The organism is Streptomyces sp. NPDC027672, assembly GCF_055566335.1.
In genome coordinates this window covers 57,672-158,166 of record NZ_JBVHSO010000017.1, presented here as the reverse complement: position 1 = coordinate 158,166, position 100,495 = coordinate 57,672, and the positions used below count along the sequence as shown (strand labels likewise).

Here is a 100,495-nt window from a genome sequence, read left to right as displayed (position 1 = left end):
ACGCCAACACCAGGCCCGCACCAGCCACTACAAACGACGCGGACACAGCCCCTGACCTGGCCATCAGTCACGGCAAGCACCGTTGCAGTACTAGGCGTGGATGCCGTCCGGGTCGTCGGCCAGGGCGATGCGGGCGATGATCCGCTTGCCCACCGGTTCCTTGCGCACCTCGAAGCCCTGGACGACGGCCAGCACGATCTCCAGCCCGTGCTGCCCGACGCGGCCCGGATCGGCGGCCCGGGCCACCGGCAGCACCGGTTCGCCGTCCCACACGGCCACCTCGATCAGACCGCCCACGATCCGCAGCTCCAGCAGCACCGGGCCGGGCGCGTACTTGCGGGCGTTGGTGACCAGTTCGCTGACCACCAGCCGCGTCACGTCCAGCGCGCGTGCCGACACCGGCAGCCCGTACTCCCGCTGCACCCGCGCGAGGAAGTCGGCCGCACGCCGACGCGCCTCCGCGATGCACGGACCGTCGCCGTCCAGCACGACGGTCTCCTGGACCGGCCCGGAGCCGGCCACACCTTCGCCGCCGGGTCCCGACATCACCGGCTCCATGCGTGTTCCCCCGTTCATGTGCCCTCGCCTACCCGCCAACGACCGGGACATGCCCGCTCCGGCCGACCGCCTACACCTCCGGCCCCCGCGACGGGGCCGGTCCGCCCGCCGGACCACCGGCGGCCCCTGGGCGGACGGCCCGCCCGCGCCGCCGGCGGACGCCCCCCCCCGCCTGGTCACCGCGCGCCGGGGCCGGGTGCCGCCGGGTCTTCGTCGAGCGCCGCCAGGAAGGCCCGCAGGCCCTCGCGGAGCGCTGCCCTGTCCTGCGGTCCCATCCCGTCCAGCACCGCCGCCAGCGTCCGCGCCCTGCGCCGGGCGACGTCGCCGAGGACCCCCCGGGCATGCCGGGTGAGGTTCAGCCGTACCTCCCGCCGCCGGTGCGGGTGCAGAGCGCGCTCCAGCAGACCGGCCGCCTCCAGCCGGTCGCACAACCGGCTCGCCGTGGGCAGCCCGATGTCCAGCCGTTCCGCCAGGGCGGTCAGGTTCAGTCCCGGCGCCGCCTCCAGCGTGCGCAGTGCCCGTAGCTGGTGCGGCGACAGCCGTGACGCCACCTGCCGGGCGGCCGACGACCACGGGGCCGTCAGGCGCTCCACGGCGTCGGAGATGTCCAGCGCGGCGGCCGTCATGCCGTCCGGTGATTCCCGGGCCACAAGGATGCCCCTCTTCCTTTCGGCTGCTCCCCGGCAGGTCCGGCCGGGCCTCCGGCCTGGCACCGCGCCGGCCGGAGGGCGTCCGGTGCCCGGGCGGCGGGCCGGTGTGCGGCGCGATCGGCCGCGCTCGCCGGGTGCCCCGGCCGGGCGCCGTCATGGGGGGCGGAGTGCCGCGGGAGAGGAGACGCGGTCGGCGGTGGCGTGCGGTCACGGCCGGCCGCTTGCCGCTCGCGGCGGGTGCGGGCGTCAGTCCCGGTCGATGTGCTCCCGGAGGATCTTGCGGCTGGCCGCGTCGATGTCGAGGGTCGTCTTGTTCCAGTCGTCGGTCGTCACGACGTCGACGGACCACTTCGGCCCGGCTCCGCCGGAGTCCTCCAGCTCGACGGCGGTGACGGTGCCCCTGGTCCTGTTCGTGGCGGTCTTCGCCGCGTCCCGCGCGGTCACGGTCGCCCGCTTCAGCCGGTCCGCCAGTTCGCGCCTGTCGTCGGCGTCCTCGTCCTCCTCGGCCCGTGCCGGGCCGGCCTTTCCGGTCACGGCGTCGACGCGGACGGTGTGGACGGTGCCGTCGCCGGTCGCCACCTCGGCCTCCCACCGGGGGCTGCGGGCCGGACCCTTGAGTTCGATGGAGACCGGTGCCGAGTGGGGGACGGCCGCCACAGCGGCGCTGAGTGCCTGTTCGTAGCCGGTCTTGGCCTTGGGGACGAGCGCCTCGCGCTCCTTCTGGTCCTTGGTCAGGCTGCCCGTGCCCGCCGACGCCGAGGACGAGGCCGTCGACGGCGAGGACGAGGCCGCGGCTATCCGGGCGGCCTCCGCGGCACCGGTGTCCGCGGCCTCACCACCGGTCTCGGTGCCGCAGCCGCCGAGCAGCGCCCCGGCCGCGGCGCAGACGAGCGCGGCAGCCCGGAAGAACGGCGGACGTTCACGGACAGGAGTCATTATGTCACTTTGAGTAGTCATATGGTCAGTTTAGGTGAGATGTCCCTCTGGTGCCTGGCTTGAAGACTCCCGTCCGCGGGTCTCCCACGGGTCCGGGCGGCGTAGCACGCTGGAGGGTGTGCCCGTCGGGGGCGGGGGAACCTGTTCCGCCCGGCGGCCCCGAGGAGAGGAGTCCCCGTGACAGCGTCGTCGTCGGCCGCGGACGGCCGGGGCGCGGACGCCCCGGCGGACGGGTACGAGCCCGATCCGCAGCGCTGGCGCGCCCTGTGGGTCACTCTGGTGGCCGGGTTCATGAGCCTGCTCGACGTCACGATCGTCGCGGTCGCCCTGCCCACCGTCCAGCGTGACCTGCACGCCTCCCCGGCGCAGGTGCAGTGGGTGGTGTCCGGGTACGCCCTGACCTTCGCCCTCGCCCTCGTCACCGCGGGCCGGCTCGGCGACGCCCTGGACCGGCGCCGCATCTTCCTGCTGGCCCTCGGCGGCTTCGTGGTCTGCAGCGCGGCCTGCGGGGCGGCCCCGGACATCACGCTGCTGGTGGCGGCCCGGCTCGCCCAGGGCCTGGCGGCCGGCTTCATGGCGCCGCAGAACTCCGCGCTCATCCAGCAGATGTTCCGCGGCGCCGAACGCGGACGCGCCTTCGGCTTCTTCGGCGCCACCGTCGGCATCTCCTCCGCCGCCGGCCCGATCACCGGCGGCGCGATCCTCGCCCTCGCCTCCGGTGCCCAGGGCTGGCGGTGGATCTTCTACGTCAACGTCCCCATCGGCATCCTCGCCGTCCTGCTCGGCCGCCGTCTGCTGCCCCGCGTGCCGCGCTCCGGGCGGGGCCGGGTGGATCTGGCCGGCGTGCTGCTGCTGGGTGCCGGAGTGCTCGCGCTGATGTATCCGCTGGTGCTGGCGGACTCCGGTGGCATCAGCCGTCTGTGGTGGTTGTTCCCCGTGGGCGCCGCGGTCCTCGTCGTCTTCACCCGGTGGCAGCACCGGCTCGTCGCCCGGGACGCGCAACCGCTGCTGGACCCACGCCTGTTCACCACCGTGCGCGGCTACGCCGTCGGCGCCGGCATCGGCACGCTGTACTTCGTCGGCTTCAGCGGCGTCTGGCTGGTCTTCGCCCTGTTCTACCAGCGCGGGCTCGACTTCTCGCCGCTCCGGTCCGGTCTCGCCGTCACCCCGTTCGCCCTGGGCTCGGCCAGCGCGGCCGTGGTCTCGGGCCGGCTGGTGGAGCGGTACGGCCGTTCGCTCACCGTCTGCGGCCTCGCGGCGGTGATCGCCGGCCTCGGCGGCACCGCGCTGCTGCTCGCCCTCGCGCCCCTCCACCTCGCTCCCTGGATCGCCGCCCCGGTCCTCTTCCTCGGCGGCGTCGGCAGCGGCTTCGTGGTCTCGCCCAACATCACCATGACCCTGCGGGACGTGCCCGTGCGCATGGCGGGCGCGGCGGGCGGCGCGCTGCAGACCGGGCAGCGGCTCGGCGCCGCGCTGGGGACCGCCGCGCTGCCCGGTCTGTTCTACCTGGTGCTGGGCAGGCACGGCGACTACCGCGGCGCGCTCGTCACCGCGCTCGGCGCCGCGCTCGTCGGCATGGCGGCGTCCCTGGCTCTCGCGGCCTACGACTGGTGGCGCGACCGGCGGCCGCGCCACCACCGCCGGGACGAAACCGCCGACGATCCCGTGCACGCCCGGCAGACCTGACCGCCCGCGGACCCCGGGCGCGCGGGCCTCGGGTGTGCGGGCCCCGGGTGCGGGGGCGTACGCGCCCTCCGGCCGCCGTCGGTCCGGCCCCGGGCCCGGCCGAGCGCTCCCGGGCCGGTGCCGGGTGACAGGGCCATCAGGGTGGCCCCGGCCCGTGTCGGGCGGCCGGGGCGCGCACGGTTGGCCATGCTGGGCCGGGAGCGGCACCCTCGCGCGGACAAGGAGCACTGCATGCCGACGGACCCGGTCGAACGATTCCTCGCGGCACTGGACCCCGGTCACCGGGAGGCCGTCGGCGCCCGGTCGCACGAGGAACAGCGACAGCTCGCGGCGGCCTGGGAACGGGAGCTGGAGTCGGACGACGAGCTGGACACCCTCGACGAGCTGTCCCCGCCGGCGGCCGAGGCGGAGGCGGCCCGCCGCGTCCTGGAGCGGGAAGCCGGGTAAGGCACCCGCCGCCCCCTGGGGTGGGGCGCCGGACAACGCACCCGCCACGCCGGCCCCGGCCTCCATGACCCCGGCCGCCGGAAAGCCCGGCATGGTCCCGGCGAGAGGCCCTAAAGGGTCTTTCGTTGGGATCAGGCCGGATCAGGGAGCGGGGTCTGGTGCCGTGCATCGCAAGGCGGAGGAGGGCGCCATGGCGGAGCCATGGCAACCGACGACAACGCCGCTGGGGGCACCCCCTGCTCGAAGAGCTTGGGGGAGCGGCACCAGGGCCCGCGAGCCCGGCATGATCCCAACGGGAGGCCCTAAGGTCGGGCGCATGACCCTGTCCCGTGATGAACGAGAACAGTTCCTGGCGGAGCCGCACATCGGCGCTCTGTCGGTCGTCGAACGGCCGGACCGCGCACCGCTGACGGTTCCCATCTGGTACCAGTACACGCCGGGCGGTGAACTCTGGGTGCGCACCGGACCCGACTCGCGCAAGGCCCGGGCGATCCGCTCGGCCGGCCGCTTCAGTCTGATGGTGCAGCGCGCGGCGCCCTCGGTGCGCTACGTCTGGGTCGAGGGGCCCGTCACCAGGACCGCCCCGGACAGCCGGGACCGGTCCTGGGAGCTGGCCGCGCGGTACCTGCCGGAGGAGAAGGTCGCCGGGTTCGTGGAGTACGACGCGGCCCACCTGGGCGAGCACTTCCTGATCTACATGCGGCCGGAGCGCTGGGTCGCGACGGACCTCGGAGCCTTCTGACGGCGGCGCCCGCGCGGTGACGCCGGGCGCCTGGGACGGGGCCCGTCGCCGTTCGGACGGGCCCCTGGGGCGGCGGCCGGTGCGCGCACCGGGTCGTCCGCCCGGCCGGCGGGTCCGGGCTCAGCCGGTGTACGTGTGCAGCGTCAGGCCGTAGCGGTTGAGGATCTCGTTGACCGGCTGGAACCAGGTCTCGCCGCCGGAGCTGCAGTTGCCCCAGCCTCCGGAGGTGACGCCCTGGGCCTGGTCACCGGAGATGAAGGAGCCGCCGGAGTCGCCGGGTTCGGCGCACACACTCGTCTTGGTCAGCTCGTGCACCGCGCCCTGGCTGTAGTTGACGGTCTCGTTGAGGGCCAGCACCGTGCCGCAGTGCCAGTGCGACGTGGAGCCCGAGCGGCAGATGGAGGAACCGACCGGTGCCACGGCCGAGCCGCGCACGAGCTGGTCGGACACCGTGCCCCAGCCCAGGACGACGGGCACCGTCCACCAGCCGCTGCCCACGCTGACCCAGGCGTAGTCGTTGTCCGGGAACGAGGACCCCTGGAAGGTGCCGATGTAGGAGCCGTCCCAGCCGTTGACCCCGGCGCCGGGCGAGCCGCAGTGGCCGGCGGTGACGAAGCCGCCGTAGACCGAGAAGCCTATGGAGCAGCGGACGTTGCCCGTGTAGTACGGGTCGCCGCCGACCGTTCCGGCGGCGAAGGTGCGGGGCGCGGCGGCGACCGTCCGCACCGTGACGGGACCCGCCTGGCGGGCCCGGGACAGGAACGCGCGGACATCGTTGTCGGCACGGTCCTGCCGTACGACGTCGACGACGACGGTGCTCGCCTTCGGGTCGACGTGCCAGCCGCTCACGCCCGCCGGGGCGGTCAGCCGGTCGATGCGTGTCTTGGTGGCGTCGAGCTGGCGGGCGGAGTGCGCGGCGGTGCGGACCCGGGCGCCGGACGCCTCGATCGCGCGGCGGGTGCTCGCCGGGGCGGCTTTGGTGAGCGCCACGGTCAGCCGGCCCTGGCCGGCGTCGAACCAGGAACCGGCGTAGGCGTTTCCGGCCGTCTTGCGGACCTTGGGGTCGAGTGTCGCGGCGGCCCGCTCGGCCGCGATCCGCGCCTTCGCCTGCGTCCGGGTCAGCCGCAGGTCGCGCTGCATCGCGGTCACCAGGCCGTCGGCCGCGGGCTTGGAGGAGGCGGTCCGGGCGGTGCCGGCCGGCGTGGACACGGCGGAGCCGGTGGCCGCCGCGGGTGCGGTGCCCGCCGCGCTCCAGCCGCCGAGGATCAGGAGCGCGGACAGCGCGGTGTACGTCAGCTTGCTGCGTCTCATGGGATCGTCCTTCGTCGTTCCAGGGGTGGGGATGGAACAGCCGAATTCTGAGAGCGCTCTCGTGCGTGGCCGAGGAGAGCCTAGACTCTCCCGGGCGTCAGGTCCATGCCAATGCTGGAATCGGCACCGTCCCCCTCGCGTGTTCAGGGCGTGAGCAGACGCTCCTGTTCCACCGGGGGCGTGCCGTCGTACCAGGACAGGGCCCTGCCGAAGCGGACCAACTCCCCGTAGTGGGCCGGGTCCACGTGCTCGGCGGTGATCAGGTCGAGCACGGCCTCGGCCGCCTGTGCCGGTGACTGGGCGCCGGTGTGGCCGCCGAACCAGGGGCGCGAGGTGGCGGTGTCGACCATGCCGGGGCAGACGGCCGCGAGGAGCGTGCCGGCGGCGAGGTCCCGGGCCCGGCGTTCGGCGGCGACCGCGCGGACGGCGGCGACCTGGGCCACCTTGGAGGGCACGTTCAGCCAGCGGGGCCAGCCCGCCTCCTGCGCGGTGCCGGCGTGGACGGCGGCCCGCCAGGACTCGACGGCGTGCTCGACCCGGTCGAGGTCGGCGCCGTCGAACAGGTGGTGCAGGCGCGGATCGAGGTGGCCGAGGGTGCCGAGGCTGCTGGCCACGACGAGCAGCCGGCCGCCGGGGCGCAGGACGGGGCCGAAGGAGCGCAGGACGGCGTGGGTGGCGGTGTTGGAGACGTCGATGACCTCGTCGGCGCGCGCCGCCTGCGACTCCTCGGGCAGCACCCGGGTGACCGCGTTGGAGACGACGACGTCCACGCCCCCGTACCGCGCCCGGAGGTCCGCGGCGAGGCGGGCGATGGCGCCGGTGTCGGTGACGTCCAGCACCCGGCCCTCGACCCGCGCCCGCGTTCCGGGCAGCCGGCCGACCTCGCGGGCGGCGTCGGCCACGCGGCGCGGGTCGCGGCCGGTGAGCAGGACCAGACCGGCGGGTGTCATGCGGGCCGCGAGTCCTTCGGCCAGGGCGCGCCCGAGCCCTTGGTTGGCGCCGGTGACGAGGGCGATCCGGGACAGGTGTGAGGTGTTCATGGCTGCCACGCTAGAAAGACCGGCTCCATGAGTCCAACGAGTGTCACGCATCTCTGCTATGCGTATTCGTCATGGACTTCACGGATGTGTCGCTGACCGCGCTGCGGGTGTTCCGGGCCGTCGCCGAGCAGGGGACTTTCACGGCGGCCGCCGCCTCCCTGGGCTACACCCAGTCGGCGGTGTCCCGGCAGATCGCCGCGCTCGAACGGGCCGCGGGCGCGGAGCTGCTGGAGCGGCGGCGCGACGGGGTGCGGCTCACGGCGGCCGGCCGGATCGTCATGCGCCGCGCGACGGCCGTGCTCGCCGAGATCGAGGCGACCGCGAGGGAACTGTCCGGTCTGCCCGGGCAGTCCGGCACGGTCCGGCTCGGCTGGTTCCCGAGCGCCGGTGCCGTGCTGCTCCCCCGCGCCCTCGCGGCGCTGCGCCGCACCCATCCCGGGCTGCGGGTCGTCGGCCGGGAGGGCAGCACCCCGGCGCTGGTGCGGGCGCTGCGGGCCGGCACTCTGGACCTCGCGGTGCTCGCGTCGGCACCGCCGTTCGATCCGCCGGACGCCAAGTCGCCGCCGCTCGTGCTGCGGACGCTCACCGAGCGCGCCCTCTGCCTGGCCGTGCCCGCCTCGCATCCGCTGGCCCGCGGCGACTACGTCGACGTCGCCGACCTGCGCGGGCAGCGCTGGATCGGCGGGTCCTCCACGGGTGAGGACCGGCTGCTGGGCGTATGGCCGGGTCTGGACGAGCGGCCCGAGATCGCGTACACGGCCCGGGACTGGCTCGCCAAGCTGCACCTGGTGGCCGCGGGCTGCGGGCTGACCACGGTGCCCGCCGCTCTCGCAGCCGCCGCGCCGCCGGGTGTCCGGGTCCTGCCGGTCCGGGGCGGGCCGCAGGCGCAGCGGCGCCTGCTGCTGGCCCGTCTCCCCCACCCGCCGTCCGAACCCGTCGGTCGGGTGGCCGCCGCCCTGCGCACCGCGGCCCTCGAACTGGACGCACCCGCCCCGCCCCCGGCGCCGTCGTGACGGCGGGGGCGGGGCGGGAGGGGTCGCCGGTGCCGACCCGTGGCCGACCATCTGGGGACGGACGGGCGGGGCCGGGCGAGGTGGCCGGTACCGGCCCGTGGCCGGCCGCCCCGAGACGGACGGCCGGAGCCGGGCGAGGTGGCCCGTGCCGACCCGTGGCCGGCCGTCCGGAGACAGACCGGCGGGGCCGGGCGAGGTGACCGGTGCCGGCCCGTGGCCGGCCGTCCGGAGACAGACCGCCGGAGCCGGGCGAGGTGGCCGGTACCGGCCCGTGGCCGGCCGCCGTCCCGAGACGGACGGGCGGGGCCGGAGATGGGGTGGCCGGTACCGGCCCGTGGCCGTGGCCGTGGCCGGCCGTCCGGAGACGGACCGGCGGGGCCGTGGCTACAGTGCGCGTTCCAGCCGGTCCGCCATCAGCTTGACGAACCGGGCCGGTTCCTTGGGCTGGCCGCCCTCGGCGAGCACCGCGAGCCCGTGCAGCAGCTCGGCGGTCTCGACCAGCCCGGTGCGGTCCTCGCGCTCCTGGTAGGCCTGGTTGAGGCCCTTCACCAGCCGGTGGTCCGGGTTGAGTTCCAGGATCCGCTTGGCGCGGGGCACCTCCTGGCCCATCGCGCGGTACATGTTCTCCAGCGCCGGGGTGAGGTCGTGGGCGTCGGACACGACGCAGGCCGGGGAGACGGTGAGGCGGGAGGACAGGCGCACCTCCTTGATGTCCTCGTCCAGCTGCTCCTTCATCCAGCCGAGCAGCCCGGCGTACTCCTCGGTCTGCTTCTCCCGGTCGCCCTCGGCGGTGTCCTCGTCCTTGGCGTCGAGGTCGATCTGCCCCTTGGCGACGGACCGCAGCTTCTTGCCCTCGTACTCGCCGACGGTGTCGGCCCACACCTCGTCGACCGGGTCGGTGAGCAGCAGCACCTCGATGCCGCGCTCCCGGAACGCCTCCATGTGCGGGGAGTTCTCGATGCTCTGCCGGGACTCGCCGGTCAGGTAGTAGATGTCCTCCTGGCCTTCCTTCGTCCGCTCCACGTACTGCTTGAGCGTGGTCGGCTCGGTGTCGTCGTGCGTGCTGGCGAAGGAGGCGACGGCGAGGAGGGCGTCCCGGTTCTCCGCGTCGGTGACCAGCCCCTCCTTCAGGACCGTGCCGAACTCCCGCCAGAACGTGCCGTACCGCTCCGTGTCCTTGGTCATCATCTCCTTGACCGTGGACAGGACCTTCTTCGTCAGCCGGCGCCGCATCATCTCGATGTGGCGGTCCTGCTGGAGGATCTCGCGGGACACGTTCAGCGAGAGGTCGGCGGCGTCCACGACGCCCTTGACGAAGCGGAGGTACGGCGGGAGCAGCGCCTCGCAGTCGTCCATGATGAACACCCGCTTGACGTACAGCTGCACGCCGCGCTTGGCGTCGCGGGTGAACAGGTCGTGGGGTGCGTGCGCGGGGAGGAACAGCAGCGCCTGGTACTCGAAGGTGCCCTCGGCCTGGAGCCGGATCGTCTCCAGCGGGTCGCGCCAGTCGTGGCCGATGTGCTTGTACAGCTCGTGGTACTCGTCGTCGGACACCTCGTCGCGGGGCCGCGCCCACAGCGCCTTCATCGAGTTGAGCGTCTCGGGCTCGGGCGCCTCGCCGCCCTCGGCGGTGTCCGCGCCCTCGGGGTTCGCGGGCTTCTCGGGCACCATGCGGATCGGCCAGGTGATGAAGTCCGAGTACCGCTTGACGATTTCCTTGATCTTCCACGGCGAGGTGTAGTCGTGGAGCTGGTTCTCCGGGTCGGCGGGCTTGAGATGGAGCGTGACCGAGGTGCCCTGCGGCGCGTCGTCCACCTTCTCCAGCGTGTACGTGCCCTCGCCGCGCGAGGACCAGCGGGTGCCCTGGCTCTCGCCGGCGCGCCGGGTCAGCAGCGTGACCTCGTCGGCCACCATGAAACCGGAGTAGAAGCCGACGCCGAACTGGCCGATCAGCCCGTCCTCACCGGCCTTGTCCTTGGCCTCCCGCAGTTCCTGGAGGAACTGCGCGGTGCCCGAGTTGGCGATCGTGCCGATGAGCTGCCCGACCTCGTCGTACGACATCCCGATGCCGTTGTCCCGCACGGTGAGCGTACGGGCTTCCTTGTCGATGTCGATCTCGATGTGCGGGTCGGACACATCGGCGTCCAGCGAGTCGTCCCAGAGTTTCTCCAGACGGAGTTTGTCCAGCGCGTCGGAGGCGTTGGAGACGAGTTCCCGCAGGAAGACATCCTTGTTCGAGTACACCGAGTGGATCATCAGCTGGAGCAGCTGACGGGCCTCTACCTGAAACTCAAACGTCTCGGTCGGCATGTTCGCGAATACCTCACAGGTCCTGTTGCCCTGAACTGGTGGCAAACACTGTAAAACACCACGTCAGGGCCGTGCGCGCAAGTTGCGTGAACGGGCCGGATTCCTCACGGGACGGCCGGCGCGGTCCGCCGGCCGGCGGCGGCGGTCATGACCGTCCGCTCCTCGGGTACCCGGTCGGTCCCGGCCCGGGTCCGCCCCGCGGGCCCGCCGGGCGAAGCACAGTCGAGCAGTGAGAACGGAGACGCAGATGAGCACGGTCAAGGAAGCGGTGGAAGTCGACGTCCCCCTGCACACCGCCTACAACCAGTGGACGCAGTTCGAGGACTTCCCGCACTTCATGGAAGGTGTCGAGCAGGTCACCCAGGTGGACGACCGGCACAACCACTGGACCACGAAGATCGGCGGGGTCCGGCGCGAGTTCGACACCGAGATCGTCGACCAGCTGCCCGACGAGCGGATCACCTGGCGGACGGTCACCGGCGACACCAGCCAGCGCGGCAGTGTCCGCTTCGAGCGCCTGGACGACTCGCACACCAAGGTCGAGCTGGTGATGGAGGTCGAGCCCAGCGGGGCCGTGGAGAAGGCGGCGGACCTGCTCGGCACGATCGACCGCCGCGTCAAGGGCGACATGAAGCGGTTCAAGGAGTACATCGAGGAGCACGGCGCCGAGTCCGGCGCGTGGCGCGGCCGGATCGCGCCCGGTGACGCGGGGTCGGCCCTGTGACCACCGGCACCCCGGGACGCAGAGGCCGGCCCGCCCGGCGCCGGCCGTGACCGGGCCGGCGGGTCTCCTCCGGGAGGGCTGTCGGCGGCGGTCACCGTCCGGCGCGTACCGGGCGGCGGAGCGAAGGGGCGGTGCCTTTTACGCGACGCGGTCTCCCCGTACCCGCCCGCCCGCGACCCCGTCTTCCCTTACCCGCCCGCCTGCGGCCCGGCCGCAGGCGGGCGCGGGCTTCCCGGCGGCAGGCCCGGGCGGAAGCGGCCGCGCGGGCCGCGGTGATCGCCGCGCCGGGTCGAAAACGCGCGCCGGCGGGCGCAGGATGGACGTAGGGTCTTTTGCACGCTGCCAGGGCCCGCGAGCCCGGCACGATCCGAACGACAGGCCCTAGGGGGAACCCGGCACCGCGGGCCGTATCCCGGGCCGCGGGGCGGCACGAGGAGGGCGCCATGACCCGCGCCGGCACTGCACCCACGGCCCCGATGCCCGACACCCTCACCCTGGGCGGCACCGAGTCGGAGAACCATCCCTGGCGGATCCGGCTGGTCGAACATCCCAAGCGCTTCGAGTCGCCGTTCTTCCGGGCGGCGAAGCGGACCGCCCACAAGATCCTCGACCAGATCGACGACGCGGACCTGCCGTACGGGCCCCGGCCCAGCGGGTCCGAGCGCTGGGAGATGCACCACGGAGGCAGTCTGTGGGTGATGACGGGTGACGGCTGGCGGATGTACCGGGCCCGGGTCGGCATCGAGTGGAGCATGCAGTTCTGCGCCGAGCCGGCGAAGACCGACCGGCTGCGCCGGGACGCCGCCACACTCGTGGCCGCCTTCCCGGAGACGCTGGGCGCGCTGCGGGACCTCGGTTACGAGGAGGCCGAGGAGTTGCTGGCCACACCGATCGAGGACGCGGACGGCGTCGAGGCGTGGACGGACTCCCTGTTCAACGCCTGCGTGCCGATGAGCCACGGCAACCACCAGGGCGTCCTGCCGAAGGTGCCCGGCGAGCACCACTACCCGTGGCCGGTGAAGGGCGCGGACTTCTTCCGCTACGACGACTTCCAGTTGTGGGTGACCCTGCCCGACGGCACGCACGGGGCCGTGACACCGGTGGACCGGCGCGGATCCGGTGACGGGCACGTGCGCCTGGTGCTCGCGCCCGAGAGCAGTCAGGCCGCGGACACGCTGGGCAAGGCGGAGGACCTCGGGCTGATGGCCGTCCTGCCGCCGAACAGTTCGGCCGCGCTCCAGGCCTTCGCCGGGCAGATCGCGCCGGGGCGGCGCACCGCGTCCACGCCGCCGGACACCGGCGGCGCCCAGGACTCCCCGGCCGGCTGACCGTGGCGCCCCGCCCAGCCGAGGGAGGCCGCCGTGCCCCGGAACATCGTCGTGTGCCTGGACGGGACCGGTAACCAGGTCGGTGCCCGGTATCCGACCAACGTCGTCCGGCTGTTCGAGATGCTGGAGGCGGACGATCCGGCACGCCAGCTCCTGTACTACGACCCCGGGGTCGGCACGATGGCGTCGGCCGGGGTCCACGGTCCGGTGGGCCGCGGGCTGTCCCGGCTCTGCGGTCTCGCCCTGGGTACCGGGCTGCGCACCAATCTGGCCGAGGCGTACACGTATCTGATGCGGCACTGGGAACCCGGCGACCGGGTGTACGTCTTCGGGTTCAGCCGGGGCGCCTACACCGCCCGCGCGCTGGTCGGGATGCTCAACAAGCCGGGACTGATGCGGCCGGGCACGGAGAACCTCGTCCCCTACGCGGTGGGCAAGTACGCCTTCAACCACGACATCGACCGCGCCGAACACGAAGTCGCGCGCTTCTCCCACGCCTTCTGCCGGCGGACCGAGCGGGAGCCGCTGTGGGCGGAGATCAAGCGCAACGCCCCGCGGCAGGTGTCGCACCACGCGCTGCCCGTCGCCTACCTCGGCCTCTGGGACACGGTGAAGGCGGCGGGGCTCCTGCGCCCGGGCACGCTGCACTGGCCGTACACGCACCAGCTGCCCAACGCGGCCCGCGTCCGGCACGCCGTCTCGCTCGACGAACGGCGGCGTCCCTTCCGGGAGTTCCTGGTGTCCCGGCGTCCGGAGCCGCTGCGCGAGACCGCGGCGGAGGTGTGGTTCGCCGGGGTGCACTGCGATGTCGGCGGCACCTTCGCGCACGCCCGGGGCGCTCCGCTGCTCTCCACCATCCCGCTGAAGTGGGTCACGGACGGCGCCGCCCGGGACCTGCTCTTCCGTCCCGGCGCGTACGCGGAGGCCTGCGCGGTGACCGAGGACTTCGCCGGCGCCGCCCTGCACCCCAACGGCCCGTTGTGGGTCCTGGCCGGCCGCCGTTCGCGCCGGCCGCCCGGGGACGCGGTCCTGCACACGAGTGTCCGGCTGCGCGCGGAACGCGACCCCGGCTACCGCCCGGACCTCCCCGCCCCCGGTGACGCGGCCCGCTGGGCGGACCCGGACTGGACCAAGCCGGTCCAGACCAGGGAGAGTTGACGGGCCGGTCCGCCGTCCCCGGTGCCGGCTCGCTCAGTTCGGGTTGTCGCCGTGCGTCAGGGTCTCCCAGGCGACGAAGAGGTTGTCGCTGCCCGCCGGGCGGTTCCGCGCGGTCAGGGTGCCGGTGTTGGTCATGGCGATGCCCAGGCGGTTGTGCAGGGCGTTGTAGCCGACCTCGGTGACCGGGCCCAGGCCCCGGTTGACGCTGCCGCCGCACAGCCAGCTCGGGACGGCGGCGCCCAGCTCGTACTTCGCCTGGAAGCCGAGCGCCTGCCGCAGCCGCTCGCCGACGTCGGTGCCGTACAGGTCCTGTCCCTGGATGCGGCTGGTCTCGGCGATGTGCGAGATCGCGGAGATGCCGTAGCCGGTGTGGGTGAAGTCGCGGCAGGTCTCCTGGGTGAGTCCGGTGACGAAGGTGGACTGGCCCTGCCAGTAGGAGACGATCTTGTCGCGGGTGTTCAGGTTCTGGCTCGGCACGGTCTTCGGCAGGTCGCCGTCCGAGGCGAGGTACACATAGGCGGCGGTGCGGGTGCGGAACTTCGCCAGGGCGGTGTCGTACGACGCCTTGTCCTCCAGGAAGACGGAGATGCCGACGGCCGCCTCCATCATCGACAGCTCCCAGTTGCCGTTGGAGTTGGAGCCCTTGATGACCTCGGGCAGGTAGACGTCGCGGAGCATGTTCGCGAAGCGGCCGGAGTTGGACCAGGTGCCGGTGTACGTGTACTTGATGATCTCGGCGGCCTTCGGCCAGGAGGAGCCGGCCCAGCCGGTCTGGAGCGGCGCGTTGCTGTTGGTGTGATCCGTGAGCACGGCGGACCAGGCGTCCATCAGCTCGATGGCCTTCTTGGCGTAGCGCTCGTCCCGGGTGATGTACCAGACGAGGGCGTCGGTGTACGCCGCGATCGCGTCCTCGCGCTCGTCGGTGCAGCCGTAGTTGGGGTTGGAGTACGAACCGCACTCGACGACGGCGCGGGGCTTGGGCGTGCGGCTGAGGCTCGCGTACTTGCTCGCCGTCATCTGGTCGTACGCGCCCTTCCAGGGCTGGGCGCCGGCCAGCACCTTGTCGCGGGCGAAGTCGAGTTGGGCCCGGGAGACGGTGACGCCCGGGTGGGCGAACGTGACGGGGGCGGCCTCGGCCCGCCGGGCACCGGGCCAGGCGAGCAGTCCGGCGGCGAGGGTGGCGACCGCCGCCGTGAGGGCGAGAGCGGAACGCGGGGACCTACGGCGGCGCCGGGCGGGCATGTCCTTGTCCTGCATCTGATCCGTCCTCATATGTGAACGCCATGCGGCTTCTTGAACGGTCGGGTTGACGAGACCATAGGTACGGACCAGACACCCGTCAAGAGGCCGGGAGCCGGTACGGTGGCCCGCGTTCCGCTTCCGTCACCACGGCGGGCTCTCCGGATGCGCGGCGATCCGGTGCCCGCCCGGACTCCGGCCGCGTGCCGCTCAGGCGGACGCGGGACCCGCCCTCAGGAGCGCACCAGGCGGGCGATCGCGTCGGACGCCTCCTTCAGCTTGCGCTGCCGCTCCTCGCCGCCTTCCGCGACCGCGGTGCTGACGCAGGTGGCCATGTGCTCGTCCAGCATCCGCAGGGCGAACGACTGCAGGGCGCGGGTCACCGCGGACACCTGCGTGAGGACGTCGATGCAGTAGGTGTCCTCCGCCACGAGCCGCTGGAGGCCGCGGACCTGGCCCTCGATGCGGCGGAGCCGCGCCATCACGTCGTCCTTGTGCGTCTTCTGCCCCGCCATGGCTCCGCTTCCCTTCCCTCTCCCGAGGGAGGCCCCGCCGGGCGGCGCGCTCCCCACGGGACGATACCCACGGCCCGCACGAAGCACCCGCGACCGGCCGGCACCGCCCGGCGCGGCATGCGAACGCACGGACGGGCCGCACGAGTTGCCGCGAGGATCGCCTCCGGGCCGGTCCGGTCACTCTCCGCCGGCCGGGTCATCCGGCCGCCGCGACGGGCCGTACGGCCAGTCGTCCGGCCCGGTGCAGCCGTGCGACCACGGTGGCGCAGCCGAGTCCCGTGGCGGTCAGCGCGGCCCACGGCAGCCAGCGCAGTCCCGTGTCGAACAGCGCTCCCACGGCCAGGTTGCCCAGCGAGACCGCGATGCCGGAGGCGGTGTTGTAGGCGCCGTAGTAGGTGGCGACGAGCCGGTCGCCGGAGAGCCGTACGACGGTGTCCATCTCGAACGGGTAGAGCAGGGCCCCGCCCCAGGCCAGCAGCACCGCGCAGCCGGTCAGGGCGGCCAGCCCGGCGAGGGCGCCGTGGGTCCGCGGCAGCAGCGGCAGGAAGGCGGTGCCCATCAGCGCCAGCCCGTAGGCGACGGCCCGCGGCCCGGGCAGGGTGCGCTCGGCCCAGGCGGTCAGTTTTAGCTGCCCCGCCAGCGCGGCCAGCGCCGAGGCGGCGAAGACGGCGCCGGTGACCGTGCCGGTCCGGCTGCCGAACAGCGCGCGGGCGTGCAGCGGCAGGGCCAGGTACACCTGGAAGGCCAGCACGTACGAGCCGCTCATGGCCGCCGCGAACAGCACGAAGGGCCGGTTGGCGGCTACGGCGCGCCAGTCGGCGGCGACCGCGCGCCAGGCGGGTTCCGCGCCCCGGCCGGCCGGGGGCCGGGCGGGCAGGGCACGGGACTGCAGTACGGCCAGGGCGCCGAAGATGAGCGCGGCGACCGTGCACACGGCGGTGAAGTCCCAGGCCAGCAGGGCCAGTCCGGCGAGCGGGCCGACCAGGATGCCCGCCTGGTAGAAGACGTTGAAGGCGGCGAACGCCGCCACCCGCCGCTCCTCGCCGGCGTCCGCCGCGAGATAGGCGCGCACGGCCGGGTTGAACAGCGCGCCCGCCAGCCCGGTCAGGGCCGAGGCCGCGATCAGGGCGGGCAGGGAACTCGCCACCGCCAGCAGGACGAAGGCGACCGAGCGCAGGGCGCATCCGGTGAGGATCATCGGCTTGCAGCCGTAGCGGTCGGCGAGGGTGCCGCCGACGAGGAACATGCCCTGCTGCGAGAAGGTCCGCACCCCCAGCACCAGTCCGGTGGCCCAGGCGGCGAGGCCCAGGCCGTGGGACAAGTGGTCGGCCAGGTACGGCATCAGCATGTAGAACCCGAGGTTGATGGCGAACTGGTTGACCATCAGCAGCCGGGCCGGCCGGTCGAAGGAGGCCGCCTGGGCCCACAGCCGCTTCACCGGGCACCCGCCTTCGCCAGGTCGCGCGCGAGCGGGTCGCGGACCCGGGCACACCGGGTCCACCGGGTCACCGCGCGGGCGTCGGGCGTGGCGATGTCGTCGGGCTCCGCCGGCGGCGTCCGTCCGAGGAGTCCGTGGTCACGGCACCAGGTGTCGTCGTAGACGGTCTGGAGGTAGCGGTGCGGGCCGTCGGGGAAGACGGCGGCGATCGTGGTCCCGGCGGGATACGTCCGCGCCGCCCACCCGGCCACCAGCGCCACCGCGCCGACGCTCCAGCCGCCGCAGACGTAGTGCCGGCGGGCGAGGCGGCGGCAGGCCCAGACGGCCTCGGCCGGGCCCACCCAGTGGACCTCGGTGAAGGCCGCGTAGTCGACGTTGTCCGGATGGATGCCGGAACCCAGGCCGCGCATCAGCCGCGGCCCCGGGGGCTGCCCGAAGATCACCGACCCGACCGCGTCCACCCCGATGAGCGTGAGCCGGGGGAAGGTCTCGCGCAGCACGGCGGAGACGCCGGCGGAGTGCCCGCCCGTGCCGACCGCCGTCACCAGCACGTCGATCCGGCCGAGTTGGGCGATCAGCTCGGCCGCGAGGGGCCGGTAGGCGGCGGCGTTGTCGGGATTGCGGTACTGGTCGGGGCAGTACGCGTCCGGGGTGCGGGCCAACAGGGCGGCGACCCGCACGCGGCGCGCCTCCTGCCAGCCGCCCCGCGGGTGCGGCGTGGTGACCGTGAGGACCCGTGCGCCGAGCGCGGCGAGCAGACGGGCCACGGGAGGTTCCAGACCGGGATCGGTGACGACGGTGACGGGGTGGCCGTAGGTGAGTCCGGCCAGGGCGAGGCCGAGGCCGAGCGTGCCGCTGGAAGACTCGACGATCGGCGCGCCGGGCACGAGGTCGCCGCGGCGCCGGGCCTCGCGGACCATGTGCAACGCGGGCCGGTCCTTGAGGCCGCCCGGGTTGGCGCCCTCCAGCTTGGCGTGGAAGCCGCGGCCGGGCGGGGCGAAGGGTTCGTCCACCCACAGGACCGGGGTGTCGCCGACGAGTTGGGCGGGGTGCCGGGCGGCCGGCGGACGCGGCGCGCGGCCACGCGACGGCACGGGCGGGATCGGGGGCGGGGGCGGGGTCGGATGCATGAGGTACGGCTCCTTCGCGCCCGGCGGTGGTACGGCGGGCGCTGTCCGGGTGGGAACACGACGCGTGGACGCGCCGCGACCGACGAGCGGGGGCATGACGCGCGGGCACGCTCCGGTCCGGGTGACCCCGCGAGGAGCGGGCCACGGCGGGGGCGGGTCCGCAGGGCACGGGCGCGCCACGGCCGGGGCGGGGTCCGGGTAGGGCGGGCCCGGGTAAGGCCGGCGCGTTCGGCTTTGGGCCGGTTCGAGGCGCGGGCGCGTTCGGCCTGGGGGTGTGCGCGCGGGCGGATTCGGGCCTGCGGCCGGGTTCGCGGAGCGCGGGCGCGCTCCGGTTGCGGGACGGGTCCGGGGCACGCGGGCGCATTCCGGTCCGTGGACGGAGCCGGGGCGCGCGGGCGCACTCCGGCCCGTGGACGGAACCAGGGCGCGCGGGTGCGTTCCGATGCGTGAACGGGACCACGGTGCGCGGCGCACTCCGACCCGTGGACGGAGCCGTCGCGCGCGGGCGCGCTCCGTGCGCGGGTGGGTTCGGGCGCGCGGACGCAGGTCTACTGCCGCAGTACGCGGACGGGCGGGAGCGCGGGGCGGTACGCGCGGGAGTGGGCGCCACCCGAGGAGCCGCGCCACCCGGTATGCGCCGGGTGACCGCGCGTCCCGGCGGGAGACAGCGGCTGGTGCGCCCCGTCGCCGAGCCCGGTGGCGTCCAGGGCCGCGCGCGGCCGGTCCGCCGTGTGGTCGGAATGACCGTCCGCCGCGTGCCGGTGCCGGGGCGGCGCGGTCGGACCGGTGCCGTCGGTGGCGTCCGCCGCGTACGCAACCACCTGTGCCAGCACGGGAGTCGGGTCGGATCCGGCGAAGGAGCAGGCGTGCACCGCGCCGGTGAGATGGGCGGCGATCACCAGGACCAGCCCGAGCAGCAGGGCGGCGCGCCGAGAACGTCCCGCGCGCCCGCCGTCGCTGCCCCATGACCGGATCACATGCGCAGCGTAATCAGAAAGTGACCCGCTGTCATATCGCGGACGGTGCGGCGCGTCCGCCGGTCACCCGGGGACGCGAGGACGCGGGGGCGCCGCGACGCCGGGCCCCCGGCCGGGCGGCCGTTTGGCGGCGGTTTCGCGGGATGCCGGGTGCCGGACACCGCGCGGGCGCGAGGGTCAGCCTCCGGCAGAGCGTGCGAGGCGGAAGCCCACGTCGTCCACCTGGAACGTCGGGTGGCTGCGGCGGCGTACGGAGGCCCGGCAGCTCCAGTGCTCGTCGAACCAGCCACCGCCGCGCAGCACCCGGTAGGTGCCGTAGACCTCGGCGTCGTAGACGTCCCAGCACCACTCCCAGACGTTGCCGAGCATGTCGTGCAGGCCCCACGGGTTCGGCCGCTTGCCGCCCACGTCGTGCGGGCGTTCCTCCGAGTTGCCGCGGTACCAGGCGACCTCGTCGAGCGGCCCGTGGCGCGGTCCGGTCGTCCCGGCCCGGCAGGCGTGTTCCCACTCGGCCTCGGTCGGCAGCCGGTACCCCTCGGCGGACGCATCCCACTCGACACCCTCGCCCTCGGCGGGGAAGCGGTAGGCGGGCGTGAACCCGTCCCGCTGCGACAGGGCGTTGCAGAACCGGACCGCGTCCCACCAGGAGACACCCTCCACGGGCAGCCGGTCCCCCGGCGAGGTTCCCGGCCGCCTTCCGGTGATCTCCGCGTACAGCGCCTGAGTGACCGGGAACGCCGCCAACCGGTAGGGCGCGAGCCGCACCGGCCAACTGCGTTCCGTCCGCCGGTCCGACAGCGTCACCTGTCCCGGCGGGACGGCGATCATCTCACTTCCCACGCCCGTGTCCATGAGCAGGTGATCCTAATATGCACCCGCCCTGCCCCGCGTGGTCAGCGCGCCCGGGCCGCCGTCACGCTGTTCCATGGAGCCATGCACGCCGTGTCCCGTCATGGGCCTCGCCCCGGACCGGGCCCTCGGCGCGCTGCGCCTGTCCCTTGGCCGCCGGAGTACGGCCCAGGACATCGAAACGGCGGCGCGGGCCCTCGTCCGGGCGGTCCTGCGGCACTGACCGGGAGGACGGCACCGCCCGGTCCCGTACCGGAAGACGGCACCACCCGGTCCCGTACTGGAGGACGGCCCGGTGCGTCCGGCGGTGCGCTGCCGAGTGGGCAGCACACCGCTCCCCCGCCACAGCGGACCCACGCGGGCCCCGGCACGGGCGCCGCCACGCCCGGGCCGGCCGGTGCGTCGTAGGATCGGCTGGTTCGCGACCCGTAAGGAGTACCCGTCCGGTGACCGCCGTCGTTCCGCCCGCCCGCCCCGCCACCGGGCTGCTCAGGGTGCGGCAGTACGCCCGCGCCGAGGACGGGGAACGGCTGCACAGCCTGCTGTGGCGGGCGGGCGAGGGCTGGCGGATGATCAGCAGCGCCGTGCTCGGCGGAGGGATCGGGGAACGCTCCTGGGTGCTCAACGCCCAGGTGTCGCACGGTTACCGGCGCACCGATCCGGACCGGCACCTCGCCGAGCTGGCCGCGGACGCCGGTGCCTGCGGGCCGGGGGTCGGGCTGATGACGGCCGCCGACGTCCAGGCGTACGGCCACGCGTACGACGGCGGTGTGGAGGCGGTCGCCACCGCGGGGCTCGGGGTGCGCGGCTGGGCCGCTTCCCCGGCGGAGGGCACGCCCGTGGCGGCGCGGCCCGGCACGGTCAACATCCTGGTCGCGCTGCCGGTGGCGCTGACCGACGCGGCCCTGGTCAACGCCGTGGCCACCGCCACCGAAGCGAAGGTGCAGGCGCTGCTCGGCGCCGGCTACGACTGCTCAGGCACCCCCACGGACGCCGTGTGCGTGGCCGCCCGCGCCCCGGGCGCCGGCGACGAGACCCACGCCTTCGCCGGTCCCCGCTCCCTGTGGGGCGCACGCGTGGCCCGCGCCGTCCACCAGGCCGTGAGCGCCGCCGCCCGACCGCCGGCCTGAGCGCATCACGGTCCGCCGGGCACCGGTACTTCAGTCCGACGCCCGGTGCCTGTCCAGCAGAGCGGCCAGGGTGCCGGTGAAGGCGGGGCTTCTCGGCGGCGCCGCGCAGCCCCTCATTTCAGAAGCTGACGGACCGTGAGGGAAAGAAGACGTTTGCATCGGCGCCGACGGTATACACGGAGAACTAACACATCCTTTATTACGACGAGAGGGAGACGCACACCATGGGCATCCTCGCTTGGATCATCATCGGTCTGCTCGCCGGCGCCATCGCCAAGGCCATCATGCCGGGCAAGGACCCGGGCGGCATCATCATCACCATGCTCATCGGCGTGGTCGGCGGTCTGCTCGGCGGCTGGCTCGGCAAGGTGATCTTCGGCGTCGACTCCATCGACGGGTTCTTCGACCTCTCCACCTGGATCGCCGCCATCGTCGGCTCTCTCATCCTGCTCGCCATCTACCGCGCCGTCACCGGCAACCGACACTCGCACCGTCACGCATAACCCGCTGACGTCGAACGGTTCCGACACCCGACGCGGACCACTGACCGCGATGAACCTCCGCGACGAGCCCCTGTGCTTCGTCCCGGAGGTTCATCGCGGTCAGCGCGTTGTGCGCGGCCCGACTCGCCCGCATCACCGGCGGCTGCCATAGGAAACCCCTATAGCACCTGCTCACTTTTCGTCTTTGCCCCTCTCTCCGCCCCGGACCTACGGTGAAACAGCTCGGCCAGGCGGGACGTGCTCCCCGGTCCTTCCGGACCAAGAGCCTTCTGAGTGCCGCCCTTTGTCAGGCCGAGCGGACCCGTAGACGAGGGAAAAGGACAGTGGCATGACGACAGCCGGGAATGACGCGGGAACGCGGGAACTGGCGGGGAAGCGAGCCGTGGTCACGGGCGGTTCGCGCGGTATCGGCGCGGCCGTCGTGCGCCGGCTCCTGGACGCGGGCGCCGAGGTGCTCACGACCGCCAGGTCGAAGACGAGCACGGTGCCGGAGGGCGCCGCCTTCGTGGAGGCCGATGTGCGGACACGGGCCGGAGCGGAGGCGATCGCCGAGGCCGCGCAGGCAGCGCTCGGCGGGGTGGACATCCTGGTCGACAACGCGGGCGGAGCGCGGCCGTTCCCGCACGCCTGGGCCATCCCCGACGAGGAGTGGCAGGACCAGCTGGACCTGAACTACCTGGCCGCGGTGCGGCTGGACTCGCTGCTGACACCGGGGATGCGCGAACGGCGCTCGGGTGTGGTCGTACACGTCTCCTCGGCCGCCGTTCCGACCTCGGCACCGCCGTTCCTCCACTACACGGCGGCGAAGGCGGCGCTGGAGAACTACAGCCGGGGACTTGCCCTGGAACTGGCCCCGTTCGGAGTGCGGGTCAACACCGTGTCCCCGGGCAGGACCGCCACCCCGGGCGGCGAGGCGACGCGCGAGGAGTGGGCGAGTTTGAGCGAGGGGCCCGGCCAGGACATCACCGCGCCTCCGCTGGGGCGTGAGGGCCGGCCCGACGACATCGCCGACGCGGTGCTGTTCCTCGTGTCGGACCGGGCGAGCTGGCTGACCGGCAGGAACCTGACCGTGGACGGCGGGGAGTTCCCGGTGGGCTGACGCCGGCGCAGCGGACGGCGGCTCCGGGCGAAGGGGCGGGGAGCCTGGAGACGGACGCCGGGTACGGCGCGAGAACGCGCCGTGCGGAACCCGCTCACACCACGGGCACCGAGTTCGCGGCGGGCGGGGACATCACCCAATTGCGGTCAGGCGCCGGTCCGTTGCCGGAGAAGCCGGTCGCATACCAGGTCTCCTGGCGCAGGAAGGCGAGCAGAGCCATCTCCGCCGGGCCCGCGCCGGGCCGGATCGCGGCGACGGTGGGCATGGAGACGGCGGGCAGGACGGGCCGCGTGAGGTGCTCGAATCCGGGAGGCACCGCGGAGGCCGGCACGAGCGTCACGCCCAGCCCGTGGGCGGCCCAGCGCACCGCCGTCACCGTCTGGGAGACGCGGGCGAACGTGGCCGGGGCCAGCTCGTTGTCCCGCAGCACGTCCCGCAGCACCTCGTCGAGCGCGCTGGCCTGGTCGAACCTGATCCACGGCTCCCGCGCCAGCTCGCGCAGCTCGACCCGGTCCGCGGCGAGCTGCGCGTGCGCGGGGCTGAGCACCACGACGAACTCCTCGTCGCCGAGGTGGTGGCCCTCGTAGAGCTCTTCCTCGCACGGCCCGCCGACCAGGCCGAGGTCCACCACGCCCCGGCGGGCCAGCCGCTCCAGCTCGGCGGGGTCCGCCTCCTCGAAGACGGTGATCTCCAGGCGCGGGAACCGGCGGCGCAACGCCTTGAGGGCGCCCGGGAGTTGGCGCGTGCCCAGTCCCATCTGGGCCGCGACCACCAGCTCGCCCTCCAGCTCGTCGGCACCGGCCCGCGCTGTCGCCCGGGCCCGCCGCGCCGCCCGCACCGCGACCTCCGCGTCGCGCAGGAACGCGCGGCCGACCGCGGTGGGCACCAGCCCGGCCGGTGTGCGGACGAACAGCGTCACGCCGAGGTCCCGCTCCAGGCTGCGGATCTGCTGGGACACCGACGGCTGGGCGACACGCAGCAGTTCCGCCGCCGCCGTCACCGAGCCCGCCTCGGCCACCGCCAGGGCGTACTCGAACTGACGAAGCGTCATCGCCTCGCGTCTCCCTCCTGTGACGGCCCACGGCCCGCGGTGTGCTGCGCCGGCTCCTGGACACGGCGCCGGACGAGACCGGCGCGCACCGTGCGCGCCGGCCACGAGCCGCGGCGCGGCTCGGTCAGCGTCCCGCACGAGGCGTTCGCGACGACGCGCGCCGACGACTGTCCGTCCATGAAGCAGACGAACGCGGCGGCGGCCGGGCCGTATTCCCGTTCCCGCGCCCGCGGCCACCCGCGACGGGACCGGGGCCGCGGGTTCGGCCTCGCGCGGTGCCGCCGGGACCGGGGCCGCAGGTTCGGCCCTCGCGCGTGGTGCCGCCGGGACCAGCGGGTCGGGCGGGAGGCGCTGCGCGGGCACGGGGGCGCCGAGCGGGGACGACGTGCGCGGCGCGGGTCAGCGTGCGGGGCCGCGGACGCCCTCCAGGACGAGGGCGACGTACCTGCGCCAGTCGTCGGCGCCGGTCATGTTCGCCATGGCGCCCCGCGCGATGAGCACGAAGTCCCCGGCGCCGAAGTCCGCGCGCAGGCACCCGGCGTCGACGGCGCGCCGCACGATGCGTTCGATGATCGCCGCGAAGTCCGTCTTCTCGGCGGCGATGTGGTTCCAGCTCGGCTCCCCCGGCCCGAGCACGGCGAAGCGGAAACCGGCGTCGGCCGCCGCGGACGCCAGATAGCCGTACAGCAGCGTCTCGAACGCCGTCCAGGGGTCCTCGGACTCGTCGGCGGCGCGGGCCAGGGCGGTCACCGCCTCGAACCGGCGGCCGATGATCGCGGCGAGCAGCGCCTGCTTGTCGGCGAAGTGCCGGTAGAGGGTGCCCACGCCCAGGCCGGCGCGCTCGGCGATCTCGTCCATCTGCACGGCGTCGCCCCGCCGGGCGAACAGTTCACCGGCGGCGTCGAGGACGGCCTCGCGGTTGCGCCGGGCGTCGGCGCGCAGCGGGCGTTCGGGAGCGGTCATGGTCGTTTCAGTCTAGTTGACGGCGTACAGGGGTCGCCTCTACATTCGGAACCGGAGTTCAGGTTCAGGTTATGGAGGGGCAATGATCGTCGTCACCACACCCACAGGACAGATCGGCGGCCGGCTGGTCCGCCGGCTGCTCGACCGGGACGAGCAGGTCCGGGTCGTCGTCCGTGACGCCGCACGGCTGGACGACGCGGTCCGCGAGCGGGTCGAGACCGTCGAGGGCTCGCACGACGACCCGGCCGTGCTCGACAAGGCACTGCCCGGGGCCCGCGCACTGTTCTGGCTCGTCCCGCCCGACCCGCGGGCGGCCGGCGCCGAGGAGCACTACCTCCGCTTCGCCCGGGCGGGCGCCGCCGCCGTCGCCCGCCACGGTGTCGGCCACGTCGTCGGGGTCTCCAGCGCCGGACACGGCTGGCCGGCCCCGGCCGGCCTGCTCTCCGCGGCCTTCGCGATGGACGCCGTACTCGGCGACGCTCCCGCGGCCTACCGGGCGCTGTCCATGCCCTTCTACATGGAGAACCTCCTGCGGCAGCTCGACGACATCCGCGGCCAGGGCACGTTCACCCTCACCTGCGCCGGCGACCTGCCCCTGGCTACGGTCTCGACGCGGGACATCGCCGACACCGCCGCCGGGCTGCTCACCGACCTGTCCTGGGCCGGACGGGAGAACCTCCCCGTGTTCGGCCCGGACCGGCTGACCCCGGACGGAATGGCCCGGGTGATGACCGAGGAACTCGGGCGCCCGGTCGCCTACCGCCGGGTGGGCATCGAGGACTACGCCGCGCTGCTCCGCTCCCGGGGCGCCGGCGACCGGGCGGTCAGGGACCTGACCGAGATGCTGGCCGCGCAGGACCACGGCATCTACGACGCGGACTGGGCGGCCGCCGAACCGACCCCGACGGACTTCCGCACCTGGTGCAGGGACGTGCTCAGGCCTGCCGCGGACGCCTGGGCGTCCTGACCCGGACGCGCCGGCGGCCCGGTGGCGTCCTGGTTCAGCCGTCCCACGTCCAGTCGGCGACCTCGGGCAGGTCCACGCCGTGCTCCCTGATCCAGACGTGGTGGCGCTGCCGGGCGTCCTCCATCCGCTGGCGTACGGCCGCCGCGCGGACCGCGAGACCGGGGACACGGTCGATGACGTCCATGACGAGGCGGTAGCGGTCGAGGTCGTTGCGGACCACCATGTCGAACGGGGTGGTCGTGGTGCCGATCTCCTTGTACCCGCGCACGTGCAGGTGCGGGTGTCCGGCGCGGCGGTAGGCCAGGCGGTGGATGAGCCACGGGTAGCCGTGGTAGGCGAAGATCACCGGCTTGTCGGCGGTGAACAGACCGTCGTACTCGAAGTCGCTCATGCCGTGCGGGTGTTCCCCGTGCGGCAGCAGCCGGGCGATGTCGACGACGTTGACGACGCGCACGGCCAGACCGGGCAGGTGGCGGCGGAGCAACTGGGCCGCGGCCAGGCTCTCCTGGGTGGGTACGTCGCCCGCGCAGGCGAGCACCACGTCCGGTTCCCGGGTGCCGTCCTGGGTGCCGGCCCACTCCCAGATGCCGGCGCCCCGCGCGCAGTGGACCTCGGCCTCCTCCCTCGTCAGCCAGTCGAAGCAGGGCTGTTTGCCGGCCACGACGACGTTGACGTAGTCCCGGCTGCGCAGGACGTGGCCGGCGACGGACAGGAGGGTGTTGGTGTCCGGCGGGAAGTAGACCCGGACGGCTTCGGGACTCTTGTTGAGGACGTGGTCGACGAAGCCGGGGTCCTGGTGGGAGAAGCCGTTGTGGTCCTGCCGCCACACGTGCGAGGTCAGCAGGTAGTTGAGGGAGGCGATGGGAGCGCGCCACGGCAGGCTACGGGTGGTGCGCAGCCACTTGATGTGCTGGTTGACCATGGAGTCGACGATGTGCACGAAGGCTTCGTAGCAGGAGAACAGCCCGTGCCGGCCGGTGAGCAGGTAGCCCTCCAGCCAGCCCTGGCAGGTGTGCTCGGAGAGGATCTCCATGACCCGGCCGTGCGGGTCGAGGTGTTCGTCCACCGGCAGGGTGTCCGCCTGCCAGGCCTTGCCGCTGGCCGCGTAGACGGCCTGGAGCCGGTTGGAGGCGGTCTCGTCGGGCCCGACGAGGCGGAAGTCCCTGCGGCCGGCAGTCGCCCGCATGACGTCTTCGAGCAGGTCGCCGAGGACGCGCGTCGGCTCGTGCAGGGTGGCGCCGGGCTTGTCGACCTCCACGGCGTGCTTCTCCAGCGGCGGCAGAGGCAGCTCGCGCACCAGGAGACCGCCGTTGGCATACGGGGTGGCGCCGAGCCGGCGGGCGCCCCCCGGGATGCAGGCCAGCACGTCCGGGCGCGGGGCGCCGTGCTCGTCGAACAGTTCCCCGGGCCGGTAGGAGCGCAGCCAGTGCTCCAGCTGCCGCAGGTGCTCGGGGTTGTCCCGGACCTCGGACAGCGGCACCTGGTGGGACCGCCAGGTGCCCTCCACCGGCAGCCCGTCGACTTCCGCCGGGCCGGTCCACCCCTTCGGCGTGCGCAGCACGATCACCGGCCAGCGCGGCCGCTCGGTGACTCCCTCCGCACGAGCCGCGCGCTGGATCGCCGCGACGCGGTCGAGCGCGGTGTCCATGGCGGCGGCCATCGCGCGGTGGACGGACATGGGGTCGTCGCCGGTGACGTGGACCGGATCGTGGCCGTAGCCGCGCAGCAGCTCGTCGAGCTCGGCCTCGGGCAGCCGGGCCAGGACGGTCGGGTTGGCGATCTTGTAGCCGTTCAGGTGCAGGATGGGCAGGACGGCGCCGTCGTGGACCGGGTCGAGGAACTTGTTCGAGTGCCAGGCAGCGGCCAGCGGTCCCGTCTCCGCCTCACCGTCCCCGATCACGCAGGCGACGAGCAGGTCCGGGTGGTCGAAGGCGGCGCCGTAGGCGTGGGAGAGGGAGTACCCGAGTTCACCGCCCTCGTGGATCGAGCCCGGCGTCTCGGGAGCGACATGGCTGGGCACCCCGCCCGGGAAGGAGAACTGCCGGAACAGCCGGGCCATGCCGGCCGCGTCCCGGGTGACGTCCGGGTACGTCTCGGTGTACGACCCCTCCAGCCAGCAGTTGGCCAGGACCGCGGGTCCGCCGTGGCCGGGGCCCCAGACGCACAGGGCGTCCAGGCCGCGCGCCCGGACGACCCGGTTGAGGTGCGTGTACACCAGGTTCAGACCGGGAGACGTGCCCCAGTGGCCCAGCAGCCGCGGCTTGACGTGCTCGGGCCGCAGGGGTTCGGTCAGCAGGGGGTTGGCCAGGAGGTAGATCTGGCCGACGGCCAGGTAGTTCGCGGCGCGCCAGTGGGCGTCCAGCGACCTCAGCTCTTCCTCCCCCGGCCGGTCGGGCGCCTGCTGCGTGTCGAGGGACATCCGGGTTCCTCCCTTGCCGGGGCGGCGCTCACGGTGTGACGGGGCCGGCCTCTGTACGGCCCACTGTCCACCAGGGCACCGGGTACCCGACAGGGCCGTTCGGGCCACCTGGCGCGGCGGACGGGTCCGATCCGGCCCGCAGAGACGCCGCGCGGCCCGGCCGTCTGCGCCGGTACCGGAAGAGGCTGGCGGCGCGGCGGCCCGGACCGTGCGCGGGCACCGCGGATCAGAAGGCGTACCGGATGCGCAGCCAGGGAGCGTGCGCCGCCACCAGGTCGCGCAGGGTGGCCACACCCTCCGCCTTGACCCGGTTGGTGTAGCGGACGTTCAGCGCCCCGCTCTCGGAGCGCTTGCCCTGCTGGATGCCGGGCTGCCAGAGCACCTCCTCGGCGCGGGGGTGCCAGCCCAGGTTGACCTCGTGCAGGTCCCGGTTGTGCGTCAGCATGATCACCTCTGCCGCCGCCTGCCGTTTGACCCGGTCGGGCAGGACGTCGTCCAGCCGGCGGAGCAGCTCGGCCCAGTCCGCTTCCCAGCCGGGGCGCAGCACCACCGGGGAGAGGTTGAAATGGACCTCGTACCCCGCGTCCAGGAAGTCCGCCGCGGCGGCGATCCGGTCGCCCACCGGCGACGTGCGCAGGTCCAGCAGCCGGGCGTCCGCCGCGGGCATCAGGGAGAACCGGATCCGGGTACGGCCCCGCGGGTCGAGCGACAGCAGGTCCGGGTTGACGAACTTGGTGGCGAACGAGGCCTTCGCGGTGGGCCACCGCCGGAAGGCTTCCACGAGGTCCGCGGTGTTGTCGCTGATCAGCGCGTCCACGGAGCAGTCGCCGTTCTCCCCGATGTCGTAGACCCACGCCGACGCGTCGCACTGGTTGGGTTCCGGCTTGTGTCCCTGGCGCGCGATGTGGCGGCCCAGGGCGGCGATGACGGCGTCGATGTTGGTGAACACGGTGACGGGGTTGGCGTAGCCCTTGCGGCGGGGCACGTAGCAGTAGGCGCACGCCATGGCGCAGCCGTTGGAGGCACCCGGGGCGATCCAGTCGGCGGAGCGTCCGTTGGGCCGGGTGGTCAGCGTCTTCTTCTCGCCCAGGACCAGCGTCTCGCCCTTCACGCGCACCCAGCGTTCGACGTTCCCCTCGTTGCCGTGCAGGCCCGGGATGCGCCAGTGGGAGTCCACCTCGATCACGGTGGCGTCCGGGAAGCGGGCGAGGACCTGCCGGCCGCGCGGGGAGGCCGCGGCGGCCGGTTCGGCGTACACCGTGCGGACGGGCAGCAGACGGCGGGCGGCCGGTGAGGCGCGGAACGGGAAGCGGTCCGCCGGTTCCCGCCCGCCCTCCGGTGCGCCCGCCGCCCGCGGGGCGGCGTCCAGCGCGTCGAGGCCGAACAGGGTGTCCGGGTCGTCGTCGGAGCCGGCGGAGGGGTTCCTCGTGCGCGCCGCGCCGAAGGGGTCTGAAGGGGAAGCCACCCTTCCACTGTAGGCATCCGCCGGAAGGGAGGTCCTCCGGTGCCGTACCGGCAGGTCAGCGGTCGTCCGACGGGTCGTGGCCCCAGTTCATGAGCGAGTGGCGCCACCGGGTGTCCCGCACGTCTCCGGACGGCCGCTGCGCCAGGTGCCGGCGGATGTAGCCGACCACCTTGCGCATGTGCGCGTAGTCGGCGTCCGAGAGGTCGCCGTTGTCCGTGCGGAGGATCTCCACGATGGCGCGGCCGGAGGCGTGTCCGGTGGACTCGCCGCCGTCCTTGTGCTGCCCGGCCGCCCGGGACTCCTCGGTCGCCAGCCACTTCTCCAGCGCGGACGGGGTCATGTTCACCAGGTCCCGGAAGGCGTCCCGGGTCTCGCGGTGGTCGTCACGGCCGGACACGCCGGCCTACTTCTTCCGCTTGAGGGCGGACGGCTTGTGCACGGCCGTACGGCCGGACTTGTCGCTGCGCACCTCGTACTGCGGCTCGTCCGGCGAGGCGTCCACCGTGCGGCCCGCCGCCTCGGTCCGCTCCGTGATCTTCTTCTCGACGGTGCCGGAGGTCTCACTGCCGTGACTGCGCCAGGCGACCTTGTCGCCCTCGGCGGGGTCCTTCCCACCGGGCGTCTTCTTCGTCTTGGCCATGGCGGATGCTCCCGTCGTACGGAGGTCGGGTGAGCGGTCGCCGCGCCGCGCGCAGGGCGGCGGCCCCTCTACCACCGTGCGCGCGGACCCCGGGATCCGCACCCCGGGATCCGCTCGGCCGGCCCGGAGCGTGCTCAGCCGCAGGTCACGGTCGGTGTCCCCCAGTCGCCGTGGTCGCTGCCGTTGCCGTCGCCGGCGTCGTCGGCCTTCAGGTCGACGGTCTGGGCGCCGGTCAGGTCGACGTCGATCGGTACGGCGGTCTGTCCGCCCTTGATCGTCCGGGTGGTGACGAGGGTCTTGCCGTCGGCCACGACGGAGAAGACCACGGTCCCCGCTCCGCCGGTCTCGTCGTCGACGCCAACGGAGGCGGTCAGGCGCGTGCACGCGCCGCCGAGGTAGAGCCGCACGTCGCTGACCGCGTGGGCGCCCAGGCCCTTCGGATAGGTGACGCCCGCGATGGTGATCGGGCGGCCGTCCCCGGCGGCCTGTTCGCCGACGCTGGTGTCACGCTCCACTGGGCCCCAGCCGTTGGTGGACGACAGGAACGGCAGCTCGCTCACGGCGGTCTCGCCCGCCTTGGGGGCCGGTGGGACCGCGCCGATGACGCGCTCGTCACTGCCGGTGGCCGGCCGTCCGCGCTGCACGTAGCGCACGGTGGCGGTGAGGGCCGAGGCGGACGGCAGCGCACCGGCCGGCGGCCGCACCCGCCAGGTGAAGGCGGCCGACTTCCCGGGGAGCAGACGCTCCACCGTGGCGGGGCTCGTGGCGTCGGCGCTCCAGCCGTCCGGCAGCGTGAGCGCGGCTTTCAGCCGGGATGCCGGGGACTGTCCGGCCGGCACTCGCACCGTGGCCTCGGCGGTGAAGGAGCGGGCCGGTACGGCGGTGTCGGGCAGCGCCAGGGTGACGTCGGCGCCCGGCCTCGCCGGCATCGCGTAGGTCCGGCGGTCGTAGCCGGGGCTGCGGTTCTGCGCCACCCGCAGCGGCGAGGCGTAGCTTCCGTAGTTGGTCAGCGAGACCTTGCCGAGGCCGCCGGTGCTGCCGTCGAGGTTCCACACCGCGAGGGCGATGGTGTTGCGGCCGTGGGGGTCCAGGATGCCGTCGGGAACCGGGAAGGAGTGCTGCGGACCCAGGTAGTTGACGTAGTTGCCGACCTGCCAGCCGTTGACGAAGAGGGTGGCCCGGTACTTGCGCGCCGGGTCGTCGGTGAACGTCAGTCCGAGCGAGGTGTCCTGGCCGCGGGGCAGGTCCAGGGCCACGTCGGTGCGGTACCACGAGACGCCGGGACGGGTGTCGCTCGTCGGCAGCGACACGTGCTTCCAGCCGCCGTCCGGGTAGCCCGGCAGCGACCAGCCGGCCCGCTCGCCGTACAGGCCGCCCGTCGACAGCGGGCCCCGCACGGTGTCCAGCGGGTTCTCACCGCCCCGTACGCCCTGCAGCCGCCAGGTGACCGGTGTCAGAGGTGCTCCGGTGAGGGACGCGCTGGTCAGCCCGCGCGCGGTCTTGTTGCCGTTGGTGGAGTTGTAGTCCTCCTCGTGGCCCATGTTCACGGTGAGCACCGAGACGATGTTGTCGCCGTCGGACTTCACCGAGCCGGGCGGGAAGGCGAAGTCGGCGCTGCCGGTGGTGGAGCTGCCCAGGAAGGTGCCGTTGAGCCAGGCGGAGAGCGCCTGGGCCTTGCCGCCGGAGTCCGAGACGAGGTGGATGCCGGTCGCTCCGGGGGCGGAGCGGAAGCGGCCGCGGTACCAGGTGTTGCCGGTGTGGAACCCGTAGTCGTCGGCGTAGAGCACCGGCAGGGTGTTGATGCCGGAGGAGCTGTTGGTGGTGGACTTGTCGGCCACCTGCCAGCCGGAGTCGTCGAAACCGGGGGCCGCCTCGGGGGATTCCTCGGCGTGCTTCCAGTCCGTCAGGGCTGGCAGGCGGATCGGGGCGGCGACCGGGATCGTGCCGGTGAGGCTGCCCGTGCCGGTCGCGCGGGTGCGCAGGTCCCGGCCGTTCCAGGTGACGTGGTGAGCGGAGGTGAACACCTCGATGTGCCGGTCGTCGGCGTTGTCGCCGCTGAGCGCCACGGTACGCCCCTGGTCCAGACTGGCGGCCGTGCGCAGCAGGTGGGTGCCGCGCACCAGGACCGGCCCGCTCGCGGTGTCCTGGCGCCAGAACGTCGCCGCCGTCGCCTTGTCGCCGGCCAGAAGCAGCAGGGGCCGCGGGCCGCCCCCGCTGATGGCGATGCGGATCAGGCCGTCGTGGGTGTAGTTCAGGCGCAGATCGCCGGTGGCCGCGTCCCAGGTGGTCGTGACCGGGCCGCCGCTGCTGACCACGGTGGGCCGGGAGGAGTAGCGCAGCACGGTCTCGCCGTCGCTGCCCCGGTCGCCGTAGAGCACCGCGACGTCCCGGCCGCCGATGGTCGCGTCGGTCATGATCTCGGAGGTCGAGTACTGCAACTGGGCTTCGCCGAGCCGGTAGTTCGCGACGATCACGTGCGAGTCGCGTCCGTCGAGCGTGATGGCGGTGCCCGGCTGGCGCGGCACGACGGGGTAGGTCGGCTCCGTGACCGGCGCGGTCGGCACGTCGATGGCGTCGACGGACACGAAGCTGTCCGACGAACCCGGGGCGTGCTTGCCGGTGACGACGATCTTCAGGGTGTGTTCTCCCGGTGCCAGGCCGGTCTTCTGGAAGACCACCGCCTGGTTCCCGCTACCGGAGTCGTCGACCGTCGCCTCCTTGACGCCGTCCACGTAGACGTCGGCGTAGCCGTGGTTGCCGGTCTTCGGGCCGATCCAGCGGACCGCGGTGCCGTGGAACGGCACGGTGAGGGAGTCACCGGCCTGCCGGGAGAACGACTCGGTCTTCTTGTAGTCGCCGCTCGTGTAGGTCTGTTCGGCGCCCACGTGCGACCAGGAGCCGGCGTAGGTCAGTGCGGTGTCGGTGTCGTCCCACGTGTAGCTGGTGTCCGACGCCGCCCGGGCGTCGAAGTCCAGCGAGATGTGGGCCGAGGCGGTGGCCGTGGACGTGGCGTCCCGGTGGCGCAGGACGTGGAACTGCGTCCTCGTGTCGGGGTTCATCCGGGCGGTGTCGACGACGGCCGGGTCGTCCGGGGCCTCGGTCCTGATCGGGTCCGTCTTGGTCAGCGGGGCGACGGCCTGCGTGAAGTAGCCGATCAGCTTGTCCTCGTCGTACTTCGGGTCCAGCTGCCGGGTCTCGCGGATCGCGGCGCCGTAGTCGTACGACGTGTAGTTCTGCGGCATGCCCAGCCAGCCCCAGTTGGTGCCGCCGTAGGTCATGTAGAAGCTCTGGGCGGTCGCGCCGACCGCGATGTTCTGCTTGTAGAAGACGTTCGCGAACCGGTCGTTGATGAGCTGCGCGCACTTGTCGTAGCCCGGGCCGCCCCAGGGGTCGAAGGCGCCGCCCTGGAACTCGGGCGAGTACAACGGCTTTCCGGCCGGGTGGTCGTAGCTGATGTCGGGGACACCGCTCCACTTCGCGGGGTTGGAGCAGTCGAAGCCCTGCGGGTAGGAGTCCGGGCCGTCCACGTCGAGGGCGCCCGTGCCCGAGTTGAACGTACCGTTGTTGTTGCCGGTCAACGGCACGGTGATGCCGTCGGCCCTGGCCTTGTCCGCCAGGTGCCGCATGTACGACCGGCCGGCCGCCGAGCCGTTGTAGTACTCGTTCTCGACCTGGTAGGCGATGACCGACCCGGTGCCGTTGGTCAGTTGGTGCCGGGCGACGATGCGGTCGATCCGGGTCAGCCACTCGTCGGCGTACTTCAGGAACCGCGGGTCGTCGCTGCGGTTGTTCCCGGCCTTGGTGGTCAGCCAGCCGGGCAGTCCGCCGCTGTCGACCTCGGCGTTGATGTACGGGGCCGGGCGGGCGATCACGTAGAGCCCGGCTTCCTCAGCCATGTCGAGGAGCTTGTCGACGTCGCGGACGCCGGTGAAGTCGTACGTGCCGGGCGCCGGGGAGTGGTATCCCCAGTCGAAGTACAGCGAGGTCGAGTTGAAGCCGGCCGCCTTCATCTTCTGGAAGATGTCGAGCCACAGGTCGGGGCTCGGCAGCCGGAAGTAGTGGAACTCGCCGGACCACAGGTAGGTGCGCTTGCCGTCGACGAGGAAGGAGTAGCCGTCGAAAGTGACGGTGTGCGGGGCGGGTTCGGCGGCGGACGCCGGTGAGTTTCCTTCGGCGGGCGTGGCGGCGGACGCGGCGGACGCCGGTGGGCTGCCTGCGGCGGATGTTACGGCGGACGCGGGCGGGTTGCCTGCGGCGGCCACGGCCGGGGTGACCATGCCGGCGGACAGGATCATGGCCGTCACGGTCGCGAGGACGGGCCCCCAGCGCCGTCGCCGGCCGGGCCTGGCGGAACCGTTCGATGGGTCGCGCACTGCTGCCTCCACACCGCCGAGGGAACCAACTCTCAACAGATTCAAGCGAATCCGAACATAGGGCGGTGTGCGGCAGGGGGCAAGAGGGTCTCAAGACTTCGTTTAGGCGACTTCTCCCCTGGCCGCCCTCGAAGGCGGGCGTCCTCCCGCCGGCACGTGCCGCCTCACCAGCCACTCGGCGGCCACGCGCCTTGACCACGCCTTTCGGTCGCGTCACCGGCGGGTTTCGCACCGGCGGCCTGCCAGCCCGACTCGCGAGCGGCTGCCCTGCGGGGGGCGTCGTTGAGTCGCGTTGGAATATGTTCCGGGGCTGTCCACGCGGCGGACCGTCCGGGCGGCCGGGCGGCCGGGCGGCCCGGACGCCCGGTGGGGCCCGGCGGCCCGTTGGGTCTCGGCGGCCGGGCGGCCGGGTGCGGGCCCGGCCGTCTCGGCGGGGCTCAGCCGGCTTCGGCGACCGTCGCCGTCGGCTGTTCGGCGTTCTGGGCCTGGCGGGCGCGCTCGACAACCATCCGGGCGATGCGCGTCAGGACCGTCGGGTCGAGTTCGTGGTAGCCGCCGCCGTAGACGATATCGATCATGACCGTGCCCGCGCGGGCGATCGTGTGCATGTGGTACGTGCTGGCCGAACCGGTGGACTCCCGGCCGGAGTAGGCGACGCTCTCATCGCCGATCGGCCCCAAGGACATGGAGGAGTCGTCGCCTTCCTTCGAGGTCCCCTCGCTCCACCGCTGGTAGCCCGCGGCCGCTGTCTCGGCACTGTCGTACGCCTCGATCGCGATGTACGCCTTGTTGGCAGCGCCCGGATCGGCATAGGCGACTCCGCCGAGGCTGCGCAGTCCCGCGCAGCCGCCCTCGTGGCAGGAGTCGTCCTTGGTCGCTTTGTGGACGTCCGCCTCCTCGGACAACGACCATCCGGACGGCATGCTCTCTACATCGGGCAGGACTTCTCTGAGGAGTTCGAGGTCCTTGACCGGTGCGACCTTGCGGTCCGGGCCGCCACCGTCCCCTGCGCCGGATCCGCTGCCGGCGGCCGGGACGCCCGACCCGTCGCCGTCCGGGCCCGCCCCCGCCCAGGGCCCCCGCACCGCCGTGTCGTCGCCGCCCACGGCCTTGCTGAGTCCGTACACCGCCAGTCCCATGACGAGAGCCACCGCGAGCAGCACCAGCGTCACGTTGGTCGGTGTCAGGCTGTCCTTGCGCACGGTCAGCGGGCCGAACGAGATGGTGTTGTGCTTGGAACGGTCGCCGATGTGCGCGTTGTACATGTCCCTGCCCACGCGCGGTCCTGCGGTAGGGGCGCGTCGCCACGCCTCGTACAACTGCTCCAGTCGGCGCGCGAAGGCGGGGTCCGAGGCGAGGACGGCGGCGACCTGCCGCTCCGTCTCGCCGGGGTCCCCACTGCCCGGATCCAGGACCGCGCGGCCTTCCGGGGAAGATCCCAGGCGCTCCCGCATCAGCCGTGACGCCTCGGCGCCGGCCGCCCCGCCAATCGCACCCGCCGCCCCGTTCGACGCCTGGGTCAGCAGTGTCATGACCCAGGCCGTCACTTCGGATGCTTCCATGCCGCAAGTATCGGCATGGTCATGGCCGGTTCGACGGCCTAGTTCCAGCCCTTCGACCCGGCGGCTGTCTCGATCGCGTAACGCGTCAAGTGGCTTGGTCCGCCTCACTGTCGGGCGAGCAGAGTCCCGGAGCGGGGCCCGTCAGGGGGGTCGTCCGGGCTACCGTCGCGGCTTCAGTGAGACCGTGGGGAGTTCGGGGGCCGGGAGCGGATCGCCGTCGTAGCCCCGGACCGTGCCGAACCGGTCCCCGGGCATCCACTCGTCGCGCGCCTTGGCGATGTCTTCCTGCGACCTGAAGGATCGCCCGCCCGACCGAGCCAGGTGGGCGTCCGGCGCGGACGACGGCGACCGCCTTCGGCCGCAGCAGCGGCTGGAGGCCCGCCACGTCGGCAGCGATCGCGGGGCGGTCCCATGGGCTGTCCCGCGCTGGGCCTTGGGCCGGTCGGCCCCGGGTTCCCGCCTTTCCCGGCCACGCGACTGCCGGAGGTGACGCCGGCGGGGCGGCGCCCCGTACGGCGCCGGTGCTCCGGCCTCGCGGCAGCGACGCCGTCCTCACACCGCTCCTGTGCCCGCGCGACCTCCGCTCCACGGGCATGCGGTCCGGAACGGACTCGCGCGCGGTGAAGCCGGTGCACCAGGCGTCAGCGGTCTTCGCCCACCGCCTCCGCCTGGCCGCGAAAGCCTCGTCGCTCCCGAGCGCGGTCGAGGTGCACCCGCGCACGCACGCTTGATCAGCCCTGCCTCCGTCAAGACTGCGACCTGTGCGGAGAGCGGAGCCCTCGGTGCCCCGGAACAGGTGCGCGGGCCCGGCCCGATGGGCGGCCGAGGCGGTGGAGTCCGCTCACGCGAGCGGTTCGGCGAGCCACTCTGCGGTGACGGCCAGGAAGGCCGTGATGCCCGACTCCAGGGCGGGCCGGGCCACCGGGGCGAAGTGCGGTGAGTGGTTGGCGGCCACCGCCTTCGGGAGGCCTTCCGTCCGCACGGACGACAGGTCGCGGCCGGCGAAGGCGAGGGGGTCCGCGCCGCCGAAGTGCCAGAAGACCGAAGGCGCACCGAGTTCGCGTCCGAAGACGCCGAAGTCCTCGCTGCCGGTGAGCGGGGCCGGGAGCAGCACCACGGCCTCTTCTCCGAGGGCACCGCGCAGGCCGGCGACGGCACGGTCGGTGGCGTCGGCGTCGTTGACGGTGAGGGGCAGGGAGCTGAGAGGGGTGATCTCCGGCCGTTCGGGGGCGCCGGAGGCCGCCGCCTCGGCGTTGATGATCCGGACCACCGCCTCCAGCACCCGGTCGCGCACCTGCTCGTCCGTGACGCGGATGTTGATCTTGAGTTCGGCCTCGTCCGGGATGATGTTCTCGGCCGTGCCGGCGTGGAGGGAGCCCACCGTGAGCACCGCCGTCTGCGCGGCGGGTATCTCACGGGAAACGACCGTCTGCAAGCGCAGTACCGTCGCCGCCGCCATCACGACGGGATCGACCGCGCTCTCGGGCGAGGAGCCGTGCCCGCCCCGTCCGAAGAGGCGGACACGGTGGCTGCTGGAGGCCGACATGAGCACGCCCGGCCGGGTCACGGCCATGCCCACGGGGAAGGGGCCGACGTGCTGGCCCAGGCAGACGTCCGGACGCGGGAACCGGTCGAGGAACCCGTCCCCGGTCATGGCTTGCGCGCCCTCCCCTGTCTCCTCGGCCGGCTGGAAGACAGCGACGACCGTGCCGCGCCAGGCGTCCCGGTGCCGCGTCAACTGCTCGACGACGCCGAGCAGGCAGGCGACGTGCAGGTCGTGTCCGCAGGCGTGCATCACCGGGGTCGGCTCCCCGTCGCGGCCGACGGCTGTGTCGGTGGAGGCGTGGGGAAGTCCTGTCGCCTCCCTGACGGGGAGGCCGTCCATGTCGGCGCGGAGCAGTACGACCGGGCCCTCGCCGTGCTCTCCGGAACGCAGGACGCCGACGACCCCCGTCGTGCCGACGCCTTCGGTGGTCTCCCAGCCGAGCGCGCGCAACTCGGCAGCGACGATCGCAGCGGTACGGGTCTCCTGGAAGGCGAGTTCCGGGTGCCGGTGCAAGTCCTGGTAGGTCTCCAGGAGCCGGGGCAGCCGGTCGGGCAGACCCTGGGTGAGACGGAGGGCCAGGCCGCTGCCAGGGCGCGTGGTCGCGGGGTGCGGGACGGTCATGCTGACTGCTCCTCGGTGTCCGGGGATATCGGTCGGGTTGTCGGTCGTTCCGAAGGGAGGTGGGGTACGCGGCCGGAGCCGGCAGATGGGAGTCGGCGCAGGAACGCCTCGGTCGACTGCGGCGTCGTCACCGCCATGACCGCCGTGAGCAGCGCGCCGAGGGCGAGGAAGGCGAAGGCGGCCTGGAAGGAGACCGTGTCGGCGAGGGCGCCCATGACCACGGGCGCGATCACACCGGCCACCTGGCCACCGAAGATGATCATTCCTGAGCCGGCTCCGGCCAGTTCGGCGGGCAGACTGCGCAGCGGGACGGCGAAGATCGGCATGTAACTGAGGCCCGCGCCCAGCGCGGCGAGGGTCAGCCAGGTCACGAAGGCGCCCAGGGACTGTGCCCCGGTGAGCAGCAGGACCCCGACGGCTGTCACGGCCATGCCGGGCACCACGACCAGGCGGTGCCGTCCGGACAGCCGGTCGGCGAGCCGGCCGCCCGCGATCGCCGCCGCGGTGGAGGCGAGGGCCGGCACCAGGGCGATGGCGCCCGCCCGGGTGAGGGACAGGCCACGCTCGTCGTTGAGGTAGGTGGGCACCCATGTGTTCAGGCCCCACACGATGAGGTCGTAGCCGAAGAACATCGCCGTGAACCGCCACATGACTCCCGAGCGGAGCATCACGCGGGTGGCCCGGGCCGCGCCTCCCGACACGGCGTCGGCCAACTCCTGAGCGGCGACCGCTTCCGAGGCATCGGCCGCTTTCCGGGCGTCGGCAGCCGCCCGTTCGGAGCGGGAGGGCAGCCAGAGCTGGAGGACCGCGTACACGATCAGGCCGGCGGCGGCGATGACGAAGAACGTGGTCCGCCAGCCGAAGGCCGCGATCAACGGGGCGGCGACCAGCGGGGTGAGCACCGTGGCGACGGCGTTGGAGCTCGTCACCAGGCCGTTGGCGGACATCCGCCGGCCGGGCGGAGTCCGCTCGGTGACCGCCTTCATCGCGGCCGCCGGGAAGGCGCCCTCGGCCAGGCCGAAGACGAAGCGCACCAGCAGCAGCACCGTGAACGAACCGGCCAGGCCGGTGACCGCGGTGAACAGCGACCAGGCCAGCAGCGAGCAGGCGATCACCCGTTTGGCACCGAAGCGGTCGGCCAGCAGGCCGCCCGGGATCTGGCACAGGGCGTAGGCAACGAAGAACACCGAGACGACCAGCCCCTGCTGTGTCCGGTCCAGGTGGAACGTGTGCCCGATCGCGGGAAGGGCCAGGTTGATGGTGAGCCGGTCGACGTAGTCGACCAGCCACGCGAGGAAGAGCACCGCCACGGTGATCCGGGCGGTCCGGTCCAGCTTCTGACCGGCCTGGGAGTTCGATCCGGCGTCGGTGGGTGTGACCACGGGCGCTCCTCTCTACAGTGAAGGCCCCTCGTCGGACGGCGCGCCGCCCACGCACCTTCGAGGGGAGGGGACCGCGGGTGCAGAAAGAATCGGACCGGCCTTGGGAAAGGAACGCGAATTGCAGGTAAGCGGCAGCCTGGCGTCTGCTCTGCCGGATTCCGGCACGGCCTTCGCCGAACTGGATCTCGCGCTGATCGACGCCCTCCAGGCGGATCCCCGCGCACCGTGGACCCGCGTAGGTGCCGCGCTGGGCGTCGACGCCACCACGGCCGCCCGCCACTGGGCGCGGCTCGTCGAGCGCGGTCTGGCCTGGATCACCGCCTACCCCGCCCCGGGTCTGGCGGCTGTCGCCTACGTGGAGGTGCGCTGCAAAGCGGGCGCGGTGGACCGGTTGATCGAGCAGCTGAGCGAACTGTCCTGGGTCTTCAGCATCGAGCACGTGGTGGGCGACTTCGATCTGCTCCTCTCCGTCTGTGCCGCCGATCTGCCCGCTCTGGGACGACAGCTCAACCAACTCGGCGTCCTCAAGGGCGTGCGTTCCAGCCGCACCCTGCTGTCCCTGCGTCACTACCGGGAAGGCAGCCGCTGGCAGGTCCGTGCCCTGCCCGCGCGGCATCGCTCGGCTCTGCTGGACGCGCAGCCTGCCCTGCCGCGGGTGGCGGACGAGAAGGGCGCGGGCCGTGGCTACGACCGCACCGACCTCGCTCTCGTGCTCGCCCTGAGTGCCGACGGCCGGGCCGGGTTCCCGGAGCTCGCCGCGCACGCCGGGCTGAGTGAGTCCACAGCCCGCCGTCGCCTCAACCGCCTCGTGCGCGACCACGGTCTGCTGCTGCGCTGCGACCTCGCCCAGCCGCTGGCCGGATGGCCGGTCGTCGTCACCTACCGCAGCGTGGTCCCGCACCAGGACCTCGAACGCATCGGCCTGGCCCTGGCCCAGCTGCCGCAGACCCGGTTGTGCGCCTCGGTCACCGGCTCGTGCAACCTGCTGCTCTCCGTCTGGCTGCGCGGCACCCGCGAGGTGGGCGCCTTCGACGCGCTGCTCGCCGAGCGCATGCCCGAACTCCGCGTCCAGAGCCGCACCGTGACCCTGCGCAGCGCCAAGCGGATGGGCCGGATCCTCGACGGCCGGGGGCGCGCCGTACGCAACGTCCCGGCGAATCTGCCCCCGGCCTCCCAGGACTGACGGGCAGGCCCGGGCGCTCCGGCCACACCCGCCGGCCGTCACGGGGCCGGGCGGTGCTCGGACCTCTCGTCAGCGTCCGGGGAGGCATCACCAGGCCGCCACCCTGCACCGCCGTGGCCGGGGGCGCCGACCGGTGCGTCGTGGTTCGGGTAGGGCAGTACTCGGACTTGGCCGGAGGGTTCTGACTCACGGCCGCGTCATTTCGCATGGCTGCGGGGGGACGGGGTGACTCGTCCCCCCACAGCCATGAGACTCGGGCCGCTCTCGCCCGTGCTCTCCCGCTTCAGAGCGTCTTGACTGTGCCGCCGTCGATGACGTAGTCGGCGCCGGTGATGTTGCCGGCCACATCGGAGAGAAGGAACGCGATCAAGGCCGCCACTTCCTGGGGTTCGGTGATACGGCCGGTGGTGATGTTGAAGGCTTCCGGGATCTGCTGGAGGAATGCGTCGTGCTCTGCCCCGGCTCCGGCCGCCACCTTGCCGCCGAAGCCGTCGGGGTTCTCCCAGATGGAGGTGCGGACCACTCCGGGGGAGACGGTGTTCACCCGCACGCCCTGGGGTCCGAATTCCTCAGCCAGGGACTTCCCCAGCGCGGCGAGGGCCGCCTTGGCCGCGCTGTAGGCGACCGGACCGGCGGCGGGCAGCCGGGAGTTGATGGACGAGACGTTGACGATCGCCCCGCGGCGCTCGATCAGGCTGGGCAGTGCCGCGCGGCTGGCGCGGACCGCGCTGAGCAGATTGAGGTCGAAGACGCGGGTCCACTGGGTGTCGTCGGTGTCGAGGAAGCCGACGGGCTCCACGTCGTCCCCGGCACCCACGTTGTTCACCAGCAGGTCAATGCCGCCCAGCTCGGCGAAGGCACTGTCCATGAGGAGGGCGACGCCTTCGGCAGTGCTCAGGTCCGCCGACACCGCGTGCGCGCCGGTTTCCTTCAGCTCAGGCGTGATGTTCCGGGCGGCGCCGACGACCCGGACACCCTCGTCGATCAGCGTCCGGACCGTAGCCAGCCCGATGCCCCGGCTGGCACCGGTGACAACAGCCGATTTGGAGGCGAGGTTGAGGTTCACAGCAATCCATTTCTTGAACTGGAAGTACAAAATCTGTGTAGCAGGAACTCCCGGCAGGGCGAGTGCCCCGCTTCGGATCAGAGGGAGTCGACCGTCGCGTCGATCACGCGGGTAAGCCGATCAGGACCTTCAGCGACGCGCGCTATGAGCCGCAAGCCCACCACCGTGTTCAGCAGCAGGCTCCCCAAGGCTTCGGGATCACGTTCGGGGGCGATCTCTCCCGAGCGCTGCCCCTCCTCGACCAGTACGCGGAAGGCATCCTCGGTGCGGTCGAACATGCGCTGGACGAGTTCGGTGGCCGCTTCGTCGGTTCCGGCGAGTTCCGCCGCCGTGTTCACGGCCATGCAGCCCCGACGGTCCGGGTCCGCGAGGTCCAGCTCGGCGAGAAATCCCAGCGCCTTGCGCAGCCGAGCCTTGACCGGACCGGGCTCCTCGACCATCTCGATCAGAGCGAGGGCCTGGCTGTCGCGATAGCGGCGGAGCGCCAGCTCGAACAGGGCATGTTTGCTTCCGAAGGTGTTGTAGAGGCTGCCCTTGCCGATGCCGAGCGCATCGACCAGGTCCTGCGGGGTGGTTCCGGCATACCCCTTGCGCCAGAACACCTCCATGGCCTGCTCGACGGCGACATCCGGATCGAACTGCTTGGGCCTTCCCATGAGTGGAACACTAGCACCGTTCTTGACCTTCAAGTCAAGAACGTGGGTGCGATGACTGCCGAGCTGCGGCGGCGACCGCCGCTCCGAACCGGGTCGACTGCGCCCTGCGGCCACGGTGGCAGATCTGCACCTCCGAAACCCGAAAGAGTGAGTGAGTACGCTGAACTGCGAGTCTCGGCGCGGCAACAGCCACGGCGCCCGCTGGGTCACGCCTGATCTTCCTCGCAGGGGCGTGTCCGCTGAACGACGACGGCTCCACGGCAGCGATCGGGGACTACACGGGCCAAGCGGCGAAAGCCATCGAGAACATGCAGACCGCTCTTACTGTCTCAGGCGCGTCACTCAAGGGCGGTTGTCGCCCGCACGAAGCGTCGCGGTCGTCCAGGCGCTCATCCTGCTGCCAGCCGTGGGAACAGCCGGTGGGCGTTGCGCGTCGTGAGAGAACGCCAGGTGTCCTGGCCGGGCTGGGCGGCTGCGTCGACGGAGGCGATCTGCGCGGTTGCGCCCTCGGCTGGAGTGAAGCAGTAGTCGCTGCCGTACAGGAGGCGATCGGTGCCGAACGCTGCTGCCAGTGACGGGACTTGGTGGGGGAAGGGGGTGCCCGCGATGTCGAACCACAGACGGCCGACCTGCTCAGGGATCCGGTCGAGGGGCTCGGTGCCGGCCGGGGTGTCGTCCGCGGCGGCGAAGACGCTGCGGAAGAGTTCCATGCGCTGGGTGAGCAGCGGCAGGGTGCCGCCGCCGTGAGTGAAGATCCAGGGGATGTGGGGGTACTGCTGCAGGCGCCGGTTGAAGACGAGGTCGCTGACCGTACGGGTGGAGTCGAAGAGGAACTCCAGCATGGGGCGTGGGCGGCCCAGGGACACCACCTCCTGGTTCGGCGGGGAGGTGGGATGGACGAACACCGGTGTGCGGCGGCGGTCGAGTTCGGCGAGCAGCGGCTCGAAGCGTGGGTCCCCGAGGTAGACGCCGTGGGCGTTGGTCTCGACGGTGACGCCGTCGCTGCCGAGCTGGTCCATGGCGTGGGCCAGTTCGTCGAGGGCGGCGTCGACGTCGGGCAGTGGCAGGGACGCGAAGTGACCGAAGCGGTCGGGACGGGTGCGCTTGAGGTCGGCGCCCGTTTCGTTCACGTGCCGGGTGAGCGCGCGTGCTGCCGTGTCGTCGCCGAAGTGGGTGCCGGGTGAGGAGATGGACAGCAGGGAGGTCGCGATGCCCCACTGGTCCATGAGTTCCAGGTGGCGTGCGGCATCCCAGCTCGGCCATGCCGCCATCCCGTCGGGGCGGAGGTGGCCCGCGTCCTGCGCCTCCTGGAGGTAGCGCGGGGTGAGGAAGTGCGCGTGCACGTCCACGAGTGGTGTGGGGTTGTTCATGACGGTGCCTCCTGCGCTGGCGGTCGGGTCAGGCTACGGCCGGTGTCTGCTCGGTGCCCGCGCACCAGATGCGGTGGATGGCGCGTGTGCCGCGGATGTCGGCGAGCGGATCCGCGTCGACGAGGAGCAGGTCGGCGCGCAGTCCCGGCCTGACCGATCCGCGGTCCTCCAGCCCGAAGTACCGCGCGGTCAGAGCGGTCGCGGAACGCAGGGCCTCGGCAGGGGTGAGGCCGGCGTCGACGAGGAGTTCGAGTTCGTGGTGGAGGCTCGCGCCGTGCTCCACCTGGAAGGGGACGCCGGGCTGGGTGTTGGCGTCGGTGCCGGCCAGGATCGGCACGCCGGCGGCGTGCAGCGCGGCGAGGTTGCGGCGGGCGGTCTGGTAGGCGTGGGCGAGGCCGCGGGCCGCCGCCGTGCCCTGCATCATGGTGAGGGTGGGGATGCAGACCCGGCCGGCCGCGGCCATCCGCGCGATGTCCCCGGAACCCAGGGGGCCGTCGAGGGGGATGTGGGTGAGGAAGTCGGCGCCGGCGTCGAGGGCCGTGGTGTAGGCGCCCACGGTGGCGGCGTGCGCGACCGACTTCCTGCCGTGCGTGCGGGCGGCGGCCACCAGGGCGTCGACGGTCTCCTGGTCGGGGCCGCCCTGACCGGGCGCCTCGGCCACGATCTTGATGTAGTCGGCTCCGGCCGAGACCTGGGCCGCGACGAACTCGCCGGCCTGTTGCGGGCTGCGCACGATGGCGTCCTGGGCCATGCCGGGGATGCGGGAGTGCGGACCTCCCTCGCCGATCGCAGGTGTGCCGGCGCTGCGGATGTCGGTCAGGTCCGTCACCCGGCGCAAGGAGGCCAGGAGCTGCGGCGGCCAGGTGGCCATGTCCAGGGCGGTGGTGATGCCGTAGGAGGCCAGGCGGGCGAGTGTGCCGGGACCGTGCAGGTGTACGTGGGCGTCGATGAGGCCGGGCAGGAGGACCATGCCGGTGCCGTCAAGGGTACGGGCGCCGGCGGTGTCGGTCTCCGGGGAGATGACGCCGCCGTCGATGACCACCGTGCGCGGTTCGGTGAGCTGCCGGCCGTCGAAGACACGGACGTGCCGTACGGCGGTCCTGGCGGGGCCGGTGCCGGGGCCGGTGCCGGGGGCGGTGGATGCGGGGTGGGTCACCGGTGTTCTCCTGTGCTGTGGATCGGTTGTTCGCTGTGGCCGCGTGCGGCGACTTTGGACAGAGCTGCCACGGCGGCGGATGCGCGCACCGGCCCGTGGGCCGGTCGGCGGATGCCGGGGTGTGGTGGTCGCGGTGATCCGCCCCGGCCGCGAGGCAGGGCAACCTCGGACAGGACGCGGCCGGGGCGGAGCGAGGGGCGGCCTCGGCGGGGGGCCGGCGCGGACAGCAGAGGTTGGTGGGGTTCCGCCGGTCCGGTGGCTGTCCGGGAACACCGGACCGGCGGAGGACCTCAGGTGCTGCGGCCGGCCGGTTCCGGCACGCGCAGCGGAACCGCCGTGGCCGCGACGATGTGCTCGGTGGTGACACCGGGCGCTGTCTCGACCAGGACGACACCGCTGTCGGTGACGTCCAGGACGCCCAGGTCGGTGATGATGCGGTGGACGCAGGCCCGGCCGGTGAGGGGGAGGGTGCACTCCTGAACGATCTTGGGACTGCCGTCCTTGGCGGTGTGCTCCATCAGGACGATGACCCGGCGGGCGCCGTGGACGAGGTCCATGGCGCCGCCCATGCCCTTGACCATCTTGCCGGGGATCATCCAGTTGGCCAGGTCACCGTGTCGGGAGACCTGCATGGCGCCGAGGATCGCGGTATCGATGTGGCCGCCGCGGATCATGCCGAACGACAGGGCGGAGTCGAAGAACGCGGCGCCGGGCAGGACGGTGACGGTCTCCTTGCCCGCGTTGATCAGGTCGGGGTCCACGGCTTCCTCGGCCGGGTAGGGCCCGGTGCCCAGGATGCCGTTCTCCGACTGAAGCACCACGTGCACGCCCTCCGGTACGTGGCCGGGGACGAGGGTGGGCAGGCCGATGCCGAGGTTGACGTAGTCGCCGTCGTGGAGCTCGGCGGCGGCCCGGGCGGCCATCTCGTTGCGGGTCCAGGCCATCAGACGGCCACCGTCCTCTTCTCGATCTGCTTGTCGGCCGCCTGCCGCGCGGTGAGGGCGACGACGCGCTGGACGAAGACACCGGGCAGGTGGATCTCGTCCGGGTTCAGGATCCCCGGCTCGACGAGTTCTTCGACCTCGGCGATGGTCACGCGGCCGGCCATGGCGGCCACGGGGTTGAAGTTGCGGGCGGACTTGTCGAAGACGAGGTTGCCGTGGCGGTCACCACGAGCCGCCCGCACGAGGGCGAAGTCGCAGGTGATGGCTTCCTCCAGCACGAAATCGCGGTCGCCGAAGGAGCGGGTCTCCTTCGCCGGTGAGGCGAGGGCGATACTCCCGTCGGCGTGGTGGCGCCAGGGAATGCCGCCGTCGGCGAGCGGTGTGCCGACGCCGGCAGGGGTGTAGAAGGCGGGGATGCCGCAGCCGCCCGCACGCAGTCGTTCCGCGAGCGTGCCCTGCGGGACGAGTTCGACCTCGAGTTCGCCGCCGAGGTACCGGCGGGCGAACTCCTTGTTCTCGCCGACGTAGGAGCCGGTGACGCGGGCGATGCGGCCGGCGCCCAGCAGGATGCCCAGGCCGTGCTCGTCTGTGCCGCAGTTGTTGGAGACCACTTGCAGGGAGCCCGCGCCCTGGACGTACAGGGCGGAGATGAGGGTGCTCGGGATGCCGCACAGACCGAAGCCGCCGACGGCGAGGGAGGCGCCCTCACCGATGTCGGCGACGGCGTCGGCCGCGGTGGGAAGAGTCTTGTCCATGCATGTCCTAAAAAGTGCGTGACGAGCGCTTGTCATGGGGCGCCGAGGGGCGTCCGGGCCGTGTGGCAACGGCGGCAGGCCCGGACGCCGGGCGGTGCTCCCGGCGCGTGGACGCCCGGGGCACGGCGGCGGGCGGACCGTGCGGTGGTCCGTGCGCCGCGGTCGTGAGGTGCGGGTTATGGGTTACTGCTGGGCGACGGCCTGGAGCGGCTCGGGTGCCGGAGCGCGGTCCTTGATGACGGCGGGCTGCTGCAGTTGCCCGCGTAGCTGGCCGATCAGGTCTTTCAGGCCGGGTCCGTCGGTAGCGGCGCCGAAGAGGTAGAAGTCCGGCCGGATCACGGCGGCGACATGACCGTGCTCGCGCATGTGGGGCAGGTAGCCGTCGGGCGCGTCCAGGTAGCCCTCGGCAGGGGCGCTTCCGGCATGCAGCGGGACCACGGTGGCGCCGATGGCCGCGAGGAATTCCGAGTCTGCGGCATCCAGCGCCTGAAGGGGGTCGGGGCCGTCGGTGAGGACGGTGAACCCTCCGCCCGTGAGGTCGTCCAGCAACGCCGTGCGGCCCTCGTGTGTGACCTTGTACTGCGGCGTGAGGTGACCGACGCCCGGGGCGCGGGTGCCGTCTGCCGCGCGCTGGAGGACGCCGTCGCCCAGGACCGGCGGCGGCGTAGGCGGCAGGGCGTGCCGCGGGTCGGCGCCGGCAGCGATCATGCGCTTGTCGCGGGCCGCGGCGTCCTCGGGGTCGAGGACGCAGATGACCTGCCCCAGGGCCATGGACATGCCGATGGCGTGCTGGACGTGTTCGCTGCGCTCGGAGGTGTAGGTGTCCAGGAGGTCTGCGTCGGCCCGGCCGGCAAGGACGAGGTCCAGTTTCCAGGCCAGGTTGATCGCGTCCCGCATGCCGGAGCACATGCCCTGTCCGGCGAAGGGCGGCATCTGGTGGGCCGCGTCACCGGCCAGGATCAGGCGGCCCTCGCGCCAGCGGTCCACCCAGCGGGCCTGGAAGGTGTAGACGGTGTGCCGCTCGATCGTGGTGTTCTCCGGTGTGCGCCCCCAGGGCTGAAGCAGGCGCCAGGCCGTCTCCAGGGTGTTGAGTTCCTCGATGCTCTCGTGGGGCAGGCGCAGGAACTCCCAGCGGCGCCGGCCCGGTCCGCCGGAGACGATCGTGGTGGGCCGCTCGGGGTCGCACAGCTGCCAGTTCGTCGGTGCCCACTCGGCCTGTTTGTGCGGCTGGGTGTCGACGATCAGCCAGTCGTAGAAGAACCCGAGGTCGGTGACGGAAGTGGCCATGCCGGAGCGGACGAAGCTGTTGGCGCCGTCGGCACCGATGACGTAGCGCGCCCGCACGGTCGCGGGGCCGTCCGCTCCGGTGGTGCGGAGCAGGACGCTGTCCTCGCCGTGGACGAGGTCGACGACTTCGCAGCCGCGGCGCACGGTCACGGTGGGCAGGCTCTCGGCGGCCTGGGCGAGGACGGCCTCCAACTGGGGCTGGCAGAAGAAGCTGGCGGTGGGCCAGCCGGAGGGGCCGTTGCCGGACCAGTCGATGCGTACCAGCGGCTCACCGGCGGCGTTGCGCCACTCGTAGTGGTCGGGCACCGGGTCGGTGACCGCGCGCACCTCCTCGCCCACTCCGGCGGCCTGGAAGATGCGGCCGATCTCGTGATCGAAGTGCACCGCGCGCGGCAGGTCGTAGGGGCTGGGCCAGCGCTCCAGGGCGATGACGTCGTGCCCGGCCCGTCCGAGCAGCAGGGCCAGCATCTGGCCGACGGGGCCGAAGCCGACGACGGCGACGTCGTGCACCTTGGAAGGACTTCTGTTCACGGCTCTACCTCGACTCACTGTGCGTGCCGGTCATCAGGGCGGCGAGATCTTCGGGGGCGAGGAAGGACGGCGGGGGCGGCGGGCCCCAGTTGAACAGGCCCTTGGCTCCTTCGAGGACCTCAGGCGTCCAGAGCTGGTCGTCGACGATGCAGTCCATGTCGGAGTAGTACTCGCTGAAGTTGCCGGCCGGGTCCTTCAGGTACCAGAAGAAGTTGGAACCCGCGTGGTGGCGTCCCAGGCCCCAGATGTGCCGCTCGGGATGGTCTTCCAGCATGGCGGCGGCTCCGCGGCCGACTTCGTCGATGTCGTCGACCTGCCAGGAGGAGTGGTGCAGGAAGGCGACCGGTGCGGCCAGGACCAGGATGTTGTGGTGGTCGGTGGAGCAGCGCAGGAACGCCCCGTGGTCCTTGATGTAGTCCGACGCCTTGAAGCCGAGCCCGTCGCGGAAGAACGCGGTCGTGGTGTCGAAGTCGGTGGTGCCGATCACGGCGTGACCCAGCTTGCGGGGCCGCACCCGGCCGGTGCGCAGGACGCCGGGGGCGCGGGAGCAGGTGCGCTCGGCGCGGCCGGGGCCGTTGTAGACGGTGGCCGCGACCGGGTCCTGGATGAGGCGGGGGGTGACTTCCAGTACGGCGCGGACGGCGGTGGCCTTGTCGTAGGCGGTGAGCGTCCCGGCGGCAACGACGGCCTCGGTGCCGAGCCGCTTCAGACGGGAGGCGGTCGCGGCCAGGTCGTCGGGGGTGTCGACGCCGATGCGGACCTCCACCAGGCGGCGGGTCGGCGCGTGGACGATGCGTAGCTGGCGTCCTGCGTCCTGGGTGGTGAACCAGCCGTCGGTGTCCGGGGTGAGCCCGAAGTCGGTGTAGTAGGCGGCGGTTTCCGCGGTGTTGGGGACCCCCATGGTGATGGAGGTCAGACGGTGCAGTGCCATGGGGGACTCCTTGACTCCTTTGTCCGTCGGGTCCGGGTGGCTCAGACGACGAAGGTCTGGCGCAGTTCGCCGATGCCCTCGACGGTGCTGACCAGTTCGTCGCCCGCTTCCAGCCAGCGCTGCGGATCGCGGCCGAGCCCGACGCCGGCCGGGGTGCCGGTGAAGATCACGTCGCCGGGCAGCAGCGGCAGCACGGCGGACAGCCGGGAGACCAGGGCCGGCACGGAGAAGATCAGGTCGCGGGTGCGGCCCTTCTGGACCTCCTCGCCGTTGATCGCGCAGCGCAGCTCGAGGTCGTCAGGGTTGTCGAACTCGTCCGGCGTGACCAGCCACGGACCGATCGGGGTGAAGCCGGGGAAGGACTTGCCCAGACTGAACTGGGGCACGGGACCCGCCAGTTGCGCAACCCGTTCGGAGATGTCCTGGCCCACGGCCAGTCCGGCGATGTGACCCCAGGCGTCGGCCTCGGCAACTCCTTCGGCTCGGCGGCCGATGACGGCGACCAGCTCGACCTCCCAGTCGGTGTGGCCATCCGTCGGCAGCTTCACCTCGGTGACGGGCCCGGTGATGCTGCTGACGAACTTGGTGAACACCGGCGGGAGGCCCTCAGGCACCGCGAAGCCGGACTCCGCCGCGTGGTCGCGGTAGTTGAGGCCGATCGCCAGCGTCTGCCGCGGGGCCGGAGCCGGCGAGCCCAGTTCAGCCGGGTCGAACGCCACCCCTTCGGGCAGGTCGGCGGCGGCGGCCCAGGCCCGGAACACGTCCCACTGCTCGTAGACGGCCTGCGGGTCGGCGGAGAAGCCGCCGTCACTGGCCTGCTCGACGTCGACGGCCTTGCCGTCCACGATGAGGGCCAGACGACCGGAAAGGTTGGCGATACGCATGATGTGTCTCCCGAAGGGGATGGGAGCGGGACACCCGAAACCTCGTCGGCGGATACCGCTCAGCCTGCCGAGGGCCGTCAAGAGGCTGCCGTCAGCGACAACGGAGCCCTTGCTTCACCCACCGGCAATTCAGCATGATGATTACCTTGATGTTGCGCGGGGAGGGTCGCGGCGTCAAGAGTTCGGAGAGAAACAATCATGATGAATATGACGAGCCTGAGGGGACTGCTGTGACGTCCACTTCCGACCCCGGCATGCGCACGGGTGCCGAGGAGCAGACACGATCCGATGCCGACGCCAGCTCTGACCTGCGGCGACGTGCTGGACGTGGAGACCGTGCGCCCCTGCCCCGGGCCGTCCGCCGCGCCGACGCCTCACCCCGGGCGGCCGGCTCGGGCCGTGCCGAACACGCGGCCGAGCGTGTCGCCGCGCTGGTCCAGAGCGTGCCGCCTGGCTCACGTCTGGGCACCAAGGAGGAGCTTCGCACCCTGTGCGAGGTGTCGGTGGGTACCTTCAACGAGGCGTTGCGGCTGCTGCAGGCGCGCGGCCTGGTCACGGTCAAGCCGGGCCCAGGGGGCGGACTGTTCAGCGCCGAGCAGACACCGATGGTCCGCCTCGGCAACTCCGTTCTCGCCCTGGACGCGCAGGAGGCGGATGTCGCCAACGCCGTGCGCATCCGTGACGCCCTCGACCCGCTGCTGATCGAGGACGCCCTCTGGCACGCCTCGCCGGCCGACATAGCGGGGCTGCGCGAGCACATCACCGCCATGGAGAAGGCCGTCGGCGATGCCGATCCGGTCGCCTTCGTCCATGCCAACTGGCGGCTGCACGCCGCCATCGCCGCGATCAGCCCCAACGTTCTGCTCGGCTCGCTGTACACCAGCCTGCTGGACCTGATCGAGGGCCACACCCTGTCCGTGCTGCCGGCCAGCGAACAGCCTCTGGACGAGTACATCGCTCACCGGCACACACTGCACCGCGACCTCATCGACGCCCTCGACCGCCGCGACCGCGACGAGGCACTGCGTCTGATCCACGAGCACAACACGACGCTCGCAGAAAGCGAGGGCTCCCGCACGGCCTCCTGACCTGCACTCTTGGCGCACCGATTGCCACGTTCGCCCTCCTGGGTGTCTCCGGCGGACGAGGTGCACGCGTCGAAGCCGTTGACATCGGGCGCTGCCGCCCCCCAGCATCGCAGCCAGTTCCACGCAGCGCGGACAGCAGCGGGCCGGCCATGTGCCGAGATCCGCCGTCCGCCGTCGACGACGGCTCAGCGACGCTTCTTCGACGGCCCTGGCGCTTCCTCTGTCACCGTCCGGCTTCGTGCGGCCGTGACGCACCAGCTCCCGCGTCCGGGCAACAGCGTGCCCCTGCCGAATGCCGCCACGTGACCGGCCGTGCCCTGCGGCCACGACCACCTCGTGCAGACCTCCGTTCAGGAGTACGAACGTGAACGTTGTTTCCGGCGTGCCCAGATCCGGCACGCGTCCCTGGCCTGCTGTGGCTCTCGGGCTCGTCATCTTGTGCATCGAAGGGTATGACCTGTTCGTCCTCGGCGCGGTCGGGCCGTCCCTGCTCGCCCATCCCGGCTGGCACGTCACCACGTCGACTCTGGGACTGCTCGGCAGCCTCACCGCGGCGGGCATGCCGCTGGGATCGATCGTGGCAGGCTGGGCCGGTGACCGGTACGGACGGCGCCTGCCGATGCTCGCCTCCCTGGCCTGGCTGTCGCTGTGGATGCTGCTCAGCGCGACCGCTTCGAGCCTGGGCTTCTTCGCCGCCACCCGGTTCGCCACCGGTATCGGCCTGGGAGCGCTCATCCCGCTCGTCACCGCCTACGTCAGCGAGTCCGCCACCACCGCCCGCCGCTCGCTGCAGGTCGGCACCGCACTGACCGGCGTCGCCATCGGCGGGATCATCACCGGCATCCTCGGCCGGGCACTGCTGCCCGCCTGGGACTTCCACACACTGTTCCTCTTCGGTGTCATCCCCCTCATCCTCATCCCCCCGGTCTGGCGCCTGGTCCCCACCGCGGGCCGGAGCGAGCCGTCACCAGTACTCGGCTTCAGTCCGGGCCCTGAAGGCGCCGACACGGCGAACCGGCTCGGGCAGTTGCTCGCGGCCCCCTACCGCCGGGCGACCCTGTTGTTCTGGGCGGTCACCTTCACCGGCCTGGTCCTCGTCTACGGAGCCGGCACCTGGCTGCCCACCTTGATGGTCAAGGCGGGCTATGACCTGAGTTCCTCCCTGGAGTTCTCCATCGCCTTCAACGGCGGCGCGGTCGTCGGCACCCTCGCCGCCGCGCTCCTCGCCGACCGCGGCCGGCTGAAGTCCGCAACCGTCACCAGCTTCGTCCTCGCCGCCGCCGCGATGATCACCCTCAGCACCCCTCAGCCCCGCTACGTGCTGCTGACGGCTGCCGCCGTGGCCGGTCTCGGCGCTCTCGGCACGCAGAACCTGGTCAACATGTTCGTCGCCCGCTTCTACCCGGCGCACCTGCGCGGCACCGGCCTGGGCTTCAGCCTCGGCATCGGCCGGATCGGCGCCATCGTCGGCCCCAGCTACCTCGCCGCCGCCACCGTCCTCATCAGCTCACCCAGGGCCGGCTTCTACGCCTTCGTCATCCCCGCCCTGCTCGGCGCCGCCCTCACCGCCCTGTTCCGCCGGCCCCGGTCCGCCGCGCACGCCCCCCTTCCGGCGCCGGACACAGCGCCGCTGGCCCGCTGACACCCCGCCCACCCCGCCCGCCGACGGCTGCGGTGACCAGCCTGCCCGCAGCCCGTCGAGCCACCGGACAAGGAGCCGCCATGCCCGTACCACCCCGTCCCTCTCTCTCGCGCGCGGCCATCGCCGCCCTGCTCCTCGCTCTCCTCCTGGCACTCGCCCCGCCCGCCACAGCCCAGGCGGCCGGCACCGTCACCACCAGCTCCGGCGTGCTGCAGGGCACCGCCCCGGACGCCAACGGCGTCACCGCCTACCAGGGCATCCCCTACGCCGCCCCGCCGGTCGGAGACCTGCGCTGGCAACCACCGCAGCCCGCACCCCGCTGGAACGGGATCCGCCAGGCCACGACCTCCTCGCCCGCCTGTTACGGCAGCACCGCACCCGGCGCACCCGGCGCACCCGCCATCCCGATGAGCGAGGACTGCCTCACCCTGAACGTGTGGGCGCCGCCCAGCACCGGCCGGCCCCGGCCCGTCATGGTCTACCTGCACGGCGGCGGCTTCCAGTTCGGCACCGGCTCCGACCCGAAATACGGCGGCGCCGGCCTCGCGGCCCACGGCGCCGTGGTCGTCACCCTCAACTACCGGCTCGGCGTCTTCGGCTTCCTGGCCCGCAACGACCTCGACCAGGAGAGCGGCAGCTCCGGTGACTACGGACTGCAGGACCAGATCGCGGCGCTGCGCTGGGTCCAGCAGAACATCACCGCCTTCGGCGGCAGCCCCGCCAATGTGACCCTCTTCGGTGAATCCGCCGGCGCCCACTCCGTCGGCCTGCTGTTGGCCTCACCGCAGACCCACGGCCTGTTCGCCAAGGCCATCGCCGAGAGCGGAGGCTTCTGGGACAACCAGCGCGGCTCCATCGCCACCCACCAGGAAGCCGTCACCCAGGGCAACGCCCTGTCCGCCCAGCTCAACGCGCCCGCCCTTACCGACCTGCGGGCACTGCCCGCCGACGAGCTGAACGCGGCCACCACCGCACCCGGCACGCCCCCGTTCGGGCCCAGCATCGACCACCAGGTCGTCACCGACTCCCCCGCCGCCGTCTTCGCCCGCGGCCGGCAGAACCACGTCCCTCTCCTCGCCGGCTACAACAGCGCCGAGGACTTCCCCCTCTTCGACCCCCTGGCCCTGCCCCACTCCACCCCCGCCGAATTCCATGCGGCAGCCGAGAGACTCTTCGGCGCCCAGCGCATGGACGAGTTCGACGAGCTGTACCCCGCCACCACCCAGGCCCAGACCGACGCCTCGGCCCGTCAGCTAATCGGCGACATGGTCATCACCGAACAGACCTGGGAACTGCTCACCCTGCACCAGCACACCCAGAACTCCCCTGCCTACGGCTACAAGTTCACCTACACATCCCCCTACTCACCCGTCGCCGCCCACGTATCCGAGGTGCCGTTCGTCTTCGGCAACCTTCTGCCGCAGTACTTCGCCCCCAACGCCCCGGCGCCCACCGCCGCGGACCGCGCCGTCTCCGGCACCCTCATGTCCTACTGGACGAACTTCGCCCGCACCAGCAACCCCAACGGCCCCGGACTGCCCATCTGGCCCCGGTACCAGGGCCCCGGCTCCGCCATCCTCGAACTCGACGGGAGCCCCGCCTCACACCCCGAAACCGACACCCAGCGACTCACCTTCCTCGCCTCCTTCCGCACGAACGGGCGGTTTCCCGAGGCCTGGAGGTCTGCCCAGTGACACGCACGCCGGCCCATAGCCGGTGGTGATGCCGGGTGTGCAGATGTAGGTGTGCAGATGTAGAGGACGTCGGCGCCGAGCGCGCGGTCCGCCTGCCCGGCGGGCACGACCAGCAGGAGGGCGCGGGGCATCACTCGGCGTGAGCCCGGGCGGGCGGATCAGGTGCCGTCTCTCCTACGCGTGACAGCCCAGGCGCTGGGAGCGTACGTCCGGCCCGCCGATGCCCGCGCCGGACGGTCAGAGGCGGAGGAGGCGCTCGGCGTTGCGGTGGGCGATGTCGTGTGGGGCGTCTTCGGAGAGTCCGGAGCCGGCCAGGAAAACGCGGGCCCCGGTGCTGCCGACGAAGGGGTAGTCGACCGAGTAGATCCCGCGCCATGATCCTCCCGTCGTCAGGAGTCGAGCACCCATCTGCGCAAAATAGCGTAAATTCTTGCGCTATTCTTGCGTTCATGACGCGACGACTTGCTCAGGTAGCCGCCAAGGTCGGGGTCAGCGAGGCCACGGTCAGCCGGGTGCTGAACAACAAACCGGGGGTATCCGAGGCCACCCGCCAGGCGGTGCTCACCGCACTCGACGTGCTGGGCTACGAACGTCCGACCCAGCTGCGGGGCGAACGCGCCCGCCTGGTCGGCCTGGTCCTGCCGGAGCTGCAGAACCCGATCTTCCCGGCCTTCGCGGAAGCCATCGGCGGCGCGCTCGCCCAGCAGGGACTGACCCCGGTGCTGTGCACGCAGACCAAGGGCGGGGTCTCGGAGGCGGACTACGTGGAGCTGCTGCTCCAGCAGCAGGTGTCCGGCGTGGTCTTCGCCGGCGGCCTGTACGCGCAGGCCAACGCGCCGCACGAGCACTACGAGATCCTCGCCGAGCGCAACATCCCGGTCGTCCTCATCAACGCCGCCATCGAGGACATGGGCTTCCCCGCCGTGTCGTGCGACGACTCCGTCGCGGTGGAGCAGGCATGGCGCCATCTCACGTCGCTGGGTCACGAGCGCATCGGCCTCGCCCTCGGTCCCGCCGACCACGTCCCCTCGCAGCGCAAGCTGGCCACAGCGCGCGCCATGGCCACGGCGGCCGGCGGCGAACTGCCGGACGAGCACGTGGTCCGGGCGATGTTCTCCCTGGAGAGCGGCCAGGCGGCCACCGCCCGGCTGCTCGACCGGGGTGTCACCGGGATCATCTGCGCCAGCGACCCCATCGCGCTCGGCGCGGTCCGGGCCGCGCGCCGCCGCGGGCTCCGCGTCCCCGGCGACGTCTCGGTCGTCGGGTACGACGACTCCGCGTTCATGAACTGCACCGAACCTCCGCTGACGACCGTCCGCCAGCCCATCGAGGCCATGGGCCGAGCCGCGGTGGAGCTGCTCACCGCACAGATCGCGGGCAGTGCCGTCACGGCGGAGGAACTGCTCTTCGAGCCGGAGCTGGTGGTGCGCGGCTCCACCGCGCAAGCCGTCCGCGCCCACTGAGCGACCCTCGCTCCACACGACGGGATTCCATCGACTGTCAATAATTTACAACTCCAGTGCGACATCTTGCGGCCGTCTGTCGTTGGTGATTGAGTGTGGGCCGCCACACAGCGAGCAGCCGTGTGGACATCCCACGCTCATGGCCAAAGGGGTCCACCGATGAGAAGTTCCGGGTTCCGTCGCACCACCGTCGCCGCGATAGCCGGCACCCTCACCCTGGCCGGCCTCACGGCCTGCGGGTCCGGAGGCGCTTCGAGCAGCGACGACGGCAAAACCCGGATCACGGTCAACTGTGAGCCGCCCAAGAGCGCCAAGGTCGACCGGAAGTTCTTCGACGCGGACGTGGCGGCCTTCGGCGAGCAGCACCCGGACATCGACGTCGTCACCCATGACGCGTTCCCCTGCCAGGACCCCAAGACCTTCGACGCCAAGCTGGCCGGCGGGCAGATGGAAGACGTCTTCTACACCTACTTCACCGATGCCGGACACGTCGTCGACGTCAACCAGGCCGCCGACATCACCCCGTACGTCAAGGAACTCAAGAGCTACCGGACCATCCAGAAGCAGCTACGCGACATCTACACCGTGGACGGGAAGGTCTACGGCATCCCGCGCACCGGCTACTCCATGGGGCTGATCTACAACCGCAGCCTGTTCCGGAAGGCGGGCCTGGACCCCGACAAGCCCCCCACGACCTGGGACGAGGTCCGCGCCGCCGCCAAGAAGATCGCCGCCCTCGGCGACAACACCGTCGGCTACGCCGACTACAGCGCCCAGAACCAGGGCGGCTGGCACTTCACCGCCGAGATGTACTCCCAGGGCGGCGACGTCGTCACCGCCGACGGCAAGAAGGCAGCCGTCGACTCCCCGGCCGGCCACGCCGTCCTGCAGAACCTGCACGACATGCGCTGGAACGACGACTCCATGGGCAGCAAGCAGCTCCTCGTCATCAACGACGTGCAGCAGATGATGGGCTCGGGCAAGCTGGGCATGTACCTCGCCGCCCCCGACAACATCCCCATCCTGGTCAAGGAGAAGGGCGGCAACTACAAGGACCTCGCCCTCGCCCCCATGCCCGGCGGCCACGGCACCCTCATCGGCGGCGACGGCTACATGTTCAACAAGCACGACACGCCCGCCCAGATCCGCGCCGGCCTGAAGTGGCTGGAGCACATGTTCCTCACCCCGGGCAAGGGCTTCCTCGGCGACTACGCCCGCGCCAAGCGCAACGACGCCCCCGTGGGCCTGCCCGAGCCGCGCCTGTTCACCGGTGCCGCCGACGCCACCGACCAACAGGTCAAGAAGGCCAACGCCAACGTGCCGGTGGCGAACTACCAGGCATTCCTCGACGGCAACCAGAACCTCGACATGAAGATCGAGCCGCCGAAGGCCCAGCAGATCTACTCGGTGCTCGACGGCGTGGTCTCCGCCGTCCTGACGAAGCGGGACGCCGACATCGACCGCCTGCTGAAGGACGCCTCCGGCAAGATCGACGGCATCCTCGCGCGAGGCTGACGGCCACCATGAAGACCGCAGCCGAACGCGCGGCCGCCCCGGCCCCCGTACGCGCCACCGCCGCGCCGCCTTCCGCCCCGAAGCCGCGCGCACCGGGCCGCGGCGGCGCGCCCTGGCGGCGCACACTCGCCGACCAGGCCCGGGCCTACGCCTTCCTGGCCGGCGGCCTGCTCTGCTTCGCCCTGTTCTCGTGGTACCCCGCGATCCGCGCGGTGGTCATCGCCTTCCAGAAGTACACGCCGGGCTCCGCACCCCAGTGGGTGGGCACGGACAACTTCACCCATGTCCTCCACGACCCCGAGTTCTCGACCGCCTGGCGGAACACGCTGGTGTTCACCGCGCTGGCCCTGCTCATCGGCTTCGCCGTCCCCTTCGTCATGGCGCTGGTGCTCAACGAACTGCGCCATGCCCGGGCCTTCTTCCGCGTGGTCGTCTATCTGCCGGTGATGATCCCGCCGGTGGTCAGCTCGCTGCTGTGGAAGTGGTTCTACGACCCCGGTGCCGGCCTGGCCAACGAGGCGCTGCGGTTCCTGCACCTGCCGACCTCGAACTGGACCAACGGCGCCGACACCGCACTCGTCTCGCTCGTCATCGTGGCGACCTGGGCCAACATGGGCGGCACCGTTCTGATCTACCTCGCCGCCCTCCAGGGCATCCCGGGCGAGCTGTACGAGGCGGCGGAGCTGGACGGCGCCAACCTGTGGCAGCGGGTGCGGCATGTAACCGTCCCGCAGACCCGGTTCATCATGCTGATGCTGATGCTTCTCCAGATCATCGCCACCATGCAGGTGTTCACGGAGCCGTTCGTCATCACCGGCGGAGGGCCGGAGAGTTCCACCGTGACGGTGCTCTACCTCATCTACAAGTACGCGTTCCTCTACCAGGACTTCGGCGGGGCCTGCGCCCTGAGCGTCATGCTCCTGGTGCTGCTGAGCGCGTTCTCCGCCCTGTATCTGCGGTTCACCCGCGCCGACGACTGAGAGGAGGAACAGCGATCATGCCCGCCAGACAGAACGGGTACGCGGTGCGCACCCTCGTGTCGCCGCTCACGCTGTCCAGGACACGCGGCAAGGCCGTCTACTGGAGCGTGTTCGGCGCGGTCGTCGTCGCCTTCGCCCTCGCCTTCCTCTTCCCGGTCTACTGGATGGCGACCGGTGCCATGAAGTCGCCGGACGAGGTGACGCGCACACCGCCGACCCTCGTGCCGGACCAGTGGCACATCAGCGCGTACACCGATGCCTGGGACCTGATGCAGTTGCCCCAGCACCTGTGGAACACGGTCGTCCAGGCGGCCGGGGCCTGGCTGCTCCAGATCGTCTTCTGCACCGCCGCGGCGTACGCCCTGTCCAAGCTGAGACCCGCCTTCGGCAAGGTGATCCTCGGCGGCATCCTGGCGACCCTGATGGTCCCCGCGCAGGCACTGGTCGTGCCCAAGTACCTCACCGTGGCCGACCTGCCGCTGATCCACAGCAACCTGCTCAACGACCCGCTGGCGATCTGGCTGCCCGCCGTGGCTAACGCGTTCAACCTGTACCTGCTCAAGCGCTTCTTCGACCAGCTCCCGCGCGATGTGCTGGAGGCCGCCGAACTCGACGGCGCCGGCCGGCTGCGCACGCTGTGGTCGGTGGTGCTGCCGATGTCCCGGCCGGTACTGGGGGTGGTGTCCATCTTCGCCCTGGTCGCCGTGTGGCAGGACTTCCTGTGGCCTTTGATGGTCTTCTCCGACCCGGACAGACAACCGATCAGCGTGGCCCTCGTGCAGCTCTCGCAGAACATCCAGCTGACCGTCCTCATCGCCGCGATGGTGATCGCCAGCATCCCGATGGTCGCCATGTTCCTCGTCTTCCAGCGGCACATCATCGCCGGGATCAGCGCCGGCAGCACCAAGGGCTGAGCCCGCCCGCGACACCGGCACCGCGGCCACCCCGTGGCCGCGCACTGCCTCGCCCGCCCCTCCCCGCCCCCGCTGCGGGGGGCGGCAGGGCGCCGCGGCACACAGCGCCGAGCCCGTAGACGCCGCTCACGCCGCACGGCCGTGGGCGAGACCACGCATGCCCGAAAGGAACCCTCATGGACCCGGCCGACGAGAAGTGGTGGCGTGGCGCCGCCATCTACCAGATCTACGTGCGCAGCTTCGCGGACGGAGACGGAGACGGCACCGGTGACCTCGCGGGAGTGCGCGCCAGGCTGCCCTACCTGGCCGACCTCGGCGTCGACGCGCTGTGGTTCACGCCCTGGTACCTTTCACCCCTGGCCGACGGGGGCTACGACGTCGCCGACTACCGTGCCATCGACCCGGTCTTCGGCACGCTCGGCGAGGCGGAGAAGCTGATCAGCGAGGCGCGCGAGCTGGGTCTGCGCACCATCGTCGACATCGTGCCGAACCACGTGTCCGACCGGCATCCGTGGTTCCGGGCGGCGCTCGCCGCCGGACCCGGCAGCCCGGAGCGGGAGCTGTTCCACTTCCGCCCCGGCCGCGGTGAGCACGGCGAACTGCCGCCGAACGACTGGCCGTCGGAGTTTCCCGGTGCCGCCACCTGGACCCGGGTCCCGGACGGCGAGTGGTACCTGCATCTGTTCACGCCCCAGCAACCCGATCTCAACTGGGCGCACCCGGCCGTCCGCCGGGAGCATGAGGACATCCTGCGCTTCTGGTTCGAGCGGGGCGTGGCCGGAGTGCGCATCGACTCCGCCGCGCTGCTCGCGAAGGACCCCGAGCTGCCGGACTTCGTCAAGGGGCACGATCCGCACCCGTACGTCGACCGCGACGAACTGCACGACATCTACCGCTCCTGGCGTGCCGTCGCCGACGAGTACGGCGCCGTCTTCGTCGGCGAGGTGTGGCTGCCGGACACCGAGCGCTTCGCCCGCTATCTGCGCCCCGACGAACTGCACACCGCTTTCAACTTCGACTTCATGACCCGCCCCTGGTGCGCGGCCGAGCTGCGCCAGTCCATCGACGGCACCCTCACCGAGCACGCCGGCATCGGGGCGCCGGCGACCTGGGTCCTGTGCAACCACGACGTGACGAGGACCGTCACCCGGTACGGGCGGGCGGAGTCCGGGTTCTCCTTCGCCACCAAGCGTTTCGGCACCCCGACCGACCTGGCGCTCGGCACCCGCAGGGCTCGCGCCGCGGCGCTGCTGTCCCTCGCGCTTCCCGGTGCCGTCTATCTGTACCAGGGCGAGGAACTCGGCCTGCCCGAGGTGGAGTTGCCGCCAGAGCACATCCAGGACCCGATGCACTTCCGCTCCGGCGGCCTCGACCCGGGCCGGGACGGCTGCCGGGTGCCGCTGCCCTGGGCCGCGGGTGAGCCGCACCACGGATTCGGCTCGGTGGCCGAGCCGTGGCTGCCGCAGCCCGCGGACTGGGGCTCGTACGCGGCCGACCGGCAGGCCGCCGATCCCGGGTCGATGCTCACCCTGTACCGCACGGCACTGCGCGTCCGCGGCACCGAGCCCGGATTCGGCGACGGACCGCTGAGCTGGCTCGCCGCCCCGGACGACGTGCTGGCCTTCGCCCGGGAGGACGGCCTGGTCTGCGTCCTGAACACGGCTGCGGAACCCGTCGAACTCCCGCGCCACACAGCCGTCCTGCTCACCAGCGGCCCTCTGGACGACGAGGGCCGGCTGCCGCAGGACACGGCGGTCTGGCTGCGGGCCTGACCCCCCTGCCGGACCACCTGACCGGAGAAGCACTGCACACGCCACTTCCCCTCCCCCGCATCAGGAAGGTGCAGAACCACATGGAGACAACCACCAGGCCCACACCGAGACGGTGGCTCGCCGCCGTCCTGGGAGCCGCACTGGCCTGCACGGGGGCTGTCGCGGCCCTCGCCCAGACCGCCGGCACCGCCCAGGCCCTCACGGCCCCCCTCTCCCCGCTGGCCGTCGCGGGCCGCGGCGCGACCGTCCCGTTCACGGAGCTGGAGGCGGAGGCCGCGCGCACCAACGGCACCGTGCTCGGCCCGGACCGCACCTACACCTCGCTGCCGTCCGAGGCGTCGGGCCGCAGCGCGGTCAAGCTGGACGCGGCGGGCGAGTACGTCGAGTTCACCCTCACCCAGCCCGCGAACGCGGTGACGGTGCGCTACAGCGTGCCGGACAACGCGGCCGGTACGGGCATCACCGCGCCCATGGAGCTGAGCGCGGACGGAACCCGGCTGAAGGACCTGACCTTCACCTCCAAGTACGGTTGGTTCTACGGGAGTTACCCGTTCACCAACTCCCCCGGCGACAAGCCGCACCACTTCTACGACGAGACCCGCGCCCTGTTCGGCAAGACCCTGCCCGCCGGCGCGAAGGTCCGCGTCACCCTGCCCTCGACCGGCGCCACCCCGTCGGCCACCGTGGACCTCGCCGACTTCGAGCAGGTCGCCGCGCCCGTGACGCAGCCCGCCGGTTCGCTGTCCGTGACGGACTACGGCGCCGACCCCTCCGGTGCCGCGGATTCGACGTCCGCGTTCCAGAAGGCGGTGGACGCGGGCAAGGCGCAGGCCAGGACCGTCTGGATACCACAGGGCACCTTCCGGCTCACCGACCATGTGGTGGTCGACCAGGTGACCCTGCGCGGGGCCGGCCCTTGGTACTCCGTGCTCACCGGACGCAGCTCCACCGACCGCACCCGGGCCGCGGGCATCTACGGCAAATACGTCGGCGGCGGCGGTTACAGCGGCCAGATCCGCCCGCAGGAGGCGGGCGGACCCAGCCGCAACGTCACGCTCAAGGACTTCGCCCTCATCGGCGAGATCACCGAGCGCATCGACGAGGACCAGGTCAACGGGCTCGGCGGCGCGATGAGCGATTCGACGGTCGACAACCTGTGGATCCAGCACACCAAGGTCGGGGCCTGGATGGACGGCCCCATGGACAACTTCCACATCAAGAACAGCCGGATCCTCGACCAGACGGCCGACGGCGTGAACTTCCACTGGGGTGTCACCAACTCGTCGGTGGAGAACACCTTCCTGCGCAACACGGGTGACGACGGCCTCGCCATGTGGGCGGACACCAGGAACAACGTCGGCGACACCTTCAAGAACAACACCGTGGTGGCGCCGATCCTGGCGAACAACATCGCGGTCTACGGCGGCAAGGACATCTCCGTCACGGACAACGTCGTCGCCGACACACTGACCAACGGCGGCGGCATCCACGTCGGCAACCGCTTCACGGGCGTCGGCCCCGGCAACGGCACCGACGTCTCCGGCACCTTCACGCTGGCCCGGAACACCACCATCCGGGCAGGCAACACGGACACCGGCTGGCCGTTCCCGATCGGCGCGATCTGGTTCGACGCCCGGGCCGGCGCCATCGACAAGGCGACCGTCAAGGTCACCGACACCGACATCCTGGACAGTTCCTACTCGGCCATCATGTTCGTCTCCGGCACCACGAAGGGGGTCGAGTTCAACAACGTCAACATCGACGGCACCGGCACCTTCGCCATGCAGTTCAACGACCCGGCGTCGGCCTCCTTCACCAACGTCACGGCCAAGCACCTCGGTTTCACCGAGCCGCTCTACAGCTGCCTGGGCAGCCAGTTGTCCCTCACCCAGGGCGCGGGCAACTCCGGCTGGAACAGCAGACTCCCGGCCACCTACTGCGGTGAGTGGCCCAAGCCGAACTACGACCACAGCGGTACGGAGCCCACCCCGCCGCCCACCTCCCCGCCGCCCACTCCGACGGGGAACCTGGCCAAGGGGCGCCCGGTCACGGCCAGCGGCAGCACGGACGTGTACGTGCCGGCCAAGGCGGTCGACGGTGACGCCGACTCGTACTGGGAAAGCACCAACAACGCCTTCCCGCAGTGGCTGACCGTCGACCTCGGCGCCACCCGGAGCGTGGGCCGTGTCGTCCTGAAGCTCCCGCCCGCCACCGCGTGGGGGGCCCGGACCGAGACCCTGTCGGTGCTCGGCAGCACGGACGGGTCGTCCTTCGGTGACCTCCTCGCGTCGAAGGCCTACCGATTCGACCCGGCGACCGGCAACACGGCGACAGTGACCCTGCCCGCCGGCACCGGCACGCGCTACCTGCGGATCCGGGTGACAGCCAACACGGGCTGGCCCGCGGCCCAGTTCAGCGAGGTCGAGGCGTACACGTCCTGATGTGAGCAGTTGCGCACCGGAAGGCCGGACCATCCGGCGCGGGTGAAGGGTCCGGCTCCGCTGTCGCGGGGCCGGACCCCTCGGCATGCCCTCACTCGCAGGGAGACGCGCGCCTGCCCTCGCAGCCCCTGCTGGTCTCCTCCGCCAGGCCCTGGACAGTGAGGAGACGACGAACGCGGGTGGTGCCGGAGAACCTGTCTCCCGCACCACCCGCGTCGCCGTGCCGCCGGCGTCTACGGGTTGATGGTCATCTTGAAGGTGGACGTGGTGTTCTTGATGTCCTGGGCGTTGTCGCTGAGCGTCAGCCGGTTGAAGGTGACCTCACCGACGGCCGGCCCCTGGTTCGCCTCGGGCATCTCGTTCGCCCACACCCCGAAGCCCGACTTGGCGTCGTAGGCGTCGCCGCTGCGGTGCGCGCCGGAGATCGAGATGTCGTTGAGGACGGTGTCCTTGATCGGGAACTGGGGCTGGCCTCCGGAGTAGTTGGTCTGGAACATGATGCCGCTGTACGTCGGGCTGGTGATGTCGACGTTGTTGATGCGGATGCCCTGGAAGACCTTGGACGCGGAGAACAGCCAGATGCCGGGGAAGGTCTGGCCGTTCCAGAAGTGGCCGCCGGCGCGGTCGACGGTGATGTTCTCCAGGATCGTCGGATCCGTGCCGAACCCGTTCATCGGGTAGCCGAAGTCGAGCGAGCTGACGGTGATGCCGGAGTAGACGAGGGTGTCGGCGATACGGATGTTGCGGAAGGTGTTGTGGTAGCCGCCGTACACGGCGATACCCGCGGCCCGCCAGGTGAGGAGCGTGGTCAGGTTCTCGTAGACGTTGTTCTTCTCGTCCGCGCCGCCCGCGTCGATGGCGGAGAACAGCGCGAAGCTGTCGTCACCGGTGGCCCGCGCCTCGTTGTTGACGACGTGGTTGTCGGTGGACCCGTTGGTCATGTTGACGCCGTCGGCGAAGGTGTCGCGGATCCGCGAGTTCTTGATCGTGATGTTGTCGGTGTTGGCGCCCCAGTAGAGGCACACCGTGTGTTCGTTCCAGATGTTGTCGATCGTCATGTTCGCGACGTTGGAGAAGTCGAAGACCTTGCCGGGGCCGTCGATGCGCGAGGTGTAGTTGCCGAAGTAGGAGAAGTTCGCGAAGGTCGAGCCGGACGCCGTGCTGTCGGCTCGGAAGCCCACGTCGGTGTTCTCCTGCCCGGCGGGGGCACGGAAGCGGGTGAACCAGGGACCGGCGCCGACGACCTTGACGGCCTTGCCGTAGACCTGGAACTTGCCGGCCGTGTCGTAGTCACCGGCGGGCAGATAGACGCCGACGAGTGTGCCGGTGGTGTCCATCCGGACCTTGTCGAGGGCGTTCTGCACGTCCTGATGCGAGAAGCCGGCCGGCACGGTGTAGGCGGCCGGGTCCGGGTTCGGGATCTGGGTGGCCTGCTCCAGGCTGACGAAGTCGATGGCGTACTGCGAGGTGTTGGCCGCGTCCTTCTGCAGCTTGATCCTGCTGCCCGCCGGGACGGTCCTGTCGAGCAGGACGCTGGCCTCGTCGTAGAGGTGCCGGGCCGGGCCCGCGCCCGGTGAGTTGCCGGGGCTGGTCTCCGCGCCGTAGAGCCAGGCGTACCGGGAGGTGAGGTCGATTGCCTTGACGAAGGTGCCGTCCACGTAGAGGTCGAGGGACGCGTTGGTGCCGCCGCCGCTCGCGGAGTCGGGGATGGAGAACCGGGTCACCAGGGTGTTCGTGGCGGCCTTGGTGGTGAACTCCACGGACGAGCCGGTGCTGTTGAGGGTGACGGCCTTGCGGCCCGATGCCTCGCCGGCGAGGTCGCCGACGGTGCGGTTCGGCCCGAGCACTCGGGCGCCGCCCGCGACGACGCCGTCCTCCGCCTCGTACACGTCGTACGGCATGCTGGCACCGCGGCCGATGAACAGCGGCTGGGTGCTGGTGTTGTCGGCCTGCTTGGCCGGTATCTCCTTGGTGTCGACGGCGATGACCGTCCGCACGGTGTACTTGCCGTTCGCGGCGGTCCAGGTGCCCAGGCGGACCGGCGCCGTGGTGGCACCGGCGGCGATGGAGCCGTCGTAGGAGCCCGTGAACGTCTTGACGACGCTGCCGTTGGCGTCGGTCAGGGTGAGCGAGATGCCGTGGCCGCCGGCCGCGGAGGCGACCGTCCCCTGGTTCTTGACCGCGACCGAGAAGGTGACCGGGTCACCTGCGGCCGGGGCGCCGGGCGACCAGCTCACCGGTGACGCGACCAGGTCGGAGGTGTCGGTCGGCTTGACCACGAGGGCGCTGGGGCTGTTGTAGGAGTTGTTGCCCTCGTTCTGTTCGATGACCTTGTTGGCCGGGTCGGCGACCGCGCTGAGAGGGTAGGTGCCGGCGCCGCGCGTGCCGATGCTCGCCGTGACCGTCTGCGACGCGCCCGCGGCGAGGGCCCCGACGCTTGCGGTGGCGACCTTGGTGCCGCCGAGCTGGAAGTCGACACCGGTCGCCGCCGAGGCACCCGAGCCCCGGTTGTGGACCGTGGCGGACAGGCTGACGGCGTCCGACTCGGTGGGGCTCTGCGGGGACGCCGTGAGGCCGGTGATCTCCAGATCGGGGTTGGGCGCGGGCGTCCCGAGCACCTGGAACTCCGCGACCTGGCCGCCCGTGGCGCCGGAGTTGGCGGTGAACCGCAGCTGGACGTCGGCGAACCGGCCGGTCACCGGGATGGTGACGGAGTTCCCGCTCGCCGGGTCGAAGGCATAGCTGCGGGCCGCCACCAGCGTGCTGAAGGCGCTCGCGCTCTGCTCACGGCCGAGGACCTCGATGGTCTGGCTGCGTGCCGACCAGATGCTGTCCGGGTTGAGCTTGACGACGACCGCGCTGGTGTCGGCGTTCGCCCCGAGTCGCACGGTGAGGGTGCTCGGGTAGCCGCCCGGCGCGCTCTCCCAGTACGTGCTCGTGCTGCCGTCGACGGCGTTGGCGGCCACGTACGTCTGCTGCGTGGAGGACCCGCTGACCGGCTTGCCGAGAGCGAGGTTGGTCGTGGCGTCCGCGCTGCTGTAGTGGGTGACGGCCGGAGCTGCCTGCGACACGTTGCCCGCGGCGTCCACGGCGCGCACGGAGTAGGAGACCGTCCGGTGCGCGGGCGGGGTGAACGTGTACGAGGTCGCACGGGCGCCGACGCGTACCGTCCGCCTGCCGTCGGCGTAGACGTCGTACCCGGTCACCGCCACGTCGTCGGTCGACGCCTGCCAGGTCAGCGTGGTCCTGCCGTGTGCGCGCGGGGTGAGTGCCGGTGCGGCGGGTGCGACCGGCCGGGCTGTGTCACCGGGTGCCTGGGCCCGGTTGGCCGTCCTGCTGTCCGCCGACTGGTTGCCCGCGGCGTCCCTGGCCCGGACGACGTACGACGCGGCGGCGGTGACGCCTTGCGGGTCGGTGTAGCGGTGCACGGACGCCGGGACGCTGGTGCGCAACCGGCCGTCGACGTAGATGTCGTAGGCGGTCACCTTGGTGTCGTCCCGCGCGCCCCGCCAGGTCAGCTCCGCGTGCCCGGGCCCGGTCAGGGTCACTTCGCCGGGAACGGTGGGCGGCTGGTTGTCGCCGGTGGCCGGACCGTGGACGGCCAGATCCGCCAACCGCCCCGCCACCGTGCCCGACCTGGTGGAGAACAGCACGCGGACGTAGCGGGTGGTGGTGACGCCGAGGGGCAGCGTGATCCGGCCGGAGTCCGCGGCACCCGGCCGGTACTCCTCGGCGGCGGTGAGATCCGTGAAGTCCCGCCCGGTCAGGCTGCCTTGCACCTTGAGCGTCTGGGGCCGCGCTGCCCGCGTGCCGGGCAGGCTCAGCACGACCTGGGAGACTCGCCTGGTCGCGCCGAGGTCGACCTGCACCCACTGGGCGCGTCCGGTCTTCCTGCTCTGCCAGAAACTCGCGCGGCTGGCGTCGGTGACGCGCCGCGCCGCATGCGCCCCGAGGTGGCTGCTCGCCGTGACGACGGCGCCCCGGGCGAGGTTGCCGCCGAGCGCTGGAGCGTCCGCCGTCGCGGCCAGTGCCGGCAGGCCCACGGCCGCCAGCGAAGTGGTGACGACAGCCACCAAGGCTCGTCGTCTGAAGCGTTGTCTGATCACGTGAGACCCCAATCGTCAGCCCCGGCCGTCGGCACGACAGACGAGGCGCGGCTGCGCGTCCATCCGAAGGTATGGCTCTTGCTCGAAGTTCTTCGGTTTTTGCGCTAGACCGCCGGAGAATGCCAGAATTTTGTTGCGGGGTCTACAGCTCCAGCGCGCTCTATTACAGCGCTAGTTCGCGGAGCGCCGGATCCGGCTGATCAGGAAGCCGGGCGGACCGGCCCCGGCGGCCAGGGGGCGGAGGTTCACACGAACCGGGTGAAGCACTCCAGCGCCGAGCCGGCGCCGACGACCTCGCGGCCGACGACCGGAGAACGTGTCACTCGGTCGCCAGGAACGCGGACGCAACTTTCATCGTGGGACTGCATTCCCCGGCCCGTGACCACGGGCCGGAAACAGCACAGCCAGCGTCTGCCGATCCTGCCTGTCATCACGGATCTCTCGGATGCACTGCGTCGCGTCGGCACTTTCCGCCTCACCGGCACACACGCCCTCGTCCCCCTCCACCGGGCAGGAGACGCGGGCATCGAACTCGCCGAAGCAGCCGACTGGTTCGCACTCGCAGACCCTTCCGGTGCTGCCCGTCGACCGTCACCGTTTCCGCCCTGCCGTCGGTGAACCTCACCGCCCGGTCCGCCGGGATCCGCGAGGCAGCACTCGAACGCACCTACCAGCACATGACGGTCAAGCCGCTCAAGCCCGCCGAGACGGCGACGCTGAGGGCTCGGCCCTCGCCGTTCCGTCGCCGGCCATCCGTGCTCCGTCGCCGCCGCGCTCACCGGACCGGGCCCGCCGACAGGAGACGGCGCATGCCTGGCAGACAGCCGAGCTCCGCCTGGGCAGGCCGCAAGCCCGTCGTCTCAGCCGGGGAACGATCCGTCGCCTTGGGCCGGACCAGGGGTGCCGGCATCGCACGGGTCCGGTAAGTGTGTCTGTCCCAGCTGGGCGGCTGGCAGTGTCGCCGGGTCCCGTCGTGGGCGTGCGGGGTGGCGGTCGCGTTCATAGCCTGGTGATGCTCGGGATGAGCGGACAGGCTCCTGGAGGAGGCCGCGGGCGATGGTCGGTAGGCTGCGGCGGTGCGCACGGTCGAGCTCTTGTTGGACGAGGCGGCGGAGCTGGCGGTCCGGGATGCCTGGCGGCGGCTCGCCGACGCGGGCCTGCCCAGTCAGGCGCACCATCGCTCACCGACGAACAGTCCGCACCTCACCCTGGCCGCCTGTCCGGAGCTGACCGCCCCGATCCGCTGGGAGCTCGCGGAGGTGGCCGCCTGTCTGCCGTTGCCGGTGCGGTTCACCGGCGTGGTCCGCTTCGAGCGGCCCACCTCGGTCCTGGCCTGGGCGCTGGACCTGGACTCCGCGCTGGCCGGACTGCACCGCCGGGTGTGGGAGGCGGTGGTCTCGGACAGCCCGCCCGGGACCCTGAACCCCTTCCACGAACCCGGACGCTGGAGCCCGCACATCACCCTCGGCCGGACCCGGCGGGCCGGTGCCTTCGCCGGCCGACGAGTCCCCGAGCTGCTGCCGGCGCCGCCGCTGTCGGCCCGGCTCACCACCCTGCGCAGTTACGACACCGAGACCGGCGCCCTGGAGGTGCTGAACCCCCGCACCTGAGACGCTCTCGGCGAGGGAGCGGTGGTTGCCGAAGCCGCCGCGTGCGCGGGCTCCCGGTCAGGGCGGGCGGCTGTCGGGCACTTCGGGCTCTCCTGCCGGGGAAGCCCGGGAGGATGTCGTGAGCTGAAGGCGTACGAAAGGCCGGCCGCCCGTCTGGCGGGCGGCCGGCCTGCTCGAACAGCGGTGAATGGCAGGGAAGCCGGCCTCCCGCCCCGCCGTGCGGTCAGCCGTGAGCGCCGGCGACCGAAGGCGTGGTTGCCGCTGGTCCTGCGGTCCGCGTCCGGAAGGCGTCCGTGGTCGGTGTCGGCCATTCGTTCTCGGACAGCCCGCCCCGGATGCCGCGTCGCAGCGCGCCATACGTGTCAGGCTCCCTGATTCGCCGGGGCTCGACGTTTGCGGATGACGGCGGCGTTGCCCAGGAGTACAGCCGTCAGCAGGAGTTCGGTACCCAGGCACAGTGCCCGGCTCGCGATGGCCGCCGTCGCCGCCGCGGTCACCGGGAGGACCCGCACCAGGACCCCGGCCATGAGCAACTCCCGGACCACTGCGCCGTCCGGCAGGAAGATCACGAGCATGCCGGACACGGCGGCCAGCGAGAACGCGCCGATGCTCAGCGGCAGGGACCGCATGACGGGTGCGCCGAGCATCATCACCAGCAGCCACAGGTGCAGCCCTGAGGTCAGCCGGCAGGCGAGCAGCCAGCCGACCGCGGCACGGGTCTTGGGCCCGGTGGTCACCGCGGGCGGCTCCTTTCCGGCCAGCCTGGCCACCACTTGGGCTGTCCGGCCGACGAGCGCCGGTCTGATGAGGACGAGGCCGAGCAGCAAGGCCGGGGCGAGCAGCAGCCAGCTCCAGCCGCCCAGTACCCCCGGGCCGGCCAGGGCCCCCACCAGCAGGCCGGTGAGCAGGATCACCGGGACGTTGAGGAGGAAGACGGCGATGCTCGCCCTGCGCGGTACCCCGGCTCGTTCGGCCAGCCTCGCCTGGGTGATCGCCACCCAGAACTGGCCGGGCAGATACTTGGCGGTCATACCGAAGAAGTAGATACGTGCCGCCTGCCCCTTGGGCAGTGGATGTCCGACTTCGGCCATGACGCTTCTCCAGGAGAGCATCGCGCAGACGAGCGCCAGGATGTTGAGCGCTCCGGAGGCCGTCAGATACGGCAGGGCCCGCAACGTCAGGACCGGACGCGCGGCGGACCAGTCCTGCCCCTGCACCGTCCAGCACAGGCAGGCGACGATCGTGCCCACCGTCATCCAGCGCAACACGGGCCGGCGGATTCGCCTGATCCCTCCGCGGCTCACCTTCACTCCTCCCCTCCGGACCGGAGAGCCATCGCCTGGTGGTAGACGGTGACCGTCGCGGAGACCGTCGTCGACCACCGGAAGGACCGGCGGACGTGTTCGCGTCCGCGCCGCCCGATCTCCGCCGCTTCGGCGGGGTCGTCCAGCAGCGAGCCGACCAGCCGCACGAGCTCGGCGGGACTGTCACCGGTCATCCGGAGAGCGGCTCGGTGCTGCCCGTCGTACGCGATGGTCTCCGAGAACCCCGGGCCCAGTACGACGGGCACTCCGGTCGACATGGCCTCGACCGACACGAGCCCGAAGGGTTCGTAAGCCGAGGGGAAGACGCAGACATCGGCCGCCAGGTAGTGCTGCCGCACCTGGTCGTACGGCAGATGGCGGTGGTAGACGTGCACACGGTCCCGCACGCGGAGTTCGGTCACCAAGTGGTCCACCGCGGCGTCCTGGCCGGTTCCCGCGAGCCCGGCACCGAGAACGAACAGCCTTACTTCCGGGTGGCGTTCCGCGATCAGCGGCAGGGCGTGCAGCAGCAGATGGACGCCCTTCGTCCGGCTGAGCCGGCCCGCGAAGACCAGGACCCGGGCCTTCGGTGGCAACCCGAAGGCAGCCGCCAGTTTCCGCCGTGCCCGGTGCTGCGCCCCCTCGACGGCCTCGGCTTCGGGGTCGGGACCGTGGTCCTCGTAGCCGTGCGGGACGACCCGGATCCGGCCGGCCGGCCAGTCGTGCCGGATCAGCAGGGCCTTCATCTCGGGAGTCGGCACGATGATCAGGGTGCTGAGCCGGCTCAACCACCGCTGGACGGTGCCGATCAGCCCGAACGGGTCGGGCATCTCGGACCCGGCGGCCATCGTCAGCTCGGTGTTGTGGACGTGATAGACGGTCGGCAGTCGCAGCAGGCCGGCGGCGAGGATCCCCACCGGGGCGCTCTGCCAGTCGTGCACGGCGACGACGGCGTGACGCGGCCGGGAGCGCAGCAGCGCCAGGAAGACCATGAGGTTGAAATGCAACAGGGCCAAGCCGAACCATCCCTGGCCGCGCAGCGAGGTCCGGTTTCCCGGTTCGAGAAGCCGGCGTTTCAGGCTTCTGGGCAGACCTGGCCTTCGGATCTCGAAGCCGTCCGCGTCCAGCGTCTTCCGCGGGAAGTCACCCGGACAGTTCATGGTGAACAGCGTCAGCCTCAGATCCGCGTGGTCGTCGTGCAGTCGGTGCAGTGACCGCTCGGCGTACTCGGCCAGTCCCCCGAGGTTCCAGGGCGGATACTGGTGGCACACCGCGACCACTCGTCGTAACTCCGGCATGTCCGTCCTCTCACGCTGCCCGGTGCTTCGGGGTGACCAGACCGCGGAACGCCTCCTCGTGGGCGTCCAGGAAGCCTTCGCCGCCGAACAGGTCCCTGGCTTTGCGCCGGCCCGCCAGACGGTCCGCCCGTGAGGTCCCGGCCAGGTCGAGCAGCGCCCTGCGGAGCGCCTCCGGGTCGCGCGGCGGAACCAGTCGGCCGAACCCCGTGGCCTGGACCGGGTAGCGGGACCCGGCGAGATCGGTGGTCGCGGAGGGGACGCCGGCCATCATGGCCTCGACCTGGACGATGCCGAAGGATTCGGATATCGACGGCAGCGCGAAGACGTCGATGGAGGCGTAGAAGTCGCGGACCCGTTCGCCGCGCAGCAGCCCGAGGAACCGCACACGCGGGTCGTCACCGGCCTCGGCACGGAGCCGGTCGATGTTGCTCCCGCCGGCGACCATCCGGTAGTCACCGGCGATGAGCAGCCGCGCCTTGGGGTCGTCGATGGCCTGGAAGGCGCGGATGAGGTATTCGATGCCCTTGTCCTCGGCGATGCGCCCCATGAAACCGATGTGCAGCCCGTCTCCGTCCCGCAGCCGCGGGGTCCCCCCGCTGCGGTCGACACAGGGTGAGGGGATCGGGCGGAAGGGCCGTTGCCGGATGGCCGGCCACAGCCGCGAACCGCGCGCCTGGTCCTCGCTGTTGGCGATCACCAGGTCGGCCCGCCTGACCGTCGCCCGGCACGAGTGGTCGGCCAGGCGCATGGCCACGCGGTTCAGGGGGCTGTCCGGGAGGAAGGCATCGATGTGGTACGTCGTCACCACGCGTGCTCTGGGCCGCAACGCCATCAGGAAGGCGGCCTCGGGCATCGGCAGGTGCAGGTGGAGCAGGTCTGAGCGGGCGGCCAGGCGGGCGGCCAGCAGCGGGAGCCGGGGTGTGACGAAGCCCCTGCTGATCCGGGCCAGCACCGGTGCGCGGAAGACGTGTACGCCGTTCAGTTGCTCCTGCCGCGGCAGCGTGGGGTCGTGCTGGGCGCAGGCCAACGCGACCTTCCAGCCGCGACCGGCCAGCCCCTCGGCCGTGATTCTGGCCGCCTCGGTGAGACCGCTGACATAAGGCGCGTAGTAGTCGAGGGCGACTGTCACGTCGAACCTGTCGGGAAGTGCCATGGCTCACCTGTCATCTCGTGGGTCCGCGACGGAAATCTGCAGTACTTGTGCCATGTGGTCGGACATCGCCCGGGGGGAGACGAAGCGGTAGCTCCTCACCTTCACGTCCGCGGTGCTGAAGACCCAGTCCAGACGCCAGAGCCGGGGCAGCGGGATGTCGAAGGCCGGCCACGAACGGGGGAACAGGAAACCGCCGGGGTCCCGTCGTTCCACCCCGCCCGGCAGGGTCAGCAGCCGGCTGCCCCACGCGCTGTTGAAGTCGCCGGCCACCAGGCGCGGCAACGGGTTCCGGGCCAAGTCGGCCCGCAAGGACGTCAGTTCCGCCTGCCGACGGCGGTACTCGTCGTGCGTGTAGCGGTAGAACTCCTTCGTCAGCGGCGACAGATCGAGATTGACCGGCACCGCGAGGTGCACGTTGTACAGCGACATCACCGTCGACCCGTACCGGACGTCTGTGCGCAGCACCCGGCTTCCCCTCCAGTCGGTGTCGGAGGCCGGGAGAAGCCGCTGGCCGACGAGGGGGATCCGGGACATCGTCACGAGTTCGCTGGCCACGGCGATCCGGTAACCCGGGAAGGCGACGCGCAGCCGTGTGAGGTCGTCGATTCGCACGGGACCGTCGTCCCAGTGCAGGTATTCCTGGAGCAGGTACACGTCGGCGTGCTGGGCGCGCAGATAGGCGTAGAAGGCTGTGACATCGTCGGTCATGTGCCAGTAGTCGGTGTTCCACGAGAAGACCTTCAGCGTGCCCGCCCGGGGGCCGGAGCCGTTGTCGCCGAAGGCGGCGGCGGGCGCGAGACCCGCGAACGGGGCCCCCGCCAGCAGGGCGGCCACCAGAGCGGCGCCGGCCCGGCGACGGACCGGACGCGCGAATTGCGCGCAGACGAGCAGCGTGAGCGGGACGACGACCAGGGTGACCGGCGGCATTGTCTCGACGATCAGCCAGACCCACCACCGGCCGGCGAGCAGCAGGTGTGCGGCCAGGAACGTGATCCACAGCCCGGTCGCGATGACCACGGACCGGCTGCCGATGCCCCAGCGCGGGCGAGGCGGCTGCGCCTCGGTCGCGTCCTCGGCGAGCACGGGTGCGCTCACGAGCCCTGGCCTGCGGCCGGATCCGGCGCTCCCTCGAACGTCCCGTGCACAACGATCTGGAGGGCGATCCAGGCCAGCAGGCTGAGGACCGCGGTCGCGACGATGATCCGGTCCCTGACCAGGGTGCGCACCGGATCGGCGTCGCCGCCGGACGTCGCCACGATCTGCAGGTACCGGAAGAGCCCGAGCAGCGTGAGCGGGAGAAGGACAGGCGCCGCCCATACGCCGTACGGCGGTTCGTACGTGTTGAGGAAGAACACCAGCATCGTCACCCCGAGCCCCGCGCTGAGCAGGACCAGTTGGTCGACGAGGGGCTTGGTGTATCCCCGCAGTGCCGGCCGATGGCTCGGATCGGCGAGTTCCATTTCACTGCGGCGCTTGCCGAGTACGACCACGATGGCCAAGAGAAACACCCCCAGCGTCGGCCACCACGAGGTGTCCAGCCGCACGGACACGTAGCCCGTGATCAGCCGCAGTCCGAACCCGGCGGCCACCACGAAGATCTCGACCACGGGCACGTGCTTGAGTCCGAGGCAGTAGGCGAGGTTCAGCGCGAGATAGCCACCGACCGGGACCGCCAGCAGCGGCTCGACAAGGACGATCAGCAGGACGAGGGCCGCGACGACGGCTCCGCCGGTGAACGCGGCGGCGGAGACGGAAACCCGGCCGGCGGCCAGGGGCCGTTGTCGTTTGCCGGGATGCAGCCGGTCCCGTTTACGGTCGGTGATGTCGTTGGCGATGTACACGACCGACGACGCCAGGGTGAAGACCACGACCGCAGCGGCCAGGTGGAGCATCCCACGGGCTGTCCAGACCTGAGGGTGCAGCAGCGGAAGCGGCACCATGATGGTGTTCTTGACCCACTGATACGGGCGTACCAGCGTGATCAGCTCGTGTACCGGCCTCCCTCGAGGCGGTGGGGCCCCAGGAGGAGGTCCGGCAGGCGGCGAGGGTGCGTGCGTCGGTGTGTTGAACACGGGGTTCTCCTTGGTGCCACGTCAGAAGAGGATCTTCGCCAGCCCCAGGGCGCCTTGCCGCCAAGGCTGGTTGCTGGTGCGTCCGCCGGCGGCCGGGACCTCACCATGGCGGTTCTCCCGCCACCACCGGTAGGTCTGGAGGATCGCGTCCTGGTTGGACTGCTGGGGGACGAAACCGAGTCGCTCACGCGCCTTCTCGACGCTCACGTACGAGTCGGCCAGCAGCTTGGAGATCAGCCGCCCGTACACCGGCGACAGCCGGGAACGCTCCAGTGTCCGGAGCAGTCCGACCGCGGGGCGGGCCGGCACGGACACGACCCGCTTGCCGTGGCCGGCCGCGTCCAGTACCGACTGGAAGTCCTCGCGCAGGGTGCCGAACGAGGCCGCGCCGACGTTGTAGGTGTCGTCGGCGGCCGTTCGTGGCGCTCGCAGGACCGTGATCAGGGCCTCGACCAGGTCGTCCAGAGCGAGCATCTGGATCCGCACGTCACCGCGGCCCAGAACGGGGAAGTGGCGTCCTTCGTCGGCCCATTCGAAGAGCATCGCGAAGAGGCCCATGCGGCCGGGGCCCAGGAAGGTCTTCGGCCGGATGACGGACACGCAGTGCCCGCGGGCACGGTAGGTCTCGGCCGTCTCCTCGGCCGCGGCCTTGGCCTCACTGTAGGTGTCGACTGGTTCGCGGGGGTGGTCCTCGGGGGTGGGGACCAGCCGGGGAAGCCCGTAGACGGCCGTCGAGGACACATGGACGATCCTGGCCGCCCGCGCCTGGGCGGCGGCCTCCAGCACCGTAGCGGTGCCTGCCACGATCACCGATCGGATCTCTGCTGCACGGTAGCTGGGCAGGGCCGAGGCACAGTGCACGACCGCGTCGGTTCCCGCGAAGGCCTGGGCGACCGTCAGAGGGTCGCGGATGTCCCCGGTGAAGGGAACCAGCCCCTGTGCGGGTGCCACCGGCCGGACATCGAGAGCATGAACCTGACACCCCTGACGGAGCAGGTGCGCCACCAGATGGGAACCCAGGACACCGGCGGCGCCGGTCACTGCTATACGGGCAGGCAGGGCGTTGGTCACCACAGCGTGCTCACCCGCTCCCGGACGAACCGCGTCACCAGCCGGGCCATGCCCTGGGCGAGGGTGGCGTCGAGCGCTTCGAGGAAGCGCTCGGCATCGGCGGGCCCGGCCACCAGCGGGGGGCTGACGACCAAGGGGCTGCGGCCGTTGAGCGTGTAGTACGTGTAGATGTCGTGGTCACGGTACAGCGCGTTGACCACCGCGGATGTGATGATCTTGGTGCGCAGCAGCGGATCCCTGGCCGGTCCCGGCGCCGGCAGTTTGCCGAGCATGTCGAGCACCCGTGGACCGCCGGAGAGGAAGACACCGAACAGAGCGCCGGCCCCGCGGACGTCGGCGACCACGTCCGGGTAGGACTTGCGGATGCGTTCCAGACCGGGCGCCAGCACGTGTTCCAGGGCGCGCGCCCGGCCGGGGAAATCGTCCTCGACGGCGACGGCGACCGCCTCGAGCGCTGTGGCCGTCTCCTCGCCGAAGCCGTAGTAAGTGGTGCTGGTGCTCTGCATCATGGCGTCGGTCATGTTGTCGTAGGCCTTGCGGAACACGGGCTCCCTGGTCACGAAGGCGGAAATGGAGGATTTGCCGCCGCCGAAGGACTTCGAGGTGGTCAGGACGTCCGGCACCAGTTCCGGGTACCGCATGAAGTAGAACATCGTGCCCGTCTTGCCCCAACCGGTGTAGATCTCGTCGAAGATCAGCACGATGTCCTCGGCCGTACACAGATCTCGCAGGCCCCGCAGGAATTCGCCGGAGCACCACTGCATCGTGGAAGCGCTGAAGGGCTCCACGATGATGGCGTAGACGTCGCTGCGCCCGTTCTTCCCCCGAAGTTCGGCGACAGCCGTACGGACCGACTGCAGATCGTCGTAACGAAAGGTGCCGATGCCCGGGATGGTGGGGAAGGCGAAGTGGTTCTGGGCACCGCCGGTAAGACCGCCCGAACCGAGCAGCTTGCCGTGGAAACTGATATCAGCGCGCAGGATCCGGCTGCGTCGACCACCGTGGTACTTGAATGCCAGTTTGACGGCTCCCTCCACTGCCTCGGCACCGGAGTTCGGCAGGAAGGACATGTTCAGATCGCCGGGCAGCACCTGAGCCAGATTGTGTCCCAGGGCCGCGAGGTAGGGCGAGAAATAAGTCTTGTGGACCTCCATGCGCTGTTCCTGTTGGAAGCGCTGTCGGGCCGCGAGGATTCGGGGATGGTTGTGCCCGTGGTTGAGAACCCCGACGCCGCCGGTCAGGTCGAGGATTCGCTTGCCGTCACGGGTGTACAGAAAGGCGCCCTCGGCGCGGTCCACCAGGTCCTGACCGAAGCCGAACGATGTCATCAACCTGACCTGGCTTCGGTTGACGTAACGGCGGTACAGGTCCTGCACCTGGTCGACGGCCAGGTGTTCGGCTTCAGTCGATGATATGAGCCGGTCCGTCCATTTCTCCATTACCACCTCCGGGTTCAACAGTGACGACCGAAACGCTAAGGGGTGGAGGGGCTGGCTGTCCTCGGGTGAGAGGTGGAACCGTGACGCACCCCCGAGGTAGTAGCGAGCGGCGGGCTGCAACTGCCGTGGTAGGTACGGCTACCACGGGCGAATGACCTTCTGCCGCCTTGGATCCCTGACGGGGAGATGACCGACGCTCCGGGGCTTGCCCGCGCCACCCGCGAACCGCCGCAACGGTCACAATCAGCCATACGTCAGGGCTATCTTGATGGGATTACCCGTGAGCGTCACACTCTCCTGCGGATCTTCAGCGGCCATGTCAACAAAATAGATGTGTCAGGGGGTCATCGGAAATGATCAAGGTGCTCGTGGTCGACGATAACTTACTCATACGGGCGGGATTGCTGTCCTTGTTGCACACATCTCCCGGTATCCGAGTAGTGGGGGAAGCCGGCTACGGCGAGGAAGCGATGGCATGCGCCGCCAGCATAAATCCTGACGTCATCCTGATCGATATCCAAGTGCCGGGTGCAGGGATATCGGTCATCGAGCACATCCTCGCCCAGGCTTCCGAACCGCGTCCGAGTATCGTCGTCCTGACGACGTTCGACCGTGACGAGAGTATTTCGGCCGCCCTGCGCGCCGGCGCCTCCGGGTTCCTCCTCAAAGGCGACAGCCCGGAACACCTGGTTTCCGCCGTCATCGCGGCTGCCCGAGGAGACCTGCCCTTTTCCCCGAGCATCACCAGACGGCTCGTGGAGGCGTACGTGAAGCGGGTGGACTCGACGGCTCGCACTCTGACCGGGCTCGACGTACTCACCACGCGGGAGCGCGAAGTGCTCCGGCTCACCGCCAAGGGCCTGTCGAACAACGAAATCGCTGACGCCCTGGTCATCAGCGAGGCCACCGTCAAATCCCATCTCAACCGTGCCATGACCAAACTCCGGGTGGGCAGCAGAGCCCAGGCCGTAGTGCTTGCCTACGAGACCGGCCTCGTCGTTCCTCGCCGCACTCAAGTCCATACGGCCGGCGGTGTCCCGGTCAAGGAAGGCGACGGCCACGGTTGACAGTTCCGTGCTGATACCTCGCCGCTCGAGCCGACACCATTCGCTGGCTCAACACTGCTGTTGGCAAGGGCGCACCTGGACGCCCACCACGTGCCGGGGTTCCGCCTACCCGGGGTCGAGCTGTCGAGAGCAGTCAACGGCTGGAACGACCTGCCCGGCCCCGCGGCCGATAGCTGTGACGACCGGCCGGCACCCGCCGGCCGGTCCGCCACCGGGCGCCCCGGGTGAGAGTGCGGACACCACGTACGAGCCGTGGCGCGACCTGGTCACCGACTTCGCGGCCGGCCAGGCTCGTGCACTGCCAACGGCCCATGAAGACCCTTGGTCCTACAGGTCGTACACGCTTGTTGGTCAGCCGTCAGCGGCACCTCAACGCGCGAACTCGGAAGCCTTCTCGCCTGGGGGCGGGCGCCGTTGGAGATGCTGTACGCGGCCGCGCCGTGGCGGACGTTCCGCTGGTACATGGGGCAGAAGCACTGCTCGGGTTCGTACTGGTCGAGTACGCAGTCGGATCACGTGATCTACGAGTCGCAGTTGGAGCTGGCGCGGTTGCTCTAGCGGCCTTCGACCGGGATGTCACCGCGATCGTGGTCCAGCCCTTCTTGCTGCGGGCGGAAGTGGACGGCGTGCTGCGCCGGCACATTTCGGACTCCCTGATGGCAACCACGGCAGGCCCGCTGGTCGTTGACGTCAAAGCCGCAGCACCGGGCGGCCAAGCCGGAGCACGCGTTCGCCTTCGCCTGGACCCGCGAGGTGGTCGAGTTCCGCGGCTAGCGCTACGAGGTGTGGAGTGAGCCGCCGGAAGCCGAGTTGGCCAACGCCCGGTTCCTCGTGGGCTACCGCCGCGACTGGCTGTTCGAGCCGGACCTGACCGAGGGGATACACGACCTGGCGGTGGAGGCGGCATCCTCTGAGCGGCTGTTCGACCCGGTCATCTTCGACGAAGTACCCGACCGGGTGGTGGACGGGAACACGCGGGGAGAGGCGTCCGACTGCCTGCCCGGTCGGCCGGCTCCGCTGGTCCGGGCCGGGGTCCTGCACCTTCCCTGGAAGCAGCAGTGGTCAGTCGACCTGAGCGTTCCGCTGAGTGCTCGCAGCGTGCTGAGGACGGCGTCGTGAGCCGGGCGGCGGTGCGGGTGGGAGTGGGGAGCCGGTTCTCCTACGACGGCGAGGTCGTCGAGGTGGTGGAGTTCGCCGGCACGCAGGCGGGCGGCGAGGCGGTCCTCAAGGACGGCCGGGACCGGCGGCTGCGGCTGGCCGTCAAGGAACTGCTGCTGTCCGACCGCGCTCGCGTCATCCCGGACGGGCCGGGGCCGGCCTCCGACGATCCGCAGCAGATGGCGGCGGCGGTGGTGGACTGGGTGGACGTCGGCGAGCGGGAGCGTGTGCTGGAGCGGGCTGCGCATGTGAGGGAGGTGCTCACGGGGCTCCGCGGTGGCAGCGAGGAACTGGCGGCCGGGAGGAGACTCGTGCTGCCTACGCGGCGGGTGAGCCGTTGGAGATTCGGTACGCGGCGAAGGCGGCCGAGCTCGAGGTGGCGACTCGCGCGGTCAAGCGGTGGGGTCGCGGCCTTCCGCCGGGACGGCGAGGCGGGGCTGGTGCCGGCCCGCAACGGGCCGCGCTCGGGGCACCGGAACTCTGAGGTGCGGTCGGAGGCGGCGCTGGAGGTGATGGTCGAGCACACGGGCCAGCCCAAGCCGTCGCGCAAGACGGCGATCGAGCGGACCCGGGCCCGACTGCTGGCCAGAGGATTTGACGAGGAGGGCCTGCCCAGCCGGGCGACGGCTTACCGCCTCCTGGAAGATCTGGAGCGGCGTCATCCGATGTTCCGGCTGAGTACGAAGCGGAACCGGGACATCGCCTCCCGGCCCGGCGGGGTCTACGGGAAGCTGCGGCCGACCCGGCCGGGTGAGTACCTGCTCATGGGCACCAGCCGGCTGGACGTCTTCGCCCTGGACCCGGTGACTCGTGGTTGCAGGCGGAGCTGACCGTCGCGATGGACTGGTACACGCGCTGCGTCTTGGGGATCAGGATCACCCCGGTGCCGACGAAGGCCGTGGATGCCAGCGTCGCCCTCTATCAGGCGTTCCGCCCCCGACCCGCAGGGGAGGACTGACCGGCGCACGCCGTCTGGCCCGAGCATGGCATTCCGCGGTCGGTGCTGATCGACGTCAGACGAATCCCAGCCGCCCCTGCTGGCCGCTTCTGCCACGCCGCGCTCCACGACGCCCACACCGCCGGCCAGTGCGACCTCGGCGCGGGCATCCTGTCCGACCTCGCCTACCAATTGCTCTGGCTCACAGACGCCCGTGGTGCCGTGGCCATCCTCGAACCCGCCATCCCGCGCACCCAGCACCCCACCGCCCGCGCTCTCCTGCCTCCGTCAGGCCCGTGCCCTCGCCGCCCTCGGTGAGGACGGACCGTGCCGCCGGGCCCTGACCGCCGCGGAGAGGGCGCTGCAGGCTCCCTGCCTGGATCTAGCACTCCTCGAACGGATACGAGCTGTCGGTTGGCACCGAATGACACCGTCGGGGCGTGTGTCTTTGGACAGGGAAACACCGGACCTTCAGATTCCTCCATGAGTGCCTGTAAGGATCAGCCGATGGTGCACATATACGGGCTGGAGGGAATGTGAACACGACCAATGAGCAGCGCTTCACGGCGCTGTACAGGGAACATCATTCAGCTGTGGACGCGTACGTGCGCCGTCGGCTGGGTGGTTCCTCGGCGAGCGACGACGTTGTCGCCGAGGTTTTTCTGACCGCGTGGAGGCGGATCGAGGCGATACCGCGCAAGGCGGTTCTGCCCTGGCTGTACGCCACGGCTCGGCGGACACTGGCAAACACCTATCGTGCTGAGCAGCGCCGACTGGACCTGGTCGAGGAGGTGGCGCGCCAGCCACATGGGCACGCGGCTGACCCGGCGGAAGGAGTGGCCGGACAGCTCGCCATGGCCGCGGCCTTCGCTGCCCTGAGCGAGTCCGACCGGGAAGTGCTGCGCCTGGTCTTATGGGAGGACTTGCCGGCCCGGCAGGCGGCGAAGGCCATCGGCTGTTCCACAGCGGCCTTTCACGTGCGCCTGCACCGTGCCCGCGCCCGGCTGCGCCACCACCTCGACCTCGTCCAGCACAACCCGGCCCACCCGGTCTCCGCGATCCTTGGGGGAGCAGATGCGTGATCTCGACCAGGTCCTGCGGGCCATGAACCCCGTGACCGCGGGACGGCCCGCGGACGAGACGCAGTTGCAGGGCATCTTCGCCACACCGAAAGACGCCGGTGCCGCGCCGCACTCCTCGTCACGGCCGGCGCTGCGCTGGTGTCTTGCCGCTGCCGCGACGGCCACCGCGGCAGCGGTCGCCTACACGGTGATCGGCCCGTTCGGCACGGCGGCCCAGCCGGCCCTGGCGCTGACCCCCGCGCCGCTCGCCTACCACCCGAGCGACCGGCCGGCCGCGGACGTGCTCCACGACATCGCGAACCGGGTCGCGCACCTGCCCGACGACAGGCCCGCGCCCTGGAAGACCGAGCACTTCGTGTGGGACTCGTGGTCCTTGTCCACCCGCGTGGACAACATTCAGGTGACGTCGGCCGTCATACCCGAGCACCGCGAGACCTGGCAGAAGCCCGACGGTTCGGCCCGCTGGAAGACCAGGACTCTGCCACCCGAGTTCCAGAACAGGGATCAGCGCGAGCTCTGGGAGGATGCCGGTGCACTGGGCCGGGCCCCGCAGCAGAGCACCGGGTCCGGCGACGCGTCGAGTCTGACCGAGCCGCCCTCCACCGTGGAAGGAATGCGGGCGTGGCTGGCGAACGGGCAGCGGATGGGGCCGGGTCTGCTGTACGAAGTGGTACCTGAACGCTTCCAGGACCACGTGTTCTCCCCCGCGCAGCGAGCGGCACTGCTGCGTGTCCTCGCTGACACGAAGGACATCGTCTACACGGGCAAGGTCAAAGACCGCGCGGGGCGGACCGGCGAAGCGTTCTCCCTCACCGGTCGCTTCGGCGGCCTGCCCAACAAGCGGACGTTGATCTTCGATCCGCGCACAGGAAACCTGCTCGCCGACGAAGAACAGATTCTGAACGATACCGGCAAGCTCAATGTCAAGCCTTACTCGGTCATCGGCTACATCAACTTTATGAAGTCCGATCGGCTTCCGTGATCGGACATGACGGAGCCCGGCACATCCAAGACGTGCCGGGCTCCGCTGGGCTACGAAGTCCAGAAGCAGTCTGCCTTGTTGTCCAGGGACCCCAGGCTTGAGCTGTGGGAATGGTCGCTTTCCTGCCACAGCACCGGCCGCTTGCCGTCCACATAATTATGGCAGGAATAGTTATTTCCGGTCACCGTACGGCCTGCCACGTAGATGGTCTTCCCACCCTTGTTCGACCAGGACGAGGTCCTGTTCTCAAAGTCCCAGGCATCGAACATCGGAGCGTTGCTCATGGTGTACTTCGCGCTGAACTGCAGGCGCCGACCGCCATAGTTCGTGTACTGGTAAAAGCAGTACCAGTCGTTGCCGATGATCTGTGTGGGACACGAAGAGTCCGACCCGGACGCCGTGACTCCGGAATCGGGGCCGTCGTTGCTGGCCTCGTCCGCCGCGTCGATAGCCTCCTGGGCTGCTTCATCCACAGCCTGCGGCGCCATCACAGCCGGAGCAGAAGCCTTCGCCATGAGTCTCATCGCAGTTGGACTGGACAGCGGCGCGTCGGCCTCGCCGGGAACTGGAAACGTCATAATGACGGAACCATTCTCCCAAGCGATCTCATTCTCGCTGATCTGCACGCCACCCACAGTCTTGGCGAGCACTTCGTCGATTTGTTGCTGCGGCGTATCCGGAGCCTCAGCCGCCTGCGCCGTCCCCACGGCGCCGAGGCACAGCAACATGGCTCCCGCAACCGCCCCTAAACGGGCTTGTACACGCATCGAAACCCCCCATTTTTCGCCACGGCCTAGTAACGCCGTGTATGCCACGAGGAGAGCTTGCTGCATATTGATCTCAAATTAGCACCTGGAGAAGGAATCTCTACATACGGATCAGAGCACTCCGCCCTCGCGGACTCTCCCCACGGAGGCCGGTTCCGCAAGCCCGGCACGTAGGCGTGTAGACCAACACCAACAACAAGACGCACGGCCGCCGTCGTTACCCGCGCGCTCCAGCTGGAGCGCGCGGGTAACGACGGCGGCATTCTCCTTGTAGATCTCGTGCCCCCCCCCCGCAGATCGGCGCCATGCTCGCCGGGGTCGACCGCTCCATCCTCGCCGGGAAGCGGAACGCCGCCCTGGTGCTGCTCGGGTTCACCACGGCGGCCCGCGTCTCCGAGCTGGTCGCCTTGGACGTCGCCACCGTGAAGGAGGCGGAGCACGGCTACGACGTGACCGCAAGCACACCCCGAACCCCGTGCTGTACGGCAGCGACGCGGCCACCTGCCCCGTCCGGGCCTTGCCACGCCTGCCTCGACGCCCTCGCGGCCGCCGGGCGCACGGCCGGCCCGCTGTTCGTCCGGGTCGACGGTTCCCGCGTCCTCGCCCGGTACACGCCGGCCGTCTCTGTCACGGCCGAGATAGCCGGCCCCTTCCGACGAGACCGTCACCACTCATCCGCCATCACTGCGGTCGCAAGCGGCGATTCAGCCGGCCCCGGCCGCTCCCGGTGCCGTAGGCGTCATCCCGCAAGACACCCATCCCCAGGCGGGATCACCCGGCGTGACGAAACGCCCTGGCCGGCCGCACCGCCAGGGCCTCCGACGGTCTTTGTGATCTTCACGGGGCATGCATCAGTCAGGCACGTCGGCCAGAAGTTCCCATCGTGCGGCAAAGACTTAACCAACGCACAGCAAGGAGTAAACATCGCATAAGGGTCCAATCTGATGATCATTAACCCTTTCCGATCCCCCTCCTTGCCAAGTGCAAACCTTATGCTCGCCCCTCGGCCCATCACAGGGCCTTCACATGGAGGTTGCGCGTGCATCAGCACACACCCCCGTCGCCCAGATGGCGACGGGGGCTTTTCAGGAGAGTGGTTGCGCCACTGGCCGGTTCGCTGGCTCTGGCCATGTCCATCTCGCTGCTGGACGGCAGTGAAGCGGCGTTCGCCGCACCTCAGGCCCCGGCCAAGTCCGTGCAGGCGGGCAAGCGGTGGGCGTCGCAGGCGGCCGACCTGCCCTCGGCCCGTGTCGCGGCGCGGTTGTCGGGCAAGCGGGTCGAGGCACTGTCGGAACGCACGGAGACGTCCACGACGTGGGTGAACCCGAACGGGTCGCTGACCACGGAACTCGCGGCCGGACCGGTGCGGTTCAAGCGTGACGGCCGGTGGACCGACGTAAACCTGGACCTGGCGGCCCGCGCCGACGGCACGGTCGCTCCCGCCGCTCACCCCGAGGGCCTGGTCCTGAGCGGCAAGGGCGGCAGCAAGCCCGCCTCGCTGAAGGCGGCGGGCAAGGCCGCGGCACGCACCCTGGTCACCCTCGGCCAGGGCCGGGAGCAGGTGGAACTGCGGTGGAAGGGCGGCCTGCCCACCCCGGCCCTGGACGGTCCGAAGGCCACCTACCGTGACGCCGTGCCCGGTGCGGACGTGGTCGTGGAGGCCACCCGGACCGGCTTCGAGCAGTACGTCACCATCAAGCAGCGCCCCGCTTCCGGCGGCTACGCCTACACCATGCCGCTCAAGGCCAAGGGCCTCAAAGCGGCTCGGCAGGCCGACGGCAGCGTCGTGTTCACCGACGTCAAGACGGGCAAGAAGCGTGCGGTGATGCCCGCTCCGGTGATGTGGGACGCCACCACGGACCCGGTCTCCGGCGAACACACCCACCGGGCGAAGGTCGGCCTGAAGGTCGTCCGGCACGGCTCCGGCATCGATCTGGTCTTCACCCCCGACGCCGCCTTCCTCGCCGACAAGGCGACGAAGTTCCCGGTCACGGTGGACCCCTCCACCACGGCGTTGAGCAACGTCTTCGACACCTACGTCCAGCAGGGCGAGACGGTCGACTGGTCCGCGGACACCGAGCTCGACCTCGGCAACCCCGGCACGAAGAACGCCGACGGCACCGCGCGGACCGCACGGTCGTTCATCACGTGGAACACGGCGCCGTTCGCCGACGCTCTGGTCTCCTCCGCGAAGCTGTCGCTGTGGAACTTCCACTCGGGCAACACCGACTGCAAGGCGTACCCGTGGGAGGTGTGGGACACCGCCAAGCCCTCGACCGCCTCGCGCTGGGCCGGGTCCGCGCAGCCCGCGTGGAACCAGAAGTTCGCCACGTCGACCGCGACCACCGGCAACCCGGGCTGCTCGACGCAGCCGGACGGCTGGATCAGCGCGGACGTGACCAACCTGGCGCAGACGTGGGCGTCGGCGAAGAACACGACGTCGAACATGGGTCTGCGGACCACAGACGAGGCGTCGAGCATGCCGTGGAAGCGGGTGAACTCCGCGAACGCGGCGTCCAACCCGCCCAAGCTGACCGTCACCTACAACTACCGGCCCCGCACGGGCACGGACCAGCAGGCCGGCCCGCCGTTCTTCAAGGACTCCAAGGGCGCCTGGTACGTCAACACCCTCACCCCGACCCTGCGGGACACCTTCGCCGACCCGAACAACGACAAGGTCCAGGGCTTCTTCCAGATAGCCGACAACGCCACCGGTACTCAGGTCGGCTCCAACCTGACCTCGGCGTTCGTGCCGGCCGGGCAGCCGGCCTCGGTGAAGGTGCCGGCGGGGCTGCTGGCCAACGGCAAGACGTACAAGTTCCGTACCACCCCGTTCGACGGCACCAGCTACAACCTGGAGTGGTCGCCGTACGCGGTCTTCACCGTCGACACCTCCGCGCCCTCCGCGCCGGCGTCGGTGACCTCCGCCGACTACCCCGCCGACCAGTGGGTCAAGGGCGCCGGGCAGGCGGGCAAGTTCACCGTCACCCCGCCCTCCGGTGACCAGAACGGCATCGAGTGGTCGCTGGACGGCACCACCTGGACCAAGGTCCCCACCTCCGGCACCACCCCGGTGACCTTCAACGTCACCCCCGCGAAGGCCGGCACCAACACGTTGCAGGTGCGGGCCACCGACAAGGCGGACAACAAGTCCGAGGCCGTGTCGTACACCTTCCACGTCGGCCCGGGCGGCGTCACCGCACCCGACGACGGCACCCGCACCGCCGCCCGCGTACCGCTCGCCGCGGAAGCCGACGGCTCCAAGTACGACAAGGTCACCTTCTCCTGGCGCCGCGGCGACGCCGACACGTGGGCGCCCATCCCGGCCGGTGACGTCACCAACGCCGGGCAGCCGCTGACCGCGTGGCCCATCGCGCTGAGCGCGGGCAAGAGCCCGAACCTGGCCTGGAACGCAGCCTCGACCGTCACACCGGACGGAGCCGTTCAGCTCCGCGCGGACTTCACCGGCCCCGACAGCGCTGCCACGTCGTCCGATCCGATCACCGTCGTCGTGGACCGCACCGCGGACGCGGCGGCGAGCGAGAAGGTCGGCCCGGGAGCGGTGAACCTGCTCACCGGCGACTTCACTCTCTCCGCCACCGATGCCGAGTTCTTCGGCATGTCGGTGACCCGCACGGCCTCCTCCCGCACCCCGCAGGCCGGGGCCGCGCAGGAGGGTCAGGCGCCGATCTTCGGCAAGGAGTGGCTGTCCGGCACCGTCGCCGAGGCGGTCGACTCCGACTACGCGCAGATCGTGAAGACGTCGGCGACCTCGCTGAGCCTGGCCTCCGTCGACGGCAGCACGGTCAAGTTCACCGCGAACGCGGCCAAGTCCGGCTGGGTACCGGAGCCCGGCTTCGAGAGCCTGACGCTCAAGGGGTCCTTCACCTCCGGCGATTTCACCCTGTCCGACACGGGCGGCACGGTGACCACCTTCTCCAAGGTCGCCCCTGCCGCAACGGCCTGGACGGTCACCAGCTCGCTGGCCGACGGTCTGGCCAACTCCACCACCAAGGTCGTCTCCGAGGCCGTGACGGTCGGGGACAAGACCCTCGCCCGCCCCAAGCGGATCATCGCCTCCACCACCGCCACCACCCTTGCCGGATGCCAGAGCGACCCCTCGGTCAAGGGCTGCCGGGTACTGGAGTTCGTCTACCCGACGACCACCACGGCCACCGCGACCTCGTACGGTGACGTGGCCGGACAGGTGAGCCAGATCAAGCTGTGGTCCACCGCGCCGGACGCCACCGCGTCCACCGCGGTCGCCGTCGCGCAGTACGCGTACGACGACGCCGGCAGGCTTCGGGAATCCTGGGACCCGCGTGTCTCTCCCGCGGTGAAGGCCCAGTACGCCTACGACAACGCCGGCCGGGTCACCACGCTCACCCCCTCCGGTCAGCTGCCGTGGACCTTCGCCTACGGCAAGGCCGGCTCCACACCGGCGGCGGGGGACGGCATGCTGCTGTCGGTCTCGCGCCCCACCCTCACCCCGGGCAGTGCGACCGCGGCCAACGGCACCGCCACCACTACCGTGGTGTACGCGGTGCCCGTCTCCGGTGCCGCGGCCCCGGAGAACATGAGCGCGGGCGCGGTGGCGGCCTGGGGGCAGAGCGACACGCCCACGGACGCGACCGCTGTCTTCCCGCCCGACCAGGTGCCCGCCTCCACCGACGGCACGTCCCTGACCGCAGGCGACTACACCCGCGCGGACATCCACTACCTCGACGCCTCCGGTCGAGAGGTGGACGGCGCCACTCCCGGCCATCACCTCTCCGTCACGGAGTACGACCGGCTCGGCAACGTCATTCGCACGCTCAGCGCGGGCAACCGTGAGCTGGCGCTGGGCAGCACCCAGGCGCACAAGGACGAACTCACCACGCTGGGCATCAACGCCCTCGCCTCCGCCGAGCGTGCGCAGCTGCTGTCCACGACCAGCGTCTACAACGACGACGGCACCCAGGAACTGGAGACCTTCGGGCCGCTGCACCAGGTCACGCTCGCAGGCGACCTGATGTCCGGAGCGACCAAGCTGGCCACCGCCGGCGCCCAGACCGCGGCTCGTCGGCATACGCTCGAGGAGTACGACGCCGGGCGCCCGACCGACGGCACGGCCACGGTCAAGAACGAGATCACCAAGGAGACGGTCGGCGCCCAGGTCCGTGCCTGGCCGGACGTGCTCGCCGACCCGCGCGTGGTGAGCACGGGATACGACTGGGCCAAGGGCCTGGAAACCAGCACGGTCAAGGACCCCGGCGGCCTCGCCGTCACCACCGCGACCGGGTATGACGAGCAGGGCCGGATCACCTCCACCCGCCAGCCCGCCTCGAACGGCTCCGACGCCGGTACGACCGTCACGACCTACTACACGAGCGACGGCACCGGCGTCTGCGGCGGCCGCCCCGAGTGGGCCGACGCCGTCTGCCAGAGCGGCCCGGCCTCGGCCATCACCGGCGGAGGAGCCAACCCCACCAGCCTGCCCACCAAGACCTTCCAGTACGACCGGTGGGGCAACCCCACCACCGTCACGGAAACCTCGGGCAGCGTCACTCGCACCACCGGCACCACCTACGACGGTGCCGGACGGCCGGCCACCATGTCGGTCACCGGCGGCATCGGCCCGGTGATCCCCACCGTGACCACGGGATACGACAGCGCCACCGGCCTGCCGGTCTCCCAGACGTCGACGGCGGGCGGCACCATCACCAAGGCGTACGACAAGCTCGGCCGCCTGATCTCCTACACCGACGCCGACGGCGGCACCACCACCACGCAGTACGACGCGCTCGACCGGCCGACCAAGGTCACCGACAGCGTTCCGTCGACCACCACCTACACCTACGACACCGCCGTCGACCCGCGGGGCATGGCCACCTCCATGACCGACTCGGTCGCCGGCACCTTCACCGCCCGCTACGACGCCGACGGAGAGCTGACCACCGAAGGCCTGGCCGGCGGGTACACCATGACCCAGCAGCGGGACTCCGTCGGCACGGCGACGGCCCGCACCTACGACCGTGACAGCGACGGCACCGTCCTTGTCGCCGACAGCGTCACCGCCACCATCCACGACCAGTGGGCCACCCACACCGGCACACCCGGCGTCACCGCTTCCCAGGCCTACACCTACGACAAGATCGGACGCCTCACCCAGGCACAGGACACCACCCCGGACGCCGTCTGCACGACGCGCGCCTACACGTTCGACAAGAACAGCAACCGCAAGTCGCTGGCCACCGCCGCCGCCGCACCCAACGCGGACTGCACCACCACCGGCGCCACCACCACGTCGTACACCTACGACAGTGCCGACCGGCTGGTGAACAGCGGCTACACCTATGACGCCCTGGGCCGCACCACCGCACTGCCCGGCGCCGCCGTCACCTACTTCAACAACGACCTCGTCCAGCAGGAAACCGCCGGCAACCAGCGCCAGACCTGGACCCTGGACTCCGGGCTGCGCCTGCGCGCCTCGAAAACGGAATCCAACGCGTCCGGTGCCTGGACCCAGACCGGCGCCAGGACCAACCACTACGACGGCGACACCGACGACCCGCGCTGGACGGTCGAAGACACCGCCACCGGCGCACTGACCCGCAACGTCGACGGCCTGGACGGCAGCCTCACCGCCATCACGGACAAGACCGGCGGCAGCGTCCTGCAGCTCGCCAACCTGCACGGTGACATCACCTTGCAGCTGCCCGCTGACACCCAGGCCGCCCCCGCCGTTCTCGACTACGACGAGTTCGGCCACCCCCGCACCGACCAGCCGGCGGCCCGCTACGCGTGGCTCGGCGGTGCGCAGCGCGCGGACGACACCCCATCGGGCCTCCTCCTCATGGGCGTACGTCTCTACAACCCGGACACGGGCCGCTTCCTGTCCCCGGACCCGGTTCCCGGCGGCAGCGCCAACGCCTACGACTACTGCTACGGCGACCCGGTCAACTGCTACGACCTCGACGGCCGCTTCGCGGCGGTCGCGGCGCTCGGCTTCTTCGCGGTCGCCGACTGGTGGAACCCGCTGGGCTGGATCGTGGCGGGCCTCATGGCCCTCGGCATCACCGTCTACGCGGTCTACAAGGGATCGCAGTGGATCGTCCATCGCCACGGGCACACCGAGAAGGCGACCCCGGCCAACTCCGGCTACTGGAAGAAGCTGAGGCCGTACAAGGGCAAGACGAAGACCAACGGCAAAACCGGGAAGTCGCGCCGGTACTACGAGTGGGACTACACCCACGGTGACATCGAGGTCTACGATTCCAAGGGCAACCACCTCGGCAGCGCCGACCCCGAAGGCGGACACATCTACAAGCCGAAGGTGAAGGGGCGAAAGATCAAGGTATGACGTTCATCGACGACGTCCTTCAGGGACGTGCCACCATCGACGACTTCGAGTCCTACAACGACACGTGGCAGGACTCGGAGGAGGATCTCGGTGAGTTCCACGACTTCGTGGGACTGCTCTGGCCCGAGTACGCGCTGTGGGCGACGGACCACGAGCGGATCGACGGCGATGATGTACTCACCTACGTGATCGCAGCTCGCCGCCGCGACGTCGGCCTGCTCGACCACCTGCGGTCCGTGAAGGCACAGGACGCCACGGCTGCCGAGGTGTACCGCCTCGCCGGCTGGTGGGCCAAGGACTGGGAAGCCGTTTCCCAGCACTACACGGAGGACTGACCCTCATGAGCGGGGCCGGGACAGGCGACACAGCCCGCACCGGCCCCGCTCCCTGCGTGACACACCAAGCTCGGCTCCGACCTCCTGGCACGCGCCCCCGGGGCCGGCCTGGCCCACACCCTGGCCTTCGGCATGATCAGCGGCCACCGCCACCAGGACGTCCCCCGTCTCGCCGCGCTCGTCGCGGGGGGGTCGTCGCCGTCAGCGTCGAGTACCGCCTCGCACCCGAGCACCCCGACCCGGCACCGGTCGAGGACTGCTACGCCGGTCTGCGGTGGCTGACGGACCACACCGACGCACTCGGCGTCGACCCCCGCCGTGTCGTCGTCATGGGCGGCAGCGCCGGAGGCGGCCTCGCCTTCCCTGGTCCGGGGTACGGCGGGTGCGGTGCCGGACCGGAAGCCGGCCCGCCCGGTCGGCGCCCTCCGCCACCGGTGCGTCCTATCCGTTCCGTCCGTCCTGTTCGCCCGCCCACAGGCGACGACGCAGGCTCAGCGGACGCATGTCGGTCCACACGTCCTCGATACGAGCGAGACAGTCGGACTTCGAGCCGGTCCTGCCCTCGTCCGACCACCCGGCCGGGTTGTCCCGGTCGGCGGGCCAGACGGAGCACTGCTCCGATGGCCTCCATGGTGAGGCTTGAGACGGGCACTGTCCGCCAGACGCCGGAAATTGCCTACCACCGGCTGACACCAGCACGTCGACGGACAGGCGGAACAGCGGCGCAGAGCGGCTCGGGCTGTGCCGTGGTTGTGCGTGACGGTGGTGTGCTGCCTGACGCGCGAACCGCCCCGTGGGACGCGCCCGTTCTCGTGGTCCCTGGCGGCCTGGCTCCCGAGTTGTCGGGTGGCTGGGCGTCGCATGGACCTCAGCAGCTTCCTGCACCCCCACCGACGAACGGGAACCGGCTGAATCGACACCTGGCACGGCACTTTTCCGGTTTTCCTCCCCCGCGCGTGGCCGGGGCGCGGTTGGATGTCCTCATGACCTCCGCCGAGCACGCGCGGCTGATGCGCGCCAACCAGGCGAACTGGGACGCCCGCACCCCGGTCCACGTCACCAGCCGGTTCTACGGCCTGGACGAGGACTTGCATCCGGAGCGTTGGTTCGCCGCGTATGAGTGGGAGGACCTCGGCGAGTTGTCCGGCCGGGACGTGCTGCACCTCCAGTGCCACCTCGGCACGGAGACGCTCGCCTTCGCCCGGCGTGGAGCCCGGGCGGTCGGCCTGGACTTCTCGGCGGCGTCCGTGACGGCCGCGCGGGACCTCGCCGCGAAGTCGGGCCTCGACGTCACCTACGTCCAGGCCAACGTGTACGACGCCGTGGCGGCACTCGGGGGCCGGCGGTTCGACGTCGTCTACACCGGCAAGGGCGCCCTGTGCTATCTGCCCGACCTCGACCGGTGGGCGGATGTCGTGGCCGGGCTTCTGCGGCCGGGCGGCCGGTTGTACGTCGTGGAGTTCCACCCGCTGCTCAACGCGCTCGGCCCGAAACCGGGTCCGGGTGAGGGACCGGAACTGCTGCTGCGCCACGACTACCTGGGAGGCTCCGGTCCGGTGCACCGGGACGCCACCTACACCTACACCGACGGCCCGGCCGTCGAGGGCGCCACGGACAGTTACGAGTGGATGCACGGGATAGGCGAGGTCGTGAACGCGTTGACGGATGCGGGAATGGGCGTCCGGCGACTACGGGAGAGCGACGAGCTTCCCTGGCCGCGCTGGCCGCGGATGGTCCGTACGGACTCCGGCTGGTGGCGGCTGCCCGAGCCGCGGATCCCCCTTCTGTACGGCCTCCTGGCCGTTCGTTGAGCCTGGCCCGGACGGGACTTGACCTGGGAGCGGGCCAGGTTCAGTACGGGGATCGCGAGGGAGCCCGCGGCGGCGATGCGCTTGATGCCGCTGACGGTCAGCTCCAGAGCGGCGTCCACGGTGCGCGGCGCGCCGAGTGCGCCGTAGCCGCGTGCCAGCAGTCCGCCGTCGTCGACGACCAGGACCCGCCGCCCGGCAGCGCGCGCGGCGTCGAGGAACGCGTCCTGCGGGTTCCCGGCCCGGCCACCTGCGCACCGCCCGCATCCGCCTGGGCTGTCAGACGGCCGGAGCCCGCAGGAGCCGGTCCTGGGTGCTCTCCGGGAGGACCCGGCGCAGGACCGGGGCGGTGGAGCTAAAGGAGGCTACCCACAGGCACCGCCCGCCGAGCACGGGTTCGGCCCACGCCCCGCCCGTCAGGCTCCTCCCCCACGTCACCTGTGAACACGTGCGGGCCGCCGTCCTGGACGAGGGGCGGCACCGTGCCGTAGCTGAAGTGGGTGGTAAAGGTCGCGTCCATCGCTCCCGTACCGCCAGGACCCACTGGCCCCACCGGAGGGTGTCCGGGCTGAGATGCAGGACGGTGCTGGGCACCACCTGCCGGTCCTCCGGTGCCTCGTCCGGCTCCGTCGAGCCCAGAGCGGTGAGGGTGTCGGTGTCGTAGAGGCGACCGTCGTCGCCGTCCAGGTGGCGGGGGCCGACCCAGCAGGCCGCCGGGGTCCGGTCGAGCGGGAAGTCGCGGTTCAGGGGCACCTTCAAGGGTGAGGGGATCTACTGGCCGTCGCGTGCGGTGCGGCGGGGTCGACGCGATGGCTGGACGGGAGACTGCCAGGCCGTGTCACGGCGACCTCGGGCGGCAGGACACCGAGCCGACTGTGCTCATCGCGCCCCTCAGCGCGGTAGACGACCGTCCGCCCGGTCATGTCCGTGGACGGGACGACCTGGTCGAGCCGGTGCTCCGCCGGGAAAACGGATTGATCGCCTGCCGGACGGGAGCGTCGCGGTCAGCGGAGATCCGGCGGGGCGAAGAGTCACGCATCGCCCTCACCCCCTGCATTCACGGTTCGACCGCCGATCACTCCATCCGGCCGAATATGTGGGACAGCCTCCACGACCGAGACAATCACTCCTACAGTCGGGCCAGTCGACAGGAAGGAAGCGGGATGTCCCATGACCTGACCGAGCTGGCGCGTGTCGCCCATGCGCTGGAGGAGGCACATTCGCTGCTGGAGACCGAGCGCAGACACCTGCAACAACAGCACGGTCCGACCCCGTACGACGCCATCGCGGGCAGCCCCGCACAGACGCTGCACGGCGTCACGGACCTCGCCCGCGCGATGTCCACGGCACTCGAACAGGTTGTCATGGCCGCCGGCTACTGCGTCCTCGGCCTCGATGACCGAGCCGACCGGGCGCTCGCACTGGCACGGAACCCGGTGTCCTTCCCCTCCGGCGCGGACCGCATGGCACGTCCGCTCGGCGAAGCCACCGTCGGGGCGATGGAGCTGGTCCGAGACCTCGGCTTCTTCGACACGGAGACCACGATCGCGATCGAGGTGGCCCTCGCAGCTCCGCAGGCGACGTACCCGCCGACCGACTGGAGCGCACGTCAACGCCAGGAGCGCACCCGGTCCGAACGAGACTGACCCACCGCCCCAGCGTGCGACCCCTGAGGCGGTGGCCGTGCCACGGGTGCTCCGGCCCGCCGGGCGTCACGCGCCGGGCGATCTCATACCGGTCGGCCGCGCGCAGCGGTGTCGTCCGGGTAACCATGCGCAGCCTACCGGCGGCGCCGCGGCGGCCCAGCAGCAGCTTCTGCGGTGACGCCGGGGAGCCTGTGATCCCGGGGAGAACCTCCTCGGAAGAGACATGGGAGCGCTGGTGAGGTATCGGTATCAAGGACTCGCGCGGATAGGTCTGGGGGTACCGCTGGCAGGTAGGCAGGCCCAGGTCACCTGGACTGGGCCGATGGCGCGCAGGGCGTCGAAGGTCTCCTGTTCGTCTTGCTGGTCGCCGTGGTCGCTGAGTTTCACGATGACGGTCCTGCTTGCGGGGTCGACGTAGATGTACTGCCCGTACACGCCGAGGGCGGAGTAGTCCTTGCCGTTGCCGCCGGGGGGATGCCACCACTGTGCGGAGTAGCCCCAGCCGTCGACTTCGTGGGGTGCCGGGGTGGCGATGCGCTTGATCCATGCCAGGGGGATGATCTGTCTGCCCTGGGCGCGGCCGTTGTCCAGGACGAGCTGGCCGAGCTTGGCGTAGTCGCGGGCGGTGGCGTTGATGCAGCAGAAGGCCTTCTCGTTGCCGTCGTCGTGGTCGAGGTTCCAGGTGGCGCTGTCCTGTGCTCCCATCGGTGCCCAGATGTTCTCTGCCAGGAGGCCGGCCAGTGGTCTGCCTTGGACCTTGGCCAGGACCCGGCCGAGGAGTTCGGTGTTGATGCTGCGGTAGGCGCCTTGGCTGCCCGGCGGGAACTGCACGTCGCGATGGTCGTGCGCGAAGGCCGGCAGGTCACGGGTGAGGTACATCCGGGCGGTGCCGGTCAGCGGGTAGTACTCGTTGTAGTTCTCCGGGACGTCCACGCCCGCGGTCATGTCCAGCAGGTCGCGCACCGTGATGGCGTCGTAGGTGCCGCCGGTCTCGAGCTGGGGCAGGATGTCGACCAGCCGGTCGCCTTCACGGAGTCTGCCCTGCTCGATGGCTTGCCCGGTGAGCAGGGACACCACCGACTTGGCGGCCGACCAGGAGGACAGGCGGGTGGTGGGGCCCACCCCGTCGCGGTACCACTCGTGGGTCAGTCGGCCCTTCCTGAGGACGAGGAAGGCGTTGGTGTGGGTGGTGGCCAGGAATTGCCCGGTCGGCATCCGCTCGCCCTTCCATGGCACGGTGGCAGGAAGCGGCTCGTCGTGAACGGGCAGGGGTGCCGGTGTGGCCGAGGCGGGGATCGTGCGGGTGGCGAACAGGTCGCCCTGTCGCGAGGGCTCGGTGGTCAGCAGTTGGGCCAGCGTGGGCGGGGAGGGGATGTCGAGCAGCGCGGTGGCCATGTAGGAGCCGGCCACCAGCACGCCAAGGGCCACCGGCAGCGCGATGAGCGTGCGCCGTAGTGCGCGCCGTGCCCGCGGCTTCGCAGGGGCGGCCGGGGTGTGGTCGGTCGGCGCGGCTACGCGGGTGGCGGGGCCGGCGGCGGGAGCGGGTCGGTGGTGCACTGCCGGCTCGGGGCCGCTGCCCTGCGGGGCTTTCCGGTCCGTGCCGGCAGCCTCGTCGGCGGCTTCCTCGGCAGGGTCGTGGTCAGACATCGGCGTCCTTGGGAGTGGTGCGGGCGGTGGCGTCGACGGCCAGCCAGAACGCCTCCATCAGCGTCTGGAAGACGGCGTCGGCGTCCTGCGCGGCCAAGTGGGGCAGGTACGCGGTGATGGCCGGATAGCGCTCGGGGGAGATGGTGGCGTATGCCCCGGCCCAGGCGTGCTCGTCGGCGGCGCGCACTTCCCGTGGGAGTGCGGCGTACCCGGCCCGCATGCCGGCGTACGCCAACACGGTATCGGCGAGCATCCGTTGGTACCGGGCCACACTGCCCTCGTCCAGACCGATCTCCTCCAGCGCCGCGAGCATCATCTCCATCGCGGCGAACTCCCCCGGGCCGCGGGTGGTCCGGCACGCGACGGCCGCACCGACATACGGGTGGGCTTCGAAGACCTCTACCAGGGAGCGGGCCAGCTCCTGCAGCATCTCCCGCGGCTCCAGACTGTCGGGCACCCGCTCCACGGCCATGGCCAGCAGCCGATCACCCACAGCCAGCAACAGTGCGTCCCGGTCCGCGAAATGCCGCCACACCGCCGACCGGTCCACCCCCAGTTCCTCCCCCAGAACCCGTCCGGTCAGCCCGTCCGGCTCCGCCCGCGCCGCGATCCGCACGGCCGCCTCCACGATCAGTTCCGGCGACAACCGCACCGCCCGGCCTTTGCCCACAGCCATATCGCCCCACCCTCTCCATCATCAGTGTTGTCATCAATGATGACAACACTGATGTGCGGTGGTCAACTCCAGAGCGGCACGAGCGTGATGCGGCGACGTTCGACAGGGGACGACCGGCCCGGCCTGCCTCTGAAGACGCCGGCGGACGTGTTCGCCTATGCGCGGGCCGAAGGGATCGAGCTGCGCCTGGACGCCACCGGGATCCAGGTCCGCCGACCCGCGGTCGGCCGCGAGGGACGCCGGGCGTTCGTCTCCGAGGAAGCCTGACGGGGAACGCCATCCCTCGGCCCAGGTGCTCGACGCGCTCAGCCGCCCACCGCGCCTCCGGGCCCACCTGTACCGACTCGCCGGCACCGTGCCCGACGAACCCGCCGCCCGCGTGCCCGGCCAGGTGAGCCCCACCTTGCGGCCGTGGCGCCCCTCACCGCCCACAGCGCGGAGTTCGCCCGCTGCGGGCCGCCCACCCCGTGCGCGGCAAGACGCACGAGGCCGAGCGGTTGCGCCACCCCGACGTCGGCCCCCTCACTCTCGACGACCAGGCGTTCGACGTACGGGAGACCCCGGGCCAGCAACTCGTCATCCACCACGCGAACCCGGCAGCGGCAGCGCCCACACCCTCCGTCTACTCGGCTCCGTCCACGCCACCCGGACCCGTCCCGCGCCGTGCCGCCCGGACCGTGGCTGAACGGCTCAGCGGCCCCGGAGGGACGGAACGGGGTCCTCGCGCAGGAGTCCGGCGACCTGCCGGGCGGAGGCCACACACGTGGCGATCTTCCCGCCGAACAACGCGACGGTGCGTTCGTCGAGCCGCCGCACCAGGGTAGGGCGGTCGTCGGTGGATTCCACATGCGGCAGGACCGCCCGTACGGTGAAGTAGGAGCCCAGGTGGTGCGCCTCGCCGAAGCCGGTCACGAACTCGTGGGCGAAACGCTGGAAGTCGGGGAAGCGGGTCACCGTCGGGCGGCGTATCAGGCCGGAGTTGACGTAGCGCATGAGCGGTCCGGGGACGAGGGGGTACGGCCCGACCGTCGTCGCGTGGATGGCGTGATCGACGTTGCCGAGCAGGAAGTTGCGGGTGCCAGCGACCTGGTCCAGGCACATGAAGGGGCCGTCCATCACGACCAGGCTGTGACCGAGGTACATCGGCGGAAGCTCGACCAGCGGCTTCTCGCAGACTTCGAACTGGTACTCCGGCAGGGCGGACACCGGCCCCGGGTGGATGTCGTTGATGGCGGAGTAGGTGGCCAGCACCACCTGGTCGAACCCCCGCAGGGAACGCCGGTCCGCCCGCGTCCCCAGCCGTACCTCGACGCCCGAGGCGGCCAGCTTCGCCGCACACAGCCGGCGCAGCTCGTCGACGTCGATGTGCGCCTCCGAGATGCGCACCGACAGCTCCACCGCGGACCGCCGCAGGAACGGCGGGTACTCCTCGCGGTACGGCAGACCGACACCGTCGCAGAAGGCGAGGTACCGCTCCGCCGACACCAGGCTGTTCCTCCTGGCGATGGCCACGTAGTGGGCCGATCCGTGGTGGATGGCGGCGCCGTACTCGGCCTTGAAGGCACCGAAGGCACGCATCACCGCGGCGACGGTGTCCATCCCCCGTGGGTAGTGGTAACCCCGGTGCAGCCGGCGCTGGTTGGCCCGGCTCGCCGACGACAGCAACGTGGAGGCACGTTCGAAGAGCACCACCGAACACCCCATCCGGGACAGCTCCACCGCCGCCGTCGAACCGAATATCCCTCCGCCTACCACCGCGACGCGCTCTGCCTCCAAGACGCTCCTCCGAATCCGTGGTGAAGCGGTATCCGCGGTACCGCGGTATCCGCCCCGGCGCGGGCATACCGCCCGGAAAAAGGTGTCCCGGAAATCGGTGCCCAGGAAACGATGCCCCGGAAACGGCTCCCCGGAAACGACGCCTGCCACGATGGCGCGACTTCAGCACGGGAGCCCGGCGGGGTACGGGCCGGATCATTCGGCCGACTGTGCGGGAGTAGACTGCGGACAGCAAGGCGGTACAAGGCTTTTCCCGGCCATCCGGAAGCGTTCCGGAAAAACGCCGGACCGACGTCGTCGAGGAAGGTGCCCACATGCCCCAGCCGGTCGAGATCGTGGAGTACGACCCGCGCTGGCCGCTGATTTTCCGGCAGCTTTCGGCCGCTCTTCAGGACAGGCTGGGGCCACTGGTCCTGCGGGTCGAGCACATCGGCAGCACGGCGGTTCCCGGACTGCCCGCCAAACCCGTTGTGGACATGGACGTGGTCATCCCGGCCGGGGCGGATCTGGCCGAGGTCGTGGCCGCTTTGCGCCCTCTGGGATACCTCCACGAGGGAGACCTCGGCATCACCGGCCGAGAGGCTTTCTCCGCCCCCGAGGACGCGCCGGAACACCATCTGTACGTCTGCGCCGCCGACAGCCCCGAACTCGCCCGCCACCTCGCTTTCCGCGACTACCTGCGCACCCATCCGGAGAGCGTGCGGCGCTACGCCGAACTCAAGCGTGACCTGGCGCTCCGCCACCGCGACGACCGTTCCGCCTACACCGAGGGGAAGACCGCCTTCATCACGGCCACGCTCGCCCGGGCCCGGGCCGAGGCCCACCGCCCGCCCGGCCGCGGCTGATGTCCGAGAATGGGCCTGTGCCGATCCGCCGGCAACGCCTAGCCTGGACACAGTCGTGCTCCGTGTACATCTCAATGGCACGTACACGGGCTTGACGGAAGAGCACCAGAGACGCAGTCCGGCGATGGGAATTTGCGTGTGGCTCTCTTAGGTGTCAGTTGTCTCGCGCACGACGCGGGACTGGCCGTCCTCCGGGACGGCCGGATCGTTTTCGCGTCGCACAGCGAAAGATACAGCCGTAAGAAGAACGACCCTCTCCTGAACGGCGCGCTGCTGGACGACGCCCTGCGTCACGTCGACGATGTCGAGGGCGTCGTCTACTACGAACAC

General features: G+C 71.4%; 79 protein-coding genes and 5 pseudogenes (1 of these 84 running past the window's edge). 38 read left to right on the top strand and 46 right to left on the bottom strand.

Annotation, left to right across the window (positions count from 1 at the left end):
* Positions 1-90 precede the first annotated feature (90 nt).
* The 3 genes from ACZ4SV_RS32155 to ACZ4SV_RS32145 all read right to left on the bottom strand — a co-directional run bounded on the left by ACZ4SV_RS32155 (position 91) and on the right by ACZ4SV_RS32145 (position 2,144).
* Complete coding sequence (locus ACZ4SV_RS32155) at positions 91-546, bottom strand: ATP-binding protein (protein ID WP_365881311.1); 456 nt, start codon at positions 544-546, stop codon at positions 91-93.
* A gap of 188 nt (positions 547-734) precedes the next feature.
* On the bottom strand, positions 735-1,184 hold the full coding sequence (locus ACZ4SV_RS32150) for a MarR family winged helix-turn-helix transcriptional regulator (protein WP_365881325.1): 450 nt from the start codon (positions 1,182-1,184) through the stop codon (positions 735-737).
* A gap of 270 nt (positions 1,185-1,454) precedes the next feature.
* Positions 1,455-2,144, bottom strand: coding sequence for a PepSY domain-containing protein (locus ACZ4SV_RS32145; RefSeq protein ID WP_468008784.1), 690 nt, complete (start codon positions 2,142-2,144; stop codon positions 1,455-1,457).
* Positions 2,145-2,321: 177 nt separating this feature from the next.
* Between ACZ4SV_RS32145 and ACZ4SV_RS32140 the strand changes: the two genes are divergently transcribed.
* The 3 genes from ACZ4SV_RS32140 to ACZ4SV_RS32130 all read left to right on the top strand — a co-directional run bounded on the left by ACZ4SV_RS32140 (position 2,322) and on the right by ACZ4SV_RS32130 (position 5,019).
* Entirely contained in the window at positions 2,322-3,830 is a 1,509-nt protein-coding gene (locus ACZ4SV_RS32140) for an MFS transporter (RefSeq protein WP_468008780.1), read from the top strand.
* Between the two features lie 231 nt (positions 3,831-4,061).
* Positions 4,062-4,277, top strand: coding sequence for a hypothetical protein (locus ACZ4SV_RS32135; RefSeq protein WP_468008776.1), 216 nt, complete (start codon positions 4,062-4,064; stop codon positions 4,275-4,277).
* Between the two features lie 316 nt (positions 4,278-4,593).
* Entirely contained in the window at positions 4,594-5,019 is a 426-nt protein-coding gene (locus ACZ4SV_RS32130; RefSeq protein WP_468008772.1) for a pyridoxamine 5'-phosphate oxidase family protein, read from the top strand.
* 120 nt (positions 5,020-5,139) lie between these two features.
* Here the strand turns inward: ACZ4SV_RS32130 and ACZ4SV_RS32125 are convergent, their stop codons facing one another.
* Positions 5,140-6,330 (bottom strand): S1 family peptidase, encoded by a 1,191-nt coding sequence (locus ACZ4SV_RS32125; protein ID WP_468008769.1) that lies wholly within the window; start codon positions 6,328-6,330, stop codon positions 5,140-5,142.
* Positions 6,331-6,473: 143 nt separating this feature from the next.
* Entirely contained in the window at positions 6,474-7,370 is an 897-nt protein-coding gene (locus ACZ4SV_RS32120) for an SDR family NAD(P)-dependent oxidoreductase (RefSeq protein ID WP_468008766.1), read from the bottom strand.
* Positions 7,371-7,441: 71 nt separating this feature from the next.
* Between ACZ4SV_RS32120 and ACZ4SV_RS32115 the strand changes: the two genes are divergently transcribed.
* Positions 7,442-8,383 (top strand): LysR family transcriptional regulator, encoded by a 942-nt coding sequence (locus ACZ4SV_RS32115; RefSeq protein ID WP_468008762.1) that lies wholly within the window; start codon positions 7,442-7,444, stop codon positions 8,381-8,383.
* 384 nt (positions 8,384-8,767) lie between these two features.
* Here the strand turns inward: ACZ4SV_RS32115 and htpG are convergent, their stop codons facing one another.
* A complete protein-coding gene (gene htpG / locus ACZ4SV_RS32110) occupies positions 8,768-10,693 on the bottom strand; it encodes a molecular chaperone HtpG (protein WP_468008758.1) in 1,926 nt (641 codons plus the stop codon).
* Positions 10,694-10,940: 247 nt separating this feature from the next.
* On the opposite strand from htpG, the gene ACZ4SV_RS32105 reads away from it, so the two are divergent.
* From ACZ4SV_RS32105 to ACZ4SV_RS32095, 3 genes are all read left to right on the top strand, one after another.
* Positions 10,941-11,417: an SRPBCC family protein gene (locus ACZ4SV_RS32105; protein ID WP_365883962.1), complete on the top strand. Its 477-nt coding sequence runs from the start codon at positions 10,941-10,943 to the stop codon at positions 11,415-11,417.
* Between the two features lie 443 nt (positions 11,418-11,860).
* The gene (locus tag ACZ4SV_RS32100) at positions 11,861-12,745 is read left to right on the top strand and encodes a DUF6424 family protein (RefSeq protein ID WP_468008753.1); all 885 of its coding nucleotides are present in this window, start codon (positions 11,861-11,863) and stop codon (positions 12,743-12,745) included.
* Between the two features lie 33 nt (positions 12,746-12,778).
* Entirely contained in the window at positions 12,779-13,903 is a 1,125-nt protein-coding gene (locus tag ACZ4SV_RS32095) for a DUF2235 domain-containing protein (RefSeq protein ID WP_468008750.1), read from the top strand.
* A 33-nt stretch (positions 13,904-13,936) separates the two neighbouring features.
* On the opposite strand, the gene ACZ4SV_RS32090 is transcribed toward ACZ4SV_RS32095, so the two are convergent.
* The 6 genes from ACZ4SV_RS32090 to ACZ4SV_RS32065 all read right to left on the bottom strand — a co-directional run bounded on the left by ACZ4SV_RS32090 (position 13,937) and on the right by ACZ4SV_RS32065 (position 20,054).
* Positions 13,937-15,145: an alginate lyase family protein gene (locus ACZ4SV_RS32090; RefSeq protein WP_468008821.1), complete on the bottom strand. Its 1,209-nt coding sequence runs from the start codon at positions 15,143-15,145 to the stop codon at positions 13,937-13,939.
* 230 nt (positions 15,146-15,375) lie between these two features.
* Positions 15,376-15,657 (bottom strand): metal-sensitive transcriptional regulator, encoded by a 282-nt coding sequence (locus ACZ4SV_RS32085; RefSeq protein ID WP_365874710.1) that lies wholly within the window; start codon positions 15,655-15,657, stop codon positions 15,376-15,378.
* A gap of 196 nt (positions 15,658-15,853) precedes the next feature.
* Entirely contained in the window at positions 15,854-17,095 is a 1,242-nt protein-coding gene (locus ACZ4SV_RS32080) for an MFS transporter (protein ID WP_468008744.1), read from the bottom strand.
* The gene (locus ACZ4SV_RS32075; RefSeq protein WP_468008740.1) at positions 17,092-18,225 is read right to left on the bottom strand and encodes a PLP-dependent cysteine synthase family protein; all 1,134 of its coding nucleotides are present in this window, start codon (positions 18,223-18,225) and stop codon (positions 17,092-17,094) included. Before ACZ4SV_RS32075 ends, ACZ4SV_RS32080 begins: the two co-directional genes overlap by 4 nt.
* Before the next feature lie 548 nt (positions 18,226-18,773).
* Positions 18,774-19,202: a hypothetical protein gene (locus ACZ4SV_RS32070; protein ID WP_468008736.1), complete on the bottom strand. Its 429-nt coding sequence runs from the start codon at positions 19,200-19,202 to the stop codon at positions 18,774-18,776.
* A gap of 177 nt (positions 19,203-19,379) precedes the next feature.
* Complete coding sequence (locus tag ACZ4SV_RS32065; RefSeq protein WP_468008732.1) at positions 19,380-20,054, bottom strand: formylglycine-generating enzyme family protein; 675 nt, start codon at positions 20,052-20,054, stop codon at positions 19,380-19,382.
* 443 nt (positions 20,055-20,497) lie between these two features.
* Between ACZ4SV_RS32065 and ACZ4SV_RS32060 the strand changes: the two genes are divergently transcribed.
* The 3 genes from ACZ4SV_RS32060 (at position 20,498) to ACZ4SV_RS32050 (ending at position 22,783) form a co-directional block, all read left to right on the top strand.
* The gene (locus ACZ4SV_RS32060; protein WP_468008728.1) at positions 20,498-21,181 is read left to right on the top strand and encodes an adenosylcobinamide amidohydrolase; all 684 of its coding nucleotides are present in this window, start codon (positions 20,498-20,500) and stop codon (positions 21,179-21,181) included.
* 224 nt (positions 21,182-21,405) lie between these two features.
* On the top strand, positions 21,406-21,684 hold the full coding sequence (locus ACZ4SV_RS32055; RefSeq protein WP_365874698.1) for a GlsB/YeaQ/YmgE family stress response membrane protein: 279 nt from the start codon (positions 21,406-21,408) through the stop codon (positions 21,682-21,684).
* A gap of 328 nt (positions 21,685-22,012) precedes the next feature.
* Complete coding sequence (locus tag ACZ4SV_RS32050) at positions 22,013-22,783, top strand: oxidoreductase (RefSeq protein ID WP_468008721.1); 771 nt, start codon at positions 22,013-22,015, stop codon at positions 22,781-22,783.
* A 94-nt stretch (positions 22,784-22,877) separates the two neighbouring features.
* Here the strand turns inward: ACZ4SV_RS32050 and ACZ4SV_RS32045 are convergent, their stop codons facing one another.
* Both ACZ4SV_RS32045 and ACZ4SV_RS32040 read right to left on the bottom strand, forming a co-directional pair.
* Positions 22,878-23,834 carry a LysR family transcriptional regulator gene (locus ACZ4SV_RS32045; protein WP_468008717.1) on the bottom strand — a complete coding sequence of 319 codons (957 nt, stop codon included), beginning with the start codon at positions 23,832-23,834 and terminating at the stop codon, positions 22,878-22,880.
* 399 nt (positions 23,835-24,233) lie between these two features.
* On the bottom strand, positions 24,234-24,797 hold the full coding sequence (locus ACZ4SV_RS32040; RefSeq protein WP_468008713.1) for a TetR/AcrR family transcriptional regulator: 564 nt from the start codon (positions 24,795-24,797) through the stop codon (positions 24,234-24,236).
* An 82-nt stretch (positions 24,798-24,879) separates the two neighbouring features.
* Here ACZ4SV_RS32040 and ACZ4SV_RS32035 point away from each other — a divergent pair, with 82 nt between their 5' ends.
* Positions 24,880-25,764, top strand: a complete 885-nt coding sequence (locus ACZ4SV_RS32035) for an NAD(P)H-binding protein (RefSeq protein ID WP_468008709.1) — start codon at positions 24,880-24,882, stop codon at positions 25,762-25,764.
* A 34-nt stretch (positions 25,765-25,798) separates the two neighbouring features.
* Here the strand turns inward: ACZ4SV_RS32035 and ACZ4SV_RS32030 are convergent, their stop codons facing one another.
* From ACZ4SV_RS32030 to ACZ4SV_RS31995, 8 genes are all read right to left on the bottom strand, one after another.
* On the bottom strand, positions 25,799-28,183 hold the full coding sequence (locus ACZ4SV_RS32030) for a phosphoketolase family protein (protein WP_468008705.1): 2,385 nt from the start codon (positions 28,181-28,183) through the stop codon (positions 25,799-25,801).
* 226 nt (positions 28,184-28,409) lie between these two features.
* Positions 28,410-29,648, bottom strand: a complete 1,239-nt coding sequence (locus tag ACZ4SV_RS32025) for a spore photoproduct lyase family protein (RefSeq protein ID WP_468008701.1) — start codon at positions 29,646-29,648, stop codon at positions 28,410-28,412.
* 55 nt (positions 29,649-29,703) lie between these two features.
* Positions 29,704-30,045: a DUF3140 domain-containing protein gene (locus tag ACZ4SV_RS32020; RefSeq protein ID WP_468008697.1), complete on the bottom strand. Its 342-nt coding sequence runs from the start codon at positions 30,043-30,045 to the stop codon at positions 29,704-29,706.
* Positions 30,046-30,051: 6 nt separating this feature from the next.
* Positions 30,052-30,288, bottom strand: coding sequence for a hypervirulence associated TUDOR domain-containing protein (locus ACZ4SV_RS32015; protein ID WP_365874682.1), 237 nt, complete (start codon positions 30,286-30,288; stop codon positions 30,052-30,054).
* Between the two features lie 134 nt (positions 30,289-30,422).
* Complete coding sequence (locus ACZ4SV_RS32010) at positions 30,423-34,583, bottom strand: beta-galactosidase (RefSeq protein WP_468008690.1); 4,161 nt, start codon at positions 34,581-34,583, stop codon at positions 30,423-30,425.
* Between the two features lie 515 nt (positions 34,584-35,098).
* Entirely contained in the window at positions 35,099-36,223 is a 1,125-nt protein-coding gene (locus tag ACZ4SV_RS32005) for a hypothetical protein (RefSeq protein ID WP_468008686.1), read from the bottom strand.
* A gap of 841 nt (positions 36,224-37,064) precedes the next feature.
* Positions 37,065-38,390: an amidohydrolase gene (locus tag ACZ4SV_RS32000; protein ID WP_468008682.1), complete on the bottom strand. Its 1,326-nt coding sequence runs from the start codon at positions 38,388-38,390 to the stop codon at positions 37,065-37,067.
* Positions 38,387-39,772 carry an MFS transporter gene (locus ACZ4SV_RS31995; protein WP_468008677.1) on the bottom strand — a complete coding sequence of 462 codons (1,386 nt, stop codon included), beginning with the start codon at positions 39,770-39,772 and terminating at the stop codon, positions 38,387-38,389. Before ACZ4SV_RS31995 ends, ACZ4SV_RS32000 begins: the two co-directional genes overlap by 4 nt.
* A gap of 118 nt (positions 39,773-39,890) precedes the next feature.
* Here ACZ4SV_RS31995 and ACZ4SV_RS31990 point away from each other — a divergent pair, with 118 nt between their 5' ends.
* Positions 39,891-40,955 carry an Lrp/AsnC family transcriptional regulator gene (locus ACZ4SV_RS31990; RefSeq protein ID WP_468008673.1) on the top strand — a complete coding sequence of 355 codons (1,065 nt, stop codon included), beginning with the start codon at positions 39,891-39,893 and terminating at the stop codon, positions 40,953-40,955.
* Between the two features lie 283 nt (positions 40,956-41,238).
* On the opposite strand, the gene ACZ4SV_RS31985 is transcribed toward ACZ4SV_RS31990, so the two are convergent.
* Together ACZ4SV_RS31985 and ACZ4SV_RS31980 are read right to left on the bottom strand one after the other, a co-directional pair.
* Positions 41,239-42,051, bottom strand: coding sequence for an oxidoreductase (locus ACZ4SV_RS31985; protein WP_468008670.1), 813 nt, complete (start codon positions 42,049-42,051; stop codon positions 41,239-41,241).
* A gap of 47 nt (positions 42,052-42,098) precedes the next feature.
* The gene (locus ACZ4SV_RS31980) at positions 42,099-42,677 is read right to left on the bottom strand and encodes a TetR/AcrR family transcriptional regulator (RefSeq protein WP_365879574.1); all 579 of its coding nucleotides are present in this window, start codon (positions 42,675-42,677) and stop codon (positions 42,099-42,101) included.
* A gap of 179 nt (positions 42,678-42,856) precedes the next feature.
* Between ACZ4SV_RS31980 and ACZ4SV_RS31975 the strand changes: the two are divergent.
* A pseudogene (locus ACZ4SV_RS31975) lies at positions 42,857-43,025 on the top strand (RidA family protein); the annotation flags it as partial.
* A 41-nt stretch (positions 43,026-43,066) separates the two neighbouring features.
* Here the strand turns inward: ACZ4SV_RS31975 and ACZ4SV_RS31970 are convergent.
* The 7 genes from ACZ4SV_RS31970 to ACZ4SV_RS31940 form a co-directional block, all read right to left on the bottom strand.
* The gene (locus ACZ4SV_RS31970) at positions 43,067-44,047 is read right to left on the bottom strand and encodes an amidohydrolase family protein (protein ID WP_468008664.1); all 981 of its coding nucleotides are present in this window, start codon (positions 44,045-44,047) and stop codon (positions 43,067-43,069) included.
* 28 nt (positions 44,048-44,075) lie between these two features.
* Positions 44,076-45,203 (bottom strand): amidohydrolase family protein, encoded by a 1,128-nt coding sequence (locus ACZ4SV_RS31965; RefSeq protein WP_468008661.1) that lies wholly within the window; start codon positions 45,201-45,203, stop codon positions 44,076-44,078.
* A gap of 290 nt (positions 45,204-45,493) precedes the next feature.
* Positions 45,494-46,147: a CoA transferase subunit B gene (locus ACZ4SV_RS31960; RefSeq protein WP_468008656.1), complete on the bottom strand. Its 654-nt coding sequence runs from the start codon at positions 46,145-46,147 to the stop codon at positions 45,494-45,496.
* Positions 46,147-46,902, bottom strand: a complete 756-nt coding sequence (locus ACZ4SV_RS31955; protein ID WP_468008652.1) for a CoA transferase subunit A — start codon at positions 46,900-46,902, stop codon at positions 46,147-46,149. Before ACZ4SV_RS31955 ends, ACZ4SV_RS31960 begins: the two co-directional genes overlap by 1 nt.
* A 183-nt stretch (positions 46,903-47,085) precedes the next feature.
* Positions 47,086-48,720 (bottom strand): bifunctional 3-(3-hydroxy-phenyl)propionate/3-hydroxycinnamic acid hydroxylase MhpA, encoded by a 1,635-nt coding sequence (mhpA, locus tag ACZ4SV_RS31950; RefSeq protein WP_468008647.1) that lies wholly within the window; start codon positions 48,718-48,720, stop codon positions 47,086-47,088.
* A 4-nt stretch (positions 48,721-48,724) separates the two neighbouring features.
* Positions 48,725-49,651 (bottom strand): VOC family protein, encoded by a 927-nt coding sequence (locus ACZ4SV_RS31945; protein WP_468008643.1) that lies wholly within the window; start codon positions 49,649-49,651, stop codon positions 48,725-48,727.
* Positions 49,652-49,692: 41 nt separating this feature from the next.
* Positions 49,693-50,535, bottom strand: a complete 843-nt coding sequence (locus tag ACZ4SV_RS31940) for a fumarylacetoacetate hydrolase family protein (RefSeq protein WP_468008639.1) — start codon at positions 50,533-50,535, stop codon at positions 49,693-49,695.
* A gap of 134 nt (positions 50,536-50,669) precedes the next feature.
* Between ACZ4SV_RS31940 and ACZ4SV_RS31935 the strand changes: the two genes are divergently transcribed.
* The 3 genes from ACZ4SV_RS31935 to ACZ4SV_RS31925 all read left to right on the top strand — a co-directional run bounded on the left by ACZ4SV_RS31935 (position 50,670) and on the right by ACZ4SV_RS31925 (position 54,959).
* Positions 50,670-51,623 (top strand): FadR/GntR family transcriptional regulator, encoded by a 954-nt coding sequence (locus tag ACZ4SV_RS31935; protein WP_468008635.1) that lies wholly within the window; start codon positions 50,670-50,672, stop codon positions 51,621-51,623.
* Between the two features lie 436 nt (positions 51,624-52,059).
* Complete coding sequence (locus ACZ4SV_RS31930) at positions 52,060-53,265, top strand: MFS transporter (RefSeq protein WP_468008631.1); 1,206 nt, start codon at positions 52,060-52,062, stop codon at positions 53,263-53,265.
* 80 nt (positions 53,266-53,345) lie between these two features.
* Complete coding sequence (locus ACZ4SV_RS31925) at positions 53,346-54,959, top strand: carboxylesterase/lipase family protein (RefSeq protein WP_468008627.1); 1,614 nt, start codon at positions 53,346-53,348, stop codon at positions 54,957-54,959.
* A gap of 237 nt (positions 54,960-55,196) precedes the next feature.
* Here the strand turns inward: ACZ4SV_RS31925 and ACZ4SV_RS31920 are convergent, their stop codons facing one another.
* On the bottom strand, positions 55,197-55,367 hold the full coding sequence (locus tag ACZ4SV_RS31920) for a hypothetical protein (protein ID WP_468008624.1): 171 nt from the start codon (positions 55,365-55,367) through the stop codon (positions 55,197-55,199).
* A gap of 41 nt (positions 55,368-55,408) precedes the next feature.
* Between ACZ4SV_RS31920 and ACZ4SV_RS31915 the strand changes: the two genes are divergently transcribed.
* The 6 genes from ACZ4SV_RS31915 to ACZ4SV_RS31890 all read left to right on the top strand — a co-directional run bounded on the left by ACZ4SV_RS31915 (position 55,409) and on the right by ACZ4SV_RS31890 (position 64,044).
* Positions 55,409-56,422, top strand: coding sequence for a LacI family DNA-binding transcriptional regulator (locus tag ACZ4SV_RS31915; RefSeq protein WP_365879562.1), 1,014 nt, complete (start codon positions 55,409-55,411; stop codon positions 56,420-56,422).
* A 159-nt stretch (positions 56,423-56,581) separates the two neighbouring features.
* Positions 56,582-57,937 (top strand): ABC transporter substrate-binding protein, encoded by a 1,356-nt coding sequence (locus ACZ4SV_RS31910; protein ID WP_468008618.1) that lies wholly within the window; start codon positions 56,582-56,584, stop codon positions 57,935-57,937.
* An 8-nt stretch (positions 57,938-57,945) separates the two neighbouring features.
* Positions 57,946-58,917 carry a carbohydrate ABC transporter permease gene (locus ACZ4SV_RS31905; RefSeq protein WP_468008614.1) on the top strand — a complete coding sequence of 324 codons (972 nt, stop codon included), beginning with the start codon at positions 57,946-57,948 and terminating at the stop codon, positions 58,915-58,917.
* Positions 58,918-58,934: 17 nt separating this feature from the next.
* The gene (locus tag ACZ4SV_RS31900; RefSeq protein ID WP_468008613.1) at positions 58,935-59,831 is read left to right on the top strand and encodes a carbohydrate ABC transporter permease; all 897 of its coding nucleotides are present in this window, start codon (positions 58,935-58,937) and stop codon (positions 59,829-59,831) included.
* A 176-nt stretch (positions 59,832-60,007) separates the two neighbouring features.
* A complete protein-coding gene (locus ACZ4SV_RS31895) occupies positions 60,008-61,603 on the top strand; it encodes a glycoside hydrolase family 13 protein (RefSeq protein WP_468008610.1) in 1,596 nt (531 codons plus the stop codon).
* A gap of 80 nt (positions 61,604-61,683) precedes the next feature.
* The gene (locus ACZ4SV_RS31890; RefSeq protein ID WP_468008606.1) at positions 61,684-64,044 is read left to right on the top strand and encodes a discoidin domain-containing protein; all 2,361 of its coding nucleotides are present in this window, start codon (positions 61,684-61,686) and stop codon (positions 64,042-64,044) included.
* A gap of 233 nt (positions 64,045-64,277) precedes the next feature.
* Here ACZ4SV_RS31890 and ACZ4SV_RS31885 read toward each other — a convergent pair whose 3' ends face one another.
* Positions 64,278-68,117: a CARDB domain-containing protein gene (locus tag ACZ4SV_RS31885; protein WP_468008604.1), complete on the bottom strand. Its 3,840-nt coding sequence runs from the start codon at positions 68,115-68,117 to the stop codon at positions 64,278-64,280.
* Positions 68,118-69,226: 1,109 nt separating this feature from the next.
* On the opposite strand from ACZ4SV_RS31885, the gene ACZ4SV_RS31880 reads away from it, so the two are divergent.
* Positions 69,227-69,760, top strand: a complete 534-nt coding sequence (locus ACZ4SV_RS31880; RefSeq protein WP_468008600.1) for a 2'-5' RNA ligase family protein — start codon at positions 69,227-69,229, stop codon at positions 69,758-69,760.
* A gap of 362 nt (positions 69,761-70,122) precedes the next feature.
* On the opposite strand, the gene ACZ4SV_RS31875 is transcribed toward ACZ4SV_RS31880, so the two are convergent.
* The 7 genes from ACZ4SV_RS31875 to ACZ4SV_RS31845 form a co-directional block, all read right to left on the bottom strand.
* Positions 70,123-71,016, bottom strand: a complete 894-nt coding sequence (locus ACZ4SV_RS31875) for a lysylphosphatidylglycerol synthase domain-containing protein (protein ID WP_468008597.1) — start codon at positions 71,014-71,016, stop codon at positions 70,123-70,125.
* A gap of 50 nt (positions 71,017-71,066) precedes the next feature.
* Positions 71,067-72,362, bottom strand: a complete 1,296-nt coding sequence (locus ACZ4SV_RS31870) for a glycosyltransferase family 4 protein (protein ID WP_468008594.1) — start codon at positions 72,360-72,362, stop codon at positions 71,067-71,069.
* 10 nt (positions 72,363-72,372) lie between these two features.
* On the bottom strand, positions 72,373-73,515 hold the full coding sequence (locus ACZ4SV_RS31865; protein ID WP_468008590.1) for a glycosyltransferase family 4 protein: 1,143 nt from the start codon (positions 73,513-73,515) through the stop codon (positions 72,373-72,375).
* A gap of 3 nt (positions 73,516-73,518) precedes the next feature.
* A complete protein-coding gene (locus ACZ4SV_RS31860) occupies positions 73,519-74,610 on the bottom strand; it encodes an endonuclease/exonuclease/phosphatase family protein (protein ID WP_468008586.1) in 1,092 nt (363 codons plus the stop codon).
* Positions 74,607-75,455, bottom strand: a complete 849-nt coding sequence (locus ACZ4SV_RS31855; RefSeq protein ID WP_468008582.1) for a UbiA prenyltransferase family protein — start codon at positions 75,453-75,455, stop codon at positions 74,607-74,609. Before ACZ4SV_RS31855 ends, ACZ4SV_RS31860 begins: the two co-directional genes overlap by 4 nt.
* 153 nt (positions 75,456-75,608) lie before the next feature.
* Complete coding sequence (locus tag ACZ4SV_RS31850; RefSeq protein WP_468008817.1) at positions 75,609-76,646, bottom strand: NAD-dependent epimerase/dehydratase family protein; 1,038 nt, start codon at positions 76,644-76,646, stop codon at positions 75,609-75,611.
* 8 nt (positions 76,647-76,654) lie between these two features.
* The gene (locus tag ACZ4SV_RS31845) at positions 76,655-78,097 is read right to left on the bottom strand and encodes an aspartate aminotransferase family protein (RefSeq protein ID WP_468008578.1); all 1,443 of its coding nucleotides are present in this window, start codon (positions 78,095-78,097) and stop codon (positions 76,655-76,657) included.
* Positions 78,098-78,450: 353 nt separating this feature from the next.
* Here ACZ4SV_RS31845 and ACZ4SV_RS31840 point away from each other — a divergent pair, with 353 nt between their 5' ends.
* The 6 genes from ACZ4SV_RS31840 to ACZ4SV_RS31815 all read left to right on the top strand — a co-directional run bounded on the left by ACZ4SV_RS31840 (position 78,451) and on the right by ACZ4SV_RS31815 (position 83,323).
* On the top strand, positions 78,451-79,164 hold the full coding sequence (locus ACZ4SV_RS31840; protein WP_468008574.1) for a LuxR C-terminal-related transcriptional regulator: 714 nt from the start codon (positions 78,451-78,453) through the stop codon (positions 79,162-79,164).
* A 414-nt stretch (positions 79,165-79,578) separates the two neighbouring features.
* Positions 79,579-79,722, top strand: coding sequence for a hypothetical protein (locus ACZ4SV_RS31835; protein ID WP_468008571.1), 144 nt, complete (start codon positions 79,579-79,581; stop codon positions 79,720-79,722).
* Between the two features lie 252 nt (positions 79,723-79,974).
* The gene (locus ACZ4SV_RS31830; RefSeq protein ID WP_468008567.1) at positions 79,975-80,283 is read left to right on the top strand and encodes a hypothetical protein; all 309 of its coding nucleotides are present in this window, start codon (positions 79,975-79,977) and stop codon (positions 80,281-80,283) included.
* Positions 80,280-81,152, top strand: a complete 873-nt coding sequence (locus tag ACZ4SV_RS31825) for a hypothetical protein (RefSeq protein WP_468008563.1) — start codon at positions 80,280-80,282, stop codon at positions 81,150-81,152. The genes ACZ4SV_RS31830 and ACZ4SV_RS31825 overlap by 4 nt, the downstream gene beginning before the upstream one ends.
* 643 nt (positions 81,153-81,795) lie before the next feature.
* Positions 81,796-82,341 carry an RNA polymerase sigma factor gene (locus ACZ4SV_RS31820; protein WP_468008560.1) on the top strand — a complete coding sequence of 182 codons (546 nt, stop codon included), beginning with the start codon at positions 81,796-81,798 and terminating at the stop codon, positions 82,339-82,341.
* A complete protein-coding gene (locus ACZ4SV_RS31815; protein ID WP_468008557.1) occupies positions 82,334-83,323 on the top strand; it encodes a CU044_5270 family protein in 990 nt (329 codons plus the stop codon). Before ACZ4SV_RS31820 ends, ACZ4SV_RS31815 begins: the two co-directional genes overlap by 8 nt.
* Positions 83,324-83,373: 50 nt before the next feature.
* Here the strand turns inward: ACZ4SV_RS31815 and ACZ4SV_RS31810 are convergent, their stop codons facing one another.
* Complete coding sequence (locus tag ACZ4SV_RS31810; protein WP_468008554.1) at positions 83,374-84,156, bottom strand: peptidase inhibitor family I36 protein; 783 nt, start codon at positions 84,154-84,156, stop codon at positions 83,374-83,376.
* 1,063 nt (positions 84,157-85,219) lie between these two features.
* Between ACZ4SV_RS31810 and ACZ4SV_RS31805 the strand changes: the two genes are divergently transcribed.
* The 3 genes and pseudogenes from ACZ4SV_RS31805 to ACZ4SV_RS31795 form a co-directional block, all read left to right on the top strand.
* The gene (locus ACZ4SV_RS31805) at positions 85,220-91,432 is read left to right on the top strand and encodes a DNRLRE domain-containing protein (protein ID WP_468008550.1); all 6,213 of its coding nucleotides are present in this window, start codon (positions 85,220-85,222) and stop codon (positions 91,430-91,432) included.
* Positions 91,429-91,767, top strand: a complete 339-nt coding sequence (locus ACZ4SV_RS31800) for a Rossmann-fold NAD(P)-binding domain-containing protein (RefSeq protein ID WP_365876417.1) — start codon at positions 91,429-91,431, stop codon at positions 91,765-91,767. Before ACZ4SV_RS31805 ends, ACZ4SV_RS31800 begins: the two co-directional genes overlap by 4 nt.
* A 5-nt stretch (positions 91,768-91,772) precedes the next feature.
* Positions 91,773-92,114: pseudogene (locus ACZ4SV_RS31795) on the top strand (alpha/beta hydrolase); the annotation flags it as partial.
* Between the two features lie 94 nt (positions 92,115-92,208).
* On the opposite strand, the gene ACZ4SV_RS31790 reads toward ACZ4SV_RS31795, so the two are convergent.
* Positions 92,209-92,460: an MbtH family protein gene (locus ACZ4SV_RS31790; RefSeq protein WP_468008813.1), complete on the bottom strand. Its 252-nt coding sequence runs from the start codon at positions 92,458-92,460 to the stop codon at positions 92,209-92,211.
* A gap of 290 nt (positions 92,461-92,750) precedes the next feature.
* Between ACZ4SV_RS31790 and ACZ4SV_RS31785 the strand changes: the two genes are divergently transcribed.
* Entirely contained in the window at positions 92,751-93,578 is an 828-nt protein-coding gene (locus tag ACZ4SV_RS31785) for a class I SAM-dependent methyltransferase (protein WP_468008809.1), read from the top strand.
* A gap of 276 nt (positions 93,579-93,854) precedes the next feature.
* Here the strand turns inward: ACZ4SV_RS31785 and ACZ4SV_RS31780 are convergent.
* Positions 93,855-94,334, bottom strand: a pseudogene (locus tag ACZ4SV_RS31780) (hypothetical protein).
* Between the two features lie 404 nt (positions 94,335-94,738).
* On the opposite strand from ACZ4SV_RS31780, the gene ACZ4SV_RS31775 reads away from it, so the two are divergent.
* The gene (locus ACZ4SV_RS31775; RefSeq protein WP_468008545.1) at positions 94,739-95,221 is read left to right on the top strand and encodes a hypothetical protein; all 483 of its coding nucleotides are present in this window, start codon (positions 94,739-94,741) and stop codon (positions 95,219-95,221) included.
* Between the two features lie 249 nt (positions 95,222-95,470).
* Here the strand turns inward: ACZ4SV_RS31775 and ACZ4SV_RS31770 are convergent, their stop codons facing one another.
* Together ACZ4SV_RS31770 and ACZ4SV_RS31765 are read right to left on the bottom strand one after the other, a co-directional pair.
* Positions 95,471-96,868, bottom strand: coding sequence for a serine hydrolase domain-containing protein (locus ACZ4SV_RS31770; protein WP_468008542.1), 1,398 nt, complete (start codon positions 96,866-96,868; stop codon positions 95,471-95,473).
* Positions 96,861-97,544 (bottom strand): TetR/AcrR family transcriptional regulator, encoded by a 684-nt coding sequence (locus tag ACZ4SV_RS31765; protein ID WP_468008538.1) that lies wholly within the window; start codon positions 97,542-97,544, stop codon positions 96,861-96,863. The genes ACZ4SV_RS31770 and ACZ4SV_RS31765 overlap by 8 nt, the downstream gene beginning before the upstream one ends.
* A 108-nt stretch (positions 97,545-97,652) precedes the next feature.
* On the opposite strand from ACZ4SV_RS31765, the pseudogene ACZ4SV_RS31760 reads away from it, so the two are divergent.
* A pseudogene (locus ACZ4SV_RS31760) lies at positions 97,653-97,799 on the top strand (transposase family protein); the annotation flags it as partial.
* 212 nt (positions 97,800-98,011) lie between these two features.
* Positions 98,012-98,089: pseudogene (locus tag ACZ4SV_RS31755) on the top strand (hypothetical protein); the annotation flags it as partial.
* Between the two features lie 145 nt (positions 98,090-98,234).
* Here ACZ4SV_RS31755 and ACZ4SV_RS31750 read toward each other — a convergent pair.
* Complete coding sequence (locus tag ACZ4SV_RS31750) at positions 98,235-99,320, bottom strand: FAD-dependent oxidoreductase (protein ID WP_468008535.1); 1,086 nt, start codon at positions 99,318-99,320, stop codon at positions 98,235-98,237.
* Positions 99,321-99,634: 314 nt separating this feature from the next.
* On the opposite strand from ACZ4SV_RS31750, the gene ACZ4SV_RS31745 reads away from it, so the two are divergent.
* Together ACZ4SV_RS31745 and ACZ4SV_RS31740 are read left to right on the top strand one after the other, a co-directional pair.
* Positions 99,635-100,165, top strand: a complete 531-nt coding sequence (locus ACZ4SV_RS31745) for a GrpB family protein (protein ID WP_398213735.1) — start codon at positions 99,635-99,637, stop codon at positions 100,163-100,165.
* Between the two features lie 138 nt (positions 100,166-100,303).
* Positions 100,304-100,495 carry the 5' end (the start) of a carbamoyltransferase family protein gene (locus ACZ4SV_RS31740; RefSeq protein WP_468008528.1) on the top strand. 1,278 nt of this gene lie beyond the right edge of the window, so the window shows 192 of its 1,470 coding nt (coding positions 1-192); its start codon is at positions 100,304-100,306; its stop codon lies beyond the right edge, outside the window.

Excerpts from the sequence above, each read along its gene's own strand:
- ACZ4SV_RS32155 (WP_365881311.1), bottom strand. The coding sequence starts at position 546 with ATGTCGGGACCCGGCGGCGAAGGTGTGGCCGGCTCCGGGCCGGTCCAG.
- ACZ4SV_RS32150 (WP_365881325.1), bottom strand. The coding sequence starts at position 1,184 with ATGACGGCCGCCGCGCTGGACATCTCCGACGCCGTGGAGCGCCTGACG.
- ACZ4SV_RS32145 (WP_468008784.1), bottom strand. The coding sequence starts at position 2,144 with ATGACTCCTGTCCGTGAACGTCCGCCGTTCTTCCGGGCTGCCGCGCTC.
- ACZ4SV_RS32135 (WP_468008776.1), top strand. The coding sequence starts at position 4,062 with ATGCCGACGGACCCGGTCGAACGATTCCTCGCGGCACTGGACCCCGGT.
- ACZ4SV_RS32130 (WP_468008772.1), top strand. The coding sequence starts at position 4,594 with ATGACCCTGTCCCGTGATGAACGAGAACAGTTCCTGGCGGAGCCGCAC.
- ACZ4SV_RS32125 (WP_468008769.1), bottom strand. The coding sequence starts at position 6,330 with ATGAGACGCAGCAAGCTGACGTACACCGCGCTGTCCGCGCTCCTGATC.
- ACZ4SV_RS32120 (WP_468008766.1), bottom strand. The coding sequence starts at position 7,370 with ATGAACACCTCACACCTGTCCCGGATCGCCCTCGTCACCGGCGCCAAC.
- ACZ4SV_RS32115 (WP_468008762.1), top strand. The coding sequence starts at position 7,442 with ATGGACTTCACGGATGTGTCGCTGACCGCGCTGCGGGTGTTCCGGGCC.
- htpG (WP_468008758.1), bottom strand. The coding sequence starts at position 10,693 with ATGCCGACCGAGACGTTTGAGTTTCAGGTAGAGGCCCGTCAGCTGCTC.
- ACZ4SV_RS32105 (WP_365883962.1), top strand. The coding sequence starts at position 10,941 with ATGAGCACGGTCAAGGAAGCGGTGGAAGTCGACGTCCCCCTGCACACC.
- ACZ4SV_RS32100 (WP_468008753.1), top strand. The coding sequence starts at position 11,861 with ATGACCCGCGCCGGCACTGCACCCACGGCCCCGATGCCCGACACCCTC.
- ACZ4SV_RS32090 (WP_468008821.1), bottom strand. The coding sequence starts at position 15,145 with ATGCCCGCCCGGCGCCGCCGTAGGTCCCCGCGTTCCGCTCTCGCCCTC.
- ACZ4SV_RS32085 (WP_365874710.1), bottom strand. The coding sequence starts at position 15,657 with ATGGCGGGGCAGAAGACGCACAAGGACGACGTGATGGCGCGGCTCCGC.
- ACZ4SV_RS32075 (WP_468008740.1), bottom strand. The coding sequence starts at position 18,225 with ATGCATCCGACCCCGCCCCCGCCCCCGATCCCGCCCGTGCCGTCGCGT.
- ACZ4SV_RS32065 (WP_468008732.1), bottom strand. The coding sequence starts at position 20,054 with ATGGACACGGGCGTGGGAAGTGAGATGATCGCCGTCCCGCCGGGACAG.
- ACZ4SV_RS32055 (WP_365874698.1), top strand. The coding sequence starts at position 21,406 with ATGGGCATCCTCGCTTGGATCATCATCGGTCTGCTCGCCGGCGCCATC.
- ACZ4SV_RS32050 (WP_468008721.1), top strand. The coding sequence starts at position 22,013 with ATGACGACAGCCGGGAATGACGCGGGAACGCGGGAACTGGCGGGGAAG.
- ACZ4SV_RS32045 (WP_468008717.1), bottom strand. The coding sequence starts at position 23,834 with ATGACGCTTCGTCAGTTCGAGTACGCCCTGGCGGTGGCCGAGGCGGGC.
- ACZ4SV_RS32040 (WP_468008713.1), bottom strand. The coding sequence starts at position 24,797 with ATGACCGCTCCCGAACGCCCGCTGCGCGCCGACGCCCGGCGCAACCGC.
- ACZ4SV_RS32035 (WP_468008709.1), top strand. The coding sequence starts at position 24,880 with ATGATCGTCGTCACCACACCCACAGGACAGATCGGCGGCCGGCTGGTC.
- ACZ4SV_RS32030 (WP_468008705.1), bottom strand. The coding sequence starts at position 28,183 with ATGTCCCTCGACACGCAGCAGGCGCCCGACCGGCCGGGGGAGGAAGAG.
- ACZ4SV_RS32015 (WP_365874682.1), bottom strand. The coding sequence starts at position 30,288 with ATGGCCAAGACGAAGAAGACGCCCGGTGGGAAGGACCCCGCCGAGGGC.
- ACZ4SV_RS32010 (WP_468008690.1), bottom strand. The coding sequence starts at position 34,583 with ATGATCCTGTCCGCCGGCATGGTCACCCCGGCCGTGGCCGCCGCAGGC.
- ACZ4SV_RS32005 (WP_468008686.1), bottom strand. The coding sequence starts at position 36,223 with ATGGAAGCATCCGAAGTGACGGCCTGGGTCATGACACTGCTGACCCAG.
- ACZ4SV_RS32000 (WP_468008682.1), bottom strand. The coding sequence starts at position 38,390 with ATGACCGTCCCGCACCCCGCGACCACGCGCCCTGGCAGCGGCCTGGCC.
- ACZ4SV_RS31980 (WP_365879574.1), bottom strand. The coding sequence starts at position 42,677 with ATGGGAAGGCCCAAGCAGTTCGATCCGGATGTCGCCGTCGAGCAGGCC.
- ACZ4SV_RS31970 (WP_468008664.1), bottom strand. The coding sequence starts at position 44,047 with ATGAACAACCCCACACCACTCGTGGACGTGCACGCGCACTTCCTCACC.
- ACZ4SV_RS31960 (WP_468008656.1), bottom strand. The coding sequence starts at position 46,147 with ATGGCCTGGACCCGCAACGAGATGGCCGCCCGGGCCGCCGCCGAGCTC.
- ACZ4SV_RS31955 (WP_468008652.1), bottom strand. The coding sequence starts at position 46,902 with ATGGACAAGACTCTTCCCACCGCGGCCGACGCCGTCGCCGACATCGGT.
- ACZ4SV_RS31945 (WP_468008643.1), bottom strand. The coding sequence starts at position 49,651 with ATGGCACTGCACCGTCTGACCTCCATCACCATGGGGGTCCCCAACACC.
- ACZ4SV_RS31940 (WP_468008639.1), bottom strand. The coding sequence starts at position 50,535 with ATGCGTATCGCCAACCTTTCCGGTCGTCTGGCCCTCATCGTGGACGGC.
- ACZ4SV_RS31935 (WP_468008635.1), top strand. The coding sequence starts at position 50,670 with ATGATGATTACCTTGATGTTGCGCGGGGAGGGTCGCGGCGTCAAGAGT.
- ACZ4SV_RS31925 (WP_468008627.1), top strand. The coding sequence starts at position 53,346 with ATGCCCGTACCACCCCGTCCCTCTCTCTCGCGCGCGGCCATCGCCGCC.
- ACZ4SV_RS31920 (WP_468008624.1), bottom strand. The coding sequence starts at position 55,367 with ATGGGTGCTCGACTCCTGACGACGGGAGGATCATGGCGCGGGATCTAC.
- ACZ4SV_RS31915 (WP_365879562.1), top strand. The coding sequence starts at position 55,409 with ATGACGCGACGACTTGCTCAGGTAGCCGCCAAGGTCGGGGTCAGCGAG.
- ACZ4SV_RS31910 (WP_468008618.1), top strand. The coding sequence starts at position 56,582 with ATGAGAAGTTCCGGGTTCCGTCGCACCACCGTCGCCGCGATAGCCGGC.
- ACZ4SV_RS31905 (WP_468008614.1), top strand. The coding sequence starts at position 57,946 with ATGAAGACCGCAGCCGAACGCGCGGCCGCCCCGGCCCCCGTACGCGCC.
- ACZ4SV_RS31900 (WP_468008613.1), top strand. The coding sequence starts at position 58,935 with ATGCCCGCCAGACAGAACGGGTACGCGGTGCGCACCCTCGTGTCGCCG.
- ACZ4SV_RS31895 (WP_468008610.1), top strand. The coding sequence starts at position 60,008 with ATGGACCCGGCCGACGAGAAGTGGTGGCGTGGCGCCGCCATCTACCAG.
- ACZ4SV_RS31890 (WP_468008606.1), top strand. The coding sequence starts at position 61,684 with ATGGAGACAACCACCAGGCCCACACCGAGACGGTGGCTCGCCGCCGTC.
- ACZ4SV_RS31875 (WP_468008597.1), bottom strand. The coding sequence starts at position 71,016 with ATGACGGTGGGCACGATCGTCGCCTGCCTGTGCTGGACGGTGCAGGGG.
- ACZ4SV_RS31870 (WP_468008594.1), bottom strand. The coding sequence starts at position 72,362 with ATGCCGGAGTTACGACGAGTGGTCGCGGTGTGCCACCAGTATCCGCCC.
- ACZ4SV_RS31865 (WP_468008590.1), bottom strand. The coding sequence starts at position 73,515 with ATGGCACTTCCCGACAGGTTCGACGTGACAGTCGCCCTCGACTACTAC.
- ACZ4SV_RS31855 (WP_468008582.1), bottom strand. The coding sequence starts at position 75,455 with ATGGTGCCGCTTCCGCTGCTGCACCCTCAGGTCTGGACAGCCCGTGGG.
- ACZ4SV_RS31845 (WP_468008578.1), bottom strand. The coding sequence starts at position 78,097 with ATGGAGAAATGGACGGACCGGCTCATATCATCGACTGAAGCCGAACAC.
- ACZ4SV_RS31840 (WP_468008574.1), top strand. The coding sequence starts at position 78,451 with ATGATCAAGGTGCTCGTGGTCGACGATAACTTACTCATACGGGCGGGA.
- ACZ4SV_RS31815 (WP_468008557.1), top strand. The coding sequence starts at position 82,334 with ATGCGTGATCTCGACCAGGTCCTGCGGGCCATGAACCCCGTGACCGCG.
- ACZ4SV_RS31810 (WP_468008554.1), bottom strand. The coding sequence starts at position 84,156 with ATGCAGCAAGCTCTCCTCGTGGCATACACGGCGTTACTAGGCCGTGGC.
- ACZ4SV_RS31805 (WP_468008550.1), top strand. The coding sequence starts at position 85,220 with ATGTCCATCTCGCTGCTGGACGGCAGTGAAGCGGCGTTCGCCGCACCT.
- ACZ4SV_RS31800 (WP_365876417.1), top strand. The coding sequence starts at position 91,429 with ATGACGTTCATCGACGACGTCCTTCAGGGACGTGCCACCATCGACGAC.
- ACZ4SV_RS31785 (WP_468008809.1), top strand. The coding sequence starts at position 92,751 with ATGACCTCCGCCGAGCACGCGCGGCTGATGCGCGCCAACCAGGCGAAC.
- ACZ4SV_RS31775 (WP_468008545.1), top strand. The coding sequence starts at position 94,739 with ATGTCCCATGACCTGACCGAGCTGGCGCGTGTCGCCCATGCGCTGGAG.
- ACZ4SV_RS31770 (WP_468008542.1), bottom strand. The coding sequence starts at position 96,868 with ATGTCTGACCACGACCCTGCCGAGGAAGCCGCCGACGAGGCTGCCGGC.
- ACZ4SV_RS31765 (WP_468008538.1), bottom strand. The coding sequence starts at position 97,544 with ATGGCTGTGGGCAAAGGCCGGGCGGTGCGGTTGTCGCCGGAACTGATC.
- ACZ4SV_RS31745 (WP_398213735.1), top strand. The coding sequence starts at position 99,635 with ATGCCCCAGCCGGTCGAGATCGTGGAGTACGACCCGCGCTGGCCGCTG.